Source organism: Pseudonocardia sp. NPDC049154 (assembly GCF_040648315.1).
Taxonomy (GTDB): domain Bacteria; phylum Actinomycetota; class Actinomycetes; order Mycobacteriales; family Pseudonocardiaceae; genus Pseudonocardia.
The window spans coordinates 1-113,716 of the sequence record NZ_JBEZDN010000001.1 but is presented as its reverse complement, the minus strand read 5'-3'; the positions used below and the strand labels follow the sequence as shown (position 1 = coordinate 113,716).

General features: G+C 72.0%; 108 protein-coding genes and 1 riboswitch (1 of these 109 cut by a window edge). Of the genes, 81 read left to right on the top strand and 27 right to left on the bottom strand.

What is annotated here, in order from left to right:
* The 13 genes from AB0B41_RS00540 to AB0B41_RS00480 all read left to right on the top strand — a co-directional run.
* Nucleotides 1-629 carry the 3' portion of a mycofactocin-coupled SDR family oxidoreductase gene (locus AB0B41_RS00540; RefSeq protein WP_358197338.1) on the top strand. 199 nt of this gene lie to the left of the window's left edge, so only the last 629 of its 828 coding nucleotides appear in the window; its start codon lies off the left edge, out of view; its stop codon occupies nt 627-629.
* A 27-nt stretch (nt 630-656) separates the two neighbouring features.
* Nucleotides 657-1,187 carry a biotin/lipoyl-containing protein gene (locus tag AB0B41_RS00535; protein ID WP_358197337.1) on the top strand — a complete coding sequence of 177 codons (531 nt, stop codon included), beginning with the start codon at nt 657-659 and terminating at the stop codon, nt 1,185-1,187.
* Nucleotides 1,180-2,565, top strand: coding sequence for a biotin carboxylase N-terminal domain-containing protein (locus AB0B41_RS00530; protein WP_358197335.1), 1,386 nt, complete (start codon nt 1,180-1,182; stop codon nt 2,563-2,565). Before AB0B41_RS00535 ends, AB0B41_RS00530 begins: the two co-directional genes overlap by 8 nt.
* The gene (locus AB0B41_RS00525) at nt 2,565-4,034 is read left to right on the top strand and encodes a carboxyltransferase (RefSeq protein WP_358197334.1); all 1,470 of its coding nucleotides are present in this window, start codon (nt 2,565-2,567) and stop codon (nt 4,032-4,034) included. The genes AB0B41_RS00530 and AB0B41_RS00525 overlap by 1 nt, the downstream gene beginning before the upstream one ends.
* Nucleotides 4,031-5,566 carry an AMP-binding protein gene (locus AB0B41_RS00520; RefSeq protein ID WP_358197333.1) on the top strand — a complete coding sequence of 512 codons (1,536 nt, stop codon included), beginning with the start codon at nt 4,031-4,033 and terminating at the stop codon, nt 5,564-5,566. Before AB0B41_RS00525 ends, AB0B41_RS00520 begins: the two co-directional genes overlap by 4 nt.
* Nucleotides 5,563-6,483, top strand: a complete 921-nt coding sequence (locus AB0B41_RS00515; RefSeq protein WP_358197332.1) for a cyclase family protein — start codon at nt 5,563-5,565, stop codon at nt 6,481-6,483. Before AB0B41_RS00520 ends, AB0B41_RS00515 begins: the two co-directional genes overlap by 4 nt.
* Nucleotides 6,484-6,558: 75 nt before the next feature.
* On the top strand, nt 6,559-7,893 hold the full coding sequence (locus tag AB0B41_RS00510; RefSeq protein WP_358197331.1) for an MFS transporter: 1,335 nt from the start codon (nt 6,559-6,561) through the stop codon (nt 7,891-7,893).
* Entirely contained in the window at nt 7,886-9,025 is a 1,140-nt protein-coding gene (locus AB0B41_RS00505; RefSeq protein WP_358197330.1) for a thiolase family protein, read from the top strand. Before AB0B41_RS00510 ends, AB0B41_RS00505 begins: the two co-directional genes overlap by 8 nt.
* On the top strand, nt 9,025-9,789 hold the full coding sequence (locus tag AB0B41_RS00500) for an enoyl-CoA hydratase-related protein (RefSeq protein WP_358197329.1): 765 nt from the start codon (nt 9,025-9,027) through the stop codon (nt 9,787-9,789). The genes AB0B41_RS00505 and AB0B41_RS00500 overlap by 1 nt, the downstream gene beginning before the upstream one ends.
* 1 nt (nt 9,790) lies before the next feature.
* Nucleotides 9,791-10,726, top strand: coding sequence for an SDR family NAD(P)-dependent oxidoreductase (locus AB0B41_RS00495; protein ID WP_358197327.1), 936 nt, complete (start codon nt 9,791-9,793; stop codon nt 10,724-10,726).
* On the top strand, nt 10,723-11,736 hold the full coding sequence (locus AB0B41_RS00490) for an NADP-dependent oxidoreductase (protein ID WP_358197326.1): 1,014 nt from the start codon (nt 10,723-10,725) through the stop codon (nt 11,734-11,736). The genes AB0B41_RS00495 and AB0B41_RS00490 overlap by 4 nt, the downstream gene beginning before the upstream one ends.
* Nucleotides 11,733-12,506, top strand: coding sequence for an acetoacetate decarboxylase family protein (locus AB0B41_RS00485; protein ID WP_358197325.1), 774 nt, complete (start codon nt 11,733-11,735; stop codon nt 12,504-12,506). Before AB0B41_RS00490 ends, AB0B41_RS00485 begins: the two co-directional genes overlap by 4 nt.
* Nucleotides 12,503-12,886 carry a nuclear transport factor 2 family protein gene (locus AB0B41_RS00480; RefSeq protein ID WP_358197324.1) on the top strand — a complete coding sequence of 128 codons (384 nt, stop codon included), beginning with the start codon at nt 12,503-12,505 and terminating at the stop codon, nt 12,884-12,886. Before AB0B41_RS00485 ends, AB0B41_RS00480 begins: the two co-directional genes overlap by 4 nt.
* 206 nt (nt 12,887-13,092) lie before the next feature.
* Here AB0B41_RS00480 and AB0B41_RS00475 read toward each other — a convergent pair whose 3' ends face one another.
* The 6 genes from AB0B41_RS00475 to AB0B41_RS00450 form a co-directional block, all read right to left on the bottom strand.
* The gene (locus AB0B41_RS00475) at nt 13,093-13,596 is read right to left on the bottom strand and encodes a flavin reductase family protein (protein WP_358197323.1); all 504 of its coding nucleotides are present in this window, start codon (nt 13,594-13,596) and stop codon (nt 13,093-13,095) included.
* Nucleotides 13,597-13,619: 23 nt separating this feature from the next.
* Nucleotides 13,620-14,477 (bottom strand): cyclase family protein, encoded by an 858-nt coding sequence (locus tag AB0B41_RS00470; protein ID WP_358197321.1) that lies wholly within the window; start codon nt 14,475-14,477, stop codon nt 13,620-13,622.
* Nucleotides 14,474-15,184: a TetR/AcrR family transcriptional regulator gene (locus AB0B41_RS00465; RefSeq protein WP_358197320.1), complete on the bottom strand. Its 711-nt coding sequence runs from the start codon at nt 15,182-15,184 to the stop codon at nt 14,474-14,476. The genes AB0B41_RS00470 and AB0B41_RS00465 overlap by 4 nt, the downstream gene beginning before the upstream one ends.
* Nucleotides 15,185-15,245: 61 nt before the next feature.
* Nucleotides 15,246-16,298: an acyl-CoA dehydrogenase family protein gene (locus tag AB0B41_RS00460; protein ID WP_358197319.1), complete on the bottom strand. Its 1,053-nt coding sequence runs from the start codon at nt 16,296-16,298 to the stop codon at nt 15,246-15,248.
* A gap of 23 nt (nt 16,299-16,321) precedes the next feature.
* The gene (locus AB0B41_RS00455) at nt 16,322-17,518 is read right to left on the bottom strand and encodes an acyl-CoA dehydrogenase family protein (RefSeq protein WP_358197318.1); all 1,197 of its coding nucleotides are present in this window, start codon (nt 17,516-17,518) and stop codon (nt 16,322-16,324) included.
* Nucleotides 17,515-18,996 (bottom strand): carboxyltransferase, encoded by a 1,482-nt coding sequence (locus tag AB0B41_RS00450; RefSeq protein WP_358197317.1) that lies wholly within the window; start codon nt 18,994-18,996, stop codon nt 17,515-17,517. Before AB0B41_RS00450 ends, AB0B41_RS00455 begins: the two co-directional genes overlap by 4 nt.
* Before the next feature lie 1,069 nt (nt 18,997-20,065).
* Between AB0B41_RS00450 and AB0B41_RS00445 the strand changes: the two genes are divergently transcribed.
* The 29 genes from AB0B41_RS00445 to AB0B41_RS00305 all read left to right on the top strand — a co-directional run bounded on the left by AB0B41_RS00445 (nt 20,066) and on the right by AB0B41_RS00305 (nt 55,691).
* Nucleotides 20,066-20,707, top strand: coding sequence for a TetR/AcrR family transcriptional regulator (locus AB0B41_RS00445; RefSeq protein WP_358197316.1), 642 nt, complete (start codon nt 20,066-20,068; stop codon nt 20,705-20,707).
* Nucleotides 20,708-20,926: 219 nt separating this feature from the next.
* The gene (locus AB0B41_RS00440) at nt 20,927-22,282 is read left to right on the top strand and encodes an MFS transporter (RefSeq protein WP_358197315.1); all 1,356 of its coding nucleotides are present in this window, start codon (nt 20,927-20,929) and stop codon (nt 22,280-22,282) included.
* A gap of 5 nt (nt 22,283-22,287) precedes the next feature.
* The gene (locus AB0B41_RS00435; protein WP_358197314.1) at nt 22,288-23,628 is read left to right on the top strand and encodes an MmgE/PrpD family protein; all 1,341 of its coding nucleotides are present in this window, start codon (nt 22,288-22,290) and stop codon (nt 23,626-23,628) included.
* Nucleotides 23,629-23,788: 160 nt separating this feature from the next.
* Nucleotides 23,789-25,894, top strand: coding sequence for a hydantoinase/oxoprolinase family protein (locus tag AB0B41_RS00430; protein ID WP_358197312.1), 2,106 nt, complete (start codon nt 23,789-23,791; stop codon nt 25,892-25,894).
* The gene (locus AB0B41_RS00425) at nt 25,891-27,927 is read left to right on the top strand and encodes a hydantoinase B/oxoprolinase family protein (RefSeq protein WP_358197311.1); all 2,037 of its coding nucleotides are present in this window, start codon (nt 25,891-25,893) and stop codon (nt 27,925-27,927) included. The genes AB0B41_RS00430 and AB0B41_RS00425 overlap by 4 nt, the downstream gene beginning before the upstream one ends.
* Entirely contained in the window at nt 27,924-29,528 is a 1,605-nt protein-coding gene (locus AB0B41_RS00420; RefSeq protein ID WP_358197310.1) for a class I adenylate-forming enzyme family protein, read from the top strand. The genes AB0B41_RS00425 and AB0B41_RS00420 overlap by 4 nt, the downstream gene beginning before the upstream one ends.
* Nucleotides 29,525-30,517, top strand: a complete 993-nt coding sequence (locus AB0B41_RS00415) for a cyclase family protein (protein WP_358197308.1) — start codon at nt 29,525-29,527, stop codon at nt 30,515-30,517. The genes AB0B41_RS00420 and AB0B41_RS00415 overlap by 4 nt, the downstream gene beginning before the upstream one ends.
* Nucleotides 30,518-30,543: 26 nt before the next feature.
* Entirely contained in the window at nt 30,544-31,725 is a 1,182-nt protein-coding gene (locus tag AB0B41_RS00410) for a thiolase family protein (RefSeq protein ID WP_358197307.1), read from the top strand.
* 7 nt (nt 31,726-31,732) lie between these two features.
* On the top strand, nt 31,733-32,131 hold the full coding sequence (locus AB0B41_RS00405) for an OB-fold domain-containing protein (RefSeq protein WP_358197306.1): 399 nt from the start codon (nt 31,733-31,735) through the stop codon (nt 32,129-32,131).
* The gene (locus AB0B41_RS00400) at nt 32,128-33,048 is read left to right on the top strand and encodes a TIGR03620 family F420-dependent LLM class oxidoreductase (RefSeq protein ID WP_358197305.1); all 921 of its coding nucleotides are present in this window, start codon (nt 32,128-32,130) and stop codon (nt 33,046-33,048) included. Before AB0B41_RS00405 ends, AB0B41_RS00400 begins: the two co-directional genes overlap by 4 nt.
* Nucleotides 33,049-33,095: 47 nt before the next feature.
* Nucleotides 33,096-36,608: an indolepyruvate ferredoxin oxidoreductase family protein gene (locus AB0B41_RS00395; RefSeq protein WP_358197303.1), complete on the top strand. Its 3,513-nt coding sequence runs from the start codon at nt 33,096-33,098 to the stop codon at nt 36,606-36,608.
* The gene (locus AB0B41_RS00390) at nt 36,602-37,996 is read left to right on the top strand and encodes an FAD-linked oxidase C-terminal domain-containing protein (protein ID WP_358197302.1); all 1,395 of its coding nucleotides are present in this window, start codon (nt 36,602-36,604) and stop codon (nt 37,994-37,996) included. The genes AB0B41_RS00395 and AB0B41_RS00390 overlap by 7 nt, the downstream gene beginning before the upstream one ends.
* Nucleotides 37,978-39,003: a zinc-binding dehydrogenase gene (locus AB0B41_RS00385; RefSeq protein WP_358197301.1), complete on the top strand. Its 1,026-nt coding sequence runs from the start codon at nt 37,978-37,980 to the stop codon at nt 39,001-39,003. The genes AB0B41_RS00390 and AB0B41_RS00385 overlap by 19 nt, the downstream gene beginning before the upstream one ends.
* Nucleotides 39,000-40,130: a thiolase family protein gene (locus AB0B41_RS00380; RefSeq protein ID WP_358197299.1), complete on the top strand. Its 1,131-nt coding sequence runs from the start codon at nt 39,000-39,002 to the stop codon at nt 40,128-40,130. Before AB0B41_RS00385 ends, AB0B41_RS00380 begins: the two co-directional genes overlap by 4 nt.
* Complete coding sequence (locus tag AB0B41_RS00375; protein WP_358197298.1) at nt 40,127-40,537, top strand: OB-fold domain-containing protein; 411 nt, start codon at nt 40,127-40,129, stop codon at nt 40,535-40,537. Before AB0B41_RS00380 ends, AB0B41_RS00375 begins: the two co-directional genes overlap by 4 nt.
* Nucleotides 40,534-41,745 carry a CoA transferase gene (locus AB0B41_RS00370; RefSeq protein ID WP_358197297.1) on the top strand — a complete coding sequence of 404 codons (1,212 nt, stop codon included), beginning with the start codon at nt 40,534-40,536 and terminating at the stop codon, nt 41,743-41,745. The genes AB0B41_RS00375 and AB0B41_RS00370 overlap by 4 nt, the downstream gene beginning before the upstream one ends.
* A 56-nt stretch (nt 41,746-41,801) precedes the next feature.
* Entirely contained in the window at nt 41,802-43,280 is a 1,479-nt protein-coding gene (locus tag AB0B41_RS00365; protein ID WP_358197295.1) for an aldehyde dehydrogenase, read from the top strand.
* A 114-nt stretch (nt 43,281-43,394) separates the two neighbouring features.
* Nucleotides 43,395-45,023: a PQQ-binding-like beta-propeller repeat protein gene (locus AB0B41_RS00360; protein ID WP_358197294.1), complete on the top strand. Its 1,629-nt coding sequence runs from the start codon at nt 43,395-43,397 to the stop codon at nt 45,021-45,023.
* Nucleotides 45,004-45,234, top strand: a complete 231-nt coding sequence (locus AB0B41_RS00355; RefSeq protein WP_358197293.1) for a winged helix-turn-helix domain-containing protein — start codon at nt 45,004-45,006, stop codon at nt 45,232-45,234. Before AB0B41_RS00360 ends, AB0B41_RS00355 begins: the two co-directional genes overlap by 20 nt.
* Nucleotides 45,231-46,103 (top strand): TIGR03621 family F420-dependent LLM class oxidoreductase, encoded by an 873-nt coding sequence (locus AB0B41_RS00350; RefSeq protein WP_358197291.1) that lies wholly within the window; start codon nt 45,231-45,233, stop codon nt 46,101-46,103. Before AB0B41_RS00355 ends, AB0B41_RS00350 begins: the two co-directional genes overlap by 4 nt.
* Nucleotides 46,104-46,853: 750 nt before the next feature.
* The gene (locus AB0B41_RS00345) at nt 46,854-47,966 is read left to right on the top strand and encodes an LLM class flavin-dependent oxidoreductase (protein WP_358197290.1); all 1,113 of its coding nucleotides are present in this window, start codon (nt 46,854-46,856) and stop codon (nt 47,964-47,966) included.
* Nucleotides 47,963-48,811 carry a fumarylacetoacetate hydrolase family protein gene (locus AB0B41_RS00340; protein ID WP_358197289.1) on the top strand — a complete coding sequence of 283 codons (849 nt, stop codon included), beginning with the start codon at nt 47,963-47,965 and terminating at the stop codon, nt 48,809-48,811. The genes AB0B41_RS00345 and AB0B41_RS00340 overlap by 4 nt, the downstream gene beginning before the upstream one ends.
* Nucleotides 48,808-49,728 (top strand): ornithine cyclodeaminase family protein, encoded by a 921-nt coding sequence (locus tag AB0B41_RS00335; protein ID WP_358197288.1) that lies wholly within the window; start codon nt 48,808-48,810, stop codon nt 49,726-49,728. The genes AB0B41_RS00340 and AB0B41_RS00335 overlap by 4 nt, the downstream gene beginning before the upstream one ends.
* The gene (gene dapA, locus AB0B41_RS00330) at nt 49,725-50,645 is read left to right on the top strand and encodes a 4-hydroxy-tetrahydrodipicolinate synthase (protein ID WP_358197286.1); all 921 of its coding nucleotides are present in this window, start codon (nt 49,725-49,727) and stop codon (nt 50,643-50,645) included. The genes AB0B41_RS00335 and dapA overlap by 4 nt, the downstream gene beginning before the upstream one ends.
* A gap of 22 nt (nt 50,646-50,667) precedes the next feature.
* Nucleotides 50,668-51,885, top strand: a complete 1,218-nt coding sequence (locus AB0B41_RS00325) for a cytochrome P450 (RefSeq protein WP_358197285.1) — start codon at nt 50,668-50,670, stop codon at nt 51,883-51,885.
* On the top strand, nt 51,882-53,201 hold the full coding sequence (locus tag AB0B41_RS00320; RefSeq protein WP_358197283.1) for an MFS transporter: 1,320 nt from the start codon (nt 51,882-51,884) through the stop codon (nt 53,199-53,201). Before AB0B41_RS00325 ends, AB0B41_RS00320 begins: the two co-directional genes overlap by 4 nt.
* Nucleotides 53,198-54,316: a hypothetical protein gene (locus AB0B41_RS00315; RefSeq protein WP_358197282.1), complete on the top strand. Its 1,119-nt coding sequence runs from the start codon at nt 53,198-53,200 to the stop codon at nt 54,314-54,316. Before AB0B41_RS00320 ends, AB0B41_RS00315 begins: the two co-directional genes overlap by 4 nt.
* Entirely contained in the window at nt 54,313-55,497 is a 1,185-nt protein-coding gene (locus AB0B41_RS00310) for a cytochrome P450 (protein ID WP_358197281.1), read from the top strand. Before AB0B41_RS00315 ends, AB0B41_RS00310 begins: the two co-directional genes overlap by 4 nt.
* Nucleotides 55,494-55,691 (top strand): ferredoxin, encoded by a 198-nt coding sequence (locus AB0B41_RS00305; RefSeq protein ID WP_358197279.1) that lies wholly within the window; start codon nt 55,494-55,496, stop codon nt 55,689-55,691. Before AB0B41_RS00310 ends, AB0B41_RS00305 begins: the two co-directional genes overlap by 4 nt.
* Here the strand turns inward: AB0B41_RS00305 and AB0B41_RS00300 are convergent.
* Entirely contained in the window at nt 55,675-56,604 is a 930-nt protein-coding gene (locus AB0B41_RS00300; protein WP_358197278.1) for a LysR family transcriptional regulator, read from the bottom strand. The genes AB0B41_RS00305 and AB0B41_RS00300 overlap by 17 nt on opposite strands.
* A 105-nt stretch (nt 56,605-56,709) precedes the next feature.
* On the opposite strand from AB0B41_RS00300, the gene AB0B41_RS00295 reads away from it, so the two are divergent.
* On the top strand, nt 56,710-58,035 hold the full coding sequence (locus tag AB0B41_RS00295) for an MFS transporter (protein WP_358197277.1): 1,326 nt from the start codon (nt 56,710-56,712) through the stop codon (nt 58,033-58,035).
* 393 nt (nt 58,036-58,428) lie between these two features.
* Here AB0B41_RS00295 and AB0B41_RS00290 read toward each other — a convergent pair whose 3' ends face one another.
* Entirely contained in the window at nt 58,429-58,605 is a 177-nt protein-coding gene (locus AB0B41_RS00290) for a hypothetical protein (protein WP_358197275.1), read from the bottom strand.
* A gap of 370 nt (nt 58,606-58,975) precedes the next feature.
* Here AB0B41_RS00290 and AB0B41_RS00285 point away from each other — a divergent pair, with 370 nt between their 5' ends.
* Nucleotides 58,976-59,380, top strand: coding sequence for a heavy metal-responsive transcriptional regulator (locus AB0B41_RS00285; RefSeq protein WP_358197274.1), 405 nt, complete (start codon nt 58,976-58,978; stop codon nt 59,378-59,380).
* A 256-nt stretch (nt 59,381-59,636) separates the two neighbouring features.
* Here the strand turns inward: AB0B41_RS00285 and AB0B41_RS00280 are convergent, their stop codons facing one another.
* The 4 genes from AB0B41_RS00280 to AB0B41_RS00265 all read right to left on the bottom strand — a co-directional run bounded on the left by AB0B41_RS00280 (nt 59,637) and on the right by AB0B41_RS00265 (nt 61,439).
* Nucleotides 59,637-60,200: a universal stress protein gene (locus AB0B41_RS00280; protein ID WP_358197273.1), complete on the bottom strand. Its 564-nt coding sequence runs from the start codon at nt 60,198-60,200 to the stop codon at nt 59,637-59,639.
* Between the two features lie 21 nt (nt 60,201-60,221).
* Nucleotides 60,222-60,497 carry a CrcB family protein gene (locus AB0B41_RS00275; RefSeq protein WP_358197776.1) on the bottom strand — a complete coding sequence of 92 codons (276 nt, stop codon included), beginning with the start codon at nt 60,495-60,497 and terminating at the stop codon, nt 60,222-60,224.
* 105 nt (nt 60,498-60,602) lie between these two features.
* On the bottom strand, nt 60,603-60,971 hold the full coding sequence (locus AB0B41_RS00270; protein WP_358197271.1) for a CrcB family protein: 369 nt from the start codon (nt 60,969-60,971) through the stop codon (nt 60,603-60,605).
* 177 nt (nt 60,972-61,148) lie between these two features.
* A complete protein-coding gene (locus AB0B41_RS00265; RefSeq protein ID WP_358197270.1) occupies nt 61,149-61,439 on the bottom strand; it encodes a DUF3040 domain-containing protein in 291 nt (96 codons plus the stop codon).
* A gap of 258 nt (nt 61,440-61,697) precedes the next feature.
* Nucleotides 61,698-61,762, bottom strand: a riboswitch (Fluoride riboswitch).
* A 575-nt stretch (nt 61,763-62,337) separates the two neighbouring features.
* Between AB0B41_RS00265 and fmdA the strand changes: the two genes are divergently transcribed.
* The 3 genes from fmdA to AB0B41_RS00250 are packed head-to-tail and all read left to right on the top strand — an operon-like array spanning nt 62,338 to nt 64,583.
* Nucleotides 62,338-63,591: a formamidase gene (fmdA, locus tag AB0B41_RS00260; protein ID WP_358197774.1), complete on the top strand. Its 1,254-nt coding sequence runs from the start codon at nt 62,338-62,340 to the stop codon at nt 63,589-63,591.
* Nucleotides 63,592-63,619: 28 nt separating this feature from the next.
* Nucleotides 63,620-63,892 carry a zinc ribbon domain-containing protein gene (locus tag AB0B41_RS00255; protein WP_358197269.1) on the top strand — a complete coding sequence of 91 codons (273 nt, stop codon included), beginning with the start codon at nt 63,620-63,622 and terminating at the stop codon, nt 63,890-63,892.
* Nucleotides 63,893-63,917: 25 nt separating this feature from the next.
* On the top strand, nt 63,918-64,583 hold the full coding sequence (locus tag AB0B41_RS00250; protein WP_358197267.1) for an AmiS/UreI family transporter: 666 nt from the start codon (nt 63,918-63,920) through the stop codon (nt 64,581-64,583).
* 67 nt (nt 64,584-64,650) lie between these two features.
* Here AB0B41_RS00250 and AB0B41_RS00245 read toward each other — a convergent pair whose 3' ends face one another.
* Nucleotides 64,651-65,751, bottom strand: coding sequence for a substrate-binding domain-containing protein (locus AB0B41_RS00245; protein WP_358197266.1), 1,101 nt, complete (start codon nt 65,749-65,751; stop codon nt 64,651-64,653).
* 100 nt (nt 65,752-65,851) lie between these two features.
* Between AB0B41_RS00245 and AB0B41_RS00240 the strand changes: the two genes are divergently transcribed.
* Complete coding sequence (locus AB0B41_RS00240) at nt 65,852-66,304, top strand: MarR family transcriptional regulator (RefSeq protein WP_358197265.1); 453 nt, start codon at nt 65,852-65,854, stop codon at nt 66,302-66,304.
* 341 nt (nt 66,305-66,645) lie between these two features.
* Here AB0B41_RS00240 and AB0B41_RS00235 read toward each other — a convergent pair whose 3' ends face one another.
* Nucleotides 66,646-66,927: a hypothetical protein gene (locus AB0B41_RS00235; RefSeq protein WP_358197264.1), complete on the bottom strand. Its 282-nt coding sequence runs from the start codon at nt 66,925-66,927 to the stop codon at nt 66,646-66,648.
* A gap of 620 nt (nt 66,928-67,547) precedes the next feature.
* Here AB0B41_RS00235 and AB0B41_RS00230 point away from each other — a divergent pair.
* The 3 genes from AB0B41_RS00230 (at nt 67,548) to AB0B41_RS00220 (ending at nt 68,789) form a co-directional block, all read left to right on the top strand.
* On the top strand, nt 67,548-68,075 hold the full coding sequence (locus AB0B41_RS00230) for a hypothetical protein (RefSeq protein WP_358197263.1): 528 nt from the start codon (nt 67,548-67,550) through the stop codon (nt 68,073-68,075).
* Nucleotides 68,076-68,381: 306 nt separating this feature from the next.
* Nucleotides 68,382-68,606, top strand: coding sequence for a hypothetical protein (locus AB0B41_RS00225; protein WP_358197262.1), 225 nt, complete (start codon nt 68,382-68,384; stop codon nt 68,604-68,606).
* A 51-nt stretch (nt 68,607-68,657) separates the two neighbouring features.
* Nucleotides 68,658-68,789, top strand: a complete 132-nt coding sequence (locus tag AB0B41_RS00220; RefSeq protein ID WP_358197261.1) for a hypothetical protein — start codon at nt 68,658-68,660, stop codon at nt 68,787-68,789.
* Between the two features lie 133 nt (nt 68,790-68,922).
* On the opposite strand, the gene AB0B41_RS00215 is transcribed toward AB0B41_RS00220, so the two are convergent.
* The 3 genes from AB0B41_RS00215 to AB0B41_RS00205 form a co-directional block, all read right to left on the bottom strand.
* Nucleotides 68,923-69,006 carry a PH domain-containing protein gene (locus AB0B41_RS00215; protein ID WP_358197771.1) on the bottom strand — a complete coding sequence of 28 codons (84 nt, stop codon included), beginning with the start codon at nt 69,004-69,006 and terminating at the stop codon, nt 68,923-68,925.
* Between the two features lie 315 nt (nt 69,007-69,321).
* Nucleotides 69,322-70,485 carry an NAD(P)-binding domain-containing protein gene (locus AB0B41_RS00210; RefSeq protein WP_358197259.1) on the bottom strand — a complete coding sequence of 388 codons (1,164 nt, stop codon included), beginning with the start codon at nt 70,483-70,485 and terminating at the stop codon, nt 69,322-69,324.
* Nucleotides 70,486-70,815: 330 nt separating this feature from the next.
* On the bottom strand, nt 70,816-71,466 hold the full coding sequence (locus AB0B41_RS00205; RefSeq protein ID WP_358197258.1) for a GNAT family N-acetyltransferase: 651 nt from the start codon (nt 71,464-71,466) through the stop codon (nt 70,816-70,818).
* A 238-nt stretch (nt 71,467-71,704) separates the two neighbouring features.
* On the opposite strand from AB0B41_RS00205, the gene AB0B41_RS00200 reads away from it, so the two are divergent.
* From AB0B41_RS00200 to AB0B41_RS00180, 5 genes are all read left to right on the top strand, one after another.
* Entirely contained in the window at nt 71,705-75,172 is a 3,468-nt protein-coding gene (locus AB0B41_RS00200; RefSeq protein ID WP_358197257.1) for a BREX system ATP-binding domain-containing protein, read from the top strand.
* A gap of 68 nt (nt 75,173-75,240) precedes the next feature.
* The gene (locus AB0B41_RS00195; protein WP_358197256.1) at nt 75,241-75,606 is read left to right on the top strand and encodes a hypothetical protein; all 366 of its coding nucleotides are present in this window, start codon (nt 75,241-75,243) and stop codon (nt 75,604-75,606) included.
* A 61-nt stretch (nt 75,607-75,667) separates the two neighbouring features.
* A complete protein-coding gene (locus AB0B41_RS00190; protein WP_358197255.1) occupies nt 75,668-75,949 on the top strand; it encodes a hypothetical protein in 282 nt (93 codons plus the stop codon).
* 179 nt (nt 75,950-76,128) lie between these two features.
* A complete protein-coding gene (locus AB0B41_RS00185) occupies nt 76,129-77,025 on the top strand; it encodes an SDR family oxidoreductase (RefSeq protein ID WP_358197254.1) in 897 nt (298 codons plus the stop codon).
* A gap of 189 nt (nt 77,026-77,214) precedes the next feature.
* A complete protein-coding gene (locus AB0B41_RS00180) occupies nt 77,215-77,967 on the top strand; it encodes an IclR family transcriptional regulator (protein WP_358197769.1) in 753 nt (250 codons plus the stop codon).
* 4 nt (nt 77,968-77,971) lie between these two features.
* Here the strand turns inward: AB0B41_RS00180 and AB0B41_RS00175 are convergent, their stop codons facing one another.
* From AB0B41_RS00175 to AB0B41_RS00165, 3 genes are read right to left on the bottom strand one after another with little or no spacing between them, the layout of a single operon-like run.
* Entirely contained in the window at nt 77,972-79,030 is a 1,059-nt protein-coding gene (locus tag AB0B41_RS00175) for an NADH:flavin oxidoreductase/NADH oxidase (RefSeq protein WP_358197253.1), read from the bottom strand.
* Nucleotides 79,027-79,824: an alpha/beta hydrolase gene (locus tag AB0B41_RS00170; RefSeq protein ID WP_358197252.1), complete on the bottom strand. Its 798-nt coding sequence runs from the start codon at nt 79,822-79,824 to the stop codon at nt 79,027-79,029. Before AB0B41_RS00170 ends, AB0B41_RS00175 begins: the two co-directional genes overlap by 4 nt.
* A gap of 55 nt (nt 79,825-79,879) precedes the next feature.
* Nucleotides 79,880-81,016 (bottom strand): CapA family protein, encoded by a 1,137-nt coding sequence (locus tag AB0B41_RS00165; protein WP_358197251.1) that lies wholly within the window; start codon nt 81,014-81,016, stop codon nt 79,880-79,882.
* Between the two features lie 72 nt (nt 81,017-81,088).
* On the opposite strand from AB0B41_RS00165, the gene AB0B41_RS00160 reads away from it, so the two are divergent.
* The 4 genes from AB0B41_RS00160 (at nt 81,089) to AB0B41_RS00145 (ending at nt 86,294) form a co-directional block, all read left to right on the top strand.
* Complete coding sequence (locus AB0B41_RS00160) at nt 81,089-82,327, top strand: membrane dipeptidase (protein WP_358197250.1); 1,239 nt, start codon at nt 81,089-81,091, stop codon at nt 82,325-82,327.
* Nucleotides 82,324-83,616 (top strand): MFS transporter, encoded by a 1,293-nt coding sequence (locus AB0B41_RS00155; RefSeq protein WP_358197249.1) that lies wholly within the window; start codon nt 82,324-82,326, stop codon nt 83,614-83,616. The genes AB0B41_RS00160 and AB0B41_RS00155 overlap by 4 nt, the downstream gene beginning before the upstream one ends.
* Nucleotides 83,613-84,797: an amidohydrolase gene (locus AB0B41_RS00150; RefSeq protein WP_358197248.1), complete on the top strand. Its 1,185-nt coding sequence runs from the start codon at nt 83,613-83,615 to the stop codon at nt 84,795-84,797. The genes AB0B41_RS00155 and AB0B41_RS00150 overlap by 4 nt, the downstream gene beginning before the upstream one ends.
* 78 nt (nt 84,798-84,875) lie before the next feature.
* On the top strand, nt 84,876-86,294 hold the full coding sequence (locus AB0B41_RS00145) for an amidase (RefSeq protein ID WP_358197247.1): 1,419 nt from the start codon (nt 84,876-84,878) through the stop codon (nt 86,292-86,294).
* Between the two features lie 118 nt (nt 86,295-86,412).
* Here the strand turns inward: AB0B41_RS00145 and AB0B41_RS00140 are convergent, their stop codons facing one another.
* Complete coding sequence (locus AB0B41_RS00140; protein WP_358197246.1) at nt 86,413-86,802, bottom strand: VOC family protein; 390 nt, start codon at nt 86,800-86,802, stop codon at nt 86,413-86,415.
* Nucleotides 86,803-87,076: 274 nt separating this feature from the next.
* Between AB0B41_RS00140 and AB0B41_RS00135 the strand changes: the two genes are divergently transcribed.
* The 15 genes from AB0B41_RS00135 (at nt 87,077) to AB0B41_RS00065 (ending at nt 101,097) form a co-directional block, all read left to right on the top strand.
* Nucleotides 87,077-87,943, top strand: a complete 867-nt coding sequence (locus AB0B41_RS00135; protein ID WP_358197244.1) for an LLM class F420-dependent oxidoreductase — start codon at nt 87,077-87,079, stop codon at nt 87,941-87,943.
* Nucleotides 87,944-88,017: 74 nt separating this feature from the next.
* Nucleotides 88,018-88,932 carry an alpha/beta hydrolase gene (locus tag AB0B41_RS00130; protein ID WP_358197243.1) on the top strand — a complete coding sequence of 305 codons (915 nt, stop codon included), beginning with the start codon at nt 88,018-88,020 and terminating at the stop codon, nt 88,930-88,932.
* Nucleotides 88,933-88,999: 67 nt separating this feature from the next.
* Nucleotides 89,000-89,704, top strand: a complete 705-nt coding sequence (locus AB0B41_RS00125) for a Crp/Fnr family transcriptional regulator (protein WP_358197241.1) — start codon at nt 89,000-89,002, stop codon at nt 89,702-89,704.
* Nucleotides 89,701-90,651, top strand: coding sequence for an alpha/beta hydrolase (locus AB0B41_RS00120; protein ID WP_358197240.1), 951 nt, complete (start codon nt 89,701-89,703; stop codon nt 90,649-90,651). Before AB0B41_RS00125 ends, AB0B41_RS00120 begins: the two co-directional genes overlap by 4 nt.
* A complete protein-coding gene (locus tag AB0B41_RS00115; protein ID WP_358197239.1) occupies nt 90,644-91,822 on the top strand; it encodes a CaiB/BaiF CoA-transferase family protein in 1,179 nt (392 codons plus the stop codon). The genes AB0B41_RS00120 and AB0B41_RS00115 overlap by 8 nt, the downstream gene beginning before the upstream one ends.
* The gene (locus AB0B41_RS00110) at nt 91,819-92,499 is read left to right on the top strand and encodes an enoyl-CoA hydratase/isomerase family protein (RefSeq protein WP_358197238.1); all 681 of its coding nucleotides are present in this window, start codon (nt 91,819-91,821) and stop codon (nt 92,497-92,499) included. Before AB0B41_RS00115 ends, AB0B41_RS00110 begins: the two co-directional genes overlap by 4 nt.
* A 3-nt stretch (nt 92,500-92,502) precedes the next feature.
* Nucleotides 92,503-93,231 carry an SDR family oxidoreductase gene (locus tag AB0B41_RS00105; protein WP_358197236.1) on the top strand — a complete coding sequence of 243 codons (729 nt, stop codon included), beginning with the start codon at nt 92,503-92,505 and terminating at the stop codon, nt 93,229-93,231.
* A 13-nt stretch (nt 93,232-93,244) separates the two neighbouring features.
* The gene (locus AB0B41_RS00100) at nt 93,245-94,042 is read left to right on the top strand and encodes a glucose 1-dehydrogenase (RefSeq protein WP_358197235.1); all 798 of its coding nucleotides are present in this window, start codon (nt 93,245-93,247) and stop codon (nt 94,040-94,042) included.
* Between the two features lie 142 nt (nt 94,043-94,184).
* A complete protein-coding gene (locus tag AB0B41_RS00095; protein ID WP_358197234.1) occupies nt 94,185-94,982 on the top strand; it encodes an alpha/beta hydrolase in 798 nt (265 codons plus the stop codon).
* Nucleotides 94,983-95,011: 29 nt separating this feature from the next.
* Nucleotides 95,012-96,202, top strand: a complete 1,191-nt coding sequence (locus AB0B41_RS00090) for an LLM class flavin-dependent oxidoreductase (RefSeq protein ID WP_358197233.1) — start codon at nt 95,012-95,014, stop codon at nt 96,200-96,202.
* 28 nt (nt 96,203-96,230) lie between these two features.
* Entirely contained in the window at nt 96,231-97,547 is a 1,317-nt protein-coding gene (locus tag AB0B41_RS00085; RefSeq protein WP_358197232.1) for an MFS transporter, read from the top strand.
* A complete protein-coding gene (locus AB0B41_RS00080) occupies nt 97,544-98,353 on the top strand; it encodes an SDR family NAD(P)-dependent oxidoreductase (protein WP_358197231.1) in 810 nt (269 codons plus the stop codon). Before AB0B41_RS00085 ends, AB0B41_RS00080 begins: the two co-directional genes overlap by 4 nt.
* A 4-nt stretch (nt 98,354-98,357) precedes the next feature.
* On the top strand, nt 98,358-99,329 hold the full coding sequence (locus AB0B41_RS00075) for an NAD(P)-dependent oxidoreductase (RefSeq protein ID WP_358197229.1): 972 nt from the start codon (nt 98,358-98,360) through the stop codon (nt 99,327-99,329).
* The gene (locus AB0B41_RS00070; RefSeq protein ID WP_358197228.1) at nt 99,329-100,306 is read left to right on the top strand and encodes an NADPH:quinone reductase; all 978 of its coding nucleotides are present in this window, start codon (nt 99,329-99,331) and stop codon (nt 100,304-100,306) included. The genes AB0B41_RS00075 and AB0B41_RS00070 overlap by 1 nt, the downstream gene beginning before the upstream one ends.
* On the top strand, nt 100,303-101,097 hold the full coding sequence (locus AB0B41_RS00065) for an MBL fold metallo-hydrolase (RefSeq protein ID WP_358197227.1): 795 nt from the start codon (nt 100,303-100,305) through the stop codon (nt 101,095-101,097). The genes AB0B41_RS00070 and AB0B41_RS00065 overlap by 4 nt, the downstream gene beginning before the upstream one ends.
* A 143-nt stretch (nt 101,098-101,240) precedes the next feature.
* On the opposite strand, the gene AB0B41_RS00060 is transcribed toward AB0B41_RS00065, so the two are convergent.
* From AB0B41_RS00060 to AB0B41_RS00050, 3 genes are all read right to left on the bottom strand, one after another.
* Nucleotides 101,241-101,720 (bottom strand): DinB family protein, encoded by a 480-nt coding sequence (locus AB0B41_RS00060; protein WP_358197226.1) that lies wholly within the window; start codon nt 101,718-101,720, stop codon nt 101,241-101,243.
* A 125-nt stretch (nt 101,721-101,845) separates the two neighbouring features.
* The gene (locus AB0B41_RS00055) at nt 101,846-102,232 is read right to left on the bottom strand and encodes a VOC family protein (RefSeq protein ID WP_358197225.1); all 387 of its coding nucleotides are present in this window, start codon (nt 102,230-102,232) and stop codon (nt 101,846-101,848) included.
* 183 nt (nt 102,233-102,415) lie between these two features.
* On the bottom strand, nt 102,416-103,174 hold the full coding sequence (locus AB0B41_RS00050) for an IclR family transcriptional regulator C-terminal domain-containing protein (RefSeq protein ID WP_358197223.1): 759 nt from the start codon (nt 103,172-103,174) through the stop codon (nt 102,416-102,418).
* A 78-nt stretch (nt 103,175-103,252) separates the two neighbouring features.
* Between AB0B41_RS00050 and AB0B41_RS00045 the strand changes: the two genes are divergently transcribed.
* On the top strand, nt 103,253-105,199 hold the full coding sequence (locus AB0B41_RS00045; RefSeq protein WP_358197222.1) for an FAD-dependent monooxygenase: 1,947 nt from the start codon (nt 103,253-103,255) through the stop codon (nt 105,197-105,199).
* A gap of 25 nt (nt 105,200-105,224) precedes the next feature.
* Complete coding sequence (locus AB0B41_RS00040) at nt 105,225-106,655, top strand: FAD-dependent oxidoreductase (RefSeq protein ID WP_358197767.1); 1,431 nt, start codon at nt 105,225-105,227, stop codon at nt 106,653-106,655.
* A 117-nt stretch (nt 106,656-106,772) separates the two neighbouring features.
* Here the strand turns inward: AB0B41_RS00040 and AB0B41_RS00035 are convergent, their stop codons facing one another.
* Nucleotides 106,773-108,077: an MFS transporter gene (locus AB0B41_RS00035; protein WP_358197221.1), complete on the bottom strand. Its 1,305-nt coding sequence runs from the start codon at nt 108,075-108,077 to the stop codon at nt 106,773-106,775.
* A 259-nt stretch (nt 108,078-108,336) separates the two neighbouring features.
* On the opposite strand from AB0B41_RS00035, the gene AB0B41_RS00030 reads away from it, so the two are divergent.
* Together AB0B41_RS00030 and glnA are read left to right on the top strand one after the other, a co-directional pair.
* Nucleotides 108,337-108,969 carry a dihydrofolate reductase family protein gene (locus AB0B41_RS00030; protein ID WP_358197220.1) on the top strand — a complete coding sequence of 211 codons (633 nt, stop codon included), beginning with the start codon at nt 108,337-108,339 and terminating at the stop codon, nt 108,967-108,969.
* 302 nt (nt 108,970-109,271) lie between these two features.
* A complete protein-coding gene (gene glnA, locus AB0B41_RS00025; protein ID WP_358197219.1) occupies nt 109,272-110,687 on the top strand; it encodes a type I glutamate--ammonia ligase in 1,416 nt (471 codons plus the stop codon).
* Here glnA and AB0B41_RS00020 read toward each other — a convergent pair.
* A complete protein-coding gene (locus tag AB0B41_RS00020) occupies nt 110,665-111,177 on the bottom strand; it encodes a GNAT family N-acetyltransferase (protein ID WP_358197218.1) in 513 nt (170 codons plus the stop codon). The genes glnA and AB0B41_RS00020 overlap by 23 nt on opposite strands.
* A gap of 285 nt (nt 111,178-111,462) precedes the next feature.
* On the opposite strand from AB0B41_RS00020, the gene AB0B41_RS00015 reads away from it, so the two are divergent.
* Both AB0B41_RS00015 and AB0B41_RS00010 read left to right on the top strand, forming a co-directional pair.
* Entirely contained in the window at nt 111,463-111,816 is a 354-nt protein-coding gene (locus AB0B41_RS00015; RefSeq protein ID WP_358197217.1) for a cupin domain-containing protein, read from the top strand.
* 184 nt (nt 111,817-112,000) lie between these two features.
* Nucleotides 112,001-112,948, top strand: coding sequence for a DUF5996 family protein (locus AB0B41_RS00010; RefSeq protein WP_358197216.1), 948 nt, complete (start codon nt 112,001-112,003; stop codon nt 112,946-112,948).
* Nucleotides 112,949-113,050: 102 nt separating this feature from the next.
* Here the strand turns inward: AB0B41_RS00010 and AB0B41_RS00005 are convergent, their stop codons facing one another.
* Nucleotides 113,051-113,467, bottom strand: coding sequence for a DsrE family protein (locus AB0B41_RS00005; protein WP_358197215.1), 417 nt, complete (start codon nt 113,465-113,467; stop codon nt 113,051-113,053).
* Nucleotides 113,468-113,716 lie beyond the last annotated feature (249 nt).

The following is a 113,716-nucleotide window of genomic DNA, read 5'->3' as shown; positions in this document are numbered from 1 at the left end:
GCCGGATCGTCACCCGCCAGGCGGACGTGCGCGACGCGGCGGCCGTGCAGGCCGCGCTCGCCGCGGGCGAGGCGGAGGTCGGTCCGGTCGACATCCTGGTGGCCAACGCCGGCATCTTCAGCACCGAGCCGAGCGACACGATGGCGCACCAGACCTGGCAGGACATGATCGACACGAACCTGACCGGCGTCTGGAACGCCTGCCAGGCCGTGTTGCCCGGGATGAAGGAGCGCCGTAGCGGGTCGATGATCCTGACGAGCTCCACCGCGGGCATCAAGGGCTTCCCCACGTTGGCGCACTACACGGCGGCCAAGCACGGCGTGGTCGGGCTGATGAAGGCGCTCGCGGGCGAGTTCGGCCAGTTCAACATCCGGGTCAACACGGTGCACCCCACGTCGGTGGACACCAACATGATCCACAACGACGCCATGTACCACTTGTTCCGCCCCGACCTGGAGAACCCGGGCCGGGACGACTTCGGGCAGGTCTTCGAGTCGCTGCACCTGCTGCCGCACAAGTGGGTCGAGCCGCGGGACATCTCGAACATGGTGCTGTTCCTCGCCTCGGAGGAGGCTCGCTACGTGACCGGCATGCAGATGCGGGTCGACCTCGGCTACTGCGAGAAGTAGACACACGACACGCCCTCAAGGAGCGTCATGCCACTCACTCCCGACGACATCGGGCGCGTCCTCGACGCCCTCGACAAGTCCAGCTGGGACCAGGCCGAGATCGTCGTCGACGACGTCCGGATCGCCGTCGGCCGCAACGACCTGCCCGCCCCCGGGGCGGTCGCGGCGGCGTCGGTCGCCGCTCCGGCCCCGGTTCCGGCGGCACCGGCGCCGGCGGCTCAGCTCGCGCCCGCTGCCGCGGTGCCCGCTCCTGCCGCGCCTGCCGCTGTGGCGGCCCCGGCCGAGCCGCGGCCCCAGGACGCCTCGTCGGCGGACGACCACGTCCTGACCGCCCCGAGCGTCGGCGTGTTCTGGCGGTCCCCCTCGCCGGGCGCGCCGCCGTTCGTCGAGGTCGGTTCGACCGTGGCGGTCGGGGACACCATCGGCATCGTCGAGGTCATGAAGCTCATGAACAACGTGACGGCGGACGTCGCGGGCACGGTCACGGCGGTGTTCCCCGCCAACGCCGAGCACGTGGAGTTCGGGACGCCGCTCGTCGCGATCCGCCCCGATGCCTGAGCAGCTGAAGCGCGTCCTGGTCGCGAACCGTGGGGAGATCGCCCTGCGGATCCTGCGGGCCTGCTTCGACGAGGGCATCGAGACCGTGCTCGCGGTCTCGGAGGCGGACAAGGGCTCCCAGGCCGCCCAGCTCGCGGACCGGACCGTCCTGATCGGGCCGGCCGCGGCGGGGCAGAGCTACCTCGCGATCGGCCGGATCGTGCAGGCCGCGCTGTCCACGGGCTGCGACGGGCTGCACCCCGGCTACGGTTTCCTGTCCGAGCGCCCGGAGCTGGCGGACGCCTGCGCGGACAACGACATCACCTTCGTCGGTCCCACCGGCGACATCATGCGGCGCGCCGGGGACAAGATGACCGCCCGCGAGGTCGCGGAGAAGGCGGGCATCCCGATCGGCGGGCGTAGCCGCCCGTTGCAGACCCGCGCTGAGGCCGAGGACGCCCTCGCCGAGGCCCTCGGAGCCGGTGCGTGCCTGCCGATGATGCTCAAGGCGTCCGCGGGTGGCGGAGGCCGCGGAATGTCGATCATCCGGGACGTCGCGGAGATCGGGCCGCGCTTCGACACCGCGCACCGCGAGGCCGAGCAGGCCTTCGGCGACGGACGGCTCTACCTGGAGCGTTACGTCGCGAAGGCCCGGCACGTCGAGGTCCAGATCCTCGCCGACGCCCACGGCACCGTGTGCCACCTCGGCGACCGGGACTGCTCCACCCAACGCCGGCACCAGAAGATCGTCGAGGAGGGGCCGGCTCCCGATCTGCCCGTTGCGCTGTCGGCCGAGATCCGCAGCGCCGCGGTGCGACTGGCCGAGGAACTCGGTTACGTCGGCGCGGGAACGGTGGAGTTCCTCGTCGACGTCGACCGTGGGGACTTCGTGTTCCTCGAGGTCAACGCGCGGGTCCAGGTCGAGCACCCGGTGTCGGAGATGGTGTCCGGGATCGACATCGTGCGCGAGCAGCTGCGCGTGGCGGCGGGCCTGCCGCTGTCCTTCACCCAGGAGGACGTCGTGCTCAGCGGGCACGCCGTGGAGATCCGGATCAACGCCGAGGATCCCGAGCGGAACTTCCTGCCGACCCCAGGCACGATCACACGCTGGGCGATCCCGGCGGGCACCGGTGTCCGGGTGGACACCTTCGCCCACCCGGGCGCGGTCGTCTCGCCCTACTACGACTCGCTGGTGGCGAAGGTGATCACCCATGCGCCCACCCGCGCCGAGGCGGTCGACCTGATGGTCCGGGTGCTTCGCGGCAGCCGGATCGAGGGAATCTCCACGACCATTCCGCTGCAGCTCGCGGTGCTGGAGTCCCCCGCCTTCCGTGCCTCGCCGGTCACCACACGGTGGCTGGAGGAGGAGTACCTGCCCGCCCTCGAGGAGAAGCCCTGATGCCGGACGTCGAGTTCGTCGACCAGACCCTGCGGGACGGCCAGCAGAGCCTGTGGGGCCTGCGGATGCGGGCCTATCAGGCCGCAGACGCCCTGCCGCACCTCGACGCCACCGGGTTCCGGGTCGTCGACCTGACCGGGCCGGGCATGTTCACCGTGCTGTTGCGCGAGTTCGCCGACGACCCCTGGGCGTCGACGGACTTCCTCGTGCAGAACATGCCGAACAGCATCGTGCGCGCGGGCATGCGGACCACCGCGGTGATCGGCTTCGCCCAGGCGCCCGACGCGATCATCGACCTCTGGGTCCGGACGCTGATCAAGCACGGCGTCACCAGCTTCTGGATCTACGACTGCCTCTACGACATGCCGACCATGCAGCGGCTGGCGAAGGTGATCCACGCCGCGGGTGGCCAGGCCGTCCCGGCGATCATGTACGGCCTCACCGGCGTGCACGACGACGCGTTCTTCGCGGCCAGGGCCAAGGAGATGGCGAGCTGGGAGGGCGTCGAGACGATCTACGTCGAGGACGCCCCGGGCGTGCTGAAGCCGGAGCGTGCGGCCACCCTGCTGCCCGCCATCAGGGCCGCGACCGGCACCATCCCCCTCGAGCTGCACTGCCACGCGAGCACCGGGCTCGCCCAGCACAACTACATCGAGGGTCTCAAGGCGGGCTTCACGATCCTGCACACGGCGTCGCGGCCGATGGCGAACGGGCCGTCGCTGCCCAGCACCGAGGGCATGCTGCCGATCCTGGAGGACATGGGGCTCTCGCACGGCCTGGACCTGGACCGGCTGCCCCCGGTCGCCGAGAACTTCGAGTGGGCGGCGAGGGACGCGGGCTTCGAGCCGGGTGCCCCGGCCGAGTACGACCCGCGGATCTACCAGCACCAGCTGCCCGGTGGCATGACCGGCACCCTGAAGAACCAGCTGGCCACCCACGGCATGGCCCACCGGCTCGACGAGGTGCTGGCCGAGATCCCGCGGGTGCGCGAGGAGCTCGGGCATCCGATCATGGCCACGCCGTTCTCCCAGTTCGTGGGCATCCAGGCGGTACTCAACATCGTCGCGGGGGAGCGCTACAAGCTCGTCCCCGACGAGGTCGTGCACTACGCACTGGAGCACTACGGGCCACTGGCCTCGCCGTTGGACCCCGAGGTGGCGGACAAGGTGCTGACCAGCGACCGCGCCCGGGCGCTCGCGGACTGGACGCGTCCGCAGCCGAGCATCGAGGAGATCCGGCGGGGCTACCCGACGGGCATCTCCGACGAGGAGCTGCTGCTGCGCTACATGACCTCGGACGAGGAGGTCGACAGGATGAAGAAGGCGGGCCCGATCCGCACGGACCCGCGGCGCTCGGCGAACGCGATCGTCAACGAGCTGGTCGACCTGATCGCCGAGCAGCGCTCGGTGACGTCCCTGCACGTCGCCCGGCCCGGCTTCTCGGTGCGGCTCGGACGGAGGAGCACATGAGCGAGTTCGAGCTGCCCGCCGACTCCGTGCCCGCGCTCATCGCGGCGCGGGCGGCGGAGTACGGCGACCGCACCTTCGTGACGTTCGAGGGGGAGATCTGCAGCTACGCCCAGCTGCACGAGCGGTCCGGCAACGTCGCGGCCTGGCTCCAGCGCACCGGCGTCCAGGCGGGCGACCGGGTCGCGATGCTGATGACGAACTCGCTCGAGTTCCTGTACGTCTTCTTCGGTATCGCCCGCGCGGGCGCGGTGTCGGTGCCGGTGAACGCGTCGTCGGTCGGCGAGGGGCTGCACTACACGCTGGAGCACTCCGGCGCGGTGGGGATCGTCGCGGACGCCGAGCTCGTCCCCAACCTGGACCGGATCGACCCGCTGCCCGCGCTGGGCTGGCGGCAGGTGACCGGCGAGCTGGACGAGATGCTGGCGCCGGGCACGCCCGAGCCCGTCGAGCTCGGCCTGCTCGACGCGATGTCGATCATCTACACCTCGGGCACCACCGGCCCGCCCAAGGGTGTGGTGCTCTCACACACCAGCTACCTCAACACCGGGCGCTACTTCGTGAAGCACTACGGGCTTGGATCCGAAGACGTGCTGCACACCTGCCTGCCGCTGTTCCACTGCAATGCCCAGCAGTGCACCGTCATCCCGGCGCTGGTCGCCGGGGCGTCGGTGGCGCTCAACGGCAAGTTCTCGCTGTCGCGGTTCTGGGGCTGGATCGACGAGTCCGGGGCGACTGTCACCAACCTGCTCGGCTCGATGCTCGCGCTGATGGCCAAGCGGCCACAGGACGACGTGGAGAAGCGGAACAGGCTCAAGTTCATGGCGGCCGCGCCGGTCCCCGAGGCCCTGCACCGCCCGCTCGAGGAACGTTTCGGGCTGCAGATCGTCGAGGGCTACGGGCTCACCGAGACCGGCACCATGGCCTGCAAGAACCCCGTGGCGGACACCCGCTCGGGCACGATCGGGATCGCGCTCGACCACAACGAGGTCAAGATCGTCGACCCCGCGGGGGAGGAGTGTGCTCCCGGCGTGACCGGCGAGATCGTCACGCGCACCCGAATCCCGGGCGCGTACATGACCGAGTACTTCCGGGAGCCGGAGAAGACGGCCGAGGCCATGCGCGGCGGCTGGTTCCACACCGGCGACGCGGGTTACCGGCGCGAGGACGGCTACCACGTGTTCGTCGACCGGATGAAGGACACCATCCGCCGGCGGGGCGAGAACATCTCGTCGTTTCTGGTGGAGAAGGCGATCACCGCCCACCCGGACATCCTCGACGCGGCGGCGGTCGCGGTGCCCTCGGAGCTGTCCGAGGACGACGTGAAGATCCTCGTCGTCCTGCGGCCGGGGGCGTCCCTCGAGCCCGCCGAGGTCGTCGAGTGGGCCCGCGGGCGGCTCGCCGAGCACGAGGTGCCGCGGTACGTGGAGTTCCGCGAGGAGTTTCCGCGCACCGAGACCGGCCGGATCCAGAAGTACGCGCTGCGCAGCGAGGGTGTCGGGGCGGCGTGGGACCGTGAGGGGGCGAAGCTGTGACCGAACCGCGCTACGACGAGCTGCCCGAGCTGGGGGACCTCGGCGTCCGACACGCGTGGGACGTCCTGCCGGCGCCGCTGGGCACGCTGTCCCGGCTCGCGCCCGAGGACGTGGTGCGGGCCGCGGGTCTGGTCCGCACCGGCGAGGCGTTCCCGCTGAACCTGGCGCTCGACGCGTTCGACCCGCCGCTGTTCGGGCGCCCGGCCACCGGTCATGAGGTGTACCCGCACGACCGCAACACCTTCGAGGACACCCTCGACCGGTTCAACCCGCAGGCCTCCTCGCAGTGGGACGGCCTCGGGCACGTCCGGGCGCGCGAGCACGGCTGGTTCGGCGGGGTGACCGAGCAGGAGCAGGCCACCGCCAACCTCGGCATCCATCACTGGGCCGCCCGCGGGATCGTGGGGCGTGGCGTGCTGCTGGACATCGCCGCACACAGGGCGGGCACGGACTACGACCCGTTCGACAACCAGGCCGTGACCGCGGAGGACCTCGCCGAGGTCGCGGCGGCGTCGGGGGTGGAGCTGCGCCGGGGCGACGTCCTGGTGCTCCGCTTCGGCTGGACCGCCGAGTACCGCAGGCGTCAGGCCGCCGGGGACGACATGCCGTCCGCGGTGAAGGCGTGGGCGGGCCTGTCCGGTGCGGAGTCCACGGCCAGGTTCCTGTGGGACACGGGGATCGCGGCCGTCGCGGCCGACAACCCGGCCGTCGAGCGGGGCCCGGGTGCGCGGGAGGACGGGTCGCTCCACCGCCGCCTGATCCCGACGCTCGGCTTCGCCCTGGCCGAGCTGCTCGACCTCGACGCCCTCGCCGCCGCATGTGCGGCCCAGGAGCGCGCGGAGTTCCTGTTCGTGAGCGTGCCGCTGCCGATCCCGGGGGGCGTCAGCTCGCCGGCGAACGCGATCGCGCTTCTGTAGTCCGACCGGCGGTTCGGGGACCGCCGGGGCATATGCCGCTTGTCCACAATGGACGCTCAGAGCCGAGAGGGAACCATGGCCACCGACGCCACCATCTCCGAGCCGGGGGACACCACGTCCTCGGGAACCTCCGCACCGCCCCGCAACAGCCGCCGCGCCGCGATTGCGGGCGGCGTGGGCACCCTCATCGAGGGCTACGACTTCAGCTCCTACGGCTACCTCTCCGTCTTCATCGCCCCACTGTTCTTCCCCAACGACGATCCCGTCGTCTCGCTGCTGCTCACCCTCGTGGTCTTCGCGACCGCGTACCTGGCCCGTCCGCTGGGCGGCATCGCGTTCGGCCTCGTCGGTGACCGGGTGGACCGCGGCAAGGTGCTCGTCGTGACCATCCTGCTGATGGGCACGGCGACCACGCTGATCGGGCTGCTGCCGACCAACGCGACGATCGGTGTTTCCGCCACCGTGCTGCTGATCCTGCTGCGCCTGGTGCAGGGCTTCTCGGTCGGTGCGGAGGTCGCGGGTGCGGCCACCTTCGTCTCCGAGGCGGCGCCCAACCGGTTCAAAGCCCGCTTCGGCGCGTTCAATCCGGCGGGCGCCACCTTCGGGTTCGGACTCGCCGCGGCCGTCGCCGGCCTGACCTCGGCGCTGACCAGCGCCGAGCAGATGGCCGAGTGGGGCTGGCGGATCCCGTTCCTGCTGTCGCTCCCGCTGACGGTCGTCTGCTTCCTGATCCGCCGCCGGATCACGAACGAGGCCCACCCGGTCGCCACCGTCGACGGCAAGAAGACCTCCCTGATCGACGTGATCCGGGTCGGCTGGCGGGGCATCCTCAAGGGCGCCGGGCTCTCCGCGGCAGTGAACGGCACCGCGTACTTCGGCCTGACCTACGTGTCCATCCACCTCATCCAGCGGCTCGAGTACCCCAAGACGGCCGTCTACTGGGTGACCACGGCGGTCGTGATGGTCACCGCCCTCCTGATGCTGCCCGTCGGCAGGCTCGGCGACCGGGTCGATCTGCCCAAGCTCGGGGCGATCGGCATGGTCGGCTACCTCGCCGTCACCTGGGTCGGGATGTGGCTGATGGGCTTCGGCAGCCTGGCGCTCGCCGGCGTCGCCTTCCTGGTGATCATGGTGAACAGCGCGTTCCTGCAGGTGACCGGGTACGCCCTGTCGCCGGAGATCTACCCGCGGGCGATCCGCTTCACGGGCATGTCGCTGGGGTGGAACATCGGCGTGATCGTCGCGGGCGGCACTGCACCCGCCCTGTGCGTGTGGCTCGTCGAGGCGACCGGCAACCCCACCTCGCCCGCCTTCTTCGTCATGCTCGCGGCCGCGATCGGCCTCGTGTCGGTCTGGGCCATCGCCCGCGGCCCGCGCCCGGGCCGCACCGAGGGGACCACCAGTGCGTGATGCAGTCATCGTCGAGGCCGTGCGGACCGCCGTCGGCAAGCGGAACGGCGCCCTCGCGCCGGTCCACCCGGTCGACCTGTCCGCCCACGTGCTCGGGATGGTCGCGGACCGCTCCGGCGTCGACCCCGGGGTCGTCGACGACGTCGTCTGGGGCTGCGTGTCGCAGATCGGCGAGCAGACCTTCGACATCGCCCGCAACGCAGTGCTGGCGGCGGGCTGGCCGGAGTGCGTGCCCGGCTTCACGGTCGACCGCCAGTGCGGGTCCTCGCAGCAGTCGATCCACTCGGCCGCGGCCGGATTGATCGCGGGCCAGTACGACGTCGTCGTCGCCGGTGGCGTCGAGTCCATGACCCGGATCCCGATGGCCTCCTCCGCCAACGGGATGGACCCGCTGGGCCCGCGGTTCGCCGCGCGCTACGACGTGGTGCCCAACCAGGGAGTAGGGGCGGAGATGATCGCCGACCAGTGGGGGCTGTCGCGCACCCGGCTCGACGAGTTCGCGCTGCGCAGCCACGAGCGGGCCGCAGCCGCACAGGACGCCGGCCTGTTCGTCGACGAGATCGCCCCGATCGACGTCGACGGGGAGTCCTTCGCCCAGGACCAGGGGATCCGCCGGGGCGGGAGCGTCGAGAAGCTCGCCGAGCTCAAGCCCGCCTTCCGCCCCCACGGAGTGGTCACCGCCGGCAACGCCTCGCAGATCTCCGACGGCGCCGCGGCCCTGCTCATGACGACCTCGGAGCGGGCCGCAGAGCTGGGCCTACGCCCGATCGCGCGGGTGCACACCGCGGTCCTCGCGGGCTCGGACCCGATCATGATGCTGACCGGCCCGATCCCGGCCACGGAGAAGGCGCTCAAGCGCTCCGGGCTCACGATCGACGACATCGGGGCGTTCGAGGTGAACGAGGCCTTCGCTTCCGTGCCGATGGCCTGGCAGGCCGAGACCGGTGTCGTCGACGCGCTGCTCAACCCGAACGGGGGCGCGATCGCCCTGGGCCACCCGCTCGGCGGCTCCGGCGCCCGCATCGCCACCACGCTGCTGCACCACATGCGGCGCAGTGAGATCCGGTACGGCCTGCAGACGATGTGCGAGGGCGGTGGGCAGGCCAACGCGACGATCTTCGAGCTGCTCTGATGGCGGACCTGCTCGTCGAGCGCACCGGGCACGTCGCCCGGGTCACGATCGATCGGCCGAAGGCGCTCAACGCCGTCACGGTCGCCATGGACCATGAGCTCGAGCGGATCTGGGCCGAGCTGGACCCGGACGCGGACGTGCGGGTGATCGTGCTGCGCAGCACCGGGGACAAGGCGTTCTGCGCGGGCGGGGACGTCAAGGAGGGTCCTCGGCCGCGGGTCGCGCTGGGCGGGGGGTTGACCGGCGTCGGCGGTCCGTTGCGGACGCTGCGCACACCGCTGGTGTGCGCGGTGCAGGGCTACGCACTCGGCGGCGGGTTCGAGCTGGCTGTATGCGGGGACGTCATCGTCGCCGCGGACACGGCCCGTTTCGGCATCACGGAGGCCCGCCTCGGCAACCTCGCCGAGGTCGGGCCGGTGCACCGGGCGATCCGCCAGCTCCCGCAGCGGGTCGCGATGGGCATGATCCTCACCGGCGAGCACCTCACCGCGGACCAGGCGCTGCACCACGGGCTGGTCAACGAGGTCGTCCCGGCCGCCGAGGTGCACACCGCCGCGGACCGCTGGGCCGACCGGATCGCGGAGTGCTCTCCGCTGGCCGCGCAGGCGGCCAAGGACGCGGCGCTGTCCCGGGCGGGCTGGCCGCTGGAGATTGCGTTGAGCACGCGCTACGAGCCGATCGAGGCGTACGCGACCAGCCGCGACAGGGCGGAGGGGCTGGCGGCGTTCGCCGAGCGGCGCACCCCTCTGTGGGAAGGATGCTGACATGAGACTCCGGCTGAACGGCCAGGTCGCAATCGTGACCGGCGCGGGGCGTGGGCTCGGCAACGCCTACGCCCGGCTGCTCGCCGAGCGCGGGGCCAAGGTCGTGGTCAACAACCGCGTCCGGCCCGGTCACGAGGGCCTGAAGCCGGTCGCGGAGGAGGCCGCCGAGGCCATCGTGGCGGCCGGCGGCGACGCAGTCGCCGACACCTCGGACATCGGGACCAAGGCCGGGGCGGACGCCGTGGTGCAGGCCGCGCTCGCGGCCTACGGCCGGATCGACGTCGTGGTCAACAACGCAGGTGTCGTGCAGTTCCACGAGTTCGCCGACTACCCGGACGACGAGTTCGACCTCATGGTCGACATCCACCTGCGCGGCACTTGGCGGATCAACCGGGCCGCCTGGCCGCACCTGGCGGAGCAGGGCTACGGCCGGATCGTGAACACGGTGTCCCGCGGCGCCTTCTTCGGCGACCCGCGCGGCGCCGCGTACGCCTCCTGCAAGGGCGCGATCCTGGGCATGACGCGCGCACTGGCCGTCGAGGGCGGGAAGGTCGGCATCGCCGTGAACGCCATCTCACCGACGGCCTGGACACCGCTGTACGCCAGCGCGCCGGACGTCGATCCCGAGCGGCAGAAGGTGCTCGAACGGGACTTTCGCGCCGAGCAGGTCGCACCCGTGCTCCTGCTGCTGGCGCACCCGGCCTGTGACTTCACCGGGGAGATCGTCGCGGCCGCGGGTCGCCAGGTCAGCCGGTTCTTCCTCGGCCAGACCGAGGGTGCGCAGCTGAGTCTCGAACCGACTCCCGAGGAGGTCGTCGAGCGCCTCCCGGACGTGTGGGACGAGGCCGGGTACAACCCCGTCGGTCTGGTGAACCCCGTGCAGCGTGCACAGAAGACGCCGACCGCCGAGGTCCCGCCGTCGGCGCGGCGGTCATGAGCTCTCGCCAGGGGGTCCTGCTCCGCAGGCCGGAGGGCCGCCCGCGCGAGGGCGACATCGGGTTCGTCGAGGTCCCGGTGCCCGAACCCGGGCCGGGGCAGCTCGTCGTACGAAACACCTGGATGTCCCTCGATCCGTCGATGCGGATCCGTATGTCCGGCGGCTCGGACGACTACCTGCCGCCCTTCGCGATCGGTGAGCCCCTCTCCGGCTGGGCGGTCGGGACCGTCGTGGCCTCGCGGTCGACGGCGTTCGCCGAGGGCGACCAGGTCATGCACGGGTCCGGCTGGCGGGACCACGCCCTGCTCGACGAAGCCGGGCCCGGTCCCGAGACCATGCGACCCGAGCTGCTGCCGGCGGGCGAGCCCGCTCGCTGGTACCTCGGGCCACTGGGCTGGGTCGGGCTGACCTCCTGGGTCGGGCTGCACGACGTCGCCTCCCTCGCCCTGGGCGACCGGGTCTTCGTCTCCGGCGCCGCGGGTGCCGTGGGCGGGCTGGTCGTGCAGATCGCCGCCCGGCTCGGCCACGAGGTGATCGGCTCCGCAGGTACGGCCGAGAAGGTGGCGCACGTGCGCGCGCTCGGCGCCTCGGCGGCGTTCTGCTACCGGGACGGGCCGGTCGGATCGCTGCTCGCCGAGGCGGCGCCGGACGGAATCGACGTCTACTTCGACAACGTCGGCGGCGACCACCTCGTCGCCGCCCTCGATGCACTGCGCCCCGGGGGCCGCGTCGCGCTGTGCGGAGCGATCTCGACCTACGACGCGGCGGACCCCGTGCCCGGCCCACCGAACCTGTTCAACGCCGTGGCCCGCGGACTGACCCTGCGCGGCTTCATGGCCCGCATGTACCCGCACCGGCTGGGGAAGTTCCGCGAGCGGATGCGCGAGTGGCTGGTGGAGGGCTCGGTCACCTACCCCGAAACCATCTACAACGGACTCGACGCCGCACCGGGCGCGTTCGCGGACCTGCTCGCGGGCGGGAACGTCGGGAAGGTGCTGGTGGAGCTGTGACCCCCTTCCTCCGGACCCCGTCGGACGTGCTCGCCGCTCCGCGGTTCGTCGGCGAGCAGCTGCTGGTGCGGTTCCGGACCGATCCGCAGGTGTACCGCCGGCTCCTGCCGCCGCCGCTCGAACCGGCGGAGGAGCCGATCGCCCTCGCCGCCGTCGGGCGCTGGCGCAGCAACTGCGTCGGCGACTACGCAGGTGGCAGCGTGGCGCTGAGCGCGGTGCACGCGGGAGACGCGGGCGGGTTCGCCGTCGGGATGTGGATGGACTCCGAGCCCGCCGTGCATTTCGGCCGCGAGGTGTTCGGCGAGCCGAAGAAGCTCGGCACCTCCGGTCTGACGCGCGAGGGCACCCGGGCACACGGCTGGATCGAGCGCGGCGGCGTCCGCCTGGTCTCGCTGCACGCCACGCTGGGCGAGGACCAGGGCGCGTCGAACATCGACCGGCTCGCCTTCAACTACCGTGCCCGGACGGCCGCCGACGGCCGTGGGCTCGCCGGGCCCGCGATTCTCACCCGCACGACCTTCGCCACCCGCCTCGAGGCCCGGTTCACCGGCACCGGGACGGTGACGCTGCGCTCCGGCCCGCACGATCCTGCGGGGGAGATCCCCGTGCTGGAGGTGCTGGGCGCGGAGTACCAGGTGCACGACCTCCGCGCGAACTGCGTGCCCTCGGACGAGGTGCCCGCCGCGGAGTTCCTGCTCTATCACCTCGGCCGCCAGGACGACTGGCGGCTGCTGGACACGCTGGACCCCAACCAGGAGGAGAGATCATGAGCGACAAGGACGTCACCGAGCTCGCCGAGGCCTACATCGCGGCCTACAACAGCGGCGACCTCGACCGGATCGGCGCCGCGCTCGCGGACGACGTCGAGATCACCCACCACAACCGCGGCGCCCACGCCAAGGGCAAGGCGGCGGCCATGGAGGTCTTCACCGGCGCCGGTCAGGTCATGCCGGACAAGCACTTCGAGGGCCGGATCAACCTGCAGGTCACGGGCCCGGACAGCGTGGTCGTCCGGCACGTGTTCGTGGCCAACCCGAAGGTCGACATCCCCGGCTTCGGTCCCGCGGGCGAGGAGATCCGCCTGGACCTGGCGACCTTCCTGCGGTTTAACGCCGACGGCCTGCTCGTCGAGTACAACGACTTCGGCTGATCCCCACCCCACCCGGCGAGTGGGCCCCGCCCGCACGGGGCCCACTCCCCACCCCGGGGACCGGCCTGCTGCCAGGCGCGGCGGGCCTCGGCCGACACGGCGAGATGGGCCTCTGTGGCCCGCGCCGGACCTGGGCATCCGTGCCGGCCGGCGCGGTGTGGTCCGAGCGAGTCCGTGCGCAGGGCGAGCGGACCGCCCGCACGCCGTCAGCCGGCGACGGCCGACAGGGTGCGGAACCGGCTGCCGTGGAACACCAGCGGTGCCTGGTGCGGGTTCGCCTGCAGGGCCAGCACCCGCAGCAGGACGATCGCGTGGTCGCCCGCAGGCACCTCGCGCTCGACCTCGCAGTCCAGCCACAACGTCGAACCGTGCACGTAGATCGCGTCGTCGGCCGTCGACTCCCAGTCGACGCCGGCGAACCGGTCGCCGTGCTTGCTCGACAAGGCGAGACACGCGGCGTCGTGCCCCTCGGCCAGCACGCTGAGCCCCAGCCGGGGCCGGTCGCGCAGCTTCGGCCAGGTGGTCGAGGTGTTCTGCACGCACACCGACACGAGCGGCGGATCCATCGACACCGAGGCGAACGAACTCGCGGCCATACCGACGGGGATCCCGTCGACGACCGCACACACGGCGGTGACGCCGGACGGGAAGCAGCCGTAGGCCGCGCGGAGGGCCTTCGGATCGTCGGTGAGCGGGGCGATGGTGATCATGGGGGTCCTCTCAGCGGGCCGGCTCAGCCGCCGACGAAGGCGAGCGGGCGGATGGGGGAACCGGTGGCGCCCTTGATGCGCAGGGGCGCGGCGGTGAAGAAGAATCCGTCGTGGATCCGGTCCGCGGCCAGCCCTTCCAGGTAGACCGACTCCATGATCGGCGTCGCGGACTCGACGAGGAAGTGGACGTGGACGTTCATGGACGGGACCGTCCACTCCGGCTTGTGCTCGAAGCTCGCGGTGTCCGCGCCGACCGCGCGGACGCCCCGTGCGGTCAGCCAGCGGGCACCCGACAGCGACACCCCGGGAACCCCGTACCCGGTGCCGAGGTAGTGCTCCGGGTCGTCCCAGTGCAGCATCCGGCCGGTTCGGAACAGCACGATCGACCCCGGCTCCGGCGCCGGCCGGTCGGCGAACCAGGCCTCCAGGGTCTCGGCGTGGAAGCCGTCCTCGTGGGTCATCTCGCGGCCGTAGATCTCGGTGCCGTCGACCAGGTGCCCCGGCCCCACCAGGGGTGGGAGCTCCTCCACCGAGCCGACCGGTACGCCGTCGGTGACCGACTGGACCTCCTGGACGTTGCGCCCGTCGGAGATGCAGCCGTCCAGCGACACGTGGCCGAGGGAGTCGACGTGCGTGCCGCAGTGGCCGGGCATGCTCATCAGTTCCATGGCCGCCGAGATGCCGCCCGGATAGTTGTGCTCGCCGTGCTTCTTGATCAGCTCGTACCGGAACGGCGGATGCGCGGGGTGACGCGTCATCCCCTCCTCGACACGGACGGCCAGGTCGTAGGCGCGGACCGGCGTCGGGCCCGAACCGGGCCACGTGGTGACGCCCTCCCAGGTTCCGCCGCCCCAGGAACGGGTCGTGGTGCCGGTGGTCATGCGGAGCTCCTTCGGGTGGTGGATCGGGCGCCCCGGGCACGGCGGCGCGGGCGAGGTTCGGGAAGTTCCGCAGGCTCGTCGGGATGGGTCAGCAGCCGCATGCCCATGTCGGCCCAGACTCCCGCGATCGTCGCGGCGTCGTGCCCACCGTCGGGTCGGTACCAGTCGGTGAGACTGCTCAACGACCCGAGCACGAAGTACGCGGCGTAGCGGCTGGGCACCCCCTCCGGGACGTCGCCGGCTCGCTTGACCTCGTCGATCAGCCGGATGAGCACGTCGTCGTAGTAGGCCCGCTGAGCGGCGACCTCCTCGTAGAACTCTCCGGTGAGGTAGCGCCACTCCCGCGCATAGAGTGCGGCGCGCTCGGAGTTGGTGAGGAACCACTCGGCGTACTCCTGGAGGTAGGCGTGGATGCGTTCCAGGGGAGGGGCGTCCATCGCCTCGACCCGCCGGACGACCTCGACGGCACCGGCGTGGGAGTCCTCGAAGATGCGACGCAACAGCGCCTCCTTCGAGGTGATGTAGTAGTAGAGGCTGCTCTTGAGCATGCCGAGCTCGTCGGCCAGGTCCTGGATGGACGTCGCGGCGAAGCCCTTGCGGTAGAAGACGCCGATGGCCTTCTCGAGCACCTCGGAGTCGCGGGTGCGGGCCTTGCGCTGTACGTAGGTCCGCCGGCCCGCGGTATCGGGCTTGCGCTGGTCGCTCACGGGTGCCCCCGTCGTCCGGCGGTCCTGATCCCGGTCGCACATCGTCGGAACATCCGCGTCATCACCAGCCGAGGGCCGCGGTGAGTTCGGCCCGGCGGTCGACCAGCGTGCCGCGCAGGTCGCGGTCGGTCAGGGCCCGCCGGTAGTACAGCCCGACGTCGTGCTCCTCGGTGAACCCGATCCCGCCGTGCAGTTGGATGGCCTCGCCGCAGACCGCCTGCGCGGCCTCCGCTGCAGCGACCAGCGCGGTCCGCGCGGCCAGGGCGGCGTCCTCGGCGGTCCCGGTGGTCAGCGTCGCGGCGGCGCCGTGCACGAGCTCGCGGGCGAGCGTGACGGCCACGGCGGCGTCCGCGACCCGGTGCTTGAGGGCCTGGAAGGAGCCGATCGGCCTGCCGAACTGGTGGCGGGTGGTGAGGTACTCCCGCGTCATCTCGAGGGCCCGGGCGGCGCCGCCCGCGTGGGTGGCGGCAAGATTGACGTCCGCGGCGGCCCGGGCGCGCAGCAGCGCCTCGGCCGACCTCACTGTCAGCATGGTGCCACCGACCCCGGCGAACCGCACACGGGCGACCCGGCGCCCGGGATCGGGCGTCGACAGGGGCTCGACCGACATCCCGGCGGCGTCGACGTCGACGACGACGACAGTGTCGTGGCCTGCCACGACGAGGAGGTCGGTCGGGTCGAGGACACGTGAGGCGACGCCGTTCAACGGTTCCCCGCCCAGCGTTCCGGCGGGGTCGTCGACGAGTGCGGCGGTCCGGGTTCCTGCGGCGACGTGGTCGAGCAGCTCGCGAGCCACGGGGTCGTCGCAGGCGGCGAGGACGGGAAGAGCGAGACCCGCGGAGGCGAGCAACGGGCCGGGCGCGACCGCGCGGCCCAGTTCCTCGCAGAGCACGGCGAACTCGACAGGCCCGTAGCCCGCGCCGCCGAGCTCCTCCGGCAGACCGAGCGCCGGCCATCCCATCTCGGCCGCCGCGACCCAGTCGGCAGGGTCGTACCCGGCCTCGGTGACGGCGAGGGCACGGACACGGTCCGTCGGGAGCCGGTCGGCGAGGAAACGCCGGACGACCGCGCGGATCTCGCGCGCGTCGTCGCCGGTCACGGGTTCGGTGAGCATTGTGGTCCTCAAGGCGGCGGTGGTCATCGCGGCAGCCCCAGCAGTCGTTCGGCAATGACGGTCCGTTGGATCTCGGTCGTGCCCGAGTAGATCGACTTCGCTCGCGAGGCGAGCCGGTGGTGGACGGACGCCGTGGGCTCGGCCCCGGCGGCCTCGACGGCGTCGCCGACGAGATCGGCGACGTCCTTCGCCAGTTCACCCCACACCAGATTGGTGACCGAGCCGGCCTCGGCGATCTGCCCCCCGGTCTCGGCGACCAGCGCGAGCCGGATGTTCAGGGCGCGCAGCTCCTGGCAGCGCCGCCACAGGTCGGTGGCGCGGCGGCCCAGGTCGGCGCGGGCGGCGTGGGAGACCGCGTCGTCGGCCGCATGGACGAGGTCGCGGGCATCCGTCAGCTCCACGAGCAGCCGTGCGTGGTCGGTGTAGCCGGGGTCGCCGCGCTCGAACTGGAACAGCGTCATCGCCGCCGCCCAGCCCTGGCCCGGCTCGCCCACGGTCCAGCCTGCCGGACAGCGTGCGCCGTCGAAGAACACCTCGGCGAACTCGCTGTCGCCGCTGATCTGGCGAATCGGCCGGACAGTGACGCCCGGTTGGTCCATCGGGCAGATGAGCAGCGTGAGGCCACGGTGTCGCTGCGAGCTCGGCTCGGAGCGGGCGAGGACGAAGCAGTAGCCCGCGCGGTCGGCGAAGGTCGTCCAGATCTTCTGGCCGTCGAGCACCCAGTCGTCGCCGGCGCGTCGAGCGCGGGTGCGCAGCGAGGCCAGGTCGGAGCCCGAGTCCGGTTCGGAGAAGCCCTGGCAGAACAGGTCCTCGCCGGTGAGGATCCGCGGCAGGAAGCGCTGCTTGAGCTCCTCGGTACCCAGCAGCATCAATGTCGGCCCGAGCAGGATCATGCCGGGCGTGTTCGCCGGCTCCGGTGCCCGGTGCAGCGCGAGCTCTTCGTAGGCCATGAGCTGGGCGAGCGGCCCCTCCGCGCGGCCGCCGTACTCATGCGGCCAGGCCAAACCGGCCCAGCCACCCGCGTTCATCGTTGCCTGCCAGGCCCTGCGACGGGCGAAGCGTGCGTCCTCGTCGTGTGGCTCGGTCTCCGTCGGCAGGTTTCGCACGAGCCACTCGGCGAACTCGGCCCGGAACGGATGGGCGAACGGGACAGCCGGGTGGTCCGGGCCCAGGACCAGGCGGTCGAGGGGAAGACGAACTGCCGGATCGAGCGTCGTCAACGGGCATCCTTCGGTTGGGCGCGACGGGCCAGGTGAACCTGCAGACCGGGCCTGCTGACCGACACGGAGGTCAGACCTGAGCGCTCGGCCAGCAAGCCCTCCAGCTCGGGAACGATCGACGACGCAGCCCATCGCGGATCGGTCCGGAGCGGCTCGGCGGCGAGCATTCGGTCCACCTCCTCGTCGGAGGTCATGAAGCGCAGCAACAGCTCCTCGTCGCTCATCCCGGCGGCATAGCGCCTGCGGACCTCGGCCAGCGTCGGAGCGGGTCGCTCCCAGGTTGTCAGCTGCTGCGCGCGTGGACCCGACAGCACCCGGTCCCTGACGTCCGGGTCGACGGGTGCGGCGAGCGGTCCGTAGTGTCCCAACACGTAGTGCACGACCTCGTCGGGGACCATCGAGTACCGGTCCCCGGTGACGACGTTGAGGACGGCCTGGATGCCGACGAACTGGGAGAACGGCGTCGCCATGATCGGCTCACCGAGCTCGCGCCGGACCTGCGGGATTTCCTCGAGGACCTGCGGGAGCCGCTCGGCCATGCCGTGGGTGGCGAGCTGGTTGCGCAGCGTCCCCATCATCCCGCCTGGAACCTGGTGGTCGTAGACGCGCGGGTCGTACTCGGCGACCTCCCCGAGCGGGCGGCACTCCGCTCGCGCGGCGCGCGCGAAGTTCTCCGCGACCGGGACGAACTGTGCGGTGTCGAGGGAGTGGGTGTGTCCCAGGGCTTCGACCACGGTGACCATGCTCTCCGTCGACGGCAACGAGACGCCGTTGGCCAGGGGCCGCGAGGCCGTGTGCAGCCAGGAGAAGCCGGCCTTGATCCCCTCGACGTAGTTGTGCTGTGCCAGTCCGGTCGTGGCGTGACAGTGCAGCTCGAGGGGGATGTTGCCGGTCGCCGCGCGGATCGCGGGTAGCAGGGTCGCCGCGCGATCAGGCGTGAGCACCCCGGCGGCGTCCTCGACGTAGAGGGTCTCCGTGCCCGGCCAGGAGGCCATCTCCTTGGCGCGGTCGGCGAAGAACGCGTCGTCGTGCACGCTGGTCAGCCCGTACATCACGGCCGGGACCGCGGTGCCACCTGCAGCAGTGATCACGTCGGAGAGCCTGCGCATCGTCGGCAGGTCGAACAGGCAGTCGTAGAGCCAGAAGCTGGTCACGCCGTGCTTGATCAGCGTCTGCGCCCAGAGGTCGATGATGCACTCGGGCGTGTGCGCGAACCCGATTACACTGATGGTGCGCAGCCCGGACCGCAGCTCGTTGCCCGGCAGGCCACGGACCAGGAAGTCCGTGGTGGCCCAGGGATCGTCGGCGTATTCGCGCAGTAGCACGGTGAACATGCCGGCGCCGGTGAGGTCGACGACCTTGAACCCGGTGCGGGCGATGTGCGGCAGCGCCTCGGCGGCCTCGTAGGCGCGCATCCGCATGCCCCAGTGGCTCTGCTGCCCGTCGCGCAAGGTCTGGTCGACGAACTCGATGTGCATCCTGGCCGGCTCCTCGGCGAGTCGTTTCGACCGATCGGTCGGTGGAAGACTAGGGCCAGGGTAGTGCGGCGGTCAACGGTGCTGCACCTGTGCACAGAGCCGAATCGCGCGGGCCGCCTCGAGTGCCGTTGCCCCTCGGTCTTGGCGCGCGGGCAGGCGGACGGGCCTGCGCCAGCGCTTTCAGGTGGCCCGGGAGGGGGAGGGGAGGAGCAGGTCCCAACCGACGTCGCGAGTGCGATTCACTGGCAGATCACGGCGCACACTTGCACGCCGTCCAGCAGGGCTCTTGGCGTCGGGCCTGAACTGGGAACCGCTGGTCGACGGACTGGCCTCTAAGGTTGATCTGCTGGATCGCCCGGTAGCCGCGGTGTCCGGCCAGTCGGTTGGCGATCATCGCCCGGAACGCCTCGATCTCCCCGTCATAGTACGGCCTGCGCGACGGCGAGATCCGGCTGATGTCGCCGATTCGGCATCGTCGCCGCGGCCCGCTGATCTTCGGCACACATGAAGACGGACCCCGACAACCCCATAACCCGATGCCCGTCCTCCCGAGCGGCGACCAGCATCGCGCCATCCTGGCCGGCATCCAGGCCGTTCGTCCTCGCTTCGCTGCGGGCGCTCCGCCTGGACACCGACTGCCGATGACGCGCGCCCACACCCCGCACAGGAACGACCCGAAAACGGACACAACCAGCTCAACTCGACTTGACCGGCCCCGCCCTTTCAGGGATGACTGAGTCTGGCCGTCGCGTGCGTGCTTGTAGGGGATGCGCCTCGGCGTAGGGCTTGTCGGGGCTGCGAGTCTCATCTGCCGAGACAATCTCGTCGGGGCCGCCGTCGGTTGAGGATCAGCCGCGAGCTGCACCCGCCTGCTTAAGCGAAACGACTTCCCCGACGACGGCGATCTCGTGCGCGCTCCGGTGATCCGAGCGATCGTCCGTAACCTGAAGCGCTGCTGCGTGGCTGTCGTGCCCGGCCCAGAGGATGCTCGTCACTCGCCGAGAGAGGGCGGAGGGCCGGGCAGCGACGGTGTCTCGTTTGGGCGTGAGGGGCCTCTATCATCGCGGCCGTGGCTTCCTCCCCGTCTGATGATCCGGCCGGCATGCTGTCGGTCCGGGAGGAGCAGCGGTTGATGACTCGCCGCAGGATTGTGGGGGCGGCCAGGCGGGTCTTCGAGGAGAAGGGCTATGGGCAGGCGTCCATCGGAGACATCACCAAGGCTGCCAAGGTCAATCGGGCGACCTTCTACCTGCACTTCACGAACAAGGCCGAGGTCTTCAACGAGGTCTACGCGGTCGTCCGGGAAGAGCAGAGCAGTCGGTACTGGGCGCTGCTCGACCAGGCCTTGGTGGAGGGCACGGCGGCATCGCTTCGTCGTTGGCTCGACCAGGCGCTCACCTGGTGGGAGGAGCAGGCCCCGTTCCTGCCCGCGATCCACGAGGCCATGGCGAGCGATCTCGACGTCGCGGCCCGGTGGAAGGACCAGCTCGATCAGCTTGCCGGCGAGCTCCATGCCTACCTCGACCAGTTCCCCGAGAGCGAGCGCGAGGCGCGCCGGCTCCGGGTCCAGCTGCTGATGATCCAGCTCGACCAGCTCTGCTTCCGCGCGATCGTGCAGAAGGTCTTCGAGATCGACCGCGCGGCGCTCCTCGACGTAGTCACCGAGCTGTGGCTCGATTCCCTCCGCCTTGGATCACCGAAGGCGATCTAGGACGTCAACTTGACGCTTGACTCGACAGGGTGTCGTCCCTAGTCTCCGTCGAGACCTGGGTCTCCCTTCCGCTTCGACGACGGCGCCAGCCCGGGGTGTGGATTCGGCGGAGTCCCTGCTCTGCCGAGTACACGTTGCTGAGTCGTCGATGGTCACGCCGCCAGGGACGGCGTCACCGCCTCCGCATCGTTCACGTCAACGCTGACTCAGGAGCCATCGGTGCCCTCCATCCCCTCTGGTCCTGCCGCCCCGCCGCCGGCTCTGATGCGGCGTGTCACCTTCGCCGCGGCCATCGGCAACACCATCGAGACCTACGACTACGCGGTCTACGGGTTCCTGACCGTCCTGCTCTCGAGGCTCTTCTTCCCGGGCAGCCAGCCCGGTGTCGCGCTGCTCTCCGCGTTCGCCGTGTTCGGAGTCGCGTTCGTCGTCCGGCCGCTCGGGTCGCTTCTGTTCGGCTCGATCGCCGACCGGGTGGGCCGGCGTCCCTCCCTGGTCGCCACACTCGTGTTGATGGCCGGGGCCACGACCGTCATCGGTCTGCTCCCCACGGCCGAGACCGTCGGGGTCTGGGCACCCGTCCTGTTGGTGGTCATGCGGCTGCTCCAAGGTCTGGCGGCCGGCGGTGAGTACGGCACTGCGATGACCTTCGCTGCCGAGTTCACCCCGCAGAACCGACGCGGCGCGATGACCAGCCGGGTGCAGATCGGCAGCATCGCGAGCCTGCTGCTGGCTGCCGGGGCCGTGCTGCTGCTGAGCGCGGTGCTCACTCCCGAGGCGATGGCTTCTTGGGGCTGGCGGGTTCCGTTCCTGCTGGCGCTGCCGCTGGGGCTGATCGGGTTCTACATCCGGGCGCGTCTCGAGGAGTCGCCCGAGTTCCGGACGCTGGAGCAGGCCGGTGAGGTGTCACAGTCCCCGGCCAAGGAGTCGTTCACCCGGTACGGGAAGCTGATCGTCCTGGTCTTCGGCGTCGCCGCGTTCCAGCAGATCGGCTACTACGTCGCGTTCACCTACGCCCAGTCCTACATCATTCAGCTGGGCTTCACCCAGGGGCAGGCCACCCTCGCCACGGTGGTGAGCATCGCCGTCGCGGTCGTGCTCGTCGCCGTCGGCGGGCCGTTGTCGGACCGGTGGGGTCGCTGGCCCATGCTGCTCGTGCTGTCTGCGGTGATGCTGGTGACCGCGTACCCCCTGTTCGCCGCGCTCTCCTCGGCGAAGAGCCTGCCGCTGGTGGTACTGGTGACCGTGGCCATGGGCATCGTCCCGGCCCTCTACACCTCGGTCGCCCCCGCCACCTATATCGAGGTCGCCCCGGCGAAGGTGCGGGCCACGGTCTTCGCGGTCGGCTTCGCGTTGGCGGCTGCGCTGCTCGGCGGCCCCGCGCTCTACATCAGCCAGTTCCTGGTCGAGGCCACCGGCGACAACCGGGCGCCGGCCTACTTCCTGATGTTCGGCGCTCTCCTCAGCCTGATCGCGGCCCTGTTCGTGCGGCGCCGCCGACCGCAGGGACTGGTCGTCGACCGGGGTGAGCCCGCGGGTGAGCCGCCGCTCGACCGTGAGCCGGAGGGTGTCTGACGACGATGTTCCTCGACGACCTTGCCGGGCAGCTCGTAGCCCTCGCCCCCGACTTGTCCGACACCCACCTCGATCGAGCCGGCATCTGTGTACTGGACGCGTTGGCCTGCGTCTACGGCGGCCGGGACATGCCGTGGGTCGCCCACGCGCGAGCAGTCGCGGACGCCGGCGGCGAGGGGGCGAGCGCGGTCTGGGCCAGCGGGGGAGTACGGCGCGGGACGGCGGATGCGGTGTTCGTCAACGCTGTCGGCTGCCATGCGCTGCTCTACGAAGACACGCACGCCGAGAGCCGGGTTCATCCCGGCACCGTGGTGGTCCCGGTCGCGCTCGGCGTCGGCGAGCTGGTCGGGGCCTCGGTGGTCGAGACGCTACGTGCCGTCGTGCTCGGCTACGAGGCGATAGCGCAGGTGGCGGCGACCTCTCTCACCGGGGACTTCGTCGACCGCGGCTGGCGCGCGAGCGGCGTGTTCGGGCCGTTCGGCGCGGCCGCGGCGGCGTCGTATCTCTTCGGCTCGGATCTGCCGACCACCGTGCACGCGCTCGGAATGGCGGCCAGTTCCGCAGCCGGCGTCTGTGAATGGGCCCGGGCCGGGACCACGGAGGTCTATTTCCAGAACGCCTCAGCTGCCCGGGCCGGCCTCACCGCCGTCCTGCTCGCCAGAGCAGGCGCGACCGGTGCAGAGAGTGCGATCGAGGGCCTCTTCGGACTGCGCCGCGCCTTCGGCGGCCTGTCAGACGGGCCCGTCGCCACGGTGAAGCCGGACATCCGGACCGACCGGCTCGCCGTCGACCGCACCTTCTTCAAAGCGCACCCCTCCTGCGCGCTGACCCAGGAGGCGATCGACGCCGCCCGCCAGTTGCACGACCAGGGCGTCGATCCCTCCATGGTCACGTCGATCACCATCCACACGTCCGCAGCCGCCGCGGACTATCCGGGCTGCGACAACCCGTCCTCCCTGGCCACGCCGATCACCCGCCAGATGAGCCTGCAGTTCGCCGTGGCGGCAGCCCTCGTCGACGGCAGGCTCGAGCCACGGCGCTACACGGGCCCCGCTGATCCTGTCCTCGCCGGTCTCGCGGCGCGCAGTGAGGTCATCGTGGACCCGGTCTACGACGAGGCCTTCCCCGACAGGCGGGACGCACGGGTCGAGCTCGTGCTGGCAGATGGAAGGAGCGCGGCGGCGACGAGCGCTGAGCGCGTCGACCTCGCCCCGGCCGAGGTAGTGAACAAGTTCCGCACCCACGCCGAACAGGAGCTGCACCAGCGGGTCGTCGACGACGTCCTGGACGCGTTCGTCCGGCCGGGCGAACGCGGGGTGCGCGACCTGGTCGCGACCCTGACCTAGGGGCGCAGTCCGCTACGAGCTGCCGCAAATATGATGTCGATTGACTCGACAGTGTGTCGTCTATATGGTTTACCGAACATCGGACAACTCGAGCACGAAGGCCCGTAGCGCCGCTCGATACCTGTCTGGCAAGGAAGGACCAACGACGTTGTATTCCTCAGTGACTTACCAGATCGGGTGCGACATCGGGGGGACGTTCACCGACGTCGCTGCGATCGCTTCGGACGGTCGCTCCTACTCCGAGAAGGCCGACACCACGCCGTCGGACCTCGCTGTCGGCCTGCTGCAGGGACTGGAGAACCTCGCCGACCGGATCGGCCGGCCCCTGGCCGACGTGCTCGCGGCGACGACCCGGTTCGTCAACGGCACCACGGTGGTGACCAACTCGATCGCCGAGCTGCGTGGCGCGACGGTGGGTCTGATCACGACCAAGGGCTTCGGGGACAACCTCCTGATCGCCCGTTCGGCCCGCAACGCCCATCGTGATCACCACAAGCAGCTGAGCCTGCCGCAGGTGGTGTCGCGCAAGCACGTCGTGGAGGTCACCGAGCGGGTCGACCGCAAGGGCAGGGCGATCGTTCCGCTCACCGAGGCGGAAGCGCGCCGCGCGGTCGAAGATCTGGTACATGCCGGCGTCGACTCGATCGCGGTGTCGCTGCTCTGGAGCTTCGCGAACCCGACCCACGAGGAGATGATCGCAGCGATCGTCGAGGCGGAGCACCCCGAGCTGTTCCTGTCCGTCTCGTCGCGGCTGCATCCGGTGATCCGCGAGTACGAGCGCACGATGACGACGGTCCTCAACTCCTTCACCGGTGTCCGGGTCGCCGAGTACACCGGCCGCATCGAGCAGGAGCTGACCGCGCGCGGGCTGCGCGTGCCGGTCGCGTTCATGCAGGGCTTCGGGGGCACGGTCTCGGCGGACGAGGCGCGGACCCGCCCGATCACCCTCGTCGACTCGGGCCCCGCGGGCGGGGTCATCGGGGCGCGCTCGCTCGCCACCCGGCTGGCTCTGTCCGACATCGTCACCGCGGACATGGGCGGTACCTCGTTCGACGTGTCGGTGCTGCAGAACGCCACACCGCAGGTGACTCAGCGGGTGATGCTGGGGGAGCGGTTCCTGACGGCGCTGCCCAAGATCGACGTGATGCCGATCGGCACCGGGGGCGGGAGCATCGCCTGGATCGACGCCCGAGGCGTCCCGCAGGCCGGCCCGCACAGTGCCGGAGCCGAGCCGGGCCCGATCTGCTACGGCAAGGGCGGGATCCGCCCCACGGTCACCGATGCGTCGGCGGCGCTGGGGCTGCTCGCGCCGCGAGCCTTCCTGGGTGGTCGCCGCGGACTCGACGTCGACGCGGCCCGAGAGGCCCTCGAACGCGAGATCGGCAAGCCCCTCGGGACGGACGCCGTCGGGGCCGCCACCGCGGTGCACAGGATGGTGATCGCGGACATGAGCAACGCCGTCCGGGCCGTCACCGTCGAACGCGGCCACGATCCACGACGATTCGCGATGGTGGCTTTCGGGGGTGCTCTGGGCACCTTCGCCGCCGACATCGCCCGCTCGGTGGGCATCCGGCGGGTCGTGATCCCCGCGGACGCCGCGGTCTTCTCAGCCCGGGGCCTGCTGGCCAGCGACGACGTCCGCAGCCGGGCGCGATCGGCGATGTGGCAGGCCGGCAGCGCCGACGACGTCGTGGCCGCCCTCCGGGAGCTGGACGAGGAGCTGGTCACCGCCCTACGCGCCGCCGGCCATCCCGAGGACCGGATCGACGTGGAGTGGCAGGGGGACTTCAAGTTCGCCGGCCAGCAGTGGGAGCTGCGGGTGCCGATCCCGCGCCGGCGGGACCCCGCGGACACCGGCCGCGTCTCCGCGGACCTCACCGACATCCAGGACCGGTTCGCCGACCTGTACGAGGCCGAGTACGGCGCGGGGACCGCCTGGGTAGGCAGCCCCGTGGTGCTCATGTCCGTCCGGGTCGTCGCTACTGGCCGGGTGCAGGCCGCGGAGATCGCGCCGCGCCCCGACGACGACAGCGTCCCGACCCCGGTAGGGGCCCGTCGCGTCCACCTCGGCGGCCAGGACACCGATATCGACGTTTACGACGCAATCACGCTTCCGGTGGGTGGTCGGCTCGCGGGCCCGGCCGTCCTCGAACACCCCCTGACCACCATCACCCTGCCCGCAGACTGGGAACTGCAGCTCGACGGGCACGGCAACTACCTGCTGACCGATGTCGGGACCGCACCCGCGAGCGAGGACGCCGCATGACCACCACCAGCACCATCGACCCTGTCGACGTCGAGATCCTGTCGAAGGCACTGGACAACCTCGCCGCCGAGATGGGCACGGTGATGATGCGGGCCTCCGGCAGCCCGGCCATCGCCGAGGCCTTCGACTTCTCGACCTTCATCGCCGACGCCGACGGCGACATCATCAGCTACGCGGGCTTCATCACCATGTACCTCGGCGCCGCCCGCCAGGCCGTCCGCCACATCCTCGCGACCTATCCCCGCGAACAGATCCGGCCCGGGGACATGTTCGTCTGCAACGACCCGTTCACCACCGGCAACGCACACGCGGTGGACGTCGGCGTGGTTCGGCCGATCTTCGCGGGCGACGAGCTCATGGCCTGGTGCTGGGCCGAGGCCCACGTCAACGACTTCGGCGGTTTCGCACCCGGCGGCATGAACCCGATCGGCACCGAGGCCTACGGCGAGGGCCTGCGCCTGCCGGGAATCAAGATCGTCGACCAGGGCCGCCCGGTCGAGGACGTCTGGCGGCTGATCGAGACCAACATCCGCGTCCCGGACCTGGTGCTCAACGACATCCGTTGCTTCATGGCCGCCTGCCACCGCTGCGACGAGCGGCTGCGAGGCCTGATCGACCGCTACGGCCTGGACACCTTCCGCTGCTACATCGAGGCTGCCAAGGACCTGGCGGAGCAGGCGGTCCGCCGCCGCATCGCGGACCTGCCCAACGGCACCTACACCGCCGAGGAGTTCGCCGAGCACAACGGGCACACCGACGCGCTGTACCCGGTGCGCTGCACACTGACGGTGTCCGACGATGCGCTGCGCTTCGACCTGAGGGAATCGGCGCCGCAGACCGACGGCTTCATCAACGTCAGCGCGGCGACCACCCTCGGTGCCGTCGTGTCGCCGCTGCTGATCACGCTGCTGCCCGACCTCCCGATCAACCAGGGCACCCTTCGCCCCATCGAGGTGGTCACCGCACCGGGCACCATATGCGACGCGCGCTTGCCCGCACCGATGGGCGCCGGCCACATCGAGACCGGTTTCCGGATCGGGAAGCTCGTGACCCGGCTGCTCGCCGACCTGCAGGCAGCCAGCGACAACGCGTTCGTGCGCGATCACGTGATGGCGCCCTGGCAGGACTCGTGGAGCGCCAGCTTCTTCTACGCCCCGGACGAGCAGGGCCGGCTGGTGCCCTTCCCCGACATGAACGGCGGTGGCAGCGGCGCCGGAGCCCAGGCGGTGGCCGACGGCATGGATGTCAGCGGCGTGCTCGCCCAGCCCCAGAACAGCATCCCGGACATCGAGGTCAACGAGCTCGCCTACCCGGTGCTCTACCTGTGGCGCCGTCTCAACCCCGACTCCGGCGGGCCGGGTCGCACCCGCGGTGGCACCGGTATCGATCTTGCCTTCCTGCCCTGGTACACCACGGGCGGCCAGGAAGCGGTCATGGCAGCCTGCTGGCAGGTCCCGCCCACCGGCGTCTTCGGCGGCTACCCGGGTTCGAGCAGCGGCGCCGCCCTCGTCAACGGGGCCCGGGCCGACGCCGCGCTCGACGCGGGCGTGATCCCCAGTTCTCTGGAGGAGCTCGCCGCCCCCGCCCGCCAACTGGAGGGCAAGCAGTTCGGGCTCCCGGTCGCTCCCGGTGATGTCGTCCACCTGCACGTGGGCGGCGGTGGAGGCTACGGAGACCCGCTGGAGCGCGATCCCGCGCGGGTCGCCGACGACGTCGCCACCGGCGCGGTCACCGTCGCAGCAGCCCGGACCTCGTACGGTGTCGTGCTCGACCCGACGGGCCGGCCCGACACCGCCGCGACCGAGGCCGAACGGGTCCACCAGCGGGCCGAGCGCCGAGGCTGGTCGCGGGAGGGCGAGCTGGCGGTCCACCGCAGTCCCGCGGCGTCGCGGCTGGCCGAGCGCGGTCAATGGTGCCACCACCGCGACGGTATCGAGCTCGTCGAGTACGCCGACCCGGCGACCGGAACCCTCGTCCGCGCGGACGTGGTCGTCACTCCCCAGCACATCGAGACGACAGGAGGACGGGCGTGAGCACCGCATCGGTCACCGCGGCAGGCATGGGCGTGCCCACCACTCCTCTCGACACCTTCCCGGCCGCGGTGGCCGACCTCGCTGCCCGCCACGGCGACCGTGAGGCGGTCGTCGCGCCCGAAGGACGCCTCACGTTCGCGGCGCTGGCTGCCCGGGTCGACGATCTCGCGGGTGCCCTCGCCGCGGCCGGGCTGCAGCCGGGCCAGCGGGTCGGCATCCTTCTCCCCAACGGGATCAGGTGGTTGGTCACCATGCTGGGCGCGCAGCGTGCCGGGCTCGTGGCAGTGCCGATCAACACCTGGTACCGCTCCAGCGAGCTCGCGCACCTTATCGACACGGCCGATCTGCGGGTCGTGGTGACCGATGCGGAGGTGTTCGGCAAGGACATGCTCGCCGAACTCGCCGCGGCCGGCCACGGCGAGACGTTCGACGCCGCCCGCGGCGGAGACTACCTGGGCGCGGTCCTCTGGCCTGCCGCCGAGCGGTTCCCGCCGGGCCTGGACCCGTCGTCGCCGCCCGCGTCGGTGGCCACCGCCGACGACGTGGCGATGATCCTCTACACCAGCGGAAGCACCGCGCTGCCCAAGCCGGTCCCGCTCGAGCACGGCAAGCTGCTGCGCAACGGTCGCGCCATGGGTGAGTGCATGCACCTGCGGCCGGGCGACCGATTGTGGTTCGCGATGCCGCTGTTCTTCGGTTACGGCGCGTGCAATGCGCTGCCCGTCTCGCTGGCCCACGCCACCACGCTGTGCATCCAGGAAAAGGTCGAGGGTGACGCGGCGCTGGAGTTCATCGAGCGGGAGCGGTGCACGGTGTCCTACGGGCTGGCGACGGCAGTACGAGCCCTGCTCGCGGCACCGAGCTTCGGCAGCCGCGACATCTCCTCGCTGCGCACCGGCCCGGTCGGGTTCAACGCCGAGGACAAGCGGTTGGCCATCGAAGGCCTCGGCATCAGCGAGGCGTGCAGCGCCTACGGGCTGACCGAGTCCTACGGCTTCGTCACGATGACCGACGCCCACGACCCCCTGGACGTGCGGCTGCACACCCAGGGCCGGGTCCTGCCCACCCAGCAGATCCGGATCGTCGACGCGTCGGGGGTGCAGTGCCCACCAGGCACCAGTGGCGAGATCGAGATCAGCGGCTGCGTGATCGACGGATACCTCGGTGGCGACACCATCAACGCCGGCACCCGCTCCGTGGACGGCTGGTTCCGCACCGGCGACCTGGGTCTCATCGACGTCGACGGCCGCCTGGTGTTCGGGGGCCGCTGGAAGGAGATGCTCAAGATCAAGGGCATCAACGTGGCCCCGGTCGAGGTCGAGGGCATCCTGTCCGAGCACGCCGAGGTCGACCAGGCCTACGTGATCGGCCTGACGACACCGGACGGCGACCAGGAGATGGCCTGCGTCGTGGTGCCGGACGGCACCGCGGAGGCGGGCCCCGACCTGCCGGAGCGGCTGACCAGCTACGTCCGCTCGCGGGCGGCGAGCTACAAGGTGCCCAGCCGCTTCGTCGTCCTCGACGCCGCCGCGGTCCCGCAGACCGACACCGGGAAGGTGTCCAAGCTCAGGCTGCGCGAGATGCTCGAGGACGCCGGATGAGCGGCCCGACGAGCACGGCCCCGGACACAACCGAGACCACCCGACGGACACCCGCCTTCGCCGACCTGCCGACGCTGCCCGACCGCGACGAGCACCACGCCTGGGACGTATGGGGCCGCGCGGACGAGATCGGCACCCTCAACCTGATCGGCCCCGAACAGCGCCTCGCCGCCGCGCATACCGTCCGCAGCGGCGAGATGGTCTCGCTCACCCTGCCGCTCGACGAGCCCGACCCGGGGTTGTTCGACGAGCGGAGCTGCTATCGCCACGTCGTCGAGGACACCGCAGCGGGACACGACGACCGGCTCGACGAGTTCTACCTGCAGGGTTCCTCGCAGTGGGACGGGCTGCGGCACATCAACGCGGGTCGGCACGGGTACTGGGGCGGCCGCACCGAGCACGACCTCGCCACCTCCGACGTCCTCGGCATCGACCGGTGGGCCGAGCACGGTGTCGGGGGCCGCGGCGTGCTGATCGACGTCGCCGACCATCTGGCTGCCCGCGGCACCCCACTCGCGCCCGACGAACCGGTCGAGATCACCACCGCGCTGCTCGACGAGGTCGCCGCGGCACAGGGGACCACGTTCGCCTCGGGCGACGTGTTGGTCGTGCGTACCGGCTGGACCGAGTGGTACCGGGCGCTGCCCGCCGAGCACCGCGCCCGACTGCGCGGCACCATCGGCTCGGGCTTCGCCTGCCCCGGGCTGGAGTCCACGAAGGACATGGCCGGTTATCTGTGGGACCACGAGTTCGCCGCGGTGGCGATGGACAACGTCGGCGTCGAGGTGTTCCCGGTGGACCGCGCCAAGGGCTTCCTGCACCGGCGGCTGATCGCGTTGCAGGGCATGCCGCTGGGCGAGCTGTGGCACCTTGCCGGCCTCGCGCAACGGTGCCGCGCACGGAGCAACCACGAGTTCCTACTGGTCTCCGGGGTGCTGCCGCTCCCACGCGGGGTCGGCAGCCCGGCCAACGCGCACGCCCTGCTCTGACCACCCTCGTTCGAAAGGAGCGCGCCATGCCGCTCGGACCGCTGCGGCAGGTCGCAGTCGTCGGTATCGGCCGGACCGAGGTCGCCCGGGTCTCCCGGCGCAGCGCCCTCGACTTCTCGGCGGAGGCGCTGCGGCTGGCACTCGACGACGCCGGGCTGCACCGCGACGACGTCGACGGGCTGTTCACCAACGTCGGGTTCCCCCTCGCCGTGGACTACGACCGGATGGCCGAGGCGTTCGGCCTGCGCCTGCGCGCGGCCCTGCAGACCTGGAGCCACGGCCGCTTCGTGGGGCCCGCGCTGCAGGCCGCGGTGCAGGCGGTCGCCCTGGGTACCGCCGAGGTCGCCGCATGCGTGGGCGGGGTGTCGTTCTCCGGCCTGGGCATCGTCGGGGGCCCCGGGGACGTGGAGGGCCTGCGGCAGGGCGGCGGCTCGCACGGCGAGTTCCCGCAGTACGGGATGACCGCCCCGGGCGGGGGCGCGGCAATGGCCTTCGCCAAGTACTGCGCCCGCTACCGTGCCGACCCCGAGCTGATCGCCGCTGTTCCGCTTGCCGCCCGCCGCCACGCCCGGCTCAACCCCGACGCCCAGATGATCACACCGCTCGAGCTCGAGGACTACCGGGCACAGCCCTACATCGTCGAGCCGCTGCGCCGCCCGGACTTCGCGTTGCTCAGCGACGGCGGCGGCGCGCTGCTCGTGACCACCGTGGAACGCGCGCGCGACCTGCGCCACCCGGCGGTGATCATCGGCGGAATGCAGGGCCTGCACGCCGGGCACGACGAGTTCATCTTCGCCCCACCCGGTCTCGGCGTCTTCTCCCAGGGCGACGCACGCCACCCGGTCACCCCCGCCGACAATCCCGTCTACGGCATGGCCGGACTCTCCGGGCCCAGCGACGTCGACGTGCTGACCCTCTACGACGCCTTCTCCCCGAACGTCGTGTTCGTGCTGGAGCGCTTCGGTTTCACGGGCGAGGGCGAGGCTCTGGACTGGATCCAGGGCGGGCGCATCGAGCTCGGTGGCGAGCTCCCGATCAACACCGCGGGCGGGCTGCTCGCCGAGGCCCACCTCTGCGGCTGGGGGCACATGGTCGAGGCGGTCCGCCAGATCCGTGGCGAAGCCGGGGAACGCCAGGTCGAGCGATGCGAGGTCGTCCAGTGGGCGACCCCCTTCGGCGATTCCGTGATCTTCGAGAAGGACCGGTGATCTCCTCGTGAGCAGCCCCCGACCCCTCCCCGTCCGCTATCCCGAGGACGTCGAGCATCTCGACGGCGCCGCCCGCGGAGAGCTGCGCATCCCGGCCTGCCGCACCTGCGGGCACAACTTCTGGCCGCCCGGACCGGTCTGCCCGCGAGACTTCGGGACCGACGTGGGCTGGGTGACCGATCCCGGCACCGGCCGGGTGAACTCCTGGGTGCGGTTCCACAAGTCGTACTTCGCCGGGGACGCCGTGCCCTACGTCGTCGTGCAGGTGCGGCTCGACAGCGGTCCGCGGCTGACGACGACCTGGAGCGGCGCCGACGACCCGGGGATCGGCGGCGCCGTAGCCGTGTCGTTCCGGGAGCTGGGAGACGGTGTCGCGCTGCCCGAGTTCGGGCCGGTGGCGTCGTGACGGCGGGGCGCGAGGTGGCCGCCCGGGTTGGCCCGTCCGGGGTGTGGCTCGCCGCGCTGGCAGAGCTCCCCGCGGCCGACGCCCTCGGCGTGGTGCGGGAGATCGAGAAGCTCGGCTACCGCAGCCTGTGGATCGGCGAATCCCCGGCGCACAAGGAGGTCTTCACCCACGCGGGCCTGCTGCTCGCGGGTACCGCCCGGATGGTCGTCGGCACCGGGATCGCGACGATCTGGGGCCGCGACGCCACAGCGACCGACGCGGCCGCCCAGACCCTCGGTGAGGCCTACCCAGGCAGGTTCGTCCTCGGCCTCGGAGCGAGCCACGCCGAGGCGGGGCGCGGTCAGGGCCATCACCGTCCGCTCACCGCGCTGCGGGAATACCTCGACGCCCTCGACACCCACCCCTACCGTGGACCCGTGCCCGGCGTGGCCGTTCCACGGGTGGTGGCCGCCCTGCGCCCGCGGATGCAGGAGCTCGCCCGCGACCGCGCAGACGGAGGACTGACCTTCTTCGCGCCGCCCTCGCACACCACCGCGATGCGTGACCGGATCGGCCCGGCGGCCTTCCTCGGGGTGGAGCAGGCCGTCGTGGTCGATCCCGATCCGGCCACCGCACGCGCGATCGCACGTGCGCACGTCGCCACCCGGCTGCGGCTGCGCAACTACGTCGCGCACCTGCATGCGCTCGGCTACCCGGAGGGCGATCTCGCCGGTCACGGGAGCGACCGCCTGGTCGACGACCTCGTCGCGTGGGGGGACGCGGAGGCCGTGGGCGCCCGTGTCCGCAAGCATCTCGCGGCCGGGGCCGACCACGTCGCCGTGCACCCGCTCACCGCCGCCGCGGACGTCTCGGAACGGATCCTCGACCAGCTCCGTCTGCTCGCGCCCGTACTGGTCGCGACCCCTGCGCGGACCTGAAGACCGCGTCGACCCCCCCGCGCCCCCGCGAACGAAGGAACCACCACGTGACCGACCGCGCCACGCTCGCGCGGGCCCTCGACGACCGCTACCGCGTCGTCGACGGGCTCGTCCACCTTACCGGCGTCCAGGCCCTCGCCCGGCTGCCGCTCGACGCCCGCCGCGCCGACCGCCGAGCCGGGCTGCACACCGCTGCCTTCGTCTCGGGGTACGAGGGATCGCCGCTGGGCGGGTACGACCTCGAGCTCGGCAGACAGGCCGCGCTGCTCGCCGAGCACGACGTCGTCTTCCGGCCCGGGGTGAACGAGGAGCTCGCCGCCACCGCGGTCCAGGGCGCTCAGCTCACCGCCCGCTCCGCCGACCGCCGCGTCGACGGCGTGACCGGCTACTGGTACGGCAAGTCACCGGGCCTGGACCGGGCCTCGGACGCGCTGCGCCACAACACGTTGATGGGCACCAGCCGTGCCGGCGGGGCGGTGGCGCTCGTCGGCGACGATCCTGCGGCGAAGTCGTCCACCGTGCCGGGCTGCTCGGAGCCGCTGCTCGCCGACCTCGGCATGCCGGTGCTCTACCCGGCCGATCCGCAGGAGGTGCTCGACCTCGGCCTGCACGCGGTCGCGCTGTCCCGGATCAGCGGGCTGTGGGTCGGGTTCAAGATCGCCACCAATGTCGCCGACGGGACCGGCACCGCCCAGGTGCACCCGGAGCGGATCGTGCCGACGCTCCCGGACACCGAGATCGACGGGCGGCCCTTCGCCCACGAGCTGACTGCCCGGATGCTGCAACCCGACCTCGGCCGCCTCGAGCGCAGCCGCGACGGCGCCCGCCTGGAGCTGGCCCGCCGCTACGCCGCCGCGAACCCGCTCAACCGCATTGTGCTCAGCGGTCCGGACGACCGAATCGGGATCGTCGCGGCCGGGAAGACCTTCCTCGACCTGCGCGAGGCGCTGCGCCTGCTCGGCCTCGACGACGCCGAGCTCGGCCGTCGCGGGGTGCGCCTGCTGCAGCTGGGTCTGGTCCATCCGCTGGAGCCGGGCATCGTGACACGGTTCGCCGCGGGCCTGCGTGAGATCGTCGTGGTGGAGGAGAAGCGATCCTTCGTCGAGGCCGCGCTCAAGGCGCAGCTCTACGGCACGTCGGCCGCCCCGGCCGTTCACGGCAAGCGCGGCCCGGACGGCACCGCACTGCTCCCGGCGGACGGCGAGCTCGATCCCGACGGCATTGCCGCGGCCCTGGCCCGCCGGCTGTCCGAGCACGGGGACTTCCCCTCCGTCGACGCGTGGGTCGAGGCCCGCCGTCTGCCGCGGAACCGCATCGACCTCCCGCTGGCCACCCGCACCCCGTACTTCTGTTCCGGGTGCCCGCACAACTCGTCGACCCGTACCCCGGACGGCTCGCTCGTCGGCGCCGGCATCGGCTGCCACAGCCTCGTGCTGATGATGGACACCGGCACTACGGGCGAGATCACCGGCCTGACCCAGATGGGCGGCGAGGGCGCCCAGTGGGTCGGGATGGCGCCGTTCCTGAACCGGAAGCACCTCCTGCAGAACATCGGCGACGGCACCTTCCACCACTCCGGCAGCCTCGCGGTCCGCGCCGCGGTCGCGGGCGGCGTGAACATCACCTACAAGCTGCTCTACAACTCCGCCGTCGCCATGACCGGCGGCCAGCAGCCCGCCGGTGTCATGACGATCCCGCAGATCACCCATGCGATGCGCAGCGAGGGCGTCCGCCGCATCATCATCACCACCGAGGACCCGCGACGGTACCGACGTGCCGGCCTGGCCCCTGGGGTGGAGGTCTGGTCCCGCGACCGGCTGACCGAGGCGCAGGACACGCTCGCCCGCACCGAGGGCGTCACCCTGCTGATCCACGACCAGGAGTGCGCCACGGAGCTGCGCCGCAAGCGCAAGCGAGGCCTCGCACCGGGGCCACCGCAGCGGATCGTGATCAACGAGCGGGTCTGCGAAGGGTGCGGGGACTGCGGGGCGAAGTCCAACTGTCTGTCCGTCCAGCCCGTCGCGACCGAGTTCGGCCGCAAGACCCGGATCGACCAGTCCTCCTGCAACAAGGACTTCTCCTGCCTCGACGGTGACTGCCCGTCCTTCCTGACCGTCCTGCCCGGCCGGGCCGTCGGCGCCGTGCGCCGGGCCGCGCCGATCGGCGCCGAGCTGTCCGAACCCGAGCCGGTCGTCACCGCGGACCGGTTCACCGCCCGGATCACCGGGGTCGGCGGCTCCGGGGTGGTCACCCTGTCGCAGATCCTCAGCACCGCGGCCACGATCGCCGGTCTGCCGGTGCGCGCCCTGGACCAGACCGGGCTGGCCCAGAAGGGCGGCGCGGTCGTCTCCGACGTCCGGGTCGGCGACACCGCCGCCAACAAGGCCACGGCGGGGACGTGCGACCTCTACCTCGGCGCCGACATCCTCGTCGCCGCAGACCCCCGTCAGCTTGCGGTGGCCGCCGCCGGTCGCAGCGTCGCCGTCGTCTCCACCGGCCAGGTGCCCACTGGCGCGATGGTCACCGACACCACCGTCGGGTTCCCCGACCCGGCCGAGCTGCTCGATCGCATCGGCGCGGCGACCGACCCCGCCAGGCTGCACGCACTCGACGCCCGCGCCCTCTCCGAGACCCTCTTCGGTCAGGACCAGTACGCGAACCTGCTGCTCACCGGCGTCGCCCTGCAGGCCGGCGCACTCCCGATCCCGGCGGCCGCCATCGAGGAGGCGATCGCCCTCAACGGCACGAAGGCCGACACCAACGTGCAGGCCTTCCGCCGCGGAAGGCAGTTCGTCGCCGACCGCGCCGGGTTCGACGCCACCATCCGGGTGCTGCGCGGTGAGCCCGAACCCCTGGCCGAGCCCCCCGTGGAGGTCCGGTCCCTGATCGAGCGCGTCGGCGCCGAGCCGGGCTCCGAGCTCGCCCGGCTGTTGGCGATCCGGGTCCCCGACCTCGTCGCCTACCAGGATCTGGCCTACGCCCGCCGCTATGTCGCCGACCTCGCTCGGCTGCGCCGCGCGGAGGCCGCCGCCGTGCCGGGCTCCTCGGAGCTCACCGAGGCCGCGGCCCACCACCTGCACAAGCTCATGGCCTACAAGGACGAGTACGAGGTGGCGCGGCTGTCCCTCGACCCGGCCCAGGAACGCGAGACCCGGGCCCGGTTCGGCGCGGACGCCCGGATCGCCTACCGGCTTCACCCACCGTTCCTGCGGGCGCTGGGGATGCGCCGCAAGCTCGAGCTCGGGCCCTGGTTCCGACCCGCGTTCCGGGCGCTCGTGGCTGCGCGGCGCCTGCGGGGGACCGTCCTCGACCCGTTCGGTGCCGCCACGGTCCGCCGGACCGAGCGCGCGCTGGTCACCGAGTACCGGGAGGTGCTCGACGAACTAGCCCGCTCGGTCCGCCCCGACAACCACGCGCTCGCCGTCGAGATCGTGAGCCTGCCGGACCTCGTCCGCGGCTACGAGGAGGTCAAGATGGGCAACGTCGTCCGCTACCGCACCGCGCTCGCAGATGCGCTCGCGCGCTTCCGCTCGGCCGCCCCGGTGGGGGAGCCGTGTTGACCGCCACGGTGGTCGAGGTCCTGCACCGGGTGCTGCCGGAGGACCGGATCCTCGACGACCTCGACGTGCTCGCCGCCTACCGGCACGACGAGGCGGCCTGGGCCGAGCACGGTCGCCCGGCCTGCGTGGTGCGCCCGCGCACCGCAGAGGAGGTACAGCAGGTGGTCCGCGCCTGCCTGCACCACGGCGCCCCGGTCGTCCCCCGCGGCGCCGGGACCGGGCTGTCCGGCGGCGCGAACGCCCTCGACGGCTGCGTGGTCCTGAGCACCGAGCAGATGACCACGATCCGCGAGATCGACGTCGCCGAGCGGCTCGCCGTCGTCGAGCCCGGGGTCGTCAACGACGACCTGCGCGCCGCCTGTGCGGAGCACGGCCTGTGGTACCCGCCGGACCCGGCGAGCGCGCCCTGGTCGACGATCGGCGGGAACGTCGCCACCAACGCCGGCGGGCTCTGCTGCGTGAAGTACGGCGTGACCCGGGACTACGTCCTGGGGCTGCAGGTCGTGACCGGGACCGGCGAGCTCGTCCGGATCGGGCGGCGGACCGCGAAGGGCGTCGCCGGCTACGACCTCACCGGTCTGATGGTCGGGTCGGAGGGCACGTTCGGGGTCATCACCGAGGTCACCGTCCGGCTGCGGCCCGCTCGCCCGCCGGAGCGCACCGTCGCCGGGTACTTCCCGGCCCTCACTGCGGCAGGGCGTGCCGTCGCCGGGGTCGCCGCGACCGGGTTGACCCCGTCGGCCCTGGAACTGATCGATCGCGCCACCCTCGTCGCGGTCGACGAGTGGAAGAACATGGGTCTGTCCGCCGAGGCCGACGCCGTGCTGCTCGCCCGCACGGACGCACCCGGGGAGGCGGGCGAGCAGGAGGCCGAGGCGCTGCTGCGCTGCTTCACCGACGCCGGCGCGACCTGGGCGGCCGCGTCCTCCGACGCAGCCGAGGCCGACGCCCTGTTCGCCGCCCGACGGCTGGCCTACCCGGCCCTCGAACGACTGGGGCCGCTGCTCACCGAGGACATCTGCGTCCCCCGCAGCGCAGTACCAGCCATGCTCGACCAGATCCAGATGATCGGGCGGCGACACACGGTCCAGATCGCCACCGTCGCCCACGCCGGAGACGGCAACCTGCACCCGGTGCTCGTGGTCCCGGCCGGCGACGAGGTGGCACGGGCCCGCGCAGAGATTGCGTTCGACGAAATCCTCGACGCCGCGCTCGTCCTCGGTGGCACGGTGACCGGCGAGCACGGCGTGGGCCTGCTCAAGCGAGCGGGGCTGCGAAGGGAACTGCCCGAGCCCGTCCTGGCGATGCACGCCGCGGTGAAACAGGCGCTGGACCCGCAGGGGATTCTCAACCCGGGCAAGGTGATCGCGTGCGCGCCGCCGTGCTGAGGCACACCGGGGGGCCGGACGTCGTGGGCGTCGAGGAGATCGCCCGCCCCCGCCCAGGACCCGGCGAGGTCCTCGTACGGGTCGCCGCCTGCGGGCTGTGCGGGCACGACCAGGCCGACCGGGCCGGGCTGCTCCGGATCCCCCTGCCCGCGGTGCTCGGCCACGAGATCGCCGGGTTCGTCGTGGAGACCGGCGAGGCGACGACCCGCTTCGCCCCCGGCGACCGGGTCGCCGGCAAGCAGTTCGCGACCTGCGGGCGGTGCGCCTGCTGCACCGGCGCCGACGAGCTGCGCTGCCCGGAGCGCGCCTTCACCTACGGCGGATTCGCCGAGTACGCCGCCCTGCGCGAGTCCAGCCTGCTGCCCGTGCCCGAGCACGTGGATCTCACCAGCGCCGCCGTCGTTGCGTGTGCGGTGGGGACCGGACTGCAGGCCCTGCGAGGTGCCGCCCGGCTCCGCGCAGGCGAAACCGTGCTGGTCACCGGTGCGGGCGGCGGCCTGGGCCTGCACGGGGTGCAGGTCGCGGCCGCGCTCGGCGCCCGGGTCGTGGCGCTCACCGGCGACCCCGGCAAGGCCGACCGGCTGCGCGACCTCGGCGCCGACGCCGTCGTGATCGGCGGGAGCATGGCGTGGCAATCCATTCTCGAGGCGACCGAAGGGCGCGGCGCCGACGTCGTGCTGGACAACACCGGACACCCGGACGTGTTCTCCCAGGCCTTCCGCGGCCTCGCTGACCGTGGCCGCTACGTCCTGACCGGCCAGGTCGCCTCGCAGCCGCTGCGGCTGCACCCGGCGTTCCTCTTCGCCAAGGACGCGACCCTCGCCGGCTCGGGCTCGACATTGATGTCGACGTTCGTCGACGCGCTGGGGATGGTCGCCGACGGGCGGATCATCCCGCTGGTCACCCGCTACCCCCTCGACGACATCGGGCGCGCCTTCACCGACCTCGACGAGCGCCGCGTCGTCGGCCGCGCCGTCCTGATCCCCACCACCGGAGGACCGTCATGACCGCCGCGCTGCGCGCCGCCGTCGTCGGCGTCGGCACCACCACCTTCGGCAGGCTGCCCGGTCTGTCCGCCGACGACCTCGGCGGCTGGGCGCTGCGCGAGGCCCTCGCCGACGCCGGCCTGACGGCGGCCGACGTCGACGGACTCATCACCAGCCGGGTGAGCAGCTACGAAGCGATCGCCGCCGATCACGGCATCCAGCCCCGCTGGGTCACCCATCTGCCCCCCGAGGGCCGGATGAGCGGGGTGGCCGTGCACACCGCCCTGGCCGCGCTGGCCACCGGGCAGTGCCGCACGGTGGCGCTGGTCTACGGCAACGACGGTGCCTCGGCCCGCGCCACCTACGGCGGCGCCGGCGAGGGATACGGCACCTCGGCGTCGCTGGTCCTGCCCTACGGGATGACCTCGCCCGGCGCGTTCTACGCGATGATGCTGCAACGCCACCGGGCGCGCTACGGCACCTCCGAGGAGCAGCTCGCCACGATCGCGATGACCTTCCGCGACCACGCCCGCCTCAACCCCAACGCCGTGATGCGCAAGCCGATCTCGCTGGAGGACTACCTCGCCTCGCCGTTCATCGTCGAGCCGATGCACCTGCTCGACTACTGTCTGATCAACGACGGCGGCGCGGCCATGATCCTCACCGTTCCCGAGGCAGCGGCGGATCACCCACGCCCTCCGGTCTACGTGCTGGGCGCGGCCCAGGCCGGGCAGCTCGTGGAGTCCGACTTCCCACCGGACGACTTCTGGGCGGACGCGCTGTCGACCGTGGGCTTGCGCGCCCTCGCCGCCGCGGGCCGCGACCGTGCCGACGTGGACGCCCTGATGATCTACGACAACTTCAGCCCCAACGTGCTGTTCACCCTGGAGGGGCTCGGCTACTGCCCGGTGGGGGAGTCAGGCCGGTTCATCCAGGGCGGCCGGATCGGCCTCGGCGGCGAGCTGCCGATCAACACCTCCGGCGGCCACCTCTCCGAGAGCTACATGCAGGGCTGGGGGCTGAGCGTCGAGGCCGTCCGCCAACTGCGCGGCGAGTGCGGCCCGCGGCAGGTCGAAGGGGCATCGCTTGTCCAGTGGTCCTGCTCGTCACCGGTCGTCACCTCGGTGATCTACGGAAAGGAGCTGTGAACTTCGTGCAGCCCGAGCCGACCACCGTCCGCCTCGAGCGCCACCTGGACGGGCTGCGGCGCGGCGAGTTGAGGATCACCCGCTGCTGCGCCTGCGGGCGGGCACAGTTCCCGCCCCGCTCGGTATGTCCCGGCTGCCACACAGCCGGGTCGTTCACGTGGGAGACCGCTTCCGGGCGAGCAACGATCTGGGCCTTCTGCGTCTTCCACAAGGCCTACCTGCCGCCGCCCGCCCCCCAGCCGCCCTACACGGTCGCCGTCGTCGAGCTAGCCGAGGGACCCCGGCTCGTCACCAACATCGTCGACGCCGACCCTGCCACGCTGCGCGTCGGCGAGGCCGTACTCCCCGTTCTCGGCCCCGGTGGCGCCGCCGAGGTCCGGTTCCGGCCCGAGCGGGGGACCCGATGACCCGCCCGCTGGCCGATCTGCACGTCGTCGAATGCGCGAGCTTCGTCGCCGGGCCGACCGGCGGCATGACCCTCGCCCAGCTGGGCGCGGACGTCGTTCGGATCGACCCGCTGCGCGGCGGCAGTGACCAGCATCGTTGGCCGGTCGCGCCGAGCGGGGCGAGCTACTACTGGGCTTCGCTGAACACCGGCAAACGGTCCGTCGCCGTCGACCTGCGCTCCGAAGAAGGACGGGAACTGGTGCTCGCCCTCATCGCCGCCCCCGGACCCGGCCGCGGCATCCTCGTCGACAACGTCGTCGGACGGCACTGGATGTCCCCGGATCGCCTGCGTGAGCGCCGTGCTGACCTGATCCACCTACGCCTACAGGGGCATCCCGATGGACGCCCCGCGGTCGACTACACCGTCAACGCCGAGGTCGGCGTCCCGTCGATCACCGGGCCCGAGGGCCTCGCGACGCCGGTCAACCACGTGTTCCCTGCGTGGGACCTGGCCGCCGGGATGGCGGTCGCCGCGGGGGTGCTCGCCGCACTGCACGAGCGCGAGCGGACCGGCCTGGGCCGCTTTCTCGAACTCGCGCTCGCCGACGTCGCGCTCGCCGGCGTTGCCAATCTCGGTTGGCTGTCCGAGGCCGCCGACCGCGGCCGCGAACGACCCCGCCACGGCAACCACGTCTACGGCAGCTTCGGCGTCGACGTGGAGTGCCGCGACGGGTCGCGGGTCATGGTCGTCGCGCTCACCGAGGGCCAGTGGGCGGCACTTCAGCAGGTCACCGGCACAGGTGAGGTGTTCGGTGCGCTCGCCGAGGCGCTCGGCGCGGACCTGGACGACGAGGCCGAGCGCTACCGGCTGCGGGAGACGATCGCCGCGATCATCCGCCCCTGGTTCGCGGCGCGCGACGTCGAACAGGTGGGCAAGGAGCTCGACGCCGCACGGGTGCTGTGGGGCCGCTACCGGGGCATGCCGGAGGTCGTGGCCGCCCACCGTGCCGGGCGTCACCCGGTGCTGGCCGACATCGCACTGCCGACGGGTGAGCCCGCGCTCACCGCCCGGTCCCCGCTGCGGTTGGACGGTGACCACGGACCGGCGGGCCGCGTCCCCGAGCTGGGGCGGGACACCGCCGAGGTCCTCACCGAGGTCCTCGGGCTCACCTCCGCCGAGATCGGCGGTCTGCACCAGCGACAGGTCATCGGGCCGCCGGCCGACTAACACCAGACAGACGACACCAGCCAACCGACACCGGCCACCGACACCAAGGAGCGACGATGACCGTCACCACCCAGCCAGGAACCGAGCTGGACCGCACCCGCTTCTTCATCGACGGGCACTGGGTCGAACCGCGCGGCACGGACACGCACGTGGCCGTGGAAGCTGCGACCGAAGTGCCGCTCGGCACCGCGGCGCTCGGCACCGCCGCCGACATCGACGCCGCCGTCCGCGCCGCCCGCCGCGCCCTCGACGAGGGAACGTGGGGACGGACCACCACCACCGAACGCGCCGCCGTGATGCGCCGCTTCGCCGACGCCCTCGCCGCCCGGGCCGAGGCCACCTCCACCCTCGTCAGCCGCGAGAACGGAATGCCGATCGGGCTGTCGAACGCCTTCAACGGTGCCGCCCCCGCCGGGCTCCTGCAGATGTACGCGGACCTGATCGAGGCGCTGCCTCTGGAGTCCGTGCGGCCCAGCCCCTCCGGATCGACCGTCGTGCGCCGCGAACCGGTGGGCGTCGTCGGCGCGATCACACCCTGGAACTACCCGCAGGTCCTGGCGATGATGAAGGTCGCCCCGGCCCTCGCAGCGGGCTGCACGGTCGTGCTCAAGCCCTCACCGGAGACGGCGCTGGACGGCTACGTCCTCGGCGACGCCGCGATCGAGGCCGGCCTGCCGCCGGGCGTGCTGAACATCGTGATGGCCGGGCGCGAGGCCGGCGCAGCCCTCGTCTCGCACCCGCTGGTCGACAAGATCGCCTTCACGGGCTCCACCGCGGCGGGCCGGCTGATCGGCGCCGAGTGCGGACGGCTCATCCGCCGTTGCACCCTGGAACTCGGCGGCAAGTCCGCCGCGGTCGTCCTCGACGACGCCGACCTCGATACCTTCGTCGCCGGGCTCGGGGACGCGTCGTTCCAGAACAACGGCCAGACCTGCACGGTCCAGTCCCGGATCCTCGCGCCGCGATCCTGCTACGACGAGATCGTCGACGCGGTCGCCGGCTTCGCCCGCTCGATGACCGTCGGCGACCCGCTCGACCCTGCGGTGACCTGTGGGCCGATGGCGAGTCAGGCGCAGCTCGACCGCGTCCTCGGCTACATCGACCTCGGCCGCAACAGCGCGGCACGGCTCGTCTGCGGCGGTGGTCGCCCCGCCGGGCTGGACCGCGGATGGTTCGTGGAGCCGACCGTGTTCGCCGACGTCGACAACGCCGAGCGCATCGCCCAGGAGGAGATCTTCGGCCCGGTCATCACGATCACGCCGTACGACGGCGACGACGAGGCCGTCCGCCTTGCCAACGACACTGAGTACGGCCTCGGCGGCTCGGTCTGGACCACCGATGAGGAGCGCGGACTGACCGTCGCGCGCCGGGTCCGCACCGGGACGATCGGCGTGAACTACTACCTGCAGGACCTCGGCGCGCCCTTCGGCGGGATGAAGGCCAGCGGCATCGGCCGCGAGCTCGGCCCCGAGGCCCTCGACAACTACCTCGAGTTCAAGAGCATCTACGCGAGTTCGGCCCAGCTGGCCCGATGAACCCCCACCCCTCCGCGGAGCGCGGCGGCGACCCCGGAGGGCCGGCGATCAGCCTCATCGTCCACCGCGCCGCCCGCCTGCACACCCCAGCCCCACCCTGGAAAGGACGAATCGGTGCCCACCCGACGTCGCGTGACACCCGCCCTGACCCTCGCCGCACTCCTCGCGCTCGCCGCGTGCACCTCCGACCCGAGCCCGGCCGCTGGCCCCGGCGGGCCACGGGCCGCCGCCGGCTTCCGCCTCGACGAGGTCGTCACGGGAAGCACCCTGCACTCCATCAACGGCCTCACCCTCCGCCCTGACGGCCGAATCGGCGCGGCGAACCTCGCCGGCGAGACGATCTCCGAGATCGATCCACGGACCGGTGCCGCGACGCCCCTGGTCCCCAGTCCGGACGGACGATCCGACGACGTCGTCCTGAACTCGGCGGGAGACGTCCTGTGGACCGATCCGCTCCAGGGCACCGTCGAGACCCGAGGGGCCGACGGGACCGTCCGCACCGTCGCCGGCGACCTCCCCGGCGTCAACTCGATCGCCTTCGACCGCGCGCACCGGCGACTGTTCGTCGGACAGACGTTCTTCGGCGACGCGCTCTGGGAGATCGACCCCACAGGGGCCGCCCCGAAGCGCCTGGTCGCCCGGGACATCGGCCAACCCAACGCCTTCGCCTTCGGCCCCGACGGGCAGATCTACGCACCGGTCGGAAAACGCAAGGCTGTGATCCGCATCGACCCCGAGACGGGTACCACGGCCGAGATTGCCACCGGCTTCACCCAGCCCGTCTCGGTACGGTTCGACTCACTGGACCGGCTTTACGTCCTCGACGGCGCCACCGGTGAGCTGATCCGCGTCGACCCGGCCACCGGCGCGAAGCAAACCGTCGCGACGCTCCCCGCCGCCGACGACAACATGGTCATCGGACCCGACGACCACGCCTACGTCAGCAACATGGCCGACAGCAGCGTGCTCGACGTGAACCTCGCCGACGGCGCCAAGCGGGTCGTTACGCAGAGTCCACTGGCCTTCCCCACCGACATCGCCGCCGGGACTAACGCGGTCTTCGTCGCCGACAACACCGCGCTCCGAACCATCGACCCCGCCACAGGGGAGGTCCGTGAGCTCGCACGACGGCTCGCCACGGAGATCCAGTTCCCCTCAGGTATCAGCGTTCACGACGATCACCTGGTGCTCACCTCCGCACTGATCGGCGCGGTCCAGGTCCTCGACACCCCAGGCGAACCCCTACGGCACGTCGAAGGCTTCTTGGAGCCGAGCGACGCGCTGGAGCTGAACGACGGGGCCCTCGTCGTCGCCGAGCCGGAGACAGGCCGCCTCATCCGGGTCGACGACACCACACCGCGCACACTCGCGGAGAACCTCGGCGCCCCGACCGGTCTTGCCCTGGCCGGCGACGGCCGAGTCCTTGCCACCGACGCAACCGGGGGTCGGCTCCTCGGCGTGGAGCCCCAGACCGGGGCAACCACGATGATCGCCGACCAGCTCGGCGCGCCAAGAAGTGTGGCCGTGGCGCCCGACGGAGCGATGATCGTGCTCGACGCCGACGGGCGGGTGCTCCGGCTCGAGCCCGGAGGCGGCGCACCGACCACCCTCGCCGAGGGCCTCGCCGTCGGCTACCTCGAGGGCCCCCACCCTCGATCCGGAGGAGTAGCGGTCACGGACGACGGCACCGTCTTCGTCACCGCCGACAAGGAGAACTCCGTCTATGCCATCCACCGAACCTGAGTCGGCAGAGCTGCTCGAGCGGCTCCGCACCCGCGTCCGAAATGGCGAGCCCGGGGAGCGACTGCCCTCCGAACGACGGCTGGCCGATGAACACGGTGTAGCTCGGGCGGTCGTCCGTCAGGCCCTACGTGAGCTCGACCTGGCGGACCTTGTCAGGACACGAAGACAGTCCGGTACCTACATCGAGGAGCAACGGGGAGCAGTCGGGTGAGTCGGCTCCGGTTCGGAATCAACCTGCTCAGCCCGTCCGACCGCGTCACATGGCAGGAACGGTGCCGTCGGGCCGAGGATCTCGGGTACGACGTCATCTCGGTCGCCGATCACCTCGGCATGCCCGCGCCGTTTCCCGCCCTGGTGGCGGCAGCGGCCGTGACCACGCGGCCGCGGCTGTCGGTGTTCGTGCTGAACACCGCCTTCTACGGCCCGGCCTTGCTCGCTCGTGATCTGGCCACGACCGACCAGCTGACCGACGGGCGGCTCGACGCGGCCCTCGGCGCTGGCTACGTCAAGGACGAGTTCGACGCGGCCGACCTGCGCTGGGGAACCGCCCGCGAGCGCGTCGACCATCTCGAGCGGACGACGCTCGAGGTACGCCGGCTCCTCGCCGATCCCGAGCACCTCCCGCGGCCCCGGCAAGCCTGCGTGCCGCTGACCATCGCGGGCAACGGGGATCGTGTCCTCCGGTTCGCCGCCCGGCAGGCCGACACCGTTGCCCTCAGCGGCGCCGCTGAGGGCAGCCGCCCAGGGCGTCTTCGCCTGCTCCCGTACGGCGAGCTGACGCACCGGGTCCGGCACGTCCAGCGACACGCAGAGGGCCGCCGGACACCTCCCGAGCTGAACCTGTTGATCCACGCTGTGGCGCTCAGCGGATCCCGCCGCGAAGCCGCCGCTGCACTCCGTCGCTTCGACGTCACCTCGTCCGAGGAGGAACTCGCTGACGTTCCGACGGTGCTGGTCGGCCCCCCGGGCCAGCTGGTGGAAGATCTGGAGCGAATACGTGCTGAACTCGGGATCCGTTACATCACCGTCCCCGAGCCGGCGATGGAGGACTTTGCCGAAGCCATCAGCAGACTTCGATGATCCTTCTTCTCGGTGTTTCCGGGGGTGTCGCTATTCAGCCAGGCTTGTCAAGTCGAGGTCGGCGGCGGCGTTGTGCCGCCACTGGCCGGTGGTGCGAAACAGCTCCTGCGAGCCGCGGGCCAGCGGCCTCGGGTAGTGGGGTCGAGCAGGGAGGCGCCGGCGCGAGATGACTCGGCGGCGAACCCGGCCGCAGGGAGGAGCACGTAGTCGGAGAAGGTCGCAGCGCGTCGGCCGGCACGGATGGTCACCTCCGACCGCGTACGGCGAGCGCGACTGTCGTGCACGATGTCCGGCCGGTCGATACGCCGAGACGCCGGCCCGCTCGGGATTCGCCGTGCTACGCGCAGCGCGCAGCCAGTCCAGGGGCCTGGTCGCGGCCCGGGCGGCGTTGCACCCGAGGGCGAGCAGCGCTCGGTCGCGCAGCCTGCGGTGGGTGTCCGGGCCGGCAGTCGGCACTGTCAGCACCGCGCGCAGGTCGAGCGCGTGCGCCTCGTCGCGGCCGTTAGCGATTCCCACGGCGGCCAGTCCTCGCCGGTGGATTGTCGGCGCCTCATTCGCCGCCGCCGTCGCGTGCCGGTTCGAGGTCGGTGCCGAAGCGACGCAGTGCCGGCGAGCTTGCGCCCACACGACAGATGCAGCTCGGTCCGCCGGTATAGGCGAGCCTTTATGACCTCCTCGGAAAGTTCGTCTTGGACTGATGACGCTCGGACTTCCTAGTGTCGTCGCCATGCCGGACGAGGAGGTTCGCCGATGAATCCGCTGCTGGGCGACAATGCCCTCAAGCTGGGGTTGTTCTGCACGAACGGGCGTGGTGCCTCCCAGACCCTGGTCCCCGAGGCGCACACTGCGAGCTGGGATTTCTCGCTCCGCACCGCCCGAGCGGCGGACGCGGCGGGATTCGAGGCGGTGGTCCCCTTCGCGCGGTGGAAGGGCTACCCGGAGAATCGGCCGCAGCATTCGTCCGGGGCCGTGATGGATCCGTTCACGTGGGCCGCGGGGATCGCCGCGGCAACGGAGCGGATCGGGGTCTTTGCGACCTCCCACGCCCCGACGGTGCATCCGATCGTCGCCGCCAAGCAGGCGGCCACAGTGGATCTCATCTCTGGCGGGCGCTTCGCACTCAACGTCGTCGGCGGGTGGAACAAGCCGGAGTTGGAGATGTTCGGCGCGCCGCTGCGTGAGCACGACGAGCGCTACGACCACCTGCAGGAGTGGCTCGAGGTGATCCGGCGGCTGTGGTCGGAGACCGAGGAGTTCGACTTCCATGGCCGGTTCTTCGACGTCGTGGGTGGGGTCTCGCTGCCCAAGCCGGCACAGCTCCGGATTCCGATCATGAACGCCGGCGGGTCGCCGCGTGGTATGCGGTTCGCTGCCGAGCACGCCGACCTGTGCTTCGTGATCGTGCAGTCCGAGGACGAGGCGGGGGTGCGCAAGCAGGTCACGGATTACAAGCGCATAGCCCGCGAGGACTTCGGCCGCGAGGTGCAGGTCTGGACCCACACGGTGGTCGTCCAGCGCGACGACCAGGCCGCGGCCGAGGCCTACCTGCGGCGGTTCTCGGTCGAGTACGAGGACACCGAGAGCGTCGACGCCTGGATGCGCCTGCAGGGCGCGAACACCCAGCTCATGCCACCGGAGATCCTGGCGACGATGCGGCAGCGGTTCGCCGCGGGCGCGGGCGGCTTCCCACTCGTCGGCACTGCGGAGACGATCGCGGAGCGGCTGGAGATGCTCAGCGTCGCGGGCATCGACGGCGCGCTGTTGACCTGGGTGGACTACGACGCCGGCATCGCCGACTTCGTCCGCGACGTCCTGCCCCGGCTGGAGAAGGCCGGCCTGCGGGCCCCGGTGACCGCGCCGTGAGGCTGGCGCGTTATCGCCTGCCCAGCGGCGCCTCCGCGTTCGGCGTGGTCGAGGGCGAGGTCGTCGCGCGGCTCGATCCCCGGATCTCGTCGTTCGAGGCTCTCCTCGGTGATCCCGTCGGCGCACAGCCCGCGGACGAGCGGATCCCAGTCGACCAGGTCACCTGGGAGCCTCCGATGCGCGAGGACGCCAAGATTCTCTGCGTCGGCATGAACTACGCCGCGCACGCCCGCGAGTCCGGTCGGGAGGTGCCGGCGCAGCCCACGTTGTTCACGCGGTTCCCGGACTCCGTCGTGGGCGCGGGCACCCCGGTCGTTCGACCCGCGGGTGAGGAGAGCCTGGACTGGGAGGGCGAGGCCGCGATCGTGATCGGCCGATCGGGGCGACGGATCGCCGAGGACCAGGCCTGGTCGCACGTCGCTGGCGTGACCTGCATGGCCGAGAACAGCGTCCGGGACTGGCAGGCGCACTCGGTGCAGGCCACGGCGGGCAAGAACTGGGCGGGCAGCGGGGCCCTCGGCCCCTGGCTGACGACGTTGGACGAGATCGGCCGAGGGCCGTGGCGGGTGACCACCCGGCTCAACGGCGAGCAGGCCCAGGACGACACCACCGCGAACCTGGTTTTCGGCGTCCCGCGGCTGGTGGCCTACGTCAGCACCTTCACACCGCTTCGCGCGGGCGACGTCATCGCGACCGGGACGCCGAGGGGCATCGGCCTGCGCCGACGGCCACCTCGGTTCCTGCGGCCCGGTGACCGGCTGGAGGTCGAGGTCCACGGGGTGGGCGTGCTGCGCCACGGGGTCGTCGACGAGCCGGTCGCGGCCGAGGTGGGAGGAGCACGATGAGGGTCTGGTCCGAACAGGAGGTCCGGGCGGAGATCGGGGTGCAGGAGGTCATCGACTCGCTGACCGAGGTGCTCAGACACGAGTCCCGTGGCGGCGCCTGGAACATCGACAAGACGATGGCGACCTGGCCTGCCGAACCGACGGCGGGCAGCGCCCACGCCCTCGGCGCGGTGGATCTGGAGTCCGATCTGGCGCTGTTCAAGACGTGGGTGAACACCCCGGCCGGGGCGAGCGCGCTGATGACACTCTTCTCGGCCACGGACGGACGCACCCTCGGTGTGGCCGAGGCGGGCGCGGCGGGTGCGTTGCGCACCGCGGCGATCTCGGGGATCGCCACCCGGTTCCTCGCCGATCCCGCGGCCGACGAGCTCGCCGTGCTCGGCGCGGGACGCCAGGCGTTCCGGCAGGTGGAGAGCGTGTCCATGGTTCGGGAGCTGCGTCGGGTCCGGGTGTGGAACCGCACGCGGGAGAAGGCGGAGGCGCTGGCCGACCAGGTGCGAGCGCAGCTGGGGCTCGATGCAGTCGTGGCGCCGGACGTGGCCGCCGCAACCACCGACTGCCCGATCGTCACACTGATCACCCGCGCGACCGAACCCTTCCTCCGCGCCGGCCACCTGGCTCCCGGAGCGCACCTCAACGCGGTCGGCGCGATCCTGCCCGGCAACGCGGAGTTCGAGTCGGACGTGCTCGCGACGTCGGCGCTGACCGTCGTCGACAGCGAGCCCAACGCGCGGCGCGGCTCGCGTGAGCTGCGGGAGTTCTACGGCGAGGACTGGGCGGCCGTGCACTCGCTCGCCGACGTCGTCGTCGGCAAGGTCACGCGGCCGGAGCGGCCGCGCTGCACGGTGTTCAAGGGGATGGGGATGGGGCTGTCCGATCTGGCGGTGGCGCGAGTGCTCGTGGGCGGTGTCCGGTGAAGTTCCGCAGCGACCCGGCACGGATCCGGGGGTCGATCGCACCGGTGATCACGCCGTTCACCGATGACGGGGACCTCGACCTCGACTCCTTGCGGCGGCTCGTCCGCTGGCAGCTGGAGTCCGGCTCGCACGGCGTCTCGATCGGGGGCTCGACCGGGGAGCCGGCAGCCCAGACCGTCGCGGAGCGGATCGCCGCGATCCGCGCGGTGGCCGAGGAGGTGGACGACGCCGTCCCCTTCCTGCCCGGTACCGGTTCGGCGAAGCTGGACGAGACGCTGGAGATCACCGGGGCGGCGCGGGACGCGGGTGCGGACGCCGCGCTGGTGATCACCCCGTACTACGCCCGTCCGACCCAGGACGCGCTGGTCACGTGGTATGCGACGATCGCCCGCGAGTTCCCGGACCTGCCGATCGTGATCTACAACGTGCCCTCCCGGACGGCGGTGGACGTCGCGCCGGAGACGGTCGCGCGGCTGTTCGCCGAGCACGACAACCTGGTCGGGATCAAGGAGACGACGAAGGACTTCGAGCACTTCTCCCGCGTGCTTCATCTGTGCGGCGGAGAGCTGCTCGTCTGGTCCGGGATCGAGCTGCTCGGGCTGCCGCTGCTCGCCCTGGGCGGGGCGGGGTTCATCAGTGCCGTCGCCAACCTCGCCCCGGTCGCGGTCGCGCAGATGTACCAGGCCTGGGAAGCAGGCGACCAGGAGAGGGCCCGCGAGCTGCACTACGGCTTGCATCCGCTGGTCGACCTGCTGTTCGTGGAGACCAACCCGGCCCCGGCCAAGTGGGTCCTCCAGCGGCACGGGCGGATTGCCTCCGCCCACGTCCGACCGCCGCTGCTGCCGCTCTCGCCCGCGGGCGAGCCCCGGGTCCGCGTCCTGCTCGACCAGGGCGCACACCTGCTCGACACCTGTTGATCGGTCCCCCAGGGAGCTGACGATGACGACCGCCCCCACCACCGCCCCCGACCCGCTCACCGCGTTCGCCGATCCCGACTGGCTGGCCGGGGACCGGAGGGAGGTCTACCGCACGCTCCGGGACGACTTCCCGGTCCTGCAGGCCGGCCCCATCCGCATCGTCTCGCGGCACGCCGACGCCGAGACCGTGCTGCGCGATCCCACAGGGCGGATGCAGGCGCCCGGCACGGATCTCCCCGCCTGGTTCCCGGCCGGGCCCGCGGCCCGCCGGCTTCGCGCCAACATGGTGCAGACGGACGGCGAGGTGCACCGGCGGCTCCGCGGGACCGTCGCGCCGCTGTTCACCGCACGCCGCTCGGAGGAGCTGCGAGCGGCCGCGGCCGCCGAGGTGGCCGCCGAGCTGGACCGGGTCCTGGTCGACGGGCGGCCGTTCGACGCCGTCGCGGAGCTCGCCGGGCGCATCCCCCGCGGGGTGCTGCGGCTGCTCATCGGGGTGCCGGACGATGACTGGGCGCTCATGCTCGACACCCAGGTCGATTTCCTGATGATCTTCTCGCCCTTCCCGTTGGAGCCCGCGCAGCAGGCCCGGCTCGACGAGGTATCCCAGTTCTACTTCGATTACTTCGACGGGTTCCTCGGCCGCACCACCCGACCCACTCCGCTGGTCGAGCGGCTGCTCACCGCCGAGTCCGAGGGCCGGCTGAGCCGGGACGAGGTGCTCTCGCTGATGCACACCGTGCTCGACGCGGGCTTCGAGACGACCCGCACGTCCCTCAGCAACCTGGTGGAGTACCTCGCCGCGCGTCCGGAGCTCCTCGAAGCCGCTCGGCGCGACCCCACGACCCGCCTCGGCATCCGTGAGGAGCTGCTGCGGCTGCGCGCACCGGTGCAGGCGGCGAACCGCATACCCGCGGAGGACGTCATGACCTCCGACGGCAACGTGCTCCCCGCCGGCGAGCAGGTCCTGGTCGTGGTCGGCGCGGCCAACACCGACGAACGGGCGTTCCCGGATCCGGACCGGATGGACCCGGACCGGCCGAACGCCTCCCGCCATCTCGCCTTCGGGATGGGCCTGCACCACTGCCTCGGCGCGCCGCTCGCCCGGATCCAACTCGCAGAGACGCTCGCCGGTCTGGCCGACCGGGTGAGTGCGATCGACCTCGATGGGGAGGCCGAGCGGCACCCGTCCCTCATCTTCCCGTCCTTGACGTCGCTGCCCGTCCGGTTCGGTGCGCGATGACCGCAGCCACACGGACCTCCCCGAGCGCTCGCCGGGTCGCGCTCGCCGGCCTCGTCGGCACCACCATCGAGTGGTACGACTTCTTCATCTACGGCACCGCGGCCGCGTTGGTGTTCGCGCCGCAGTTCTTCCCGGGTGCCTCGCCGGTCGCCGGGACCATCGCCGCACTGTCCACCTACGCCGTCGGGTTCGTCGCCCGGCCGGTCGGGGGAGCGGTGATGGGGCACTTCGGGGACCGGATCGGGCGACGCAGCATGCTCGTCCTGTCGCTGCTGATCATGGGCGTGGGTACGGCGTTGATCGGAGTCTTGCCGACCTACGCGTCGATCGGGATCGCCGCGCCGATCCTGCTCGTCGTCCTCCGGTTCGCCCAGGGCCTCGGCGTCGGCGGGGAGTGGGGCGGCGCCACGCTGCTCGCCCTCGAACACGCCCCACCGAACCGCCGCGTCGTCTACAGCTCCTTCCCGCAGCTCGGCCTGCCGCTCGGGGTCGTGCTGGCGAGCCTGGTGTTCCTCCTGACGCGGCTCGTCATGTCCGAGGCCGGCTTCGCCTCCTGGGGATGGCGGATCCCGTTCCTCGCCTCCGCTGTGCTGGTCGCGTTCGGCCTGGTCCTTCGGCTGAAGCTGGACGAGAGCCCGGAGTTCCGCCAAGCCCGCACCCGGCAGGAGGTCCGCCGGGCACCGCTGGCCGAGGTCCTGCGGGCGCCTCGGGTGCTGCTGCCAGCCTCCGGGCTCAACCTGATCGGCTCCGGGCTGGGCAACGTGGTGCTCGTCTTCACGCTGAGCTACGTCGCCGCGGAGCAGCTGGTACCCGCCTCGGCCATGCTGGCGATCTCCATCGGCACGGCACTGGCTTGGGCCGCCGCCATCACCGTGTCGGCAGTGCTGGCCGAGCGATACGGCAGACGAACACTCCTGACCATCGGCTCCGGCCTGCTGACGGTCTGGGCGTTCCCCTACTTCTGGCTGCTCGACACCGGCTCGGTCGGCGCGTCCACGCTGGCATGCGTGGTCTCCGGCATCGGGATCGGGCTGGCCACCGGGCCCTACGGCGCCTTCCTGACCGAGGCCTACCCCGTCGCCGTCCGCTACAGCGGATCCTCGGTCGCCTACGCGATCGGCGGTGTCCTCGGCGGCGCACTCTCCCCGATCGTCGCCACCGTCCTGCACGGGGCCACCGGAGCCGCCACGACGGTGTCGGCCTACCTCGTGTTCCTCGGGCTGCTGACCCTGGTGTGCGTCGTCACGCTGCGCAGTCCCCATCCGGCCGTCGCCCCGGCGACAGCCAGCCGTCAACTCGAAGGGAACTCCTCATGAGCCTCACCGACGACCGTCCCGACACCGCCGTGCGCCTGGTCGACGTGAGCGACCGGCCTGCCGCCACGCCCCAGCCCTGGGACCCGATCAAGATCCCGCGCGCGCGGATCGAGTCGGAGATCGAACGGCTCGCCGCTGCGCCCCGCCCCGCCAACGGCCGGCGGGCGAGCCGCATCGTGCACCCCGCGGCCACCGCCCCCGGGCTGGGCCTCGCGCCCGGGGTGTCCGTGACGATCGAGGTCCTCGAGCCGGGCGAGGAGACCGCGCCCCTGCGGGAGAACGCACACCGGGTCGAGATCGGCATCCGCGGCAGCGGCCGGATCACCGTGCAGGGCGACGAGATCGCACTCGCGCACCTCGACGTCGCCAACATCCCGTCGATGCAGGGCTTTCGGTTCCGCAACGACGGCGACGACGTGTGGGCCCGGCTGAGCTACTCCAATGCGCCGCTGCTGGAGAAGCTCGGCGTGCACTACGCCGAGGACCTGCCCGAGTCGTGGGAGCCCAAGCCGAGGACCTCCGACGCACCGGCCACCTACACCCGGGGCACCGCGCCGGACATCGCCATCGGCGACCGGGGCGCTCGGCTGCGCGGCTACGAGTTCCTCGTGGACATCGAGGTCGTCGAGTCCCGGGCGCTGCACTGGCCGTGGGCCGAGGTCGGACAGCACCTCTCCCGGGAGCCGGGGGACGGCAAGCGCACGATCATGGCGCTCTACAACCCGGCGTCCCAGCGGCGACAGGGTGCGACCCACAGCTTCTTCGTCACCGCATCCTTCATGCCCCCGGGTGCGCCGCCGCGCCGTCGCGGGCGCGGTCACCGGCACTCCTCCGTGGCGATCAACTACCACTTCGCGGGTCGTGGGGAGAGCGTCGTCGACGGCCGGACGATCGAGTGGGAGGCAGGCGACCTGCTGCTCTCGGCGCCGGGCTGGCTCGAGCACGCCCATTACCAGGGCCCCGAAGGGCTCGGCGTCTACACCGTCCAGGACCACCCGTTGCACATCGGCATGGAGTCGCTGGTGTGGCAGGAGCAGCTGGACGGACCGGTGCTCGCTCTGGGCTCGGAGGAGGGGCAGACCGGGTTCGTCGGGCCGCGCGAGGCCGGAACGTGAGCACCATCGCCGACTCCACCGGGTTCGGCTTCGATCCCTACGATCCGGAGCTGACCGAGCCGGCCGTCTGGGACCGCTATCGCGCCGCACGGAACCTCGGCGGCACGGTGCGCGCACCGGACCGCGACGGGTTCTGGCTGGTCACGAGTTACGACGAGGTCCGGACAGCATTGCGCGATCCGGCCACGTTCTCCTCGGCGTCCGGGCACCGCATCCCCACCGACGGGAGCAGGCGGGCGATACCGATCGACTTCGACCCGCCCCTGCACACCGCCTACCGGGCGCTGATGGCCGAGGCCCTGTCCCCTGCACGGGTCCGGGCGCTACGTCCCTTCCTCGCCGAGGTCGTGACCCGTCTCGTCGACGACTTCGCCGCGGCGGGAGGAGGGGACTTCGTCTCCGCAGTCGCCCTGCCGCTGCCGCTGCAGGTGCTGACCGAGCTGGTCGGGTTCTCCGGGGAGACGGTGGCGCAGTTCCGCGCACTGACCGAGGAGCTGTGGAGCCGGTACGTCGACGCCGATCCCGCGGAGTCCCACCGGCGGCTGGGGGAGCTGATGCGTGCCGAGCTCGCCGACCATCGTGCCCGACCTCGGTACGACTTCGTCGGTTCGCTGCTGCACGCGGAGATCGAGGGTCGTCCGATCCGGGAGGACGAGCAGGTCGGGATCCTGGCGACCTTCGCCGTCGCGGGTCACGAGACGACGATGAACGCGGTAGCCACCCTGGCGTGGCTGCTGGTGGAACATCCCGAGGCCCAGGCGGCGCTGCGGGCCGATCCCACGCGCGCCCGGGCGTTCGTGGAGGAGATGCTGCGCCACCGCAGCCCGGCGCAGAACTTCGCCCGGCGGGCCACGTGCCCCGCGCAGGTCGGCGGGACCGTAGTGGCGGAGGACGATGCGGTGCTTCTGTCCCTCGCTGCGGCCAACCGCGATCCGGAGCGTTTCCCGGACCCGGACCGGTTCGACCCCGACCGCGATGCCCACGGACACCTCGCCTTCGGCTGGGGCATCCACCAGTGCATCGGTGCGCCGCTGGCACGCACCGAGCTGGTCCTGCTGCTCGAGGAGTTGGCGGCGCGACCGCCGTTGCGCGCGGCCGGCCCGCCGGCCTGGAGCAGCCTGCAGGGCGGCAACCATCTCGGCCTCACCCATCTGCCGCTGCTCTTCGAGGAGGAGACATGACCGACGTCGAGATCGACGAGACCGCCTGCTGTGGCTACGGCAACTGCCTGGTGGCGGCGCCGGAGGTGTTCGACCTCCATACCGACACCGGCATCGCCTTCCTGCGGCCCGGCCGACCGCGCGAGGCCGACCGCGTCGCCGTGCGGGAGGCCGCGGCGGACTGCCCGGCCAGGGCCATCACGGTCCGTGGGTAACGGCGCATCGTGAGCGCCCGAGCTCGCGCAGCGCCTCGATCGCCGCCGACTGCAGGGGCGAGAAGTACTTCGCCTCGCGGTGGTAGAGCCCGATGCCCTCGACCAGGTGCGCGTCCCGGATCCGGACGGCTCGCAGCCGTCCGGATTCCAGGTCCGCGCGCATCGTGTACCCGACCGACAGACTGACCCAGCCGTTCGCCGCCACAGCCTCCTTGATGGCCTCGGCGTGACCCAGCCGGATCACGGCCGGGAGTTCGGGGACGCCGTGCGCGCGGAGTTGCTCCACCAGCATCCGGTGGTAGGAGACGCCGGTCGGGACCCCGACGAGCGGGAGTCCCGCCAGCTCGGCGAGGGTCACCGAGTCCGAGTGGGGCGGGCCGTTCGGGCTGGCGCACACCACGATCGGCTCCTCCCAGAGCTTCTCGCCGACCAGCGCATCAGGCATCTCGCCCTCGATCCAGCTGGTCACGGCGAGGTCGACGGTGCCCCGCTGGGTCGCGCGGAGAGCGATCTCCGGTTCGCTGATCTGCACCGTGATGTCGGCCCCGGTCCGCTCGGCCCGCAACGCGGTCATGACCGGGGGTAGCAGGTACGTGCCGATGGCCATGCTCGCGCCCGCGACGAGCGAGCCGGCGGTCCCGGCGACCAGATCGTCGACGTCCCGCTGGACCTGGACGCTGCTCGCCAGCACTTCCTTGGCCCATTGGTACACCCGCTCGCCCGCTTCGGTCAGCACGAGGCCGCTGCCGGTCCGGACGAACAGAGTGGCTCCCAACGAGCGCTCCAACGACCGCAGTTGACCGGACACGCTCGGCTGCGCCACCAGCAACTGCTCCGCTGCCCGCGTCACCCCGCCCGCGTCCACGACCATGCAGAACACGGACAAGCGACGCAACGTGATCGACTCATCCATAGGGCTAACTCTATGCGCCCACCGCAGCTCTCACGACGGCCTTATGGCGTGAGCGTTCGTACCGCCCACCCCACCACGAGTCGCCCCGGACGAAGGAGTCCCACCATGCGCTCAGCCCTCACCACTCGATCCGCCTGGCGGGTCGTCGGCGCCAGCACGGCGGGCACGTCCGTCGAGTACTACGACTTCTTCATCTACGGAACTGCCGCCGCACTCGTCTTCCCGCACGTGTTCTTCCCCGAGATGACGCCGGTGCTCGGGGCACTGTCCGCCTTCCTCACCTTCGGCGCCGGCTATCTCGCGCGGCCCCTGGGTGGAATCGTGATCGGGCATTTCGGCGACACCGTCGGGCGCAAGCGAATGCTCGTCCTGACCGTCCTGCTCATGGGCGGTGCGACCCTGGCGATCGGGTTGCTGCCCGGCTACACGCAGATCGGCGTCGCCGCGCCGATCCTGCTGCTCGTCCTCCGGCTGGTCCAGGGCTTCGCCTTCGGCGGGGAGTACGGCGGGGCGATCATCATGGCCTTCGAGTTCGCCCCCGAGGGCCGCCGCGGCTTGTTCGCCAGCCTGCCGCACACCGGCCAGTCCGTGGGTGTCCTGCTCGGCAGCGCAGCCTTCGCCCTTGTCGGCGGACTGCCGGAAGAGCAGCTGCTCACCTGGGGCTGGCGCGTGCCGTTCCTGGCGTCGATCGTGCTGGTCGCTGTCGGACTGGTCATCAGGCTGAAGGTCACCGAGACACCGTCGTTCCGAGCAGCCCGGCGGGACAACGCGATCGTCCGGTCGCCGTTCGTCTCACTGTTGCGCCACCACCGACACGAGGTCCTGCTCGTCGCCGGCACCTTCACCGGCTTCAGCGCGGCCAGCATCCTTGCCATCACCTACATGGTCGGCCACGCCCGCACCGCGGGTGGGGTCCCCGCCGGCACCGTGCTGACCGCTATCACTGTCGCCACCGCGGTCCAGCTCGTCACGACGCCGCTGTCCGGCTGGCTGTCCGACCGGTTCGGACGCACCCTCCTGCTCTGCATCGGCGCCGCGGGGACCGCCACAGCCGTCTCCCTGATGTTCGGCGCCGTTGCGAGTGGACGGACCGGGCTGGTCGTGCTCGCGTACGTCCTCGGTTGGGGGGTCTTCTTCGCCGCAGGAGTCGGAGTGCTGCCCGCGCTGTTCTCCGACGCCTTCGACACCTCGGTTCGGTTCTCCGGCATGGGCCTCGGCTACCAGCTCGCTACCGTCCTGGGCAGCGCGATCAGCCCGACGGTGGCCACCCTGCTCCTCGGCGCGACCGGGACGTCCATCTCCGTGTCGGTCTACGTCATGGCGATCCTGGCGATCGCCCTGGTCTGCGGCCTCGTGCTGGCCCGGCGGGTCGGGTCCGCCGCCGCCAGCACCACCGGAGAGGTCCGGACCCCCGACCGGGTGGAGACATGACCATCCCCATCGAGACCGGCGATCCCGCGGGTGGCTCGCTCGTCGCCCGCCCCACCGCGCATGGCGACGCCGCGGTGGAGGCCGCGATCAGCGCGGCGCCCCGAGCCTGAGAATCACCCGGCCGCCGCGGCGCGCCGATCTCCTGCGGGCGCTCGCGCGGGAGATCGGGCGGACTGCACCGAGCTCGACGCGCTTGTCACCCGCCAGATGGGGAAGCCGCTCGCGGCGACAGCCGCCGAGATCGAGAAGTCGGCGCGCAACGGGCTGGTACGCCGACCACGCCGAGCGGCGGCCGACCTGGCTGGCAAAGGTGCCCCGCCGTAGTCCGACGGGCCGCGGTCCCGCCTGCAGGGCGACCCCCTGCAGAGCGGCGGGGTCGCCTCGGTGTTCAGCTCATCGGGCCGCCTTGCGGCGTGGACTCGCCGCAGCCGCGTGCATCACGAGGCCCTCGGCCAGGTCCGCCGCCGCCAGCCCCTGTTCGGTGGCGATCCGTTCTAGGGCAGACCCGAGTTGTGAGGTCAGCTGCACGGCGATGTTGATCAACTCGGCGGAACCGGAATCGGCGAGCACCGACTCGAGGATGCCGCGGGCAGCCGCGAGCCCCTGCTCGGCGTTGTGGTCATCGGAGACGATCGCACGGACGGCTTCGTGGCAGGCGGCCGACGCGGGCAGACAGGGTTCGTGCTGGGAGGGCCCGCGCGTGTCCGTGGTGCGCTCGGCGCGGGCATGTCGGGCCGAGGCTCCGGGTGCCGCGATACTGGAGGGCCTCACCCGAGCGGGGGAGGGGGTCGGTCCCGCTCGGGCGAGGGCCTCCATACGGCGAGGACAAGGGCGCGGATTGCCGGGCACGGCCTACAACCCCCTGTCCTGCCGGTTGCCCACAACCCTAAAACCTCCACCATGGTGGAGGGGCAAGCGTCGTCGGAGCTAGCCTCGGGCGATGCGCATCGGACAGCTTGCCGCGCGAACCGGAGTGCGGGTACGGACGATCCGCTTCTACGAGCAGGCCGGGCTGCTGCCGTCGCCGGAGCGCACGCCTGGGGGGCAGCGTGAGTACGACGAGGACGCGGTGACGCGGCTGCGATTCGCGCGATCGGCGCAAGCTCTCGGGCTGTCGCTGGCTCAGATCGCCGAGATCCTGCGCATCCGGGACTGTGAAGGGCCGCCGTGCGAGCACGTGACCGAGCTGCTCCACAGGCACATCGAGGCGGTAGAGGCGAAGATCAGGCAACTCGCCGCTCTGCGCGACGACCTCCGCACTCGCGTTCCGCCCGGCTCTAGACCGGATCCCGACCGCTGTCCCTCCGACCGGATCTGCTACCTCATCGAGGGTGGGGCTGACTGAGTCTGAGGTAGGTAACAGGCGAGCGCCCCGTCAGTACGGAGGGCATGCTCCGTCCGGTCTGGACGAGGGCTTCGGTTCGAGGCCGGCGACGTCCTGTCGGCCAGACCGTCCAGGCTTGATCGAGAGCCGGTGACCTCCCGCACACCATGGCAGCAACGCTCGTGCCGCTGGCGCCTCCGGGCAGGTGCTCGACGGACTCGCGGACGTTACTGCGTTCCGCGCTGCCCCGATCCGCAGCAGTGCTACGTTCACGTGGTCACTGCGGCTTCCCGCTCGTAGCGCCGTGCTTAGTTCGGGCGGTCAGTGGCTGATTCGAGTGGTTGTCCCGGTGTGGAACGACAAGGACGGGTCGGGGTTGTCGAGCGATCAACCCGTGCGAGACCGACCGCTCGAAGACGCGATCGATCACCTTGCCCGGGCCTTCGCCGCGGGAACCCACGACGATCATCAGGGCGTCGGTTTCCTCGGCGACGGCGGTGAGCAGCTCGACGGGGTCGCCCCGCCAGGCGTGGTAGCTCCATCCGGTCTCGCAGCCGGCGAGCATTTCGGCAACCCGTCGATACTGCTCGTCGAGGGCGCGTTGGGACTGCTGTTCCCAGTCGGCGGCGTCGGGGTCGATCGGGTAGTCGGACAAGTCTATGCTGTGCACGACGTGCAGCTTGCCGCGCAGCCGGCGGGCGAGATCGGCCGCAACGATCAGCGCGGTGTCGCTGCGGTGACGACCGTCGTGGCCGAGCACCAGGTGGGTCTGCGGGGCTTGGCTCGGTGGAGTGCTGCGCTGGATCCGGTGCGGGGCGGGTGACGGAGTCGGCTCGCTCATGGCGGTGTCCTTTCCGGGCGTTCAGAGTGTCTGTCCAAGGGCCCAACCGGCTGTGGCCGCGGCGACCCCGACGACCACGCTGCCCACCACATTGATCAGCCCGGCGAGGCGGAGGCGACCCTCGAGCAGGGCGACGGTCTCGTAGCTGAAGGTGCTATAGGTGGTCAACGCTCCGCAGAACCCGGTGCCGGCCAGCGCCGCGACCGGGGCGCTCGCCACGGCGGCGACCACGCCGAGAATCAGCGAGCCCACGACGTTCAGGTGAACGTGCCCCAGGGGAACCGGCCCGCAAGCCAGCCTTTGGGGGCACGATCGGTCAAGAACCGCAACGGCGCCCCCACGGCCGCGCCGAGAGCCACCAACAACACGGTCACCGCTGGTCTTTCTTCCCGCGGTCCTGTCTCAGTCCGGCGCCCGCGCGAGCGCAGCACCCGCCGCGGCAGCCACCACGGCGAGCACCGGCGTGGCGCCGCCATAGCCGAGCGCCAGTGGCCACCGCCCCGCCTGGGCCAGGTTGAGGACGTCGACGGTGTAGGTGGAGAAGGTGGTGTAGCCACCGAGCACACCCACGCCCAGCATCGGGCGGAGTAGTGGGTGAGCGTCGATCAGCTCGGTGATCACGACCATCAGCACCCCGGTCAGCACACAGCCGCTGATGCTGACCGGAAGGGTCGACCACGGCCACTGCGACGGCCCGTGCGGCAACGCCAGCCCCAGCCCGTACCGACCCTCGGCGCCCGCGATGCCACCGACGGCGACCGCCGAACTCATGCTGATCAGCCGTGGCTCTCGCCAGCGCGGGCCGGAATCGGCCGGCTCGAGATCCGGGTCGATATCCGAGGGCCCCGGCGGCTATGGGGCGCCTGGATCAGGTAGCGACATGGCGGACAGACCTCCACGGGAAGAATCGGAAGCAGCACAGGGACAGCGACTGGAGGTCAGGAGCCGTCAGCGACGGATGGTGCCCGATCCGTACAGCCACGGCACCCAGCAGGCCAGGAAGACGATCGCGCCGATCGTGATCGCGCTCGACGTCGACATCACCACGCCCCACGTCGTCATCAGCAGTGCCACGACAAAAAGGACCTGCCCGATCAGCACGCCCGCAGAACTGTGGTGTTGCTGCGAGGGTGCCGGCTCGATCGGGCGAGACAGCTGCGCTGCCAGGTCGGCATCTTCCTGGGCGAGCCGCTCGCCAAGTGCAGCGAGCTCTCGACGTTCCCGCCGCGTCAGCTTCATCTTGGTCCCTCCCCATGAGCGCCGTTTCGGCTTCCCCCAGGTCGAACCACGCCACGACTCAGCTCCGGACAGCCCCCGGCCCGGCGAGCGGACACCGAAGGTCGAGGAGATTCACAGCACGTCGGAACGTCAGCGACGCCCGTAACGCGATCAAAGCCCAGGATCGCCGATGGCAAGTCATCGGCGAATCTGCGGACGCGGCAGTCCTGACCGGAAGGGGGACGATGTGTCGGCCGCCTCATGACGCACTCCTACCTAGATCAGGTAGGGGCTATCAGCCCGTCGTCGGGCGGTTAAGGGCGAGCTCCATCGCCACCCGCAAGTCTAGACCCGGCGCTCGCCACAGGCCAGAAGCAGTCGCTACAGCGTTCCGAGAACCCTCGGCCGAGGCGTCATCAAGCCGCTCCGCAGCCTCTGGCTGCCCCCCACCGCCTACGGCCACCCATCCACCGGCCCTCTGCCCGCACGCCACGCCGCACCTCCGCACTGTCGACAACGGCATCCGTCCAGGAGCAGCGACGTCAGCTTGGCGTGCGGGCCTTCACGGGGTGTCGGCGGCACCCGGTCCGCTGGTCCATGGGTCGCTCAGCGGGCCAACCGAGACCAGTCGGGCCGCCAGCGCACCTCACCGCTGTTGGATGACCTCGCGGGGTCCTCGAAAGGCGGGCTGCTCGGTTGTCGCCATGGACGACGCAGCCGTGCCCCCGACCCTCGGCTTGTACGGCGCCCCCATGGCCAGCAACGAAGCCGGTCAGCTGAGCCGCGTGGTGCGCAGGACGGCATCGGCAAGCGAGCTGACCGCCGCCAGCTCCCGGGGTGACCCTCGTTGACAGCTCCTTCCCACAGGAATACTTTCCCGCGGAAGCATCAGCTGCACGCAGAGGCAGGAGGGATGACGGTGCCCGAGGTCGTGTTCAGCGTGGATCAGTCGAAGTCGATGCGAGACCAGGCGGTGCCGGGGCACAACCGCTGGCACCCCGACATCCCGCCGGCGGCGTCCGTCCGTCCGGGTGCGGAGTTCCGGGTCGAGTGCCGGGAATGGACGGATGCGCAGCTCGGTAACAACGACTCGTCGAACGACGTGCGCGATGTCAACCTCAACGTCGCCCACATGCTCAGCGGACCGATTGAGATCCAGGGCGCCGAGCCCGGCGACCTGCTCGTCGTCGACATCCTCGACCTGGGGCCCTGCCAGCCACCGCAGGAGTACGGCGACGCTCCAGGCCAGGGCTGGGGCTACACCGGGATCTTCGCCAAGGCCAACGGAGGCGGATTCCTGACCGACCACTTCCCCGACGCCTACAAGGCGATCTGGGACTTCCATGGTCAGGACGCGACCTCGCGGCACGTTCCCGGGGTGCGCTACACCGGCATCACCCACCCGGGCCTGTTCGGCACGGCACCGTCCGCCGATCTCCTGGCGGAGTGGAACCGTCGCGAACAGGCGCTGATCGACCAGGACCCGGACCGGGTGCCGCCGCTGGCCCTGCCGCCGCTCGAGGACGGGGTCCTCGCCGGCACGCTGAGCGGGGCGGAGCTCGAGCGCGTCGGGCGCGAGGGTGCCCGCACCGTCCCGGCCCGGGAGAACGGCGGGAACCACGACATCAAGAACTTCACCCGGGGCAGCCGCGTCTACTACCCGGTGCACGTGGCCGGGGCCAAACTGTCCGGCGGTGACCTGCACTTCTCACAGGGGGATGGCGAGATCACCTTCTGTGGTGCCATCGAGATGGGCGGGTTCATCGACTTCGGCGTGGATCTGATCAAGGGAGGCATGGAGAAGTACGGCATCACCACCAACCCCGTGCTGATCCCGGGTCGCGTCGAGCCGCGCTACAGCGAGTTCCTCACCTTCATCGGTGTCTCCGTCGACGAGAACTCCGGGGACAACCTCTACCTGGACGCCACCGTGGCCTACCGGCGCGCTTGCCTCAACGCCGTCGAGTACCTGAAGAAGTTCGGCTACTCCGGGGAACAGGCCTATCTGCTGCTCGGGTCGGCGCCGATCGAGGGACGGGTGTCCGGCGTGGTGGACATCCCGAACGCGTGCTGTTCGCTCTACCTGCCGACCGGGATCTTCGACTTCGACATCCGGCCGACCAGCGAAGGCCCGCAGTCCGCGGACCGCGGCGCGTGCGCGACGAGCAGCTGACGACGCCCAGGACGCGGAGGAGATCGGAATGCCGGTCTACGTCTTCGCCTGCCCGGCCTGCGGGCGGTTCGAGCTGACCCGACCGATGACCCGGGCGGACGGAGCGGCACGGTGTCCGGAGTGCCATCAGGAGGCTCGGCGGGTGTTCACCCCGCCGAACCATGCCCTGCTGACCAGCGGGGTTCGCCGCGCACTCGGGGCGGAGGAGGCAAGCGCGCACGAACCGCGCGTCGTCAGCCAGAAGCGCGGCCGCCCATTCCGGCACCGGCCGGAGCCGACCCCATCGTGGGTACTGCACTGACCTATCGAGAGTGGGAGGCGAAGCGATGCTGCTCGCCGTGGTGTTGTTGTATGTCGGGGCCGTTCTCGCGGTGAACGGGATCTGGCTGGTTGGACAGGCGCGGGCGGCGGAGGAGGCCGAGCGGGTCCCGGCTCACGCCGCGGCAGTGGCCGGCGAGCCGGCGGAGGTGCCGAGCTCGGTCGGCGGCCGGGGGGCCGAGCCGGCGTCGGCTCGCAGGGAGCGCTCGCCGCTCTTCCTCCAGAACCGCGAAGTCGCGGTGATCAACATCTTCACCGGCTTCGTCGGCGTGGTGATCGCGCTGATCTTCTTGGTGCAGGGCGCCGTCGGCAACAACCTCGCGGCCGCCCGCGGCGGGGGCTTCATCCTGCTGTTCGCGTTCACCTACCTGTGGGTGGCGTTCAACCAGTACCTCAACGCCGGCGGCCGGGCCTTCGGGTGGTACTGCCTGTTCGTCGCCATCACCGCGGTCCCGGCGGGGATCTACACCCTGCAGAACGCGAACGGCAACATCGCCCTGCTCTGGCTGGGCATCAACTGGTTCCTGTGGGCCATCCTGTGGGCGCTGTTCTGGGCGCTGCTCGCCCTGGAGCGGCCGATCGCCCGGCCCACCGGGTTGCTCGCCATCTTCGAGGGCGTCGCCACGTCGTGGGCACTGGGCTTCGCCGTGCTGATCGGGGTCTTCTCGTTCTGAGCCCGACCACCGGCCGACGCGCACCGGGAACCGCCGTCGCACCGACGGCGGTGCCCGCGCGTGTGCCTCAGCTCCGCGGCGGACCCGCGAGCTGGGCGATCACGTCGAACTCGAGCCCCTCGGCCCGCGCGAGATACACGCTCTGCAGCAGGTGGTTCCCCGCCATCCGCACCACCCCGCGGGGGCTCTCGTACGCCAGGTCGTCCGCTGCCGCGCACAGCCGCTCCAGGTCGATGCTGCCGGCCCGCTCGGCGAGCCTCGCCATGAACGTCAACGCCTCATAGCAGGACTCGCCCATCGAGTTGAGCGCCGGCGCGGTGTACCCGAACCGCTCGACGTAGCGGCGCGAGAAGTCCAGGCCCGAGGAGGTCGCCAGCGTCTCGAAGAACCCCGACGTGGCGTACAGGTCCCGGGTGTTCTCCGCGCCGCTGGCCAGGAGCATGTTCTCCTCCATCAACGGACTCAGGCGCACACACCGCTGATCGAGGTCGGCGGCGACGAACGCGCGGTTGAACCGCACCGCGTCCGACCCGACGAGGAACATCAACACTCCGTGCGCCCCGCTGTGGCTCACGAACCGGGCGGCCGAGGAGAAGTCCTCCGTGCCGAGCGGCACGAACACCTCGTCGAGGACCTGCACGAGCGGGGACGACCGCGCAAACCGCCGCGCCACGCGTGCGGAGGCCCGGGGCCAGACGTAGTCGTCGCCGACGATGCACCAGCTCTGCACCCCCAGCTTGCACGCCATCCACTCCAGCGCCGGCAGCACCTGCCGGTCCGGGGTCTCCCCGGTGAGGAAGACGCCCTCCGTGCGCTCCCCGCCCTCGTACAACGTCGAGTACACGTACGGCACCCGGCCGGCGACCACCTGATCGATCCGTTGCCGCACCGCGGAGATGTGCCACCCGGCGACCGCCTCGACGGCTCCGGCCCGGACCAGGGCCGCTACGTCCCGAGCCACCCGCTCCGGGGTCTGCCCACCGTCGACGACATGAAGCCGCAGCTCGCGGGTGAGCACCCCGCTCGTCGAGTTGATCTCGTTGACCGCGAGTTCTCCGCAGGCCTCACAGGACGGCCCGAAGATGCCCGCGGGGCCGCTGAGCGGGATGACGAAGGCAACGTCCAGCGATTCCCGACGCTGATCCACCAGGGCGGTCGTGCCTCGCATGGGACCCCCTCCGCGACGTGCGGCACAGCCTCACCCGACACTTCGAGTCGGTAGTGTTTACGATGACAGCGATTTCGTCACCCGGCGGGGAGGACTTCTCGTGGCCCCAACGTCCCTCGTGCCCCGAGGGGCGTCGTCGACGGCCCGGCCGGCCCAGTCGCTGCACACGTTGCTCGCCCGAGTCACGCATCGAGTGACGCGGCAGGTCGAGGCCACTCTGGCCGGCTGCGGGCTGGCCCTCGAGCAGTGGCGCGTGCTGGACCTGCTCGCCGACGGGCAGGGGCATTCCATGTCGGAGATCGCCGAGCACGCCATGGTGCCCGCCCCGACCCTGACGAAGATCGTCGATCGGCTCGTCGACAACGCGCTGGTCCACCGCCGGGTGGACGAGCGAGACCGTCGCCGGGTCCTCGTCTTCACCACCGATCACGGCGCCGACCTGCACGCGCGCATCGCCCCGCAGGTCAGCAGGGCGGAGGACGATGCGGTGGCGGCGCTGGAGCGTGCCGACGCCGCGCAGCTCGGCCGGCTCCTCGCCCGGCTCGCCACATAGTCCGCCGGTTCGATGACGAAGCTGCGCCCGAACCCGTGGTCGAGCTCGGCGACCGCATAGCGGCGGGTCGAATCCACCCTCGCTGCGGTGCCGCCCGGGGGGCGGTTGCGCCCCTGCTGGGCACCAGCCGCGGGCAAGAGCGAGCTGCCCGCCCGCCGAGGCCTCCCCTTCGTGGGTGTGCTGTTGGGCATCCGCCTCCTTCGGCCACGCTGTTGGACCTCGACCGGCCGGGGACGGGGGCCGGGCTGGCCTGCTCCTCCTCGGAGTACCGGTGCGTGGTCGGCTTGCCCGGCGACTGCTTTCTCGGCACGGCTCCATCGTCGCTTCCCAGGTCAGGGCCCCTACCGGACCCAGGGCGAGGAACCTGCCCGACGCTCCAGTCCGATGGGCCAGGCGAGCTCGACGAGCTCCGCTCGGGCACGAGCGAGAGCTTGCTGTGTCGCAGCAGGGCTACCGTTGGCGCAGAGATCGGTGAGGATCTCGCACACGACAAGCAGCGGCGCACGTGCTTCGTCGGCCTGGAAGTAGCGCAGCGCCGCCGCAGCTTGATCGAGAGCCGCCAGCTGGGCTGCAGGTTCGACATCGCTGCGGTTGAGATCGATGCATCGGCGCACGAGATCCACGACCCACAGGCAGTCCTCGTCGAGTGCACTCGGTGCCGCAGGCTCTCGCATCGTCGGCCCCTTCCGCCGCCACACGGCTGGCAGCCGCGCGGGGCACAGCGATCATCGACCTTGAGCAACGGATAGTCACAGGGCATCCGCCACGTCTTGCGGATGCCTTTGTGCCCTCGAAGCCGGGCCACGAGGCATATCCGGTGCACCGTGGACAGAAGGGAGGGATCTCCCTCCACCGTTATGGGTCACGACGCGGAGACCCCCGGCACGGTGGGTTCTAGGCCTGCCGGACCGACGGCCCAGACCCACGAACAGATCTTGCGGCTCTGGCAGGTGGACTGGCAGCTGGCAGTAGGGCCGGCTCGGCGGGGGGAGGCACCGAGCCGGCACACCGAAGCTCGCACCGACAACACCCCGGGTTAGCCGACCACGGCGAGCCCGACAGGGCCTACTCGGGGGAGCTCTCGTGCGCCGGGGTTGGGCGCCACCCCAGCGGGCGCTAACGCGATCACTGCCGGACCGAGTTACTCGGTCCTGGGCCTGCGCACAGTCCTGCCAGGCGACCGTCGAGGACATGGAGAGCCCGTGACGAGTCCTGCGAAGCCGTTCGGGCCTGCACTCCTGGGGTGGGCCAGCCGTGGGCCCGCCACGGTTGCCGGAGCGAGCGTTCTCCTGATGCTCGCCGGCGCCCCGGCATCGGCGGCGCCGGATCTGTGTGTGTCGTCCGGCGGCACCGAGCGTGCGCAGAAGGGAACGGCATCCTGTTCCTCCGTCGCCGGGCGGGAAACGTCTCCATCGCCCACGGCAGCGGAGCCAGCGCCGTTGCGGGCCTTACCGATGGCGACGAGCGCAACCGGGCCAAGGCCCTCAGCGATGACGCCATCGCCGTCGCTGGTGAGGGCAACGGCAATGCAGCGACCGCTAGCGGCGGCGCCGTCGGCGCGGTCGCTACCAACGGCGACAACAACTCGGCCACCGCCAGCGGCACGAACGGCGCCGCCGTGGCGAACTTCGGCAGCGACAATCGAGTCCGAGTCAGCGGGGACGACAGCGCCGCAGTGGTGGCGGGCGGCAACCGCAACACCATCACCGTCAGCTCGGATAACTGCGCTGTGGCGGTCACCTTCGGGGACGACATCCGCGATACCTGCTGACACTCCGTTAGTGCGGGCGGGCCGCGGCCTTGATGACGTCAAATGGCGTTGCAGGTGAGCTCGACGACGACTCGGCACATGATCAGTCTGCGGCGGCAACCTCGTCGCTCGATCCTCAACCTGATCGCCCGCCCGAGCCCGTGCCGGGTCTCCCCGACAACGGAGATCAAAGATTCTCCCGAGCTGATCGCGTGACGATTTTCGCGAATCAGGAGACCGCGGAAATGTCGTTCAGCACCAGCGAAGGGCCTGCGGGCCCGCTACGGCGCCTACGCGCTCTACCGGCGCGCCGTAGAAGCCGCGACGGTGCGCGAGGCGGCCACCGCGATGCTGGAGGGGAAAGGCGCCGAGCGGGCGGTGATCGTGCTCGGTGACCTCAACGACGAGCCGGCCGCGGCCACCACCCAGATCCTCTCCGGGCCGCGCGGCTCGGAGCTTGGCACCGCTGGCTATGACCAGCCCGACCGCGGCGACAACACTCGGCTGTGGAACCTCGCCGTCCGGATCCCGGCCGAGCAGCGGTTCGCCTGAATCTACCGCGGCCAGCGCGAGCTCATCGAGCACCTGCTGGTCAGTCACCTCGTGAGCCACGCCGTCGGCGACGGCGACGTCACCACCGGGCCGGCGCCGCAGTCGATCGAGGACAATCCCAAGGCCCGTCGGGACGCCCCGGCGTCCGATCACCGACCGCTCGTCGCGGACGTCGCGCTGTGACCCCGCGGCGGGGAGGCTCGCCTGTCGCCCTGCCGGCGTCGTCCTCCAGAGACGCCGGACGACGTGCGCGCTGAGCAGCGCTTGGACTGCGCAGACGTCGACGCGCCTGCCGAACTGCTTCTGGTGGGCGCGATCACGCCGAAGAGCCAATCCTGAGTTCGGCGTCGAGGTCGAAAGTGCCGGCGGTCTCGATGGAGAAGTCAGTGATGGACGGCACTGCCTCGCCCCTGTGATCACAACTCACGGGGATCAAACGGGGTGCGAAACGGAGCGAACTAGCGCATGCGAAGACATCTCTGGGCACTCCCCTGTGAACGTTCACGTTGGTAGAGCCCTCAGATCATAACGATCGGATACCTTCCAAACTGGCTACGCGGGTTCGATTCCCGTCGCCCGCTCCACGCTCGACCAGCACGAACGCTCGAGGTTTGATCGCCGCAGGCAACAGCCTGGCACCAATGGATCTCGCCCTCGTGCCATGACGGGGCGTCCAGGGACCGGTACGACTCACGCCGAGCCCGCTCGGCCCCCGCTACCTCATCATCTCCGCGACGGCGATGCGGGCCGAGGACGGGCAGCCCGCGGTGAACCCGTAGAAGGGGCCGAAGTCGCGGGTCGACGCGAAGCCGGTCACGTACAGCCCGGTCAACGACGTCTCGAAGCCCTCGCTCAGGTCCGGGAAACCGTCGGTCACCGACAGCTGGTCGACCACCCCGGCCAGGTACGGAACCCGGGCCAGGTCCGCCCGGTAGCCCGAAGCGAAGATCACGTGGTCGGTGGCCAACACGGTGGCGTCGGACAGCGTGAGCCCGATCTCCCGGGCACCGACGGTCACCCCGGTGACCTCGGTGTACGGGTGACGGGTGACCACGTCCGGGGCGAGCCGGGGCGCGAGCCAGGACTCGAGCGTCAGCCGCCCTACCCGCCAGAACGTGGCGGCGATGGCCTGCTGCTGCTCGGCCGGGAGCCGGCGCCACCATCCCCGCTGGGCCAGCGTCGACGCGATGTACGCGTCGACGAAGGCCCAACTGACCTTCGCGAACTCCGGCACGGCGTGGCGGTGCACCACGTCCACCTGCTCGGCGCCGTGCTCGCACAACAGTGCCGCCCACTCGTACGCGCTCTGCCGCCCGCCGATGATCGCCACCCGCGCACCGGCGAGGTCGTCGAAGGAGACGATGTCGCTCGTGTGGCCTCGCCGCGACGGCGGCACCTCGGTGTGCCAGGCGGGCAGGTTGGCGAACTGCCGGACACCCGGTGCGGCCAGCACCTTCTCCGCGGTGATCGTCGAGCCGTCGTCCAGCGAGGCGGTGAAGGCACCGTCTGTCGCCGACAGCGCGGTGACCAGGCGCTGGTCGACGTCGAGGCCCTTGTTGCGGCGGAACCAGTCGGTGTAGTCGAGGAAGACCCCGACCGGAATCGGGTCGCACTCCTCGGGCCGCAACCCCTGGTCCTCGAAGTACGCCTCGAACGTGCACTCGCCGCCGGCATCGAGGTGCCAGTCGGGACCGGACCGAAGCAACATGCCGGCGGGCATGTGCTCGCGCCAGAACGCCATCGGGCGACCGACGACGTGGGTGTCGATGCCGTTGTCGCGGGCGAGAGCGGCGGCGGAACAGGCGTAGGGGCCCGCACCGATCACCAGCAGATCCGTCCGGGCCGCCGTGCTGTGGGCAGGGGTGTCGGTGATGCTCATCGGTTTCTCCTCCGAGGTGGTCAGGGGCGTTCGGTCGATGTGGAGAACGCTGCTTCGGGACGGGCCCCGTCACCGTCGGCCCGTCGCCCGATGTCCCGGCTGACGCCGCTGTCGGGCGATCGGGCGGGGTCGCAGAGCGCCGCCGGGCAGACCCGGGTCAGTGGCCGGGCCGGCTGCGTCCGCGGGCCCGCCGGTAAGCCGCGGATCCCGCCGGCCCGACTGATGCGCGAGCTGAGCCCGTGGTGGTGGGGATGGTTTCCGAAGGGTTGCCTTCGGCGGGCCGCCTCGGAGGTGGCGCTCAGCCGGCGGCGGACTGAACGGTGGGTCTCCCTAGGCGACGAGTCCCTGTACGGGGCTCGCCGACGGCTCGCCCTCGACGGCCATCGATACCGTCAGCTCCGATCCATGGCGACGCACCTGCGTGATGAGGAAGACGCGGCGCACGGCTGCGTAGGCGGCCGCGTTCACCGCGAGCATCTCGCCGACGAGCTCGCGGTGACCCAGCTCGGCAGCCCGAACCCGGGCGGCCTGCAGCAGTCGGGTGCCGACAGCACGGCCCTGCCAGCGGTCCACGACCTCGACGGCGAGCTCCGCGCGCCCGTCACCGAGGTCCATGATCCGCACGATGCCGATCGGACGGCCCTGGGTGAAAGCCGCCAGCGCGACGTGCGTACGGCCGTCGAGCGCGGTCAGGCTGCGGCGAGCACCAGCCGAGAGCTCGGCCACCGGGGCCTGGAAGCGCAGGTAGCGGCTGTGCGCGGAGAGTCCGGCGAAGACCACGTCGACGACGTCGCCGTCGCCGGGTCCGAGCTCGCGGATGCGGACGAGGCAGGTGGTAGTGGCGGCGTCAAGCCCGGCATCGTGGCCGGTCGCGGTGTTGTCGACGGTGGGGGTGGTGGCGGCGTGCATCGAATCGTCCCTCCTCAGTTCCCGGGGCATTTCCCCGAGGGCTGAAGGGTGGGCGTGACGGTGCGCGCGCACCGTCGGTCGACCGGGCCCTTGGCGGGAGGGTCCTGCTGTCCCCCGATCGACCGTGCACGCGCAGGCAGACGTGCGGGTCCTTGAGCAGCCCGCCCCGGCTCACGCCGTAGGTCGAGCGGGAGAGGCGGGCCCGAGCACCTCGTCGAATCCTCCCCGGCGCCTACGGGAAGGCCGCCCGATCCACATCGAGGTCACGTGATCATTCCCGTGCGCTGCTCGTCGGGTGGACACTGGCCCGATGTCCGAGGGCGTCGACGGCGTCGACCTGCGCCTGCTCGGTGACCTCGAGGTGACCGGAGCCGGTGGCACCGTGACGCCGAGGGCCGCCCAGGAGCGCCTGCTGCTGGCTGCACTGGCGGTGCACCGGGGCAGCCCGGTCGGGCGGGACTGGCTCGTGGACGTGCTGTGGCCGGAGCGGGCCCCGGCGGGCGCGGTGAACGCGATGCAGAACTATGTGCTGCGGCTGCGCAGGGCGTTGGAGCCGACCGCACTGCGGATCGTGACGGCTGCGGGCGGCTACCGCCTGGAGGTGCCCGCGGCGCGCGTCGACGCCGAGGTGGCCGAGCGGCTGGTGCGGGAGGGGCGCGCCGCCGTCGCCTCCGGGGAGCCGGTCCGCGGAGCGGCGGCGTTGCGCACGGCCGTCGGGCTCTGGCGCGGGCCGGCCCTGGGCGAGTACGCGCACCTGCCCTTCGCCGAGGCGGAGTGCCGCCGGCTCGACGAGCTGTACGAGTCGGCCTGCGAGGACCGCGTCGCCGCCGAGCTCGCGATCGGATGTCACCGGGAAATCGTGGGCGAGCTGCAGGTGATGGTCGAGCGGGCTCCGCTGCGGGAACGCCGCTGGGCACAGCTGATGCTCGCCCTCTACCGCGCCGGCCGGCAGGCCGAAGCGCTGCGCGCCTACCGGACCGTGCGCTCGACACTCGCCGACGAGCTCGGCATCGCGCCCTGCCCGGCGCTGGCCGCCCTGCACGAGCGAATCCTCCGCCAGGACCCCGCCCTCGGACCGCCGCGGGCCGGCGTGCCGGGGTCGGGTCGAGCCGGCGGCCTCGTGGGCCGGAGCGCCGAGCTGCATGCACTCGCGGACCGGTTCGAGGCGGTCCGAGGCGGGCACGGCTCGGTCATCGCGGTGGCGGGCGAACCCGGGATCGGGAAGACGGCCCTGCTGCGCTCGTTCGCCGAGGCGGCGGCCGACCGGGGCGCGACGGTGCTGCGCGGGCGCAGTCTCGAGGGTGAGTGGCAGCCCGCGTACGGCGCGATCGCCGAGGCCGTCGGCACCCATCTCGCGCCCCTCTCGTCCGCCGAGCTGGCCCGGGTCGCCGGGCCGTTCGCGGACGTGCTGGTCCGGCTGGTGCCCGGATTGACCCGGCAGGGTCTGACCAGGGATGACCGGGTGGACACGGCGCCGGACGAGGAGCGGACCCGGATCCTCGACGGCGTCGCCCGGTTCCTGGTCACGCTCTCGGTCGACCGTCCCGTCGCCCTCGTCCTCGACGACCTCCACTGGGCGGACGCCAGCACCCTGACGATGCTGCGGCACGTCGCCCGCGCCGCCGCCGAGCGACCGATGATGATCGTCGGCGCGTACCGCAGCGACGAGTGCGGCCCCCTCCTCGCCGACGCGCTCGGCGCCCTGCGCTCGGAGGCCGATTCGGCCACCCTTCGCCTGGCCGGTCTGGAGTCCGCCGCGCTGGGGGATCTGCTCGGTGCGGTCTCCGGCGTCGGCGTGTCGGACGCGCTGGTCGGCGCGATCGCAGGGCTGACGCGCGGGAACCCGTTCTTCGCCCGAGAGCTGCTCCGGCAGCTGCGGGAGGACGGGGCGGTCGGCCCCGGCCCGGACGGGCTTTTCGCGGGCGAGGTCGCGGCGGGCACGGTGCCCGACGGCGTCCGGCAGGTCCTCGCCCGGCGCCGGAGCCGCCTCTCGAAGGCCGCCGACCTCCTGCTCGACCATGCCGCCACCTTCGACGGCCCCTTCCCGTTCGGCACGGTCATGCGAGTGGCCGGACTTCCCGACGACGACGCCCTCGACGCGCTCGACGAGGTCCTCGCCGCCGGTCTGGTCGAGCCCGACCTGACACCGGACCGCTACCGGTTCGGGCACGCACTGGTCCGGCAGGCGGTCCTCGTCGGGCTCAACCCTTCGCGTCGACTGCGGCTGCACCGCAGGCTGGCCGAGGGCCTGGCCGCCGAGCGGTCGTCGGGCTCGTCCGGGGTCGGTGCGGGCGAGGTCGCGGCGCAGTACCACGCGAGCGCCGCCCTTCCGGGCGCGGGCGCAGGTGTCGGACAGGCGATCGAGGCGGCCGACGAGGCGGAGGCGGCCGCGGCGCACCAGGAGGCGGCCCGCTTCCTCGCGATGGCGATCGATCTGGCAGACCCGGACGACCACCGGCGGACCGCTGTCGTCGCGCGGCTGGGCCTGGCCCGGGCGTGGACCGGAGACTTCGACGCGGCGGTCGAGACCGCGAGCGAGGCGGCCGAACGGCTCGCGGCGGACGACCCGCCGGCCGCAGCCGCCTACCTCGCCACGGTGGCATCTGCTCTGGCCAGTGCGGACAGCGACGAGCACGCCTGGCGTCTTGCCGTCCGCGGGCTGCGGCTGACGGACGGGCGCCGCGACGCGGTCTGGGCCTCGCTGATGGTGCACGACCTGGACCGCCGCGAAGCCGCTGACCCGGCCTTCCCCGGGATCACGCTCGACCACCCCGACCGGCGCGAGGCGCTGCGGATCCTGCTCGCCGAGAGAGGGTCGGCCGATCGCCCTGACCTCGCGCGGCTCGCGGTGGCGGCGACCTACGGCCGGCGCGACCGCATCCCGGACGCCTTCGCCGCGGACCCGACCGTCCGGCTCCTCGTGCTCGGTGACCTGCACGGCGCCGTCCCGTTGATCGAGGACGCCATCGCCGCGGCCCACGAGCGGGGCCGGCTCGCCCTGGAGAGCTACCACCGGACCCTGCTGGCGCGGGCCCACGCTGCGCTCGGCCGGATCGAGGACGGGCGTTCCGGCCTGGCCGAGGCGCGCGCACTCGGCGTGCGGTCCGGCTCTCCCGGCTGGGGTTGGCAGCGGATCCACGACATCGGGACGCTCGACGCGATCGCCCACGTCACCGACGTCGGCTGGACCGACGTGCTGGCGCAGCTCGACCAGGCCTACGCCGCGGCGAACGGGCCGGGCCGGCGGCTGGAGGCCTCGGCGAGCGCCTGCGGTGCGAAGGCGGCCGCGCGCCTGGGCCGCACGGACGAGGCACTGCGCCGCTACGCGCGGGTGCTCCCGGGGCTGCGGCGCGCTCCGGCCTGGGCCATGAACCACCTGCGGACGCTGAGCGACGCCGTCGAGACGCTGTGGCTCGTCGCCGGGCCCGGCCTGCACCACCATCCCGACGTCCCGGTGCTCGACCGGGTCGCCCGCGAGACGGCCCTGCCCGCCGACTTCCGGTTCCCGATGATGGACATCCATCTCACCCTGGCCCGGCTGGCCGCACTCGACGGACGGGCCGCCGAGGCGACGCGTCTCCTCGACCGGGCCCGGTCCGGGCTCGAGGAGCGGGGCGCCCGGCCGCTCCAGGCGATCGTCGATCTCGACGCGGCCCTCGTGGCCCGGTACGCCGGCCGAACCGACGAGGCCCACCGCCTCACGGCGTCCGCGGTGGCCGTGTTCGAGGAGCTCGGCATGACCGGCTGGGTCCGCCGTGCCGACCGACGACCCGCGTGAGCCCGCGGTGACCGCGGCGATACCGCGCCGGAGCAGCATGACGCCTCCGATCCACACGGAGGTGCGGGATGACCGCTGTCAGCAGTGCCGAGGCCCCTACGGTCATCGACGGCGGTGGGGTCGAACTCAAGGGCCACGAGATCGGCGGCGACATGACGGTCGGATTCGTCCGGCTGCCGCGGGGCACCGACCTCGGTCCCGCTCTCGTGGGCCTGCCCGGTGACCTGTGCCCGTGCCCGCACTGGGGCTACGTCCTCTCCGGACGGCTCGAGGTGCGCTCCGAGGACGGCGCCGAGCTGGTCACGGCCGGCCAGGCCTTCTACTGGTCACCGGGCCACGCGCCGATCGCGCTGGAGGACACCGAGTACGTCGACTTCTCGCCGACCCGGGAACTCGCCCCGGTCGTCGCCCACCTCACCCGCCCCGCCGGCTGACGGCGGAGCCGCGGTCCGCCAGGCAGCCATCACCCGTTCGCCCTGCTCGAGGAGGCCGGCCATGAACCCTGCTTCCGGGCAGCCGACGGTCATCGTGCTCGGTGCGCCGGTCACACCCACGAGCAGCGGCTCCGACGGACGGCTCGCCCTGCACGATCAGTCCGAGCTGCGCGGCGCCGCCCGTCACGCGCGACTCGTGCTCCCCGGGACGATCGGGGAGGTCATCGCCCGGGAGCTCACCGCCTACGCGGACTTCGGGCGGCGCTTCCAGAGCGACCCCCTGATCGATCGACTCGCCCAGCAGGTCCTGGCCATACGTCCGTCCGAACCCGGCTCCCCCTGAGCACTCCCACCCGTACGTGATGGTGGAACGGCCGGCGGATACCCGGCTCGGGCCCGAACACCGGCCTCGGTCCGACGAGTGGGTCACCGAGCCGGGCGAGGCTGCGAGGGCTGCCGGGCGATTGGCTCTCCGGAGGAGGGGAACGCCCCCGCCGAACCGACATGCCGCGGGAGGCGCGAATGAGCAAGGACCAGTTCACCCGGCAGGACCCGACCGAGCAGCACGCCGCTCCGGGCAGCGGCGACCGTACCGTCGAGTGGCCGGGTCGCACCGCCGACATGGACGTGCGGCCCGACCACGGTGAGGAGACCTACCGCGGGTCCGGACGTCTCGAGGGGAAGAAGGCGGTGATCACCGGCGGCGACTCCGGGATCGGCCGCGCCGTCGCGATCGCGTTCGCGCGCGAGGGTGCCGACGTGCTCCTGACCCACCTCGAGGAGGAGAAGGACGACGCCGAGGAGACCGCCCGTTGGGTGCGGGAGGCAGGCCGCACGGTGGTCACGATGTCCACCGACCTGCGCGAGGAGCAGAACTGCCGGGAGGTCGTGGAGCGGGCGGTGGCCGAGCTCGGCGGGATCGACGTGCTGGTGAGCAACGCCGCCTACCAGATGTCGCAGGACGGGGGCATCGACGACATCACCACCGAGCAGTTCGACCGGGTGATGAAGACCAACGTCTACGCGTTGTTCTGGCTCGCCAAGGCCGCAGTCCCGCACATGGCACCCGGCTCCTCGGTCATCGCGACCACGTCGGTGCAGGCCTTCCAGCCCTCCCCGCACCTGCTCGACTACGCCACCTCGAAGGCGGCGATCGTGAACTTCGTCAAGGGCCTGGGGCACAACCTCACCGACCGCGGGATCCGGGCCAACGCCGTGGCGCCGGGACCGGTCTGGACCCCACTGATCCCGGCGACGATGGACGAGAAGAAGCTCGACTCGTTCGGCGCGCAAGCCCCCCTGGGCCGCGCCGCACAGCCCGCCGAGCTGGCGCCGTTCTACGTGTTCCTCGCCTCGCAGGAGTCGAGCTACATGACCTCGGAGGTCCTGGGGGTCACCGGAGGCTCACCGATCACCTGACCGCCGCTGACCCGGGCGCACGGCGGGCCGCGGGGAACAGTACGGCCTCCTCGGCGAAGGCGTCCTCGGCGGCGAAGGGAGGATCGTGCCTGGATGCGAGACGATCGTGCCGAGAGTGCTACGCTCCCGGCCCCGATCAGGCACGACGAAAGCGCGGATGTGACGGCGACCGACAAGTCGGCCAGCAGAGTGCGGCCGTTGAGCAGCGCGTTGAGCACCCTTCGCGTCCTGGAGGAGGTCGCTGCACGTCAGCCCATCGGTGTCTCCGAGCTCGCGCGGGTCACGGCCATGCCGAAGAGCTCGGTCCAGCGCTGCCTGGTCACCCTCCAGCAGGCCGGCTGGCTGCGGATCGTCGACGCCGACCGCACCCGGTGGGGCGTGACGATGAAGGCGCTCACCATCGGGCTGCGGGGCACCGGCGAACAGGACCTGCGCGACCTCGCCCGGCCGGTGGTCAAGCGCCTCGCGGCGGAGACCGACGAGACCGTCCACTTCTCGCTGCGGGACGGTGACGACATCATCGTCATCGCGCGCGAGGACAGCACCCACGTCGTCCGGGTGTTCATCGAGGTCGGCAGCCGGGTCCCGTTGCGGGCCTCGTCTGCCGGCCTCGCGATCCTCGCCGGGCTCGACCCGGCCGAGGTCGGCGAGGTGCTCAGGCATCCGGTCGAGAACTTCGCCGAGCCCGTCCCGAGCTCGGAGGAGCTGCGCAAGGAGATCGCGCGGACCGCCGAGCGAGGCTACGCGCTCAACGGGTCCGCATGGTTCCGGCCGCACGTGACCTCCCTCGGCGCCGCGGTCACCAATGCAGCGGGACGGCCCTTCGCGGCGCTGACCCTGGCGATCCCGGAGATGCGCTTCGCTCCCGCGGACGAGGAGCGGCTGGGGCGGTTGACCGTGGCGGCGGCCGAGGAGATCAGCGAGCTGATCTCCTCGGCCTGACCGGTCAGAAGGCGCGGTGGTACTGCCGGGGCCAGGACTCGATCGGGTCGGAGCCCCTGGCACGCAACGCCCAGTAGGGATCGCGCAGCAGCGCGCGGCCGACGAACACGGCGTCGACCAGCCCGGGCACCGCCTCGTCCAGGTGGGCGGCCTCGAAGACCAATCCGGAGGCGGCGGTTCGCATCCCGGCCGTGCGGAACAGTGGTCCGTACCGTGCGTTGTGCAGGGGCGCGGTGAGCCTGAGGGACTCGGGGACGAGCGCCCCGGAGGAGAGGTCGACCATGTCGACGCCGCTCGTGCCCAACCGGGTGGCGACGGTGGTCATGTCGTCGGTCGTGAGTCCGCCCTCGAGCAGGTCCTCGGCCGGAAGACGCACGACGAGCGGCTTGTCCTCCGGCCACCCGGAGCGCAGGGCGCGCACCATCTCCAGCGGGAACCGCATCCGGTCCTGGAGGTCTCCGCCCCATCCGTCGGTGCGCCGGTTGGCCAGCGGCGAGAGGAACTCGTGGAACAGGTAGCCGTTGGCACCGTGCAGCTCCAGCAGGCGGTACCCGGCGCGGTGGGCACCACGCGCCGCCCGTTCGAGGTCCTCGAGCAGCCTCGTCCCGTCCGTGGTCGACATCTCGCGAGGCACGGCGAGTCCGGCGAACGGCACCGCGGATGGCGCGAGCGGCTGCCAGCCGCCCTCGCGTGGCGGGACCGCGCTGCGGGTCCCGGCGTTGTCCCACGGCACGCCGTGCGAGCTCTTCCGTCCGGCGACGCCGAGCTGGACCGCAGGCACCGACCCGACCGTCGCGATGACCTCCACGAGCCTGCGGTGCCCCGCCACCTGCTGCTCGTTCCACAGCCCGAGGTCCCGAGCGGTGGTGCGCATGTCCGGTGCGACGGCGGTGCACTCGACCATCACCATGCCGACTCCACCCGCCGCGCGCGCTCCGTAGTGCGCGAGGTGCCAGTCGGTCGGGACGCCGTCGCCGTCCGCCGAGTACTGGCACATGGGGGAGAGCCACACCCGGTTGGGCAGCGTCACGTCCCGCAGGTGCAGCGGGGTCCACGCCGTCATGCTGTCGTCCTCGACGCCAGCAGGAGCTTCGCGGTCTCCTCGGGCTGCTCGAGCAGGAAGTGGTGGCTGCCCAGGTCGTGGACGACGAAGTCGATCCGGTCCCCGTACCGTTCGGTGGCGGCGGGATCGAGCAGTCCCCGCACCGCGAGCGTCGCCACCGCGTGGGGGACGGCGGCCAGGGCCTCGTCCATGTCCCAACGCAGCATCTCCGCGAGGGCGCTGATGCCGACGGCGGGCGCGAGTCTCGACGCCTTCGCGAAGATCGCCTCGCCGAACTCCGGATCGGTGTCGGGTACCGAGCCCATGACGACGAGGCTGCGCACGCCCGTGGCGAAGTCGTCCTCGAAGGTCTGCAGCAGCCCGCGCGCCGCGCCGTCGTCGATCGCGGGGTAGAGCCCGAGGTAGTGGAACGAGTCCAGGCCGATGATCTGCGTGACCACCTCGGGGTGCTGGCGCGCCAGCTCCAGTGCCACCGCCCCGCCGAGGGAGTGCCCGACGACGGCGCACCGCTCGACCGACTCGGCCTCGAGCACCGCCGCGACGTCCCGGGCGAACTCCGCCATCGTCCAGTCGGTGCGGGCGGAGGTGGAGTCGCCGTGCCCGGCGAGGTCCACGGTGATCACCCGGTGGTCGGCGGGGAGGAACGCCGCGACGGGGGCGAAGTCCGTCCGCCGGCATCCCCAGCCGTGGACGTACACCCAGGTCGGCCCCTCCGTCGAGCCGCCGACCGTGTAGCTGATCGTCGTGTCCCCGGCGCGGGACACCGTGCGGACGGATTCCTCGACGCTGGTCATGGCCACCTCACCCTGTCGTGTCGCAGTAATGCACGGCGTATCGAATGACGGCACGTTAGGACGCGCACCGCGGAGCGTCAACCGGCGTCGGTGACAGCTGGGTGGCCGCGCCCTTGGGCGCTCCGAAGTGGACGAACCCGTCGCCGTCCACCCGGACCGACGGGTCGAGCTCGCGCGAGGACTCCTCGACGAGCGCGCGGATCCGGCGGGCGGCCTGCGGATCGGCGAGGTGCGGCTCGCCCGCGGCGTCGAGGGTGATCGGGGTGATCCGCAGGCCCGGCGCCCCTGCTGCGGGCAGGTCCACCTCGAAGACGGCGCTGTCGAACCACGGCGTCCCCTCGAACAGGCGCGACGCCCGGTAGGGCAGTCCGAAGAAGGTGTCCGGCTGCTGCACCTCGCCCGTGTGGAACAGGAAGTTGCCGAGCGAGTACAGGATCAGGCCGTCGTTCCAGCGTTCGACGGGGTGCAGGCAGTGCGGATGGGTGCCCGCGACGACGTCCGCCCCCGCGTCGACGAGGCGGCGGCCGAGGTCCTGCTGGTACTGGGCCAACGGCCCCTGGTTCGGCGGGAGGTAGGCGAACGGGACGCCCCAGTGCAGGCAGACCACGACCCGGTCGGCCTCCGTCCGCGCCGCCCGCACCCGCTGCTCGACGCGCCGGACGTCCGCCTCCTGGGCGGCGCTGCGCACGAACGGCGGTGTGCCGGGCTGCTCGTGGAGCAGTGTGCCGTCGAGGGCGAAGCTCTGGTCGACCCGCAGCGGCGCGACGCCCGGGCGGGTCGCCGTGGCGTTGGCGCCCGGCGGGAGCGTCGAGGAGAAGCTGAGCACGGCGAGCCGCTCGCCGGACGTCGTGCCGACGACGGTCGCAGCGTCCGCCTCGGCGAGTGTCGAGCCACCCCCGGCGTGCCGGATCCCCGCGCCGTCCAGTGCGGCGAGCGTGCTGAGCAGGCCTTCGGGCCCGTGGTCGAGGGCGTGGTTCGTGGCGAGCGAGACGACGTCCAGTCCCAGGTCGCGCAACGGCTGCGCGGTCCAGGTGGGGAGTCGGAGCGTCATCTCCTTCTCGGTCGGGTGGTCGGTGTCCACGAGCGGGGCCTCCAGGTTGGCGATCACGACGTCTCCGGCCAGGGCCGGCCTGTCCGGGCGAGCGGCCGGCTCTCGGGCCAGGACGGTGTCGCCGACGAGAACGATCTTCATGTACGTCTCCGAAACGAGCGGGCGGTTGACTGCCGAGGAAAGCGTGCCGCAAAGTAGCACTGCCGTGCCGCAATGATGAACACGACGACCGAGCCCTCGGAGGCGAGACCCGCGATGCCACCCACCCGCTACAGCGGATACCAGTCCTTCTCCTACCTGCAGGCCGGAACCGACTACGACGAGTTCGAGCCCTCGGCGGACGTCGACCGGCTCCCGGCGCACGACCTCGGACTGACCGCGGGCGAATCGGCCCGCACCGAACGGCTGCTCGCCGAGAACATCGTCGTCTCCCTGCACGACCACCCGGTCCGGCTGCCCCGGCACGCGCGGACCGAACTGCTGGAGTGGAACCGCGGAGCGCGGCTGGCCTACGGCTACGAGGGTCTGAGCCGGTCCGGTCTCGACGCGGTGTTCGACAACCTGGGCTGGGGTGCGTGCGAGTCGCGCAACGGCTGGAAGTGGGACGACGTCATCACCGACCTGGGGATGCGGTTCTGCGACTTCGCCCACCAGGACTACGTGATCCGGGCGGAGTCGGTCGCGGACATCCGGCGGGCCCACGCCCAGGGGCGCCTCGCCGTCGTCGCAGGCCTGGAGGGTGCGGCGCTGATCGAGAACGAGGTCGACCGGCTCGACGTCCTCCACGGGCTCGGGGTGCGGCAGATCGGCGTCGCCTACAGCGACGCGAACGCCCTCGGGAGCGGCCTGCGCGAGCACGGCGACGGCGGCCTCACCGGGCTCGGTCGCCGCGCCGTGCGGCGGATGAACCAGCTCGGAATGGCCATCGACGTGTCCCACTCCGGGGACCGGACCGCGCTGGAGGTGATCGAGGCGAGCGAGCGCCCGGTCCTCATCACCCACGCCGGGGCGCGGGCGGTCTGGGACACCCCGCGGATGAAGCCCGACGAGGTCATCCGCGCCTGCGCCGAGTCCGGTGGCGTCATCGGGATCGAGGCCGCCCCGTACACCACCCTGAGCACCGCGCACCGCGCGCACAGCATCGAGTCGGTGATGGACCACTTCCGGTACTGCGTGGACCTGGTCGGCATCGAACACGTGGCCTTCGGGCCGGACACCTTCTTCGGTGACCACCTCGACATGCACCACGTGATGAGCGCGAAGTGGGGCGTCGAGGACACCATCCGCTCCGGTCCGGAGTTCGAGCCGGTCGAGTCGGTCGCCGGGCTGGAGAACCCCGGGGAGTGCTTCCGCAACATCACCGGGTGGCTGGTCAAGCACGGCTACCCGGACGACGAGATAGCCGCCGTGATCGGCGGGAACGTCCTGCGGGTGCTGGAGAAGATCTGGTGAGCGGGCCCGTGAGGCGGAGCCGGGTCCTGCCCGCCGCGATGGTCGGCCACGGCGTCGAGTCCTACGACTTCGTCATCTACGGCGCCTCGGCGACGATCATCGCGAAACACTTCTTCCCGGCGGGCGACCCGACGCTCGCCATCATGTCCTCCCTCGCCGTGTACGGCCTCGCCTTCGTGGTGCGACCGCTCGGCGCCGCGATCTTCGGCAGCATCGGCGACCGGCTCGGCCGGCGCACGGCGCTGTCGACGGTGGTGCTGATCATGGCCGTCTCGACGGCGGCGATCGCGGTGCTGCCCGGCTACGGCTCCGTGGGGATCCTCGCCCCGGTCCTGCTCCTGGTCTGTCGGCTGGGACAGGGGATCTCGATGGGAGCCGAGTACACGAGTGCGGCCTCCTACGTCATGGAACAGGCGCCGTCGGGCAGGCGCGGGCTGTGGCTCAGCGCCGTCGGTAGCGCGACCTACGTCGGTTCGGCGCTGGCCGCGTTCGCGCTCCTGGCGCTGCGGCTGATCTCCGAGCCGGCGTACGAGGACTGGAGCTGGCGGCTCGCGTTCCTCGCGGGCGGGCTGATGGCGCTCGTCGGGCTCTACATGCGGCTGAAGCTGGACGAGACGACGACCTTCCGGGAGCTGGAGTCCGCGGGGGAGACGGCGGCGCGACCGATCCGCGACACCTTCCGCAACTGGCGGGTGTTCCTGCTGCTCTTCACGCTGTTCGCCCTGCTCGCGGTCGTGGTGCACAACCTGCTCGGCTACCTCCCCACCTACCTGACCACGACCGGCGGCGTCCCCGCAGGAACGGTGCTGGTCTCGGGTGGGGTCGCGCTGCTGGTGTGCGCGGCGCTCTGCGTGCCGGCGGGGCTGGTGGCCGACCGGCTCGGGCGCAAACCGGTGCTCGTCGCCGGCGTCGCGGTCGCCGTCGTCGGGTCGCTGCCCGCGTACCTGCTGGCGAGCGGGGGGACCCTGGCGACCACGCTCGCGACCCAGGTCCTCCTGGTGATCCCGGCGGCGCTCGTCACCGTGGGAGCGACGGTCGTCGCGGTCGAGCTGGTCTCGGCGCGGATCCGGGCCACGAGCACCGCACTGGCCTACAACGTCGCCTACGCGATCTTCGGCGGCACCGCCCCGCTGCTCGGGGCGCTGCTCACCGGGTGGTTCGGGCGGCTCGCCCCGGGCGGTTACATCACCGCACTCGCGCTGGTCGCACTGGTGGTCGTGGTCGTCGCCCTGCCGGAGACGCTGCGGCGCACCCGCGCGGACGAGCCCACGGTCCAGGAGGTCGCGTGACGTCCGGGGCCGTTCGGGAGCGGATCGCGGCCGAGTTCGCCCGCCACGAGGCGGCAGTCGTCGACCTCTCGAACCGGATTGGGGCGGATCCCGAGGTCGCGTTCGAGGAGTACCGGACGGCGGCGGCCGTCGTCGAGCTGCTGCGGGCGCACGGCGGGTTCGTGATCGAGGGGAAGGTCGCGGGTCTCGCCACCGCCTTCACCGCCACGGCGGGCTCCGGATCCCTCGCCATCGGGCTGTGCGCCGAGCTCGACGCACTGCCCGGGATCGGCCACGGCTGCGCGCACAACGTCATCACCGGCACATCGGTTGCAGCGGCGCTCGCACTCGCCCCCTTCGCGGACGAGCTGGACCTGACGATCCGGCTCCTCGGGACACCCGCTGAGGAGGTGCTGGCAGGCAAGGCGATCATGCTGCGGAAGGGGGCGTTCGACGGCCTGCACGCCGCGATGATGATGCACCCGACGCTCAAGGACATGGCCACGCCGCACATCCGCGCGGTCCGGCACTGGTCGATCTCGTACCGCGGGCGCACGGCCCACGCCTCCCGGCCCTTCGAGGCCCTCAACGCCGCGGACGCCGTGACGATCGCGCAGGTGGCGATCGGGTTGCTGCGCCAACAGAAGCGGGATGCCGACCGCGTGCACACCTGGGTCAAGGAGGCGGGCACCGCTGTCAACGTCATCCCCGGCGCCGCGACCGTCGAGTGCATGGTCAGGGCCGACACCCTCGCCGACGTCGACCTGCTCTGGCCGCGGGTGCGCGCCTGCTTCGAAGCCGGGGCGCTGGCGGCGGGCGTGACGATCGAGGTCACCGAGATCGCCGCCGCCAACGGCTTCCGGCACGACGGCGATCTGGCCGGGCTCTTCCAGGCCAACGCGGAGTCGCTCGGCCGCACCTTCCCCGACCACGAAGACCGCTCGCTGGGATCGACGGACATGGCCGAGGTGTCGGTCCACATGCCGGCCATCCACCCGGTCCTGTCCTTCGACTCACCGCCCGAGGACGGCAACCACACCGCCGCGTTCGCCCGCACCGCCGCAGGCCCCGAGGGTGCGCGGGCGATCCACGACGGCGGGCTCGCACTCGCCTGGACGATCGCCGACGCAGCACAGGACGGTGCACTCCGGCGCCGGCTGACCGGGTCGGGGCCCTTCGTGTGGCCGTCGACGAGTGGCTGACCGGCATCTCATCGCGGCCCGCACCCAGTACAGCGCCATGTCGACGCCGACCTGCCCAACACCAGTGAGGAGATGGCCGTGACCAGGACGACGACCCACGAGCACACGCCCTACCACCCCGGTACTGTCGAGGCCCTGCGCTTCCACACCGCGACCGCGGCCTTCCGCGACGGCACCGACTCCCCGCGCGAGTACCTCGAGCGGTGCCTGACGACGATCGCGGAGCGCGAACCGGTCGTGCGGGCATGGGTCGTGCTGAACGAGAAGGCGGCGCGGCAGCAGGCCGACGCCAGCACCGAGCGCTGGCGCAGGGGTGAGCCCCTGTCGCCCGTCGACGGCCTGCCGATCGGCATCAAGGACCTGTTGGAGACCCGCGACATGCCCACACAGATGGGGTGTGCCGCCTTCGCGGGCAACTTCCCGAAACGGGACAACGCCGCCGTGTGGGCGCTGCGCCGAGCCGGGGCGGTCATCGTCGGGAAGACGGTGACCACGGAGCTGGGCGGCCCGGAGCCCAGCCCCACGACGAACCCGTTCGACCCGCGGCGTACCCCGGGCGGCTCGTCGTCCGGGTCCGGTGCCGCGGTCGGAGCGCGAATGGTGCCGGCGACGATCGCGACCCAGACCGGCGGTTCACTGATGAGGCCGGCGAGCTTCAACGGCGTCTGGGGACTCAAACCGTCCCAAGGCGCCATCAACCGCGGCGAGCGGCAGACCGCGAGCATGACCACCCACGGCGTGCACGCCGGCTCCGCAGAGGACATGTGGCTGGTCGCCGTCGCGATCGCCTCACGCGCCGGGGGCGACCCCGGCAGACCCGCTCTGCACGGCCCCGCCACACCGCCGCCGGGCCGCATACCGAGCACGGTCGCGGTGATCGAGACCGAGGCCTGGGCGCGCCTGGACCCGGTGAGCCGCAGTGCGTTCGAGCAGGTCGTCGCCCAGGTCGAGGCGGCAGGAGTGTCGATCCTGCGCCGCCGCGACGACGCCGTCGTCGAGCGGTTCGAGCAGGCCCTCGTCGGCGTGACCGACCTCGGCAGCGAGATCCTCGCCTGGGAGCACTCATGGGCGTTCCGAGACCTCGCCACGGACCGTCCCGACGACTTCAGCGCCCGGGTCAAGCGGTTCTTCTTCGACACCGCCGACCGTCTCGGCGCAGCAGGCTACGAGGAGGCCCTCCGCACCCGCGCGGCGGTGACGGCGACCTACGCGCTCCTCGGAACCAGGGTCGACGCCGTTCTGCTCCCGACCTCGAGCGGACCGGCACCGGTCCGGTCCGGGGACGTGCCGGGAGAGCCACCGGTCCGCTGGCCCACGGGGGATCCGGGGTTCAACTTCCCGAGCTCGCTCCTGGGCGCGCCCGCGGTGAACGTCCCGCTCATGGCCGTCGGGGGCCTCCCCTTCGGCCTGCAGGTCATGGGCCAGCCCGGGACGGATGCCCGAACCGTCGCGATCGCCCGCTGGATGGGCGAGAACCTCGTCCCGGTCGGCGTCTGACCACGACCGCCGACGCGCGCCTCGACGGAGAACTCGCCGCCGGTCACGAGGTCGGCGTCGAGCAGCAGCCGTGCGGGCGTGCCGGACCGACGTCCGACCGCTCCAGGCCCGCTGCTGCTCACCGCGGGGCGCCGCCGTAGGGGACGGTGAGGATCTCCATGGCGTGGCCGTTGGGATCGGCGAAGTAGGTTCCGCGGCCGCCGTCGTTGTGGTTGATCTCCCCGGGGCGGGCGAACCCGGGATCGGCGTAGTGGGTGACACCGGCCTGCTGGAGCCGGGCGAAGATCGCGTCGAACTCGTCCTCGGTGACCAGGAAGGCGTAGTGCTGGGGCGTGATCTGCTCCGGGTCGGTGTCCATGTAGTCCAGGGCGACACCGTTGCTGGTCTCCACCGGGACGAACGGGCCGTACTGCGGGCTGACGGACAGGCCCAGCAGGTCCGCCAGCCAGCGCGCGGCGGCGTGCTTGTCCCGCGCGGCGACGATGGTGTGGTTGAGCTCGACGGGCATGGCATCTCCTCGGCGGTGTCGGCGCAGTCGGTCCGGTGGGCTCGGATGCGGTCGGAGCTGCGCCGGAGGTGGTCGGCGGTCGGAGAAGGAAGCAGGGTAGTAGGTCCGGCCCCCGGTATCGAGTCCGACGGATGCCCGATCCTCCGAGCGCTCGCCGCGGGCGGAAGTCCTCGGATCCAGGTCACAGTCGTCCGCGGGGTCGTCGGGTGAGACTCCGGCACCTGACGGCAGCACGACCCCGGGTACCGCCCACCGGCTCGAGATTGGCTCACGTATGAAGATCGGTCTGCAGGTCTCTGACTTCACCTGGCCGGGCGGCGCGCCCACGCTCGCCGCGGACCTGCGGCGGGTCGCGGTGGCCGCCGAGGAGGCCGGGTTCGCGCGCGTGGCCGTGGCGGACCACCTGTGGCAGATCCCCGCGAACGGTGGGCCGGAGAGCGCGATGCTCGAGGCCTACACGACGCTCGGCTACCTCGCGGCGTGCACGTCCCGGGTCGAGCTCCTCACCTGGGTCACGGCGGCGACCTACCGCGCGCCCGCGCTGCTCGCGAAGTGCGTCAGCACGCTGGACGTGCTCAGCGGGGGGCGCGCATGGCTGGGCATCGGGGCGGGGTGGTTCGAGGAGGAGGCCCACGGGCTCGAGCTGCCGTTCCCGCCGACGGCCGAGCGCTTCGCGCGGCTGGAGGAGACCCTGCGGATCTGCCGGCAGATGTGGTCGGACGAGGACAAGCGTTTCGACGGCGAGCACTTCACCCTCGAACGCACCCTCGACTCGCCGGGGCCCCTGCGGCGTCCGCCGATCCTGGTCGCGGGCGGCGGCGAGCGGAAGACGTTGCGGCTTGTCGCGCAGTACGCGCAGGCCTGCAACCTGTTCGCGACGCCCGAGCTGGAGCGCAAGCTCGACGTCCTGCGCGAGCACTGCGCGGCCGTCGGGCGCGACTACGACGACATCGAGAAGACCGTGGTCCTCCCCATGGACCCCGGGCCGGCGGGCGAGAACGTCGAGGCGATCCTCGGCGAGCTGCAGCGGTTGGCCGCGCTGGGGATCGCCCACGCGCACACCAGGGTGCTGCGCGCGGCGGAGATCGCGCCGCTGGAGCTCTTCGGCGACCGGATCATTCCGGAGGCCGCCCGTTTCTGAGCGCACCTGGGTCACAGACCCGGGGTCCGGGTCGCAGCAGCATGGTCGCCAGCGCGAGCAGGAGGGGCATCGACGTGGATGCGACACAGATCAGGGTGGAGACGTCGGACGGGGTCCGGCTGCACGTGACCGACAGCGGGCGCGGGGCCCCGGTCCTCTTCCTCCACGAGTACGCCGGCGACCACCGGAGCTGGGCCCGGCAGGTCGCCGACCTCGGCACCGACCACCGCTGCCTCACCTACGCCGCACGCGGCTACCTGCCGTCGGACGTGCCGACCACCCCGTCGGCCTACTCGTGGCAGCGGGCCGTGGCGGACGCCGTGGACGTGCTCGACGCCCTCGACGTCGACAGCGCCCACGTCGTCGGGCTCTCGATGGGCGGGTACACCGCCGTGCAGCTGGGGCTGCACCACCCGGACCGGGTGCGGTCGATCCTGGCGGCGAGCGTCGGGTCCGGCTCCGATCCGGCGACGAGGGAGGCCTACCTCGCCGAGACCCGCGTCGTCGCGGAGCAGCTCCGCTCCCGCGGCGCGGCCTTCGTCGGCAGGCGGATGGCCGAGGGCCCCAGCCGGGTGCAGCTGAAGGCACGCGACCTGCCCGCGTGGCAGGGGATGGTCGACCAGTTCGCCGAGCACTCCGTCGAGGGGCTGGCGCACACCATCGTCGAGGTCCAGGGGCGGCGCCCCGCGCTGCACGACCTGACGGCCGAGCTCGGCGCGCTCAGGGTGCCCCTGTTCGTCGTCACGGGGGACGAGGACGAGGCCTGCCTGTCCACCGGGCTGCTGCTCAAGCGGACCGTGCCGGCGTGCGGGCTGGCTGTGCTGCCGAACAGCGGGCACGTGCCGAACCTGGAGGACCCCGGGCTGTTCGACGACCTCGTCCGCCGCTTCGTGCGGAGCGTGGGGGCGGGCACGTGGCCCGAGCGGGACCCCAGGTCGAAGGCCACCTTGCAGTTCGACCTCGATCGGGCCGAGTCTGTTGCCGGGTAGCGGCCTCGTCGGGAGGGGCACCGTGCCCGGGGACGACAGGGTGCTCAGGGACGAGGCGAGGCGAGGGATGAGCGCGTCGGCGGCGGCGGTGGAGGCGTGGTCGAAGAGCTTCCTCTCCGGGCAGGACCCGGAGATCCGGGACGCGCTCCTGGGGGACAGCCGGATCGTGACCTACCCCGCCGGGGTGTGCATCTGCCGGGCGACCGAGGGCGACTACCTGGTCGCGCTGATCCACAGTGGCCGGATCCGCGCGCAGATCACCTCCTGGGACGGGCGCGAGGTCACCACGCGGTACATGACGGTCGGCCAGATCACCGCGGTCCCGGCCATGCTCACGAACGGCGCCCCCGCGTCGCTGCACGCGGTCACCACCTGCGAGGTCTCCCTGCTGAACCCGAACACCTTCCGGCGCCTCATGCGGACGCACGCCGCGCTCAGCTACCAGGTCGCCGTGTACCTCGCGGAGTCGACCTACGAGACCGTGGCCTACTTCGAGGACAACCTGTTCGGGTCCGTCCAGCAGCGGGTGAGCAGGCACCTGCTGGAGATGGCCACCCCGACGGTCAAGGGGCTGCTCGTGCAGACGGACCAGGCGGAGCTCGCGAGCGCCATCGGCTCGGTGCGGGAGGTCGTGGCCCGCGCGCTGAAGAAGCTGAGCGACACGGGTGCGATCCGTCGCTCGCGGCGGCAGATCTGGATCGAGGACCCGGGGCTCCTGCGGTCGCTCGCGTCGACGCCGCTGGGCGGCTGGGGCGGGGTGCGGGACGAGTGAGCCCGTACCCCGTCGACGAGGACCTGGTCGCGTCCGTCGCCGCGCTGCCGCATGTGGACCGCACGGACGTGGCGGCGGCCCGCCGGATCGCGGCGAGCCGGGTGCCGCCGCGCCCCGCCGCGGAGGCGGGCGTGACCGTCGAGGACCACACCTGCACGGGAGCCGACGGGTACGCCGTCCCGTTGCGGGTGTACCGGCCGGACCGCCCCCGCGGCCCCGGCGCCGTTCTCCACGTGCACGGCGGAGGCTTCATCCTCGGCGACCTCGACGCGGCCCATCCGCGGAACGTGGAGATCGCGCGTGAGGTCGGGGTGGTCGTGGTCTCGGTGGGTTACCGGCTGGCGCCGGAGTGGCCCTTCCCCACGCCGGTCGAGGACGTCCACAGCGGACTCGTCTGGCTGCACGAGCACGCCGGCGAGCTGGGGGTCGACCCCGCGCTCGTCGTCGTGCACGGGGTGAGCGCGGGCGGTGCCCTGGCCACCGCGACGGCGCTGTGGGCCCGGGACCGGGGCGGGCCGCCGGTCCGCTTCCTGTTCCTCGCCTCGCCGGTGCTCGACGATCGTCTCGCCACCGCCAGCAGCAGGAGGTTCACCGACACCCCTGCGCTGACCCGGCGCGACGTGGAGGTCTGCTGGTCCGCCTATCTCGGGCCGGTCGAGCGGGGCACCGCCGAGGTGCCGGTCCTCGCCGCGCCCGGGCGGTCCGCGGACCTGGCGGGACTGCCGCCCACCTACGTCTCGGTGGCCGAGTTCGATCCCCTGCGCGACGAGGCGATCGACTTCGCGCGGTCGCTGCTGGCCGCCGCCGTCGGTGTGGAGCTGCACCTGTTCCCCGGCACGTACCACGGGTCCCTGGGGGTCCGGGGCGCCGCGGTGAGCGAACGTCAACTGGTGGAGGAGATCGCCGTGCTGAGGCGTGTCGTGAGAGGGGTGGGCTCGGGTGCCTGACTTCCTGAGCGGGGTCCGGGTCCTGGACATCACGGGTGCCCTGGCCGGCCCCTACTGCACCACGATCCTGTCCGACCTCGGTGCCGAGGTCGTCAAGGTGGAGCCGGTGGAGGGCGACTCGCTCCGGCGCCGGCTGGTCGGCGAGGAGCAGGTGCCGCTGCCGTTCGACCTGATCCACCGCAACAAGCGCAGCATCGCCGTGGACATCAAGACCGACCGCGGTCGGGACATCGTCAGGAGCCTGGCGACGCGGTCGGACGTGCTGGTCGAGAACTTCCGGGTCGGGGCGCTCGCGCGGCAGGGCCTGTCCTACGACGACCTCAAGGGCGACTGCCCGGACCTCGTCTACTGCTCGATCTCCGGATTCGGGCAGTTCGGACCGATGCGGGACGCGAAGGGGATCGACCTGGTCGCGCAGGCGTACGGCGGTCTGCTGAGCGTCACCGGGAGCACGAGTGGGGAGCGGGCGAAGGCCGGCTACCCCATCGGGGACCTCGGCACGGGGATGTGGGGGGCGATCGGTGTGCTCGCGGCCCTGAGCCGGGCGCGCGCCGGGCACGGGGGCGCCCACATCGACGTCTCGCTGGCGGACACGATCGCCGGATGGTCGCTGTGGGAGGTCGCCGACTTCGTCGGGACGGGGGAGGCGCCGGGGCCGCTGGGCACCGCGCACCGGCTCACCGCGCCGTACGAGGCCTTCACCTGCGGCGACGACGCGGTGCTCGTCATCGGAGCGACCGAGCGCTCGTGGAAGGACCTGTGCGCCGTGCTCGGGATCGACCTCGCCGGGGACGCCCGCTTCGAGGGCGAGTACGCGCGCTTCGTGCACCGCGAGGAGCTCGCCGCGCTGCTGCAGGCCCGGTTCGCCACCGCGCCGCGGGACTCCTGGATCGACCGGCTCCGAGCGGCCGGGGTGCCCTGCGGGCCGGTCAACGACATCCCGCAGATGCTCGACGACGCCCAGTACGCCGCGCGGGAGATGTTCCCGAGCGACGTCGCGCGGTTCGGGCACCGGCGCATCGTCAACACCCCGCTGATCGCCGACGGCGCCCCGCGGGCCCGCCGGCGGGCACCCGTCGTCGGGGAGGACACGGTGGTGCTGCTCGAGGAGATCGGGCTCGACGGCGCGGCGATCGAGGTCCTGCGGCATGACCACGTGGTCGGCGGATGACCGTCCGGCTCGACGCCCGGGACCGGGTCGCCTGGCTGACGATCGACAGACCGGCCAAGCGCAACGCCCTGACCGGGGAGATGTGGGCGATGCTGCACCGGCACCTCGACGCGCTCGACCGCACCCGCGACCTCGTCGCCGTCGTGCTGCGCGGTGCCGGCGGGAGCTTCTCGGCGGGCGCGGACCTGGCCGAGCTGCGGACCCCGGACCCCGAGTACGTCGGCGGGGTCCAGGAGCTGGCGGAGCGGACCGTCCTGCGGCTGCGGGACCTCGCCCCGCCGACGTTCGCCGAGATCGACGGCCCGTGCCTGGGGGCGGGCTGCAGCCTCGCCCTCGCCTGCGACGTGCGGATCTGCTCGCCCCGCGCGCGGTTCGGCATCCCCGCGCTGCGCCACGGCATCGTGTACGAACCGGTCCACGTGCAGCGCCTCGTGCAGGTCGTGGGGCCCGGTCCGGCCGGCCTCCTGCTCTACGGCGGTGAGGTCTGGACGGCGGAGGAGGCCACGGCCCACGGGCTGGTCGACCGGTGCAGCGAGGACACGTCCGAGGCGGTCGAACGGATCCTGACCGTCCTGCGCGGCGCGTCGACCGCGGCGGCCGGCGCGACGGCGGCGGCGATCCGGGCCGCGTCGGACACGGTGGCCTCGACCGCGACGACGACCACGGCGGTGGGGTAGCCCGTGGACCTGCAGTTGGGAGGCGCGCGAGCGATCGTGACGGGCGGATCGCGCGGCATCGGACTCGCCGTCGCCCGCGGGCTCGTCGCCGAAGGGGCCCGGGTCGCGCTCGTCGCCCGGGACGGGCAACGCCTCCGGGATGCCGCGCGCGGGCTCGCGACACCGGACGTCCTCGCGATCTCCACCGACACCACGGACGACATTTCGGTCCGCGCCATGGTGGACCGGGTCGCGGCCGAGTGGGGTGGCGTGGACGTGCTGGTCAACGCCGCGGCCGAGCCCTCCGCCGGGGCACCGCCGCCCCTCGCCGACCTCACCGACGGCGAGGTGGCGGCGGACTTCGACACCAAGGTCCTCGGCTACCTGAGGTGCGCCCGCGCGGTCGCCCCACACATGATCCGGCAGGGCTCGGGGCGGATCGTGAACGTCTCCGGGCTCAACGCCCGTCGCACCGGCTCGGTCTCCGGGACGATCCGCAACGTCGCCGTCGCGGCCCTCACCGCCAACCTCGCCGACGAGCTCGGCCCGCACGGCGTGAGTGCGACGGTGGTGCACCCCGGCCCGGTCGCGCCGAAACCGCCGCACCTGGCGGAGGCCACCAGCCTGCGCCGGCTCGTCACGACGGAGGAGGTCGCGACGGTCGTCGTGTTCCTCTGCTCGCCCCGGGCGGCCGCCGTGACCGGCGACGCCGTCGGCGTCGCGGGAGGGAACCGGGGCGCCGTCCACTACTGAGAAGGAGCCAACGATGGACTTCACCGGCAAGGTCGCGCTGGTCACCGGCGGCGGCAGCGGGATCGGGCGTGCCGCGTGCCTCGCGTTCGCCCGGCACGGCGCCGCCGTGGTCGCGGTCGACCGGGATGCCGCCGCGGCGGAGCGGACGGTCGGGAGCATCCGGGAGGAGGGCGGCAAGGCGGTCGCGGTGGTCGCGGACGTGACCCGCTCCGCCGACGTGCAGGCCTACGTCCGGACGACGCTCGAGGAGTTCGGCCGGATCGACTGCTTCGTCAACAACGCCGGCATCGGCGGCACGGTCGCCCCCACCGCCGCGTACGACGAGGCGGACTTCGACGCCGTGATCGCCGTCAACGTGAAGGGCGCGTTCCTGGGCCTGCGCCACGTCCTGCCGCACATGATCGAGCAGGGGAGCGGCGCGGTGGTCAACACGGCCTCGGTGGCGGGGCTGATCGCCACGCCCGGGGCGCCCGCCTACGTCGCCTCGAAGCACGCCGTCATCGGGCTGACGAAGGCGGCGGCAGGCGAGGTCGCCCGGCAGGGCGTCCGGGTCAACGCGGTGTGCCCTGGCCCGGTCGACACGGTCGCGATGCGCAGGCTCGAGGAGCAGATCGCACCCGACGACCCGGACGGGCTCACCGCCCGGAACCGGGCGGCGCAGCCCACCGGCCGGTACTCCACGCCGGAGGAGGTCGCGAACGTCGTGCTGTTCCTCTGCTCCGACCTGGCCTCCAACACCACGGGTGCCCAGTACGTGGTGGACGGCGGGCGCAGCGCGACGGGCACCGCGGCCCCGACCGGCGCGCGCTGAGAGGTCGCAGGATCCAGGTCACAGTCACCGCCGCCGCGGCCGACCAGACTTCCCGACACCGGACGCGACGGCGCCTCCCGAGGAGGCCCCGACCCGGACCGCAGCAAACCGTGGGGGCCGTCGGAGCCCCGTTGGAGGCATCGTGCAGACGCTGGATCTCGTGGACGCCCGCAGCGGCGTCGAGTTCGGAAACGGTGTGCACCTCGACACCCGCGTCGACGGCGACGGGGAGCGGATCGCCCTGGTGCTCCCCGGCGCCGAGCGCGCCGAGGAGGACGCGGCCTTCCTGGCCGCCCTGGCAGAGGAGTTCTCCGTCGTCGCGCCCAGCCACCCGGGCTTCGGCCGGTCGCCGCGCCCGGACTGGTGCCGCTCCGTCGACGACCTCGCCTACCTCTACCTCGAGTGGCTCGACCGGTCCGGGCTGACGGACGTGACGCTCGTCGGCCTGCAGTTCGGCGGGTGGGTCGCGATGGAGATGGCGGTGCGCAGCTGCGCGCGGATCTCGCACCTCGTGCTCGTCGACTCGCTCGGGGTCAAGCTCGGCGGGCCCCTCGAGCGGGAGGTGGTCGACCTCTTCGCGACGCCGCACGCGGAGCTGGACCGGCACCTCTACGCGGACGAGAGCCGGGGGCTGGGCGACCTCGGCCGGGCGGATCCAACGGCGGTCCTCGAGATGGCCCGCAACGAGGAGGCGCTCGTGACCTACGGGTGGGAGCCCTACATGCACAACCCGCGGCTGCTGGACTGGACCTGGCGGATCACCGTGCCGACCACGGTCGTCTGGGGCGACCGGGACGGCATCGTGCGGCCGGGCTACGGCCGGGGCCTCGCCGGCCGGATCCCCGGCGCACGGTTCGAGCTGGTCGAGCGGGCCGGGCACCGCCCGCAGGTCGAGTGCCCGGAGGACGTGGCCCGGCTGATCGCCAAGTCCGCCGTCTGAACCGCACACCACAGGAGAGGAGCACCCCCGTGCAGCACTGGCACTTCAGCGAGACGGCCTACCCGTACCTGCCGGACCCCGACAGCTACGGGTCGATCCGGGTGACGTTGCCGAACGGCGTGATCGACCCCGAGCGGGCGGCCGGTCTGTGGGACCGCTACATCCGCGAGTGGCAGGTCGCGGACGAGTGCGGCCTGAACGTGATGGTGAACGAGCACCACTCCACGGCGACCTGCATGAACTCCGTCGCGCCGGTGGTCGCGGGGGTGCTCGCGCGGGTCACGAGCAGGGCGCGGATCCTGCTGCTGGGCAACCCGGTCGCGAACCGCAAGGACCCGGTCCGCATCGCCGAGGAGATGGCGCTGGTCGACCTGCTGAGCCACGGCCGTCTCGATGTCGGGTTCGTCCGCGGGGTGCCCTACGAGGTCTCGGCGACCAACACCAAGCCGATCCGGATGACCGAGCGCATGTGGGAGGCCATCGAGCTCGTCACCCGCGCCTGGTCGACCCACGACGGGCCGTTCAACTGGGAGGGCGAGTTCTTCCACCACCGGCAGGTCAACATCTGGCCCCGCCCCTACCAGGAGCCCACGCCGCCGGTGTGGGTCACCGCCGTCAGCCCCACCAGCGCCGCCCGGATCGCCGACCACGGCTACCGGCTCGGGACGTTCCTCACCGGGTACGAGGGCACGCGGGCCGTCTACCAGGTCTACCGTGACCGCTGCGCCGAGCAGGGCCTGCCGACGCCCGGCGACGACCGGTTCGGCTACGCGGCGCTCGTCTACACCGGGCGGACCGACGAGGAGGGCCTCGACGGCGCCCGCAAGCTGCTCTGGTACCTGCACTCCAACAAGGTCGCCACGGAGTTCCTCTACCCGCCGGGCTACATCCCGTACCAGCTGCGGGCCGCCGGCCTCCGCGCGCACAGCGCGGTGCACGACCCGGCGCTGCTCCGCGACCAGGGCGGGCCGGCGAAGAAGGACCTGGCCTCGATGTCCCTGGACGAGCTGATCGAGCAGGGGATCGTCTTCGCGGGCAGCGCGAGCACGGTCGCCGGCCAGATCGAGCGCTTCTACGACCACGTCGGCGGATTCGGCCACCTGCTGCTCATGGGGCAGGCCGGGCACATGGAGCACGACGAGACGGTCCGCGGCCTGCGGCGCTTCGCCGAGGACGTCGTCCCCCGGCTCGACCGCGTGACCGCTCCCGTCACGGTCTGACCCACCCCCCGATGATCGGAGGACAACGTTGTCTCAGTCATCCCCGCCGGACGCCGCGAGCGACGCGCTCGCCCCGCCCGGCGTCACCACCCTCTCGCGGCGTTCGGTCGTCGCCGCGGGCACCGGCAATGCGCTGGAGTTCTACGACTTCGCGATCTTCGCGTCGCTGACCCCGGTCATCTCGCAGCTGTTCTTCCCGTCCGGCGACGCGCTGGCCGCCATCCTGTCCACCCTGGCCCTCTACGCCGTCGGCTTCGTGATGCGGCCGGTGGGCGCCATCCTGTTCGGCCGGCTCGCGGACCGGCGCGGACGCAGGCTGCCGCTCGCCGTCGCCGTCCTGATCATGGGCGTGACCACGGTGCTCATCGGCGTGATGCCGACCTACGCCCAGGCCGGCATCGTCGCGCCGCTGCTCCTCTGTGTCGCCCGTCTGCTCCAGGGGCTCTCCGTGGGAGGCGAGTTCGGGACGTCAGCGAGCTTCCTGGTCGAGCACGCCCCGCGGCACCGCCGCGGCCTCTACGGCTCCTACGCGTTCTTCTCCTCCACCGCGGGCAGCGTGCTCGGCGCGTTCGTGGTCCTGGTCCTCACCATCTCGATGAGCGCGGACACGCTGAACAGCTGGGGCTGGCGGGTGCCGTTCCTGCTCGGCTTCCCGCTGCTGGCCATCGGGCTCTACCTGCGGTACCGCATCGCGGAGTCGCCGGAGTTCGAGGAGGTCAAGGCGGAGAACGCGCGGGTGAAGAGCCCGCTGCGCAGCCTCTTCCGGGAGCACTGGCGCGCGTTCCTGACCGTGCTCGGGATCTGCATCGGCTTCAACATCGCGTCCGCCACGCTGCAGGCGTTCGTGTTGACCTACATCCGGTCGGTGATCGGCATGCCCGCCGTGCCGGCCCTGACGACCGTGGTCCTCTCGACGACCGTCGGGGTCGCCATGGTCCTGCTGTTCGGACACCTCTCGGACCGGTACGGCCGCAGGCCGGTCCTCGTCCTCGCGTGCGTCCTCACCGTGGTCCTGCCCTACCCCTGCCTGCTGATCATCGGGCTCGGCGGCTTCGGGCCGGCCCTGCTGGGCCAGCTGATCCTCTGGGTACCGGTGGCCGCGTTCGGTGGCGCCATCCCGGCACTGTTCGCCGCGCTCTTCCCGACGCAGGTCCGGGTCTCCGGGTTCGGTATCGCGTACGGCTTCGGCTCGGCGCTGTTCGCCGGCACCGCCCCGTTCGTCGCGACGCTGCTGATCGAGCTGTCGGGGGACAAGCTGGCCCCCGCCTGGTACATGACCGCGGCCGGACTCGTGACCCTGGTCGTCGTGCTCACGGCGGCCTCCGTGCGGCGGGCCTCCACATGAGGCCCGGGCGGCTGACCGGGAAGTCCGCGCTGGTCACCGGGGCGGGCTCCGGCATCGGCGCGGCGACGGCGGAGCTGTTCGCCCGCGAGGGCGCCCGGGTCGTGGTCGCGGACGTCGACAAGGCGACCGCGGTGGCCACGGCGGACCGCATCCGGGACGACGGCGGGGTGGCCGAGCCGTTCGCCGCGGACGTCTCGGCGGAGCCCGAGGTCGAGGAGCTGGTCGGGTTCACCGTCCGGACCTTCGGCAGCGTCGACGTGCTGCAGAACTACGCGTCCAACCGAGGGGTGGTCCCCGAGGACGTCCCGGTGGCCGACAGCGACCCGTCGGTGTGGGCGCGGCAGCTGGGCGTGGACCTGATGGGCTGCGTCCTCACCGCGAAGCACGCGGTGCCGCACATGCTGCGGGCCGGCGGCGGGAGCATCGTCAACGCCTCCTCGCTGGTCGCGTGGCTCTCGCTCGAGTCCCGGCCGGCCTACGCCACGGCGAAGGCCGGCGTGATCGGGCTGTCGCGGTCGATCGCCGTGGAGTACGGCAGGCAGGGCGTGCGCTGCAACGTCGTGGCGCCCGGCCCGATCATCTCGCCCGGCACCGAGGCGATGTACTCCGCGGCGCAGACGGAGGTGCTCGTGGAGCACGTCGCCGCCCCGCGGCTGGGGCGCCCCGACGACGTCGCGCTGGCCGCGCTGTTCCTCGCCTCCCCGGAGGCGGCGTTCATCAACGGCCAGGTGCTCGTGGTGGATGGTGGGATGTCCGCGTACGCACCCATGGTCCCGTCGTTCCGACGGCTCGCCGAGGAGGGATGACCCGATGCGTGTGCTGGTGACGGGAGGGCTCGGGGTGAACGGCGCCTGGGTCGTCCGGGAGCTCCTCGGCCGGGGGCACGAGGTCGTGGTGTTCGAGAACCGCGAGGACCTCTCCCTGGTCGGCGACGTGGCGGAGCGGATCGAGCTGGTCGTCGGGGACATCCGGGACGGGGCGGCGCTGACCGCCGCGATGAGCGGGGCGGCGTGCGTCGTCCACCTCGCGGCGTTCGTGGACTGCGACCGGGACCCGCACACGGCGATCGCGGTGAACATCGGGGGCACTGCGCAGGTCGCCGCGGCGGCGGCCGCGGCGCGCGTCCGGCGGGTGGTCTCCACCAGCTCGAAGGCGGTCTACGGGCCGACGACGGGCAAGCGCGGCTTCCCGACCTACGAGGCGATCGGCGAGGACGACGCCCGGCTGCCCCGCGGGATGTACGACATCACCAAGACGGCGGCCGAGGACGTGCTGGACTGGTACGGCCGCACCACGGACGTCGAGTGCGTCAGCCTGCGGTTCTCCACGATCTACGGGCCCGGCAAGCTGCAGCGGCACGGCGCGGCCACGGGTATCGGCCTGGTGTCGGTGTACAGCTCGATGGTCGAGCTGCCCGCCGCGGGCCGCCCGTTCGCGCTGGAGCACGGCGGCGAGGAGCGGGACGACCTGCTCTACGTCCTCGACGCCGCGGACGCGATCGCGACCGTCGCCGAGGCCCCCGCGCCGCTGCGGCACCGGGCCTACAACGTGTCGAGCGGTCGCGCGTTCTCCGTGGCCGAGTTCGCCGAGGTGATCCGGCGGGTCGTCCCGGAGGCGGAGCTGCAGGTGGGGGCGGGGCTGAACCCGATGGGCGCCGCGGAGCCCGCCTACATGGTGCTGGACCCCGCCCGCATCGCCGACGAGCTGGGCTGGCGCGCCCGCTTCGACCCGGAGCGGGCGGTCCGGCACTACCACGGGCTCGTGCAGGAGCGGCGGTCGTGATGCGGGCAGCGGTGTACCGGCGGCCCGGGCCGGCCGCCGAGGTGCTCGAGATCGTCGAGCTCGAGGTGCCGGAGCCGGGACCGGGCGAGGTGCGGGTCCGGATGCTCACCTCGGGGATCAACCCGACCGACTGGAAGACCCGCGCCGGGCTCACCCGCCGCCGGCCGGACGGGTTCCAGGTCCCGCACCACGACGGCGCGGGCGTGGTCGACGCCGTGGGCGGCGGGGTCGTCGGGCTCGCGGTGGGGCAGCGGGTCTGGACCTACCTGGCGGCCTACCGCAACCGTTGGGGCACCGCCGCCGAGTACGCGGTGCTGCCCGCCGTGCAGGCTGTCCCGTTGCCCGACGGCGCGTCCGCGGACCTCGGGGCGTGCCTCGGTGTGCCCGCCCTGACGGCGGCGCACTGCCTGGGCGGGAGCCCGGAGGCGGTGAAGGGACGGACCGTCCTCGTCGCGGGCGGGGCGGGGGCGGTGGGCCACTACGCGATCGAGCTGGCCAAGCACGCCGGCGCCGAGGTCGTGGCCACGGTGAGCTCGGACGAGAAGCGGGTGCTCGCGCTGGAGGCGGGCGCCGATCACGTCGTCCGCTACACCGAGCCGGAGGCGGCGCGGCGCATCGGCGACCTCGTGGGCGGCGTCGACCGCGTCGTCGAGGTCGCCCCGGCCGCCAACATGGAGCTGGACCTGGCGGTCCTCGCCCCGGGCGGCACCATCTCGACCTACGCCGCGGAGCCGGAGCTGCGCCTGGCGGGCGGGCCGCTGATGAGCGGGAACGTCACGCTGCAGTTCGCGCTGCTCTACGGGCTGGCGGCCGAGCAGCTGGCGGCGGCGGTCCGCTGGACCTCCGACGCCCTCGCCGTCGGCGCCCTCACCGCGCTGCCGGTGGTGGGATACCCGTTGGAGCAGGTCGCCGCGGCCCAGGACCGCGTCGAGCACGGAGTGGTGGGGAAGGTCGTGCTGAGGATGGGGGAGCAGTGAAGGTCGGAGCGCTCGAGATCGTCCCCGTGCTCGACGGCACCGCACGGCTGCCGCTCGACATGGCCGTGCGGCACGTGCGGGGGTCGGCCTGGGACTGCCCGCACCAGCCGCTCGACGAGCAGGGCCGGATCCACATGGACATCGGCTCGTTCCTGCTCCGTACCGGGGGCCGCACGATCCTCGTCGACCTCGGAGCCGGCAACGGGTTCATCCACGAGGCGTTCGAGACGGGCGGGCTTGTGGCGAACCTCGCGCGGCTGGGCGTCGAGCCGGAGGACGTCACCGACGTGGTGTTCACGCACCTGCACGTGGACCACGTCGGCTGGTCGACCACGCGCGGCGAGACCACCTTCCCGCGGGCGACGTACCGGGTGCACGCGGCGGACTGGGCCTACTTCATGACCGGCCCCGCGGCCGAGGACGCGATGCTGGAGGCGCTGTCCCCCGTCGAGGCCCAGCTCGAGACGTTCGACGAGGAGACCGACCTCGCGCCCGGCCTGCGGGCGCGTCCGGCGCCGGGGCACACCCCGGGCTCCGCCGTCTTCGTGGTGAGCGACGGCGGCGAACGCGCGCTGCTGCTCGGGGACGTCGTGCACACGGTGAACGAGCTCACCGACCCCGAGTGGGAGGGGATGTTCGACGTCGACCGGGTCGCCGCCAACGCCGTGCGCGCGCGCCTCGCGGACGAGCTCGCCGAGACGGGCGACCTGTTCGCCCCCGCACACCTCCCGGCGCTGTCCTTCGGCCGGCTGGTGACCGCCGACGGGCTCCGCGAGTTCCGCTGGGCGTAGTGCCCACGGGAGGACACGCCGTACGGCATCGCCGGCGGCCCCGCGGGCAGCGGCGGGCGGGCGGAACCCGTCGATCATCCCCGCGTCGCCGCACTTCCGCAGGTGCCGACGTGGCCTCGACCAGCGACTGCCTGGGACGTGACTCAGCCGGCACGCACCTGTTCGCGCAGGATGTCGGCGTGCCCGCAGTGGTGGGCCAGCTCGCGCAGGACCTGCAGGTACACCCAGCGCAGCGTCCGCGGCCCGGCCCGGTGGCCGGTCACGACGGTGTCCAGCGGCAGGTCGGCGACCGCCGCCCGGGCCGTCGCGCAGGCCTCCCGGTGGGCCGCCGTGACGGAGGCGACGGTGTCGTCGTCGGCGAGCCGGAAGGACCCCTCCGGGCTCTGCACCAGGCCGAGCTCCCGACGGGACGTGCCGCCGACGCACTCCTCGAACCACACCCGCTGCATCCACGTGACGTGCTTGAGCAGCCCGAGCAACGTCGTCGCCGACGGGACGAGCCGGCGGCGGGCCTGCTCCTCGGTGAGACCGTCGAGGGTCGCCCCGAGGGCGCTCCGGTACTCCTCGACGAACGCATCGAGCTGGGTGCGTTCGTCGTCCAGCGGCACGTCGAACGAGCCCATCGGAGTCTTCCCTCCCGCCGCAGGCCGTGGGCCGCCGCAGCTCGTGCGAGCGGCGGCCCACGGCGTCGGCGACGATCCTAGGACCTCCGTGGTACCAGTCGATCAGCTCAGCGGTCGATCCCTGCTCAGCCGCCGCTGCCGTAGGGGCGTGTCAGGATCTCCAGGTAGTGGCCGTCCGGGCTGGCGAAGTACAGACCGCGACCGCCGTCCCTGGTGTTGATCTCGCCTTCACCGTGCGGCGGGTGCGGCTCGGCCCAGAAGCGGATGCCCCGGTCGGTGATCCGGGCGAAGATCTGGTCGAACTCGGGTTCGGTGACGAGGAAGGCGTAGTGCTGGGGGTGGATGTCCTCGTCCGTGCTGGCGAAGTCCAGGCTCAGCCCGTGGGCCAACTCCACCACCTGGAACGGCCCGAACTCCCGTGGCTCGGGCAGGGCCAGCAGCTCCGCCAGGAACGTCGCCCCGGCCACCTTGTCCTTGCTCGCGACGATCGTGTGGTTCAGCTCGACGGCCATGATCGTTGCCCCCTGTCGGTTCGCGCCGGTCGAACAAGCCGGCACCGGCTCGACGGCACCGGCCGCCCGGCGATCTCGCGTCAACGGTAGAAGCTCGACCGGGGTTGAGCTCAAGTCCTTCGCGGCAGAACGGGCCGGCCGATGAGTCGGGGTCCCGTGGCGTCCTCGTGGCGCCCCGGCTCGTCACGCCCCGTCGTCGACCAGCTCGCGCGCGATGCGCTCGGCGGCGGCGGTCAGTCGTCCGACCCACTCGGGGAGCCGGTCGCGGTGGTAACGCGCCGTGGGCAGCGCGATCGACAGGGCGGCCCGGGCCGCGACTCCGGTCACGGTCGCTGCGGGGATCGCGGCGCCGATCGCGGTCACCCCGGTCTCGGTCTTCTGGTCGTTGACCGCGAAGCCCCGGCGGCGGACCCGGCGCAGGTCGCGCAGGAGGGCGTCGACGTCGGCGACGGGTGAGCCCGCGCGCTCGTAGAGCGCGCGCACCCGGTCCTCCTCCAGGGTCGCGAGCACGGTCCGGCCGCCCGACGCCAGGTGCGCGGGCAGCACCCGTCCCGCCCGGTCACCGACCCGCAGGGCCTGGGTGCACTCGGCCGAGGCCACGAACCGTGCCTGGTCGCCCACCACGACGATCAGGTTCGTGGTCTCGTCGATCGCGTCGGTGAGGGCGTGCAGGTGCGGCAGCGCGATCCGGCGCAGCTCGGTGACCGGCTCGGGGGCCTCGGGCCGCCGCAGCACCGGGCCGGCGCCGTAGCGGCGGTCCTCGCGCTGCTCGGCGAAGTCGCGGTAGACCAGCATCGCGAGCAGGCGGTGCGCGGTCGACCGGGCCACGCCCAGCCGCTCCGCGGCCTCGCTGAGCCGCAGTGGCCCCTCCTGTGCCAGCAGCGCCGCGAGGTGCAGGGCGTGGTCCACGGACTGGATGCCGTAGACCGGCTTGTTCTTCACAGCAGAAGAGTAGCGATGCTCTGTGCAGAACGGCGGTAGCGTCCGCGACGAGTGGGACACGCCGACCGAGGAGTCCGAATGGCTCAGTTCTACGTCGACGGCTACGCGCCGGGGGACCCGTTCGTCTCCGCGCCGCACCCCGCGGCCGCCGAGCGCCCGCCGTCGGTGCCGGAGACCGCCGACGTCCTCGTCGTCGGGTGCGGTCCTGCCGGGCTGGTGCTGGCGGCGCAGCTGGCGAACTTCCCGGATATCGACACGGTCGTCGTCGACCGCCGGGACGGGCCGCTCGAGGTGGGGCAGGCGGACGGCGTCGCCTGCCGGACCGTGGAGATGTTCGAGGCGTTCGGCCTGGCGGACCGGCTGATCGGCGAGGGCTACCAGGTCAACGAGGTCAGCTTCTGGCGCCCCGAGGCGGAGGACCCCGGGCGGATCACGCGGACGGGCCGCATCCCGGACGTCGAGGACGGCCTGTCCGAGATGCCGCACATGATCGTGAACCAGGCGCGGATGCTCGCCTACCTCCGCGACCACATGGCCCGCTCGCCCCGACGCCTCGAGCCCTACTACGGCCTGCACCTCAGCGGGATCGAGATCGACACGAGCGGCACGGCGGAGTACCCGGTGACGGTCACCCTCGCGCACGTCGCCGGCGGCGAGGAGACCGGCGCCTCCTCCACGGTCCGCGCCCGCTACGTCGTGGGGTGCGACGGCGCGCGCAGCAACACCCGCGCCGCCCTCGGGCGCGAGCTCGTCGGCGACCCGACCGACTCGTCGTGGGGCGTCATGGACGTCCTGGCGGTCACCGACTTCCCCGACATCCGGCGCAAGTGCGCCATCCGGTCCGCGGGCGAGGGCAGCATCCTGATCATCCCCCGCGAGGGCGGCTACCTCGTGCGGCTCTACATCGAGCTCGACAACGTGCGCGACCAGGAGATGCTGCGCAGACGCAGCGTGACCCCGGAGAAGCTCACCGAGGTCGCCAACCGCATCCTGCACCCCTACACGCTGGACGTCCGCGACGTCGGGTGGTGGTCGGTCTACACGATCGGCCAGCGTCTGTGCACCCGTTTCGACGACGTGCCCGACGGACCGGACGGCGAGCCGGGCCGGCTGCCGCGGGTGTTCATCGCGGGCGACGCCTGCCACACCCACAGCGCGAAGGCAGGGCAGGGGATGAACGTCTCGATGGCCGACACCTGGAACCTCGGGTGGAAGCTCGGCGCCGTGCTGCGGGGCACCGCCCGCCCCGAGCTCCTGCACACCTACACCGCGGAGCGGCAGGAGGTCGCGCAGCAGCTGATCGACTTCGACCGCGAGTTCGCGGCCCTGTTCAGTGCCGCCCCCGGCTCGACCGGCGGCGACCCCGACCCCGAGGAGTTCCAGCGCTACTTCCGCGAGCAGGGCCGGTTCACCGCGGGCGTCGCGGTCCGCTACGCGCCGTCGATGATCACCGCGGCGGAGCCGGCCCGGCACCTCGCGCGGGGCTTCGAGGTGGGGACGCGGTTCCACTCGGCGCCGGTCGTCCGCCTGGCCGACGCCAAGCCGATCCACCTCGGGCACGTGGCGCGCGCCGACGGCGCGTGGCGCCTCTACGTCTTCGCCGACCGGCGGGCCCCCGGCGAGCGGGACACCCCGCTGCGGCGCCTCTGCGACCACCTGGCCTCGCCCGCGTCGCCCCTGCAGAAGTACACCCCGAAGGGCGCCGAGCGGGACTCCGTGATCGACGTCCGTGCGGTGTTCCAGCAGCACCACCGCGACCTGGAGGTCACCGACCTGCCGGCGGTCCTGCTGCCCCGCAAGGGCCGGTTCGGGCTCGTCGACCACGAGAAGGCGTTCTGCCCCGACCCGGACGCCGAGGACGTCTTCGACCTGCGCGGCATCGACCGGGACGCGGGCTGCGTCGTCGTGGTGCGCCCGGACCAGTACGTGGCCCACGTGCTCGGGCTCGACGACCACGCCGGACTCGACGCCTTCTTCGCCGGAGTGCTCACGGAGGCGGGCCCACGGGCGAGAACCCGGCTGTGATCGTGACGCAACGGGGTTCTTTCCCATCCCGGGTCCGAATCACCGGGGCGTGACGACCCCTCCTTCCTGGCAGGACACTTCCGATGGTGCCGAGTCGTGGGAGACCGTCATGCGTGTGGCTGTCGTGGGAGCCGGGCCGACGGGCCTGTTCACCGCCATGGCGCTGGCCAGGCGCGGTCACCGGGTCACCGTGGTCGATCGCGACACCGGCCCTCGAACGGACGGGTCGTGGCCCCGGCGCGGGGTGATGCAGTTCCACCACCCGCACGCCCTGCGGGCCCAGGTGGCCGAGGCGCTGCAGGCGGAGCTGCCCGAGGTGTGGGAGGAACTCCTCGCCGCGGGCGCCGAGCCGGTGACCGTCGCTCCCGTGGACGGCGCGGCCGGGTCCGAGACGCTGATGGCGGTGCGGTGTCGCCGGTCCACCTTCGAGCGGGTCCTGCGGACGGCCGCCGAGCGCCGGCCGGGACTGAACCTGCACACCGGCCACGTCGACGAGGTGTGCACCCTCCGCGGCCGGGCCACCGGTGTCCGCGTCGACGGCACGACCCTGGATGCCGATCTGGTCATAGCGGCCACCGGTCGCGCCGGCCGGCTCGGCGAGGACCGGCGCGCCCCGGCGCGGGGCGGGGACTGTGGCATCGCCTACGTCTCCCGCCAGTACCGCCTGCACCCGGGCGCGCAGCCGGGGCCGATGAACTTCCCGCTCGGCCAGGTCGACGTCTACCCGGGCTATCAGTCCATCGTGTTCCTGCACGACAACGGGATCTTCTCCACCGTCATCGCCCGCTCCAGCGACGATCGGGCACTGGCCGCCCTGCGCCTGTCCGAGGTGTTCGAGGCCGCCGCCAGGGCCATCCCGGCGCTGGCCGCGTGGACCGACCCCGACCGGGCGCTCCCGTTCACGCCGGTCCTGCCGGGCGGGCGCCTGCGCAACACCTATCAGGGCCAGGTCGACGACACCGGCGCGGTGGCCCTGCCCGGGCTGGTGTTCGTGGGCGACGCCGTGTGCACCACGAACCCCGCGGTCGGACGGGGCATCGCCACCTCCCTGCTCCAGGCCCGGCAGCTCCTCCACCTGCTCGACGACGACGCGCGCGACCTCGCCGGTCTCACCCTCGCCTTCGACGCCTGGTGCTCCGACATCATCGCGCCGTGGTTCGAGGACCACCTCTACTGGGACGCCGAGCTGATCCGCCGATGGGCCGGCGCCGACGTCGACCTCACCCGGCCGCTGCCCTCCGACCTGGTCGTCGCGGCCGCCCAGGCCGACCCCGCGCTGTTCCCGCTCATCGGGCCCTATCTCGGGATGCGGGCCCTTCCGGCGAGCCTGGATGCCGCGCGACCACGAGCCACGGAGATCTATGCGAGCGGCTGGCGCCCACCGGTACCGCAGGGCCCCAGCCGCGACGAACTCGCAGACCTCGCCGCCGCGCACGGCGCTCGCAGTAGCTCGTGATCGCCGGAAGGACCCCGCGACATGCTGGCGTGATCTGTCGGGTTTCCCGGTCCAGTGGCGCGGTGTTGGAGACCAGTGACGAGATCAGCCGCATCCAGGCGCTCCTCGACTCCTCCCTCAAGGACGGGTCTCGACGGCCCCGCCGGTGGTCAGCGACGGCCCCGTGGGCGCCGCGTCGGCGGCCACGGCCTGGTGTACCCGCACCTCGCGGGAGAGCAGGACCGGGATGATCGCGAGCGCGAACACGATCGCGCCCACGATCCACACGGTGTCGAGCTGGGCCCGACCCTCCGCCGCCGAGTTGATCCACTTGCCGCTCTGGTCGGTGAGGATCCAGCCCACCGCGACTTGCATCGCCGCCGAGGCGCCGTTGAGCGTGCCGGTGACCTCCGGACGGGCGATGCCGGACCAGTAGCTGTTCACCGTGCCCCAGAACATCGGGTCGCAGAGGAAGGCGAAGGCGCCGATGAAGAAGCCCCACAGGACCCAGCTGGAGTCGTGCAGCACCACGCCGAGCGCGAAGCCGATCGCGCCGCAGGCCGGGCCGAGGACCAGCCACGGCCGCGTCCGGCCGCCGAAGAACCGGGCCACCAGCGTGCCGTTGACCAGCCCGAACAGCACGGGGACGGCGGCGATCAGCGGGCTCACCCAGGCGACGGTGTCGGGGTTGACCTTCTCGAGGGTGATCAGGCCGTAGGGCAGCCACGGCCCGGAGAGCCAGGTGGGGGTGGTCGCGAACGCCGTGGCGATGATCATGGTGAGCACGCTGCGGTTCTTCAGCGCGGCCAGGAGCTCGCGGAAGGTCAGCTTCTCCCGCACGGTCGCGCCGCGGTGCTCCTGCTGGATCAGGGCGATCTCCTCGGCGGTGATGCCGCGCAGCTTCTCCGGCTTGTTGGAGGTGAACAGCACGAGCATGACCAGCGCCGGGATGCCGAGCGCGGCGACGATCAGGAACGCGTCACGCCAGGACAGGTGGTTGGCGAGCGGGAGCGCGATCGCCGGTGCGATCACGCCGGCCACCAGGCAGGAGCTCATCCAGACCGAGGTGGCCCGGGCGTTGAGCACTCCCGGGAACCAGACCGAGAGCAGTCGTTGCGACGGTGCCCAGAGGAACCCGAAGAAGATGCCGAAGAAGAAGTTGCGCCACCACATCTCCTCGTAGGTGTGGACGAACGCCATCGTCGCAGACAGCACCGTCACCCCCACGATGCAGATGACCAGCATCAGCTTCGCGCCGATGCGGTCGGCCATGATCCCGGCGAGCAGCAGCAGCGGGAAGTACCCGAGCAGGTAGCTCGCCGTGGCCCCGGAGATCTGCGCGGGCGTCAGGTGGAGGTCGGCGGACCAGAACGGGTTGAGCAGGCTGAACTTCGCGCTGTCGAGCCAGACGACGAAGTTGAGGAGCAGGATGCTGACGAGCATCAGCCCCCTGCGGCCTGCGAACAGGCGCCTCGGAGGCGTGGCTGCGGTGAGCGACATGGGCGTCCTCGGGTCGTGCGGCGTCATTGCCGTCCGTACTGATCGTTTCACTGTGAACCGGTCCACGGTCCGCGACAACGGAAGGCCGACCACTCGGGCGGGCCCACTGATGGGCGGACGCACATTGCGTGCGATGAGTCCTCTGCCGCCGGACGGTCATCCGGGAGACGTCACGGTCACCGATCACAGGGGAGCAAGAACCATGGCACTCGTCCGGGTCCACAACTTCTCCGTCTCACTCGACGGCTTCGGCACCGGCGAGGGGCAGAGCCGGGACGCACATTTCGGCCATGCCGGGGACAGGCTGCACGAATGGATGTTCACCACCCGGTGGTGGCAGCCCGGTGGCAGCGGCGGTGTCGACGACGCCTTCGTCCAGCGGCACGATCCAGGGATCGGCGTCGAGATCATGGGCGCCGGGAAGTTCGGCCACCCCGGGTGGCACGAGGACCCCGGGTGGAAGGGCGCGTGGGGTCCCAACCCGCCGTTCCACACGCCGGTCTTCGTCCTCACCCGTCACACGCGTCCGTCCCTCGAGATGGAGGGCGGCACGACGTTCCACTTCATCGACGCATCGCCTGCCGAGGCGCTCGAGACGGCCCGTGAGGCCGCCGACGGCAAGGACATCCGCATCGGCGGAGGTCCCACGGTCGTCCGCGACTTCCTTGCTGCCGGGCTCGTCGACCACATGCACGCCGTGGTGGTCCCGATCCTGCTCGGCCGGGGCGTCCGGCTCTGGGACGGGCTGGAGGGCATCGAGAAGGACTACGCCATCGAGGCCACCTCCTCGCCCAGCGGCGTCACGCACGTGACGCTCACCCGTGCGGCCGGCTGACCGGCCCGCGCCGTCACCCGACCTCTGCGATCAGCGAGAGAGCCCCGCTCGAGGAGGGTGGAGTCCTCGTCCTGGCGCTCGGCGACGCCCCGCCGGTACCTTGGGCGTCCGCCACGGCGTCGGACCGTCGTCGAGCCGCGACCAGCAGCGTGCGGGAGACGTGCGCGCCTCGGCAGCCGTGGTCGCAGGCCGCGTTCTGCACGCGTCGACGTCGGTCCGGGCCGCGCCCGCTCACCCGCGAAGCGGGCCACCGACCTCGGACCGGTTCTCACGGCACGGCGAGATTCAACGAGGAGTCGGAAATGCCTGACACCCCTGACGATGTCCTTGCTCTCGCACAGGACAGTGGCGCCCGGATGGTGGATCTCCGCTTCTGCGACCTCCCCGGGCTGATGCAGCACTTCTCCGTCCCCGTGGACGAGCTGACCGAGGAAGGCATGGAGACGGGCTACGGCTTCGACGGCTCCTCGATCCGCGGCTTCCAGGAGATCCACGAATCCGACATGCTGCTGATGCCGGATCCGACGACGGCGGTGATGGACCCGTTCCGCGACGTGCCGACGCTCCAGATCCACTGTTTCGTCGCCGACCCGATCACGCGGATGAGCTATTCGCGGGATCCGCGTCATATCGCCCAGAAGGCGGAGGCGCACCTGCAGGCGACCGACTTCGCCGACGTCTCCTACTGGGGCCCCGAACTGGAGTTCTACATCTTCGACGGGGCGCGTTTCGATCAGAACCAGCACGAGGGCTACTACCACGTGGAGTCCGTGGAGGGCGTCTGGGCGTCCGGGCAGCCGGGGAGCCGCGGCTACCGTCCCCGATACAAGGAGGGCTACTTCCCGGTGCCTCCGATGGACCAGCACCAGGACCTGCGCAGCGAGATGGCCCTGACCCTCATCGACCTGGGCATTCCCGTCGAGGTCCAGCACCACGAGGTCGGCACGGCCGGCCAGGCCGAGATGGACATGCGCTTCTCGTCCCTGCTGCACATGGCGGACAACGTCATGAACTACAAGTACGTCGTCAAGAACGTCGCCTGGCGGGCGGGCAAGACCGCCACCTTCATGCCCAAGCCGGTGTTCGCGGACAACGGCTCGGGCATGCACGTCCACCAGTCGCTGTGGAAGAACGGGCAGAACGTCTTCTACAGCGAGTCCGGGTATGCCGGGCTCAGCGACCTGGGCCGGTACTACATCGGCGGGCTGCTCCAGCATTCTCCCGCGTTGCTGGCGTTCTGCGCGCCGACGACCAACAGCTACCGCCGCCTGGTCCCGGGCTTCGAGGCCCCGATCAACCTCGTGTACTCGCAGCGCAACCGCTCGGCGTGCGTCCGCATCCCGATGTACGTGCAGAGCGCCAAGGCGAAGCGGCTGGAGTATCGCTCTCCGGATCCCACCGCGAATCCCTACCTCGCCTTCTCCGCCATGCTGCAGGCGGGCCTCGACGGGATCCGGAACAAGATCGAGCCGCCGGAGCCGATCGACAAGGACCTCTACGAGCTCGCGCCGGAGGAGATGACGGCGATCCGCCAGGTGCCGACGTCGCTCGAGGCCGTCCTGGAGGCCCTGGAGGAGGACCACGACTTCCTGCTCGACGGCGGCGTCTTCACCGAGGACCTGATCGAGACCTGGCTCGACTACAAGCGGACCAAGGAGCTCGACCAGATCCGCCAGCGGCCGCATCCCTGGGAGTTCATGCTCTACTACGACCTCTGACCTGCGGGTTCGCACCTCCCTGAGGGCGCAGGCGGAGTCGCAGGACGATCTCGCCGTCGGAGTCGATCTCACCGGTCGGCTCGAAGCCGAACCGCCGGTAGAACGGCCCCGGGTCGCCCGGGCCCGGCTCGTAGCTGGTCAGCAGCACGTCGCCGCCCTCCGCCCGCACCAGGTCCGCGATCGTGGTGAGCACCTCCCTGCCGATGCCGCGCCCCTGGTGGCGCCGGTCGACGAGCAGCCGCCACAGGAAGTAGCGCTCGTCCGGCTGACGGTCCGGCGCGTTCCACGACAGCATCACGAAGCCGACCGGTTCGTCGTCGAGATACACGGCCCGGGCCCAGGGACGGGCCTCCGGCTCCGCGGCCGCGTCCTCGAGCGACTCGGCCACGGAGGCGACGAACCGCTTCTGGTCGCGCCGGACGCGGAGTGCGCGCACGGCCTTCCGGTTGTCGTCGGTGATCTCCCGCAGCTCCACCCCCACGGCGATCACCCAAGACCCGTCGTCGGCCGGACACCGATCCGTGCCGACGTCCGCTCGGCCCCGTCGCCGACGTCGTGGCTCACCGGTACCTCCGTGCAGACGAACCCATGACGGCGACCTTCGCAGCTTCCGGGCCGGGCGGACTTCGGTCGATGGTCCCTGCTCCGGGGACCATCGCCTCTGCTCGCGACGGAGGGCGCACGCGCACGCTCGCCGGCGGAACGTCAGGCGTCCTGCTGGCCGTCGCCACCGTCGGCTTCGCCGTGAGCGCCGTGGGCTGACAGGGGAGACGCGATGACGAACAAGATCAGCCTCGATGCGGTGGCGCGGGAACAGCTGAAGAGCGCGGCCACCGGTTCGGCCGGTCGTAGTGCGCAGACGGTGTACGGCGGGCACGAGCACGTGCTGCGGCAGACCGTCGTGGCGCTCACGGCGGGATCCGCCCTCGCGGAGCACGAAAGTCCCGGCGAGGCGACGGTGCACGTCCTGCACGGTCGGGTGCGGCTCTGCGCCGGTAGCACGTCGTGGGAGGGGCGGCGTGGTGACCTGATCGCGGTGCCGGCGGTCCGGCACACCCTGGAGGCCCTCGAGGACTCCTCCGTCCTCCTCACCGTGGCCAAGCAACGGACCACGCCGCCGACTCCGTAGCCGGTCGCGGACGACCCGCAGAGCGTGCCCCGGAGTCAGCGGGTGGTCGTGGCGACGGGCTCCAGGTACTTGTCCGGCCGGGAACGCGGGGCGCCTCGGGGGTGGCCGGCCCCGTGGCCGCCCTCCATGCTGGGGACGCGAGTCCACCCGGCGGGACCCGACGCCGACGGAAGGAGCGCACACTGTGGGTGCGGAGCAGAGGAGCGCGGGGCCTGCCTGGCCCGTCCTGCGGGTCGCGGACTGGACGGACACGCGGGACACCCTCCACATGTGGACCCAGATCGTCGGCAAGATCCGGATGGCGCACGCGCCGCTGGTCAACCACTGGTGGCAGGTGACGCTGTACGTCAGCCCGCGCGGGCTGACCACGTCGACGGTCCCCTACGGCGCGGGTGCGTTCGAGATCGAGTTCGACTTCGTGGCTCATCGGCTCGAGGTCCGCAGCAGCGACGGCGGGACGGGTGGGCTCGCGCTGCGTCCGATGTCCGTCGCCGACTTCTACGCCGAGACGATGGCCGTGCTGCGCCGGCTGGGTGTCGAGGCGCCGATCCGCCCCGTGCCGAACGAGGTGGACCCGGCCGTCCCGTTCCCCGACGACCACGTCCACGCGTCCTACGACGGCGAGGCTGCGGGCCTGTTCTGGCGACAGTTGCTGCAGGCGAACCGCCTGATCGGCGAGTTCCGGTCACGGTTCGTGGGCAAGGTCAGCCCCGTCCACTTCTTCTGGGGCGCGATGGACCTGGCCTGCACCCGGTTCTCCGGGCGCCCGGCCCCGCCGCATCCGGGTGGGGCGCCGAACTGCGGGGACTGGGTGATGGTCGAGGGCTACTCCCACGAGCTGTCCAGCTGCGGGTTCTGGCCCGGCGGTGGCGAGGAGGGCGCCTTCTACGCCTACGCCTACCCCGAGCCCGACGGGTTCTCCGGCTACCCCGTCAAGGCGGAGGGCGCGGTCTTCAGCCCCGAGTTCCAGCAGTTCGTGCTGCCCTACGAGGCCGTGCGCGCCGCCGACGACCCGGACCGGGTGGTGCGGGAGTTCCTGCAGAGCACCTACGAGGCGGCGGCCGAGCTCGGGAAGTGGGACCGTGCCGCGTTGGAGGTCGATCCCGGCCGCTGGCTGGGCCGCATGCGGTGAGGACGTGACGATCACGACCCACGCCACCCGTCGTGAGCCCTGCCGACGGTCCGGACCGGCTCGGCGAGATCCGGCGGTTCGTGGCGGGCGTGGCTCCGCCTCTCAGAAGTACTGGCAGTGGTCCGCGGCGAGCGCCTTCTCCTCCAGGAACCACGTGGCGTCGACGATCCCGGTGGCCTCGGGGATGAGGTCGGCGGCGTCGACGCCGAAGGTCGCGGCGGCGAGGCGGCAGCCGTACAGGTTCACCTTCCCCGTGCTGACCAGGAAGGTGAGCCAGTCGAGGATGTCGGTCGGTTCGCCGGCCTCGCTCAGCGTGCGTCTGAGCACGTCCTCGTCGGCGGCGTGCCGGCCGTCGACCCGCAGTGCGGCGGCGCCGTCCTTGGTGAGGGCACGCACCGCCCAGAGGACGAAGAGCATGTCGACCTGCGCACCCTTCTTCGCGTACAGGTACGCGAAGGTCAGGGGCGTGAGCATCCTGTCGTATCCGTCGTCCCGGACGACGATCGCCAGCTTCTCCACGGGGCCTCCGATCCTGGTGGTCCGACCGTGTTCCGGGGCCGGAACCGGGGCCTAGGGCCGAAGGTCCGTCGGTACCTCCGAACGGCGCCGGACCGGGCGAAACGCTTCCGATCACGAGAAGAGGCCGAATCGCGCCCGGCTGTCACATCCGGCGAGATCGAAGCGTCACGAGGGGGAGCCCACTCCACCCGCACGTGGGGGGAGAGGTGGGGTGGGCGGCCCGGCCCGCCACCGAGCGCGCTCGGTGGC

Excerpts from the sequence above, each read along its gene's own strand:
- AB0B41_RS00535 (WP_358197337.1), top strand. The coding sequence starts at position 657 with ATGCCACTCACTCCCGACGACATCGGGCGCGTCCTCGACGCCCTCGAC.
- AB0B41_RS00530 (WP_358197335.1), top strand. The coding sequence starts at position 1,180 with ATGCCTGAGCAGCTGAAGCGCGTCCTGGTCGCGAACCGTGGGGAGATC.
- AB0B41_RS00525 (WP_358197334.1), top strand. The coding sequence starts at position 2,565 with ATGCCGGACGTCGAGTTCGTCGACCAGACCCTGCGGGACGGCCAGCAG.
- AB0B41_RS00520 (WP_358197333.1), top strand. The coding sequence starts at position 4,031 with ATGAGCGAGTTCGAGCTGCCCGCCGACTCCGTGCCCGCGCTCATCGCG.
- AB0B41_RS00510 (WP_358197331.1), top strand. The coding sequence starts at position 6,559 with ATGGCCACCGACGCCACCATCTCCGAGCCGGGGGACACCACGTCCTCG.
- AB0B41_RS00500 (WP_358197329.1), top strand. The coding sequence starts at position 9,025 with ATGGCGGACCTGCTCGTCGAGCGCACCGGGCACGTCGCCCGGGTCACG.
- AB0B41_RS00495 (WP_358197327.1), top strand. The coding sequence starts at position 9,791 with ATGAGACTCCGGCTGAACGGCCAGGTCGCAATCGTGACCGGCGCGGGG.
- AB0B41_RS00490 (WP_358197326.1), top strand. The coding sequence starts at position 10,723 with ATGAGCTCTCGCCAGGGGGTCCTGCTCCGCAGGCCGGAGGGCCGCCCG.
- AB0B41_RS00480 (WP_358197324.1), top strand. The coding sequence starts at position 12,503 with ATGAGCGACAAGGACGTCACCGAGCTCGCCGAGGCCTACATCGCGGCC.
- AB0B41_RS00475 (WP_358197323.1), bottom strand. The coding sequence starts at position 13,596 with ATGATCACCATCGCCCCGCTCACCGACGATCCGAAGGCCCTCCGCGCG.
- AB0B41_RS00470 (WP_358197321.1), bottom strand. The coding sequence starts at position 14,477 with ATGACCACCGGCACCACGACCCGTTCCTGGGGCGGCGGAACCTGGGAG.
- AB0B41_RS00460 (WP_358197319.1), bottom strand. The coding sequence starts at position 16,298 with ATGCTCACCGAACCCGTGACCGGCGACGACGCGCGCGAGATCCGCGCG.
- AB0B41_RS00450 (WP_358197317.1), bottom strand. The coding sequence starts at position 18,996 with ATGCACATCGAGTTCGTCGACCAGACCTTGCGCGACGGGCAGCAGAGC.
- AB0B41_RS00435 (WP_358197314.1), top strand. The coding sequence starts at position 22,288 with ATGTTCCTCGACGACCTTGCCGGGCAGCTCGTAGCCCTCGCCCCCGAC.
- AB0B41_RS00425 (WP_358197311.1), top strand. The coding sequence starts at position 25,891 with ATGACCACCACCAGCACCATCGACCCTGTCGACGTCGAGATCCTGTCG.
- AB0B41_RS00415 (WP_358197308.1), top strand. The coding sequence starts at position 29,525 with ATGAGCGGCCCGACGAGCACGGCCCCGGACACAACCGAGACCACCCGA.
- AB0B41_RS00410 (WP_358197307.1), top strand. The coding sequence starts at position 30,544 with ATGCCGCTCGGACCGCTGCGGCAGGTCGCAGTCGTCGGTATCGGCCGG.
- AB0B41_RS00380 (WP_358197299.1), top strand. The coding sequence starts at position 39,000 with ATGACCGCCGCGCTGCGCGCCGCCGTCGTCGGCGTCGGCACCACCACC.
- AB0B41_RS00370 (WP_358197297.1), top strand. The coding sequence starts at position 40,534 with ATGACCCGCCCGCTGGCCGATCTGCACGTCGTCGAATGCGCGAGCTTC.
- AB0B41_RS00365 (WP_358197295.1), top strand. The coding sequence starts at position 41,802 with ATGACCGTCACCACCCAGCCAGGAACCGAGCTGGACCGCACCCGCTTC.
- AB0B41_RS00355 (WP_358197293.1), top strand. The coding sequence starts at position 45,004 with ATGCCATCCACCGAACCTGAGTCGGCAGAGCTGCTCGAGCGGCTCCGC.
- AB0B41_RS00345 (WP_358197290.1), top strand. The coding sequence starts at position 46,854 with ATGAATCCGCTGCTGGGCGACAATGCCCTCAAGCTGGGGTTGTTCTGC.
- AB0B41_RS00335 (WP_358197288.1), top strand. The coding sequence starts at position 48,808 with ATGAGGGTCTGGTCCGAACAGGAGGTCCGGGCGGAGATCGGGGTGCAG.
- AB0B41_RS00325 (WP_358197285.1), top strand. The coding sequence starts at position 50,668 with ATGACGACCGCCCCCACCACCGCCCCCGACCCGCTCACCGCGTTCGCC.
- AB0B41_RS00320 (WP_358197283.1), top strand. The coding sequence starts at position 51,882 with ATGACCGCAGCCACACGGACCTCCCCGAGCGCTCGCCGGGTCGCGCTC.
- AB0B41_RS00315 (WP_358197282.1), top strand. The coding sequence starts at position 53,198 with ATGAGCCTCACCGACGACCGTCCCGACACCGCCGTGCGCCTGGTCGAC.
- AB0B41_RS00305 (WP_358197279.1), top strand. The coding sequence starts at position 55,494 with ATGACCGACGTCGAGATCGACGAGACCGCCTGCTGTGGCTACGGCAAC.
- AB0B41_RS00300 (WP_358197278.1), bottom strand. The coding sequence starts at position 56,604 with ATGGATGAGTCGATCACGTTGCGTCGCTTGTCCGTGTTCTGCATGGTC.
- AB0B41_RS00295 (WP_358197277.1), top strand. The coding sequence starts at position 56,710 with ATGCGCTCAGCCCTCACCACTCGATCCGCCTGGCGGGTCGTCGGCGCC.
- AB0B41_RS00285 (WP_358197274.1), top strand. The coding sequence starts at position 58,976 with ATGCGCATCGGACAGCTTGCCGCGCGAACCGGAGTGCGGGTACGGACG.
- AB0B41_RS00280 (WP_358197273.1), bottom strand. The coding sequence starts at position 60,200 with ATGAGCGAGCCGACTCCGTCACCCGCCCCGCACCGGATCCAGCGCAGC.
- AB0B41_RS00270 (WP_358197271.1), bottom strand. The coding sequence starts at position 60,971 with ATGAGTTCGGCGGTCGCCGTCGGTGGCATCGCGGGCGCCGAGGGTCGG.
- AB0B41_RS00265 (WP_358197270.1), bottom strand. The coding sequence starts at position 61,439 with ATGAAGCTGACGCGGCGGGAACGTCGAGAGCTCGCTGCACTTGGCGAG.
- AB0B41_RS00255 (WP_358197269.1), top strand. The coding sequence starts at position 63,620 with ATGCCGGTCTACGTCTTCGCCTGCCCGGCCTGCGGGCGGTTCGAGCTG.
- AB0B41_RS00250 (WP_358197267.1), top strand. The coding sequence starts at position 63,918 with ATGCTGCTCGCCGTGGTGTTGTTGTATGTCGGGGCCGTTCTCGCGGTG.
- AB0B41_RS00245 (WP_358197266.1), bottom strand. The coding sequence starts at position 65,751 with ATGCGAGGCACGACCGCCCTGGTGGATCAGCGTCGGGAATCGCTGGAC.
- AB0B41_RS00210 (WP_358197259.1), bottom strand. The coding sequence starts at position 70,485 with ATGAGCATCACCGACACCCCTGCCCACAGCACGGCGGCCCGGACGGAT.
- AB0B41_RS00200 (WP_358197257.1), top strand. The coding sequence starts at position 71,705 with ATGTCCGAGGGCGTCGACGGCGTCGACCTGCGCCTGCTCGGTGACCTC.
- AB0B41_RS00195 (WP_358197256.1), top strand. The coding sequence starts at position 75,241 with ATGACCGCTGTCAGCAGTGCCGAGGCCCCTACGGTCATCGACGGCGGT.
- AB0B41_RS00190 (WP_358197255.1), top strand. The coding sequence starts at position 75,668 with ATGAACCCTGCTTCCGGGCAGCCGACGGTCATCGTGCTCGGTGCGCCG.
- AB0B41_RS00185 (WP_358197254.1), top strand. The coding sequence starts at position 76,129 with ATGAGCAAGGACCAGTTCACCCGGCAGGACCCGACCGAGCAGCACGCC.
- AB0B41_RS00175 (WP_358197253.1), bottom strand. The coding sequence starts at position 79,030 with ATGACGGCGTGGACCCCGCTGCACCTGCGGGACGTGACGCTGCCCAAC.
- AB0B41_RS00170 (WP_358197252.1), bottom strand. The coding sequence starts at position 79,824 with ATGACCAGCGTCGAGGAATCCGTCCGCACGGTGTCCCGCGCCGGGGAC.
- AB0B41_RS00165 (WP_358197251.1), bottom strand. The coding sequence starts at position 81,016 with ATGAAGATCGTTCTCGTCGGCGACACCGTCCTGGCCCGAGAGCCGGCC.
- AB0B41_RS00160 (WP_358197250.1), top strand. The coding sequence starts at position 81,089 with ATGATGAACACGACGACCGAGCCCTCGGAGGCGAGACCCGCGATGCCA.
- AB0B41_RS00140 (WP_358197246.1), bottom strand. The coding sequence starts at position 86,802 with ATGCCCGTCGAGCTCAACCACACCATCGTCGCCGCGCGGGACAAGCAC.
- AB0B41_RS00135 (WP_358197244.1), top strand. The coding sequence starts at position 87,077 with ATGAAGATCGGTCTGCAGGTCTCTGACTTCACCTGGCCGGGCGGCGCG.
- AB0B41_RS00125 (WP_358197241.1), top strand. The coding sequence starts at position 89,000 with ATGAGCGCGTCGGCGGCGGCGGTGGAGGCGTGGTCGAAGAGCTTCCTC.
- AB0B41_RS00110 (WP_358197238.1), top strand. The coding sequence starts at position 91,819 with ATGACCGTCCGGCTCGACGCCCGGGACCGGGTCGCCTGGCTGACGATC.
- AB0B41_RS00100 (WP_358197235.1), top strand. The coding sequence starts at position 93,245 with ATGGACTTCACCGGCAAGGTCGCGCTGGTCACCGGCGGCGGCAGCGGG.
- AB0B41_RS00080 (WP_358197231.1), top strand. The coding sequence starts at position 97,544 with ATGAGGCCCGGGCGGCTGACCGGGAAGTCCGCGCTGGTCACCGGGGCG.
- AB0B41_RS00075 (WP_358197229.1), top strand. The coding sequence starts at position 98,358 with ATGCGTGTGCTGGTGACGGGAGGGCTCGGGGTGAACGGCGCCTGGGTC.
- AB0B41_RS00070 (WP_358197228.1), top strand. The coding sequence starts at position 99,329 with ATGCGGGCAGCGGTGTACCGGCGGCCCGGGCCGGCCGCCGAGGTGCTC.
- AB0B41_RS00060 (WP_358197226.1), bottom strand. The coding sequence starts at position 101,720 with ATGGGCTCGTTCGACGTGCCGCTGGACGACGAACGCACCCAGCTCGAT.
- AB0B41_RS00055 (WP_358197225.1), bottom strand. The coding sequence starts at position 102,232 with ATGGCCGTCGAGCTGAACCACACGATCGTCGCGAGCAAGGACAAGGTG.
- AB0B41_RS00045 (WP_358197222.1), top strand. The coding sequence starts at position 103,253 with ATGGCTCAGTTCTACGTCGACGGCTACGCGCCGGGGGACCCGTTCGTC.
- AB0B41_RS00035 (WP_358197221.1), bottom strand. The coding sequence starts at position 108,077 with ATGCTCGTCAGCATCCTGCTCCTCAACTTCGTCGTCTGGCTCGACAGC.
- AB0B41_RS00030 (WP_358197220.1), top strand. The coding sequence starts at position 108,337 with ATGGCACTCGTCCGGGTCCACAACTTCTCCGTCTCACTCGACGGCTTC.
- glnA (WP_358197219.1), top strand. The coding sequence starts at position 109,272 with ATGCCTGACACCCCTGACGATGTCCTTGCTCTCGCACAGGACAGTGGC.
- AB0B41_RS00015 (WP_358197217.1), top strand. The coding sequence starts at position 111,463 with ATGACGAACAAGATCAGCCTCGATGCGGTGGCGCGGGAACAGCTGAAG.